This window comes from Streptomyces sp. NRRL S-37 (assembly GCF_000721605.1).
Lineage (GTDB): Bacteria > Actinomycetota > Actinomycetes > Streptomycetales > Streptomycetaceae > Streptomyces.
Genome location: NZ_JOIZ01000019.1, coordinates 112,840 through 227,229 on the forward strand (window position 1 = coordinate 112,840; position 114,390 = coordinate 227,229).

Annotated in this window: 106 protein-coding genes, 1 tRNA gene and 4 pseudogenes (2 of these 111 cut by a window edge); 78 read left to right on the plus strand and 33 right to left on the minus strand. The window is 71.9% G+C overall.

What is annotated here, in order from left to right:
- Nucleotides 1-33, minus strand: a pseudogene (locus IH50_RS38015) (NUDIX hydrolase) (it extends 527 nt beyond the left edge of the window).
- Nucleotides 34-249: 216 nt separating this feature from the next.
- Between IH50_RS38015 and IH50_RS0126250 the strand changes: the two are divergent.
- From IH50_RS0126250 to IH50_RS0126265, 4 genes are all read left to right on the plus strand, one after another.
- Nucleotides 250-1,200: a hypothetical protein gene (locus IH50_RS0126250; protein WP_030867190.1), complete on the plus strand. Its 951-nt coding sequence runs from the start codon at nt 250-252 to the stop codon at nt 1,198-1,200.
- Between the two features lie 57 nt (nt 1,201-1,257).
- Nucleotides 1,258-2,808 (plus strand): APC family permease, encoded by a 1,551-nt coding sequence (locus IH50_RS0126255; RefSeq protein WP_030867193.1) that lies wholly within the window; start codon nt 1,258-1,260, stop codon nt 2,806-2,808.
- A gap of 75 nt (nt 2,809-2,883) precedes the next feature.
- Nucleotides 2,884-3,630 carry a molybdopterin-dependent oxidoreductase gene (locus tag IH50_RS0126260; protein WP_030867197.1) on the plus strand — a complete coding sequence of 249 codons (747 nt, stop codon included), beginning with the start codon at nt 2,884-2,886 and terminating at the stop codon, nt 3,628-3,630.
- The gene (locus tag IH50_RS0126265) at nt 3,614-4,237 is read left to right on the plus strand and encodes a cytochrome b/b6 domain-containing protein (protein WP_030867200.1); all 624 of its coding nucleotides are present in this window, start codon (nt 3,614-3,616) and stop codon (nt 4,235-4,237) included. The genes IH50_RS0126260 and IH50_RS0126265 overlap by 17 nt, the downstream gene beginning before the upstream one ends.
- Before the next feature lie 103 nt (nt 4,238-4,340).
- Here the strand turns inward: IH50_RS0126265 and IH50_RS0126270 are convergent, their stop codons facing one another.
- The gene (locus tag IH50_RS0126270) at nt 4,341-5,738 is read right to left on the minus strand and encodes a gluconate:H+ symporter (RefSeq protein ID WP_030867203.1); all 1,398 of its coding nucleotides are present in this window, start codon (nt 5,736-5,738) and stop codon (nt 4,341-4,343) included.
- A 96-nt stretch (nt 5,739-5,834) separates the two neighbouring features.
- Nucleotides 5,835-6,338 (minus strand): gluconokinase, encoded by a 504-nt coding sequence (locus tag IH50_RS0126275; protein ID WP_030867208.1) that lies wholly within the window; start codon nt 6,336-6,338, stop codon nt 5,835-5,837.
- 137 nt (nt 6,339-6,475) lie between these two features.
- On the opposite strand from IH50_RS0126275, the gene IH50_RS0126280 reads away from it, so the two are divergent.
- Complete coding sequence (locus tag IH50_RS0126280) at nt 6,476-7,177, plus strand: FadR/GntR family transcriptional regulator (protein ID WP_030867210.1); 702 nt, start codon at nt 6,476-6,478, stop codon at nt 7,175-7,177.
- 28 nt (nt 7,178-7,205) lie between these two features.
- Here IH50_RS0126280 and IH50_RS0126285 read toward each other — a convergent pair whose 3' ends face one another.
- Both IH50_RS0126285 and IH50_RS0126290 read right to left on the minus strand, forming a co-directional pair.
- Nucleotides 7,206-7,580 carry a YchJ family protein gene (locus IH50_RS0126285; RefSeq protein ID WP_030867213.1) on the minus strand — a complete coding sequence of 125 codons (375 nt, stop codon included), beginning with the start codon at nt 7,578-7,580 and terminating at the stop codon, nt 7,206-7,208.
- Between the two features lie 63 nt (nt 7,581-7,643).
- Nucleotides 7,644-7,728: transfer RNA gene (locus tag IH50_RS0126290), tRNA-Leu, on the minus strand.
- Between the two features lie 203 nt (nt 7,729-7,931).
- Between IH50_RS0126290 and IH50_RS0126295 the strand changes: the two genes are divergently transcribed.
- The 4 genes and pseudogenes from IH50_RS0126295 to IH50_RS43345 all read left to right on the plus strand — a co-directional run.
- Entirely contained in the window at nt 7,932-9,257 is a 1,326-nt protein-coding gene (locus IH50_RS0126295) for a M20/M25/M40 family metallo-hydrolase (protein WP_030867214.1), read from the plus strand.
- 152 nt (nt 9,258-9,409) lie between these two features.
- Nucleotides 9,410-9,643, plus strand: a complete 234-nt coding sequence (chpH, locus tag IH50_RS0126300) for a chaplin ChpH (protein WP_030867217.1) — start codon at nt 9,410-9,412, stop codon at nt 9,641-9,643.
- Between the two features lie 166 nt (nt 9,644-9,809).
- Nucleotides 9,810-10,418: a chaplin gene (locus IH50_RS43610; RefSeq protein ID WP_420709117.1), complete on the plus strand. Its 609-nt coding sequence runs from the start codon at nt 9,810-9,812 to the stop codon at nt 10,416-10,418.
- A pseudogene (locus IH50_RS43345) lies at nt 10,385-10,750 on the plus strand (chaplin); the annotation flags it as partial. The gene IH50_RS43610 and the pseudogene IH50_RS43345, both read left to right, overlap by 34 nt.
- Nucleotides 10,751-10,823: 73 nt before the next feature.
- On the opposite strand, the gene IH50_RS0126315 reads toward IH50_RS43345, so the two are convergent.
- On the minus strand, nt 10,824-11,012 hold the full coding sequence (locus tag IH50_RS0126315) for a DUF5703 family protein (protein WP_030867220.1): 189 nt from the start codon (nt 11,010-11,012) through the stop codon (nt 10,824-10,826).
- 47 nt (nt 11,013-11,059) lie between these two features.
- On the opposite strand from IH50_RS0126315, the gene IH50_RS0126320 reads away from it, so the two are divergent.
- Nucleotides 11,060-11,749: a hypothetical protein gene (locus tag IH50_RS0126320; protein WP_030867223.1), complete on the plus strand. Its 690-nt coding sequence runs from the start codon at nt 11,060-11,062 to the stop codon at nt 11,747-11,749.
- 60 nt (nt 11,750-11,809) lie between these two features.
- On the opposite strand, the gene IH50_RS0126325 is transcribed toward IH50_RS0126320, so the two are convergent.
- Both IH50_RS0126325 and IH50_RS0126330 read right to left on the minus strand, forming a co-directional pair.
- Nucleotides 11,810-13,873 (minus strand): ATP-dependent DNA helicase, encoded by a 2,064-nt coding sequence (locus IH50_RS0126325; RefSeq protein WP_030867228.1) that lies wholly within the window; start codon nt 13,871-13,873, stop codon nt 11,810-11,812.
- Nucleotides 13,870-14,856, minus strand: a complete 987-nt coding sequence (locus IH50_RS0126330; protein ID WP_030867231.1) for an aldo/keto reductase — start codon at nt 14,854-14,856, stop codon at nt 13,870-13,872. Before IH50_RS0126330 ends, IH50_RS0126325 begins: the two co-directional genes overlap by 4 nt.
- 186 nt (nt 14,857-15,042) lie before the next feature.
- On the opposite strand from IH50_RS0126330, the gene IH50_RS0126335 reads away from it, so the two are divergent.
- On the plus strand, nt 15,043-16,098 hold the full coding sequence (locus tag IH50_RS0126335; protein ID WP_030867234.1) for an LLM class F420-dependent oxidoreductase: 1,056 nt from the start codon (nt 15,043-15,045) through the stop codon (nt 16,096-16,098).
- Between the two features lie 217 nt (nt 16,099-16,315).
- Complete coding sequence (locus IH50_RS0126340; RefSeq protein ID WP_030867235.1) at nt 16,316-17,104, plus strand: ferritin-like domain-containing protein; 789 nt, start codon at nt 16,316-16,318, stop codon at nt 17,102-17,104.
- Between the two features lie 69 nt (nt 17,105-17,173).
- Here IH50_RS0126340 and corA read toward each other — a convergent pair whose 3' ends face one another.
- Complete coding sequence (corA, locus tag IH50_RS0126345) at nt 17,174-18,169, minus strand: magnesium/cobalt transporter CorA (protein WP_030867237.1); 996 nt, start codon at nt 18,167-18,169, stop codon at nt 17,174-17,176.
- A gap of 62 nt (nt 18,170-18,231) precedes the next feature.
- Between corA and IH50_RS0126350 the strand changes: the two genes are divergently transcribed.
- The 4 genes from IH50_RS0126350 to mshC all read left to right on the plus strand — a co-directional run bounded on the left by IH50_RS0126350 (nt 18,232) and on the right by mshC (nt 21,942).
- The gene (locus IH50_RS0126350) at nt 18,232-18,918 is read left to right on the plus strand and encodes a histidine phosphatase family protein (RefSeq protein ID WP_030867239.1); all 687 of its coding nucleotides are present in this window, start codon (nt 18,232-18,234) and stop codon (nt 18,916-18,918) included.
- Nucleotides 18,919-19,008: 90 nt separating this feature from the next.
- Nucleotides 19,009-19,599, plus strand: a complete 591-nt coding sequence (locus tag IH50_RS0126355) for a DUF3090 domain-containing protein (protein WP_030867241.1) — start codon at nt 19,009-19,011, stop codon at nt 19,597-19,599.
- Nucleotides 19,563-20,396: an SCO1664 family protein gene (locus tag IH50_RS0126360; protein ID WP_199822134.1), complete on the plus strand. Its 834-nt coding sequence runs from the start codon at nt 19,563-19,565 to the stop codon at nt 20,394-20,396. The genes IH50_RS0126355 and IH50_RS0126360 overlap by 37 nt, the downstream gene beginning before the upstream one ends.
- 316 nt (nt 20,397-20,712) lie before the next feature.
- Nucleotides 20,713-21,942, plus strand: a complete 1,230-nt coding sequence (gene mshC, locus IH50_RS0126365) for a cysteine--1-D-myo-inosityl 2-amino-2-deoxy-alpha-D-glucopyranoside ligase (RefSeq protein ID WP_030867245.1) — start codon at nt 20,713-20,715, stop codon at nt 21,940-21,942.
- A gap of 51 nt (nt 21,943-21,993) precedes the next feature.
- Here mshC and IH50_RS0126370 read toward each other — a convergent pair whose 3' ends face one another.
- The 6 genes from IH50_RS0126370 to IH50_RS0126395 form a co-directional block, all read right to left on the minus strand.
- On the minus strand, nt 21,994-23,016 hold the full coding sequence (locus IH50_RS0126370) for a PAC2 family protein (protein WP_037872929.1): 1,023 nt from the start codon (nt 23,014-23,016) through the stop codon (nt 21,994-21,996).
- Between the two features lie 126 nt (nt 23,017-23,142).
- Complete coding sequence (locus tag IH50_RS0126375; RefSeq protein ID WP_030867249.1) at nt 23,143-23,814, minus strand: FadR/GntR family transcriptional regulator; 672 nt, start codon at nt 23,812-23,814, stop codon at nt 23,143-23,145.
- Nucleotides 23,815-23,902: 88 nt separating this feature from the next.
- Nucleotides 23,903-25,519 (minus strand): glycerol-3-phosphate dehydrogenase/oxidase, encoded by a 1,617-nt coding sequence (locus IH50_RS0126380; protein ID WP_030867252.1) that lies wholly within the window; start codon nt 25,517-25,519, stop codon nt 23,903-23,905.
- A gap of 8 nt (nt 25,520-25,527) precedes the next feature.
- On the minus strand, nt 25,528-27,066 hold the full coding sequence (gene glpK / locus IH50_RS0126385) for a glycerol kinase GlpK (RefSeq protein WP_030867267.1): 1,539 nt from the start codon (nt 27,064-27,066) through the stop codon (nt 25,528-25,530).
- Between the two features lie 83 nt (nt 27,067-27,149).
- Entirely contained in the window at nt 27,150-27,944 is a 795-nt protein-coding gene (locus tag IH50_RS0126390) for an MIP/aquaporin family protein (RefSeq protein ID WP_030867269.1), read from the minus strand.
- 334 nt (nt 27,945-28,278) lie between these two features.
- On the minus strand, nt 28,279-29,043 hold the full coding sequence (locus IH50_RS0126395; RefSeq protein WP_030867272.1) for an IclR family transcriptional regulator: 765 nt from the start codon (nt 29,041-29,043) through the stop codon (nt 28,279-28,281).
- A 299-nt stretch (nt 29,044-29,342) separates the two neighbouring features.
- Here IH50_RS0126395 and metH point away from each other — a divergent pair, with 299 nt between their 5' ends.
- The 4 genes from metH (at nt 29,343) to IH50_RS0126415 (ending at nt 37,372) form a co-directional block, all read left to right on the plus strand.
- A complete protein-coding gene (gene metH / locus IH50_RS0126400) occupies nt 29,343-32,855 on the plus strand; it encodes a methionine synthase (protein ID WP_030867276.1) in 3,513 nt (1,170 codons plus the stop codon).
- 116 nt (nt 32,856-32,971) lie between these two features.
- Nucleotides 32,972-33,673 carry an HAD family hydrolase gene (locus tag IH50_RS0126405; protein ID WP_030867280.1) on the plus strand — a complete coding sequence of 234 codons (702 nt, stop codon included), beginning with the start codon at nt 32,972-32,974 and terminating at the stop codon, nt 33,671-33,673.
- 444 nt (nt 33,674-34,117) lie between these two features.
- The gene (locus IH50_RS0126410) at nt 34,118-35,725 is read left to right on the plus strand and encodes an ABC transporter substrate-binding protein (RefSeq protein WP_030867286.1); all 1,608 of its coding nucleotides are present in this window, start codon (nt 34,118-34,120) and stop codon (nt 35,723-35,725) included.
- Between the two features lie 63 nt (nt 35,726-35,788).
- The gene (locus IH50_RS0126415) at nt 35,789-37,372 is read left to right on the plus strand and encodes an ABC transporter substrate-binding protein (RefSeq protein ID WP_030867290.1); all 1,584 of its coding nucleotides are present in this window, start codon (nt 35,789-35,791) and stop codon (nt 37,370-37,372) included.
- A gap of 62 nt (nt 37,373-37,434) precedes the next feature.
- On the opposite strand, the gene IH50_RS0126420 is transcribed toward IH50_RS0126415, so the two are convergent.
- Together IH50_RS0126420 and IH50_RS0126425 are read right to left on the minus strand one after the other, a co-directional pair.
- Nucleotides 37,435-38,106: a response regulator gene (locus IH50_RS0126420; RefSeq protein WP_004990257.1), complete on the minus strand. Its 672-nt coding sequence runs from the start codon at nt 38,104-38,106 to the stop codon at nt 37,435-37,437.
- 14 nt (nt 38,107-38,120) lie between these two features.
- The gene (locus tag IH50_RS0126425) at nt 38,121-39,053 is read right to left on the minus strand and encodes a RecB family exonuclease (RefSeq protein ID WP_030867296.1); all 933 of its coding nucleotides are present in this window, start codon (nt 39,051-39,053) and stop codon (nt 38,121-38,123) included.
- A gap of 198 nt (nt 39,054-39,251) precedes the next feature.
- Here IH50_RS0126425 and IH50_RS38030 point away from each other — a divergent pair, with 198 nt between their 5' ends.
- From IH50_RS38030 to IH50_RS0126440, 3 genes are all read left to right on the plus strand, one after another.
- On the plus strand, nt 39,252-40,820 hold the full coding sequence (locus IH50_RS38030; RefSeq protein WP_030867299.1) for a site-2 protease family protein: 1,569 nt from the start codon (nt 39,252-39,254) through the stop codon (nt 40,818-40,820).
- A gap of 59 nt (nt 40,821-40,879) precedes the next feature.
- A complete protein-coding gene (locus IH50_RS0126435; RefSeq protein ID WP_030867301.1) occupies nt 40,880-41,782 on the plus strand; it encodes a tRNA (adenine-N1)-methyltransferase in 903 nt (300 codons plus the stop codon).
- 233 nt (nt 41,783-42,015) lie between these two features.
- Nucleotides 42,016-42,594, plus strand: coding sequence for a hypothetical protein (locus IH50_RS0126440; RefSeq protein WP_030867304.1), 579 nt, complete (start codon nt 42,016-42,018; stop codon nt 42,592-42,594).
- A gap of 79 nt (nt 42,595-42,673) precedes the next feature.
- On the opposite strand, the gene IH50_RS0126445 is transcribed toward IH50_RS0126440, so the two are convergent.
- Nucleotides 42,674-42,979: a ferredoxin gene (locus IH50_RS0126445; RefSeq protein ID WP_030867307.1), complete on the minus strand. Its 306-nt coding sequence runs from the start codon at nt 42,977-42,979 to the stop codon at nt 42,674-42,676.
- Nucleotides 42,980-43,224: 245 nt separating this feature from the next.
- On the opposite strand from IH50_RS0126445, the gene arc reads away from it, so the two are divergent.
- The 6 genes from arc to prcA all read left to right on the plus strand — a co-directional run bounded on the left by arc (nt 43,225) and on the right by prcA (nt 49,379).
- Complete coding sequence (gene arc / locus IH50_RS0126450) at nt 43,225-44,991, plus strand: proteasome ATPase (RefSeq protein WP_030867310.1); 1,767 nt, start codon at nt 43,225-43,227, stop codon at nt 44,989-44,991.
- A 231-nt stretch (nt 44,992-45,222) separates the two neighbouring features.
- Nucleotides 45,223-46,734: a depupylase/deamidase Dop gene (gene dop, locus IH50_RS0126455; RefSeq protein WP_420709119.1), complete on the plus strand. Its 1,512-nt coding sequence runs from the start codon at nt 45,223-45,225 to the stop codon at nt 46,732-46,734.
- A 178-nt stretch (nt 46,735-46,912) separates the two neighbouring features.
- Nucleotides 46,913-47,131 carry a ubiquitin-like protein Pup gene (locus IH50_RS0126460; protein ID WP_030867314.1) on the plus strand — a complete coding sequence of 73 codons (219 nt, stop codon included), beginning with the start codon at nt 46,913-46,915 and terminating at the stop codon, nt 47,129-47,131.
- Nucleotides 47,132-47,162: 31 nt separating this feature from the next.
- Complete coding sequence (locus tag IH50_RS40100; RefSeq protein WP_030867318.1) at nt 47,163-47,756, plus strand: endonuclease VII domain-containing protein; 594 nt, start codon at nt 47,163-47,165, stop codon at nt 47,754-47,756.
- On the plus strand, nt 47,708-48,553 hold the full coding sequence (gene prcB, locus IH50_RS0126470; protein WP_037872933.1) for a proteasome subunit beta: 846 nt from the start codon (nt 47,708-47,710) through the stop codon (nt 48,551-48,553). The genes IH50_RS40100 and prcB overlap by 49 nt, the downstream gene beginning before the upstream one ends.
- Before the next feature lie 67 nt (nt 48,554-48,620).
- Nucleotides 48,621-49,379, plus strand: coding sequence for a proteasome subunit alpha (gene prcA, locus IH50_RS0126475; RefSeq protein WP_030867325.1), 759 nt, complete (start codon nt 48,621-48,623; stop codon nt 49,377-49,379).
- A 774-nt stretch (nt 49,380-50,153) separates the two neighbouring features.
- Here prcA and IH50_RS0126480 read toward each other — a convergent pair.
- On the minus strand, nt 50,154-51,176 hold the full coding sequence (locus IH50_RS0126480; protein WP_030867328.1) for a LacI family DNA-binding transcriptional regulator: 1,023 nt from the start codon (nt 51,174-51,176) through the stop codon (nt 50,154-50,156).
- 94 nt (nt 51,177-51,270) lie between these two features.
- Between IH50_RS0126480 and IH50_RS0126485 the strand changes: the two genes are divergently transcribed.
- The 17 genes from IH50_RS0126485 (at nt 51,271) to IH50_RS0126565 (ending at nt 68,419) form a co-directional block, all read left to right on the plus strand.
- The gene (locus tag IH50_RS0126485) at nt 51,271-52,530 is read left to right on the plus strand and encodes an MFS transporter (RefSeq protein ID WP_030867330.1); all 1,260 of its coding nucleotides are present in this window, start codon (nt 51,271-51,273) and stop codon (nt 52,528-52,530) included.
- Nucleotides 52,531-52,539: 9 nt separating this feature from the next.
- Entirely contained in the window at nt 52,540-53,901 is a 1,362-nt protein-coding gene (gene pafA, locus IH50_RS0126490) for a Pup--protein ligase (protein WP_004933460.1), read from the plus strand.
- 201 nt (nt 53,902-54,102) lie between these two features.
- Nucleotides 54,103-55,083 carry an FKBP-type peptidyl-prolyl cis-trans isomerase gene (locus IH50_RS0126495; protein ID WP_030867333.1) on the plus strand — a complete coding sequence of 327 codons (981 nt, stop codon included), beginning with the start codon at nt 54,103-54,105 and terminating at the stop codon, nt 55,081-55,083.
- Nucleotides 55,084-55,139: 56 nt separating this feature from the next.
- Complete coding sequence (locus IH50_RS0126500) at nt 55,140-55,511, plus strand: FKBP-type peptidyl-prolyl cis-trans isomerase (RefSeq protein WP_006132299.1); 372 nt, start codon at nt 55,140-55,142, stop codon at nt 55,509-55,511.
- Between the two features lie 123 nt (nt 55,512-55,634).
- Nucleotides 55,635-56,588: a helix-turn-helix transcriptional regulator gene (locus IH50_RS0126505; RefSeq protein ID WP_030867338.1), complete on the plus strand. Its 954-nt coding sequence runs from the start codon at nt 55,635-55,637 to the stop codon at nt 56,586-56,588.
- Between the two features lie 18 nt (nt 56,589-56,606).
- Nucleotides 56,607-57,602, plus strand: coding sequence for a helix-turn-helix transcriptional regulator (locus IH50_RS0126510; RefSeq protein WP_078914105.1), 996 nt, complete (start codon nt 56,607-56,609; stop codon nt 57,600-57,602).
- Between the two features lie 53 nt (nt 57,603-57,655).
- Nucleotides 57,656-57,949 (plus strand): hypothetical protein, encoded by a 294-nt coding sequence (locus tag IH50_RS0126515; RefSeq protein WP_030867342.1) that lies wholly within the window; start codon nt 57,656-57,658, stop codon nt 57,947-57,949.
- A gap of 10 nt (nt 57,950-57,959) precedes the next feature.
- Complete coding sequence (locus IH50_RS0126520; protein ID WP_030867345.1) at nt 57,960-58,154, plus strand: hypothetical protein; 195 nt, start codon at nt 57,960-57,962, stop codon at nt 58,152-58,154.
- A 236-nt stretch (nt 58,155-58,390) separates the two neighbouring features.
- Entirely contained in the window at nt 58,391-58,672 is a 282-nt protein-coding gene (gene tatA / locus IH50_RS0126525) for a Sec-independent protein translocase subunit TatA (RefSeq protein WP_030867349.1), read from the plus strand.
- 92 nt (nt 58,673-58,764) lie between these two features.
- Complete coding sequence (gene tatC / locus IH50_RS0126530) at nt 58,765-59,634, plus strand: twin-arginine translocase subunit TatC (protein ID WP_051767460.1); 870 nt, start codon at nt 58,765-58,767, stop codon at nt 59,632-59,634.
- A 31-nt stretch (nt 59,635-59,665) separates the two neighbouring features.
- Nucleotides 59,666-60,556 carry a diacylglycerol kinase gene (locus tag IH50_RS0126535; RefSeq protein WP_030867353.1) on the plus strand — a complete coding sequence of 297 codons (891 nt, stop codon included), beginning with the start codon at nt 59,666-59,668 and terminating at the stop codon, nt 60,554-60,556.
- Nucleotides 60,557-60,595: 39 nt separating this feature from the next.
- Nucleotides 60,596-63,454 (plus strand): DEAD/DEAH box helicase, encoded by a 2,859-nt coding sequence (locus IH50_RS0126540; protein ID WP_030867356.1) that lies wholly within the window; start codon nt 60,596-60,598, stop codon nt 63,452-63,454.
- A 415-nt stretch (nt 63,455-63,869) separates the two neighbouring features.
- A complete protein-coding gene (locus IH50_RS0126545; protein ID WP_037872935.1) occupies nt 63,870-65,447 on the plus strand; it encodes an ATP-binding protein in 1,578 nt (525 codons plus the stop codon).
- Nucleotides 65,444-65,851 carry a roadblock/LC7 domain-containing protein gene (locus tag IH50_RS0126550; protein WP_030225334.1) on the plus strand — a complete coding sequence of 136 codons (408 nt, stop codon included), beginning with the start codon at nt 65,444-65,446 and terminating at the stop codon, nt 65,849-65,851. The genes IH50_RS0126545 and IH50_RS0126550 overlap by 4 nt, the downstream gene beginning before the upstream one ends.
- Nucleotides 65,848-66,258 (plus strand): DUF742 domain-containing protein, encoded by a 411-nt coding sequence (locus tag IH50_RS0126555; RefSeq protein ID WP_030867361.1) that lies wholly within the window; start codon nt 65,848-65,850, stop codon nt 66,256-66,258. The genes IH50_RS0126550 and IH50_RS0126555 overlap by 4 nt, the downstream gene beginning before the upstream one ends.
- Nucleotides 66,239-66,859 carry a GTP-binding protein gene (locus IH50_RS0126560; RefSeq protein WP_030867364.1) on the plus strand — a complete coding sequence of 207 codons (621 nt, stop codon included), beginning with the start codon at nt 66,239-66,241 and terminating at the stop codon, nt 66,857-66,859. Before IH50_RS0126555 ends, IH50_RS0126560 begins: the two co-directional genes overlap by 20 nt.
- A gap of 54 nt (nt 66,860-66,913) precedes the next feature.
- Nucleotides 66,914-68,419, plus strand: a complete 1,506-nt coding sequence (locus IH50_RS0126565) for a cytochrome P450 (protein ID WP_030867368.1) — start codon at nt 66,914-66,916, stop codon at nt 68,417-68,419.
- Here IH50_RS0126565 and IH50_RS0126570 read toward each other — a convergent pair.
- The 4 genes from IH50_RS0126570 to IH50_RS0126585 all read right to left on the minus strand — a co-directional run bounded on the left by IH50_RS0126570 (nt 68,413) and on the right by IH50_RS0126585 (nt 71,979).
- Nucleotides 68,413-69,366: an RluA family pseudouridine synthase gene (locus IH50_RS0126570; RefSeq protein ID WP_030867371.1), complete on the minus strand. Its 954-nt coding sequence runs from the start codon at nt 69,364-69,366 to the stop codon at nt 68,413-68,415. The genes IH50_RS0126565 and IH50_RS0126570 overlap by 7 nt on opposite strands.
- Before the next feature lie 23 nt (nt 69,367-69,389).
- Nucleotides 69,390-69,659, minus strand: coding sequence for a hypothetical protein (locus IH50_RS0126575; RefSeq protein ID WP_030867374.1), 270 nt, complete (start codon nt 69,657-69,659; stop codon nt 69,390-69,392).
- Between the two features lie 439 nt (nt 69,660-70,098).
- Nucleotides 70,099-70,944, minus strand: coding sequence for a siderophore-interacting protein (locus IH50_RS0126580; protein ID WP_030867377.1), 846 nt, complete (start codon nt 70,942-70,944; stop codon nt 70,099-70,101).
- A 105-nt stretch (nt 70,945-71,049) separates the two neighbouring features.
- Entirely contained in the window at nt 71,050-71,979 is a 930-nt protein-coding gene (locus IH50_RS0126585; RefSeq protein ID WP_234328245.1) for a 5'-3' exonuclease, read from the minus strand.
- Nucleotides 71,980-72,321: 342 nt separating this feature from the next.
- Here IH50_RS0126585 and IH50_RS0126590 point away from each other — a divergent pair, with 342 nt between their 5' ends.
- From IH50_RS0126590 to IH50_RS0126605, 4 genes are all read left to right on the plus strand, one after another.
- Entirely contained in the window at nt 72,322-73,413 is a 1,092-nt protein-coding gene (locus IH50_RS0126590) for a quaternary amine ABC transporter ATP-binding protein (protein ID WP_030867383.1), read from the plus strand.
- The gene (locus IH50_RS0126595) at nt 73,406-76,021 is read left to right on the plus strand and encodes an ABC transporter permease/substrate binding protein (protein WP_030867386.1); all 2,616 of its coding nucleotides are present in this window, start codon (nt 73,406-73,408) and stop codon (nt 76,019-76,021) included. The genes IH50_RS0126590 and IH50_RS0126595 overlap by 8 nt, the downstream gene beginning before the upstream one ends.
- 410 nt (nt 76,022-76,431) lie before the next feature.
- Nucleotides 76,432-77,001 (plus strand): helix-turn-helix domain-containing protein, encoded by a 570-nt coding sequence (locus IH50_RS0126600; RefSeq protein ID WP_030867389.1) that lies wholly within the window; start codon nt 76,432-76,434, stop codon nt 76,999-77,001.
- Complete coding sequence (locus tag IH50_RS0126605) at nt 76,998-77,246, plus strand: hypothetical protein (protein ID WP_030867393.1); 249 nt, start codon at nt 76,998-77,000, stop codon at nt 77,244-77,246. The genes IH50_RS0126600 and IH50_RS0126605 overlap by 4 nt, the downstream gene beginning before the upstream one ends.
- Here IH50_RS0126605 and IH50_RS0126610 read toward each other — a convergent pair.
- Nucleotides 77,223-78,389 carry a TDT family transporter gene (locus IH50_RS0126610; protein ID WP_030867395.1) on the minus strand — a complete coding sequence of 389 codons (1,167 nt, stop codon included), beginning with the start codon at nt 78,387-78,389 and terminating at the stop codon, nt 77,223-77,225. The genes IH50_RS0126605 and IH50_RS0126610 overlap by 24 nt on opposite strands.
- A 70-nt stretch (nt 78,390-78,459) precedes the next feature.
- On the opposite strand from IH50_RS0126610, the gene IH50_RS0126615 reads away from it, so the two are divergent.
- Entirely contained in the window at nt 78,460-79,401 is a 942-nt protein-coding gene (locus IH50_RS0126615) for a LysR family transcriptional regulator (RefSeq protein WP_030867399.1), read from the plus strand.
- A gap of 43 nt (nt 79,402-79,444) precedes the next feature.
- Here the strand turns inward: IH50_RS0126615 and IH50_RS0126620 are convergent, their stop codons facing one another.
- From IH50_RS0126620 to IH50_RS0126630, 3 genes are all read right to left on the minus strand, one after another.
- Entirely contained in the window at nt 79,445-80,239 is a 795-nt protein-coding gene (locus IH50_RS0126620) for a gamma-glutamyl-gamma-aminobutyrate hydrolase family protein (RefSeq protein WP_078914106.1), read from the minus strand.
- Nucleotides 80,240-80,260: 21 nt separating this feature from the next.
- Nucleotides 80,261-81,706, minus strand: coding sequence for an ethanolamine permease (gene eat / locus IH50_RS0126625; RefSeq protein ID WP_030867419.1), 1,446 nt, complete (start codon nt 81,704-81,706; stop codon nt 80,261-80,263).
- A 145-nt stretch (nt 81,707-81,851) separates the two neighbouring features.
- Nucleotides 81,852-82,586 (minus strand): FadR/GntR family transcriptional regulator, encoded by a 735-nt coding sequence (locus IH50_RS0126630; RefSeq protein ID WP_030867422.1) that lies wholly within the window; start codon nt 82,584-82,586, stop codon nt 81,852-81,854.
- Between the two features lie 117 nt (nt 82,587-82,703).
- Here IH50_RS0126630 and IH50_RS0126635 point away from each other — a divergent pair, with 117 nt between their 5' ends.
- Genes IH50_RS0126635 through IH50_RS0126650 form a run of 4 tightly spaced genes read left to right on the plus strand, consistent with a single transcriptional unit; the run spans nt 82,704 to nt 87,169 of the window.
- Entirely contained in the window at nt 82,704-84,074 is a 1,371-nt protein-coding gene (locus IH50_RS0126635) for a glutamine synthetase family protein (RefSeq protein ID WP_030867426.1), read from the plus strand.
- Nucleotides 84,075-84,081: 7 nt separating this feature from the next.
- Nucleotides 84,082-85,458 (plus strand): aldehyde dehydrogenase family protein, encoded by a 1,377-nt coding sequence (locus tag IH50_RS0126640; RefSeq protein WP_030867429.1) that lies wholly within the window; start codon nt 84,082-84,084, stop codon nt 85,456-85,458.
- A gap of 6 nt (nt 85,459-85,464) precedes the next feature.
- A complete protein-coding gene (locus IH50_RS0126645) occupies nt 85,465-86,247 on the plus strand; it encodes a 3-oxoacyl-ACP reductase (protein WP_030867432.1) in 783 nt (260 codons plus the stop codon).
- A gap of 28 nt (nt 86,248-86,275) precedes the next feature.
- Nucleotides 86,276-87,169 (plus strand): DUF2510 domain-containing protein, encoded by an 894-nt coding sequence (locus IH50_RS0126650; RefSeq protein WP_030867434.1) that lies wholly within the window; start codon nt 86,276-86,278, stop codon nt 87,167-87,169.
- A 4-nt stretch (nt 87,170-87,173) separates the two neighbouring features.
- Here the strand turns inward: IH50_RS0126650 and IH50_RS0126655 are convergent, their stop codons facing one another.
- The gene (locus tag IH50_RS0126655) at nt 87,174-88,376 is read right to left on the minus strand and encodes an amino acid deaminase/aldolase (RefSeq protein WP_030867437.1); all 1,203 of its coding nucleotides are present in this window, start codon (nt 88,374-88,376) and stop codon (nt 87,174-87,176) included.
- A gap of 931 nt (nt 88,377-89,307) precedes the next feature.
- Between IH50_RS0126655 and IH50_RS0126660 the strand changes: the two genes are divergently transcribed.
- Together IH50_RS0126660 and mycP are read left to right on the plus strand one after the other, a co-directional pair.
- On the plus strand, nt 89,308-90,267 hold the full coding sequence (locus IH50_RS0126660) for a hypothetical protein (protein WP_234328240.1): 960 nt from the start codon (nt 89,308-89,310) through the stop codon (nt 90,265-90,267).
- Nucleotides 90,264-91,451, plus strand: a complete 1,188-nt coding sequence (mycP, locus tag IH50_RS0126665) for a type VII secretion-associated serine protease mycosin (RefSeq protein ID WP_030867446.1) — start codon at nt 90,264-90,266, stop codon at nt 91,449-91,451. Before IH50_RS0126660 ends, mycP begins: the two co-directional genes overlap by 4 nt.
- Here the strand turns inward: mycP and IH50_RS0126670 are convergent.
- Nucleotides 91,436-92,398 (minus strand): serine hydrolase, encoded by a 963-nt coding sequence (locus IH50_RS0126670; RefSeq protein WP_030867449.1) that lies wholly within the window; start codon nt 92,396-92,398, stop codon nt 91,436-91,438. The two genes, mycP and IH50_RS0126670, sit on opposite strands and share 16 nt — an antisense overlap.
- 119 nt (nt 92,399-92,517) lie before the next feature.
- Between IH50_RS0126670 and IH50_RS0126675 the strand changes: the two genes are divergently transcribed.
- The gene (locus tag IH50_RS0126675) at nt 92,518-93,249 is read left to right on the plus strand and encodes an SseB family protein (RefSeq protein ID WP_030867452.1); all 732 of its coding nucleotides are present in this window, start codon (nt 92,518-92,520) and stop codon (nt 93,247-93,249) included.
- Between the two features lie 4 nt (nt 93,250-93,253).
- On the opposite strand, the gene IH50_RS0126680 is transcribed toward IH50_RS0126675, so the two are convergent.
- A complete protein-coding gene (locus IH50_RS0126680; RefSeq protein ID WP_030867455.1) occupies nt 93,254-93,652 on the minus strand; it encodes a DUF1844 domain-containing protein in 399 nt (132 codons plus the stop codon).
- A gap of 395 nt (nt 93,653-94,047) precedes the next feature.
- On the opposite strand from IH50_RS0126680, the gene infC reads away from it, so the two are divergent.
- The 18 genes and pseudogenes from infC to IH50_RS0126770 all read left to right on the plus strand — a co-directional run bounded on the left by infC (nt 94,048) and on the right by IH50_RS0126770 (nt 109,801).
- Nucleotides 94,048-94,689 (plus strand): translation initiation factor IF-3, encoded by a 642-nt coding sequence (infC, locus tag IH50_RS0126685; RefSeq protein WP_073933682.1) that lies wholly within the window; start codon nt 94,048-94,050, stop codon nt 94,687-94,689.
- Nucleotides 94,690-94,799: 110 nt separating this feature from the next.
- A complete protein-coding gene (gene rpmI, locus IH50_RS0126690; RefSeq protein ID WP_004933563.1) occupies nt 94,800-94,994 on the plus strand; it encodes a 50S ribosomal protein L35 in 195 nt (64 codons plus the stop codon).
- Between the two features lie 97 nt (nt 94,995-95,091).
- Nucleotides 95,092-95,475, plus strand: coding sequence for a 50S ribosomal protein L20 (gene rplT / locus IH50_RS0126695; RefSeq protein ID WP_004933571.1), 384 nt, complete (start codon nt 95,092-95,094; stop codon nt 95,473-95,475).
- Between the two features lie 187 nt (nt 95,476-95,662).
- Entirely contained in the window at nt 95,663-96,511 is an 849-nt protein-coding gene (locus tag IH50_RS0126700; RefSeq protein WP_030867460.1) for a TrmH family RNA methyltransferase, read from the plus strand.
- Between the two features lie 91 nt (nt 96,512-96,602).
- Nucleotides 96,603-97,739 carry a sensor histidine kinase gene (locus IH50_RS0126705; RefSeq protein WP_030867463.1) on the plus strand — a complete coding sequence of 379 codons (1,137 nt, stop codon included), beginning with the start codon at nt 96,603-96,605 and terminating at the stop codon, nt 97,737-97,739.
- A gap of 141 nt (nt 97,740-97,880) precedes the next feature.
- Entirely contained in the window at nt 97,881-99,002 is a 1,122-nt protein-coding gene (pheS, locus tag IH50_RS0126710) for a phenylalanine--tRNA ligase subunit alpha (protein ID WP_030867464.1), read from the plus strand.
- Nucleotides 99,002-101,515, plus strand: a complete 2,514-nt coding sequence (gene pheT / locus IH50_RS0126715) for a phenylalanine--tRNA ligase subunit beta (RefSeq protein ID WP_030867467.1) — start codon at nt 99,002-99,004, stop codon at nt 101,513-101,515. The genes pheS and pheT overlap by 1 nt, the downstream gene beginning before the upstream one ends.
- A gap of 461 nt (nt 101,516-101,976) precedes the next feature.
- Nucleotides 101,977-103,086 carry a PP2C family protein-serine/threonine phosphatase gene (locus IH50_RS0126720; RefSeq protein ID WP_030867472.1) on the plus strand — a complete coding sequence of 370 codons (1,110 nt, stop codon included), beginning with the start codon at nt 101,977-101,979 and terminating at the stop codon, nt 103,084-103,086.
- A 252-nt stretch (nt 103,087-103,338) separates the two neighbouring features.
- A complete protein-coding gene (locus IH50_RS0126725) occupies nt 103,339-104,679 on the plus strand; it encodes a hypothetical protein (protein WP_030867473.1) in 1,341 nt (446 codons plus the stop codon).
- Nucleotides 104,680-104,824: 145 nt separating this feature from the next.
- The gene (locus IH50_RS0126730; RefSeq protein WP_030867478.1) at nt 104,825-105,370 is read left to right on the plus strand and encodes an NUDIX hydrolase; all 546 of its coding nucleotides are present in this window, start codon (nt 104,825-104,827) and stop codon (nt 105,368-105,370) included.
- Nucleotides 105,371-105,688: 318 nt separating this feature from the next.
- The gene (locus IH50_RS0126735) at nt 105,689-106,054 is read left to right on the plus strand and encodes a hypothetical protein (protein ID WP_030867480.1); all 366 of its coding nucleotides are present in this window, start codon (nt 105,689-105,691) and stop codon (nt 106,052-106,054) included.
- A 253-nt stretch (nt 106,055-106,307) separates the two neighbouring features.
- Nucleotides 106,308-107,003: an AfsR/SARP family transcriptional regulator gene (locus IH50_RS0126740; protein ID WP_234328241.1), complete on the plus strand. Its 696-nt coding sequence runs from the start codon at nt 106,308-106,310 to the stop codon at nt 107,001-107,003.
- A 5-nt stretch (nt 107,004-107,008) separates the two neighbouring features.
- Nucleotides 107,009-107,212, plus strand: a complete 204-nt coding sequence (locus tag IH50_RS0126745) for a hypothetical protein (protein WP_030867485.1) — start codon at nt 107,009-107,011, stop codon at nt 107,210-107,212.
- Nucleotides 107,213-107,379: 167 nt separating this feature from the next.
- Nucleotides 107,380-107,997, plus strand: a pseudogene (locus tag IH50_RS0126750) (N-acetylmuramoyl-L-alanine amidase); the annotation flags it as partial.
- Between the two features lie 182 nt (nt 107,998-108,179).
- Nucleotides 108,180-108,434: a hypothetical protein gene (locus IH50_RS0126755; protein ID WP_030867489.1), complete on the plus strand. Its 255-nt coding sequence runs from the start codon at nt 108,180-108,182 to the stop codon at nt 108,432-108,434.
- Nucleotides 108,435-108,454: 20 nt separating this feature from the next.
- Nucleotides 108,455-108,748, plus strand: coding sequence for a hypothetical protein (locus tag IH50_RS0126760; protein WP_030867491.1), 294 nt, complete (start codon nt 108,455-108,457; stop codon nt 108,746-108,748).
- 151 nt (nt 108,749-108,899) lie between these two features.
- Nucleotides 108,900-109,196 carry a hypothetical protein gene (locus tag IH50_RS0126765; protein ID WP_030867492.1) on the plus strand — a complete coding sequence of 99 codons (297 nt, stop codon included), beginning with the start codon at nt 108,900-108,902 and terminating at the stop codon, nt 109,194-109,196.
- A gap of 47 nt (nt 109,197-109,243) precedes the next feature.
- Nucleotides 109,244-109,801, plus strand: a complete 558-nt coding sequence (locus tag IH50_RS0126770; RefSeq protein ID WP_158801302.1) for a hypothetical protein — start codon at nt 109,244-109,246, stop codon at nt 109,799-109,801.
- A 92-nt stretch (nt 109,802-109,893) separates the two neighbouring features.
- Here the strand turns inward: IH50_RS0126770 and IH50_RS0126775 are convergent, their stop codons facing one another.
- On the minus strand, nt 109,894-110,754 hold the full coding sequence (locus IH50_RS0126775) for a 3-hydroxybutyryl-CoA dehydrogenase (RefSeq protein ID WP_030867496.1): 861 nt from the start codon (nt 110,752-110,754) through the stop codon (nt 109,894-109,896).
- Between the two features lie 169 nt (nt 110,755-110,923).
- Between IH50_RS0126775 and IH50_RS0126780 the strand changes: the two genes are divergently transcribed.
- Nucleotides 110,924-112,159, plus strand: coding sequence for a glycoside hydrolase family 10 protein (locus IH50_RS0126780; RefSeq protein WP_420709122.1), 1,236 nt, complete (start codon nt 110,924-110,926; stop codon nt 112,157-112,159).
- Between the two features lies 1 nt (nt 112,160).
- Here IH50_RS0126780 and IH50_RS42755 read toward each other — a convergent pair whose 3' ends face one another.
- Together IH50_RS42755 and IH50_RS38035 are read right to left on the minus strand one after the other, a co-directional pair.
- Nucleotides 112,161-112,355: a DUF1918 domain-containing protein gene (locus tag IH50_RS42755; protein WP_234328246.1), complete on the minus strand. Its 195-nt coding sequence runs from the start codon at nt 112,353-112,355 to the stop codon at nt 112,161-112,163.
- A gap of 15 nt (nt 112,356-112,370) precedes the next feature.
- Nucleotides 112,371-113,285, minus strand: a pseudogene (locus tag IH50_RS38035) (DMT family transporter); the annotation flags it as partial.
- Here IH50_RS38035 and IH50_RS0126790 point away from each other — a divergent pair.
- On the plus strand, nt 113,284-114,390 hold the 5' portion of the coding sequence (locus tag IH50_RS0126790; protein ID WP_030867501.1) for a PLP-dependent aminotransferase family protein. Its footprint extends 330 nt past the window's final position; only the first 1,107 of its 1,437 coding nucleotides appear in the window; the start codon lies at nt 113,284-113,286; its stop codon lies beyond the right edge, outside the window. The pseudogene IH50_RS38035 and the gene IH50_RS0126790 sit on opposite strands and share 2 nt — an antisense overlap.

The window sequence follows — 114,390 nt, forward strand, 5'->3', positions numbered from 1 at the left end:
ATCCAAGCAGCGGCGGTCCGTGCCCGGCCGCATACTCCATCCGGGTGGCCTTCCGGCCCCGGATGTCACAAGTAGCCCGTTCATGACCACAGTTGACGCGAGTAACACCCGGGACGCCCTTGACGTGATCCGTTGGCTGACGGTTTGCTGTCTGTGATCAGCTCATGGCAATCGGCAGCCGACCACTGCCGCACCGGCCACCCGCCGTGAGCCGGCGACCACAAGAAGAGCGCGTGAGGAAGTCCCGCGGTGCCCCCACCCCCGCCTCCCCTCGGCCGCGCCCGCAGACGGGCGGCACAGGCCTTCGACGAGGCCCTCGACGACGCCGAACTCGTCACCGCGCGGACCGCGCTGGCACAGGGCCGCTGGCAGAACACCCGCTCGCTGCTGGTCCGTACGGGGGAGGACTGGGACCGCCGGGGCCACCGGATCACGGTGCTCGCACGGGAGACGTACTGCGCCGCCTGGGCCCGCGAGTGGCTGCTCGCCGAACCCGACTCCGCTGACGCGTCCGTGCTGCTCGCCCTGGCCCAGGTGCGGCGCGCGCTGCGCGGCAAGGAGAAGCCGGCCCGTGCCCGCGAGGCCTGTCACCGGGCGGCGGAGCTGGTGCCCGCCGACCCCACCCCCTGGCTCGGGCTGCTCCTGCTGGAGTGCGCCCAGGGGGCCGAGGGGGACGTGGTCCGGCTCTTCGAGCAGATCCGCACCCGGTACGCGGACCACCACCACGCCCACCACCTGGTGGTCTCCTGGCTCGCCGAACGCCGTGTGGAGGCGGGCCCCGACCCGCTGCACGAGGTGTACGACTTCGCCGGCTGGGCCGCCGAACAGGCGCCCGCCGACTCCCCGCTGGCGGTCCTGCCGGTCATCGCGCACGCCGAGCGCTACCGCGCCCTGGCCGCCGCCGGGCACGAACCCGCCGACCCGGTCGCCTCCGGCCACTGGGTCGGCCGCCGCGCCCGGCAGGTGATGAGGGCCGCCTTCGACTGGTGGCTGGAGTGGGAGCACGAAGGCCACCCGCGCCGCCTGGTCGACCTCAACTTCCTCGCCCACGCCAAGGTCTGCGAGGGCCGGGGCGCCGAGGCCGCCGCCCTCTTCCACCGCATCGGAGACCACGCCACACCCACCCCTTGGTCGTACCCCGACCGTGACGCCCTGACCGCCTTCCGCACCGCCCGTGCCGCAGCCCTGGGCACGGTCTGACCCCGACCCCACCCCCCCCGCCCACCGCAACCACCACCGACCAAGGACGGTCTCGAGATGACGACGGACAGTTCGAGCACTTCGAGCAGGAGCAGAGCGGCAGCCGACGGCATCAGCACCTTCAAGGGACAGGAGCGCGCCCTGCGTGCCGACCGCCTCGGCACGGGGGGCCTGCTGCTCTCCGTCCTCGCCGCGACCGCCCCCCTCATGGTGGTCGCAGGTGTCATGCCCACCACATTCGCGGTGATGGGCATCGTCGGCCAGCCGCTGCTCTTCGTGATCCTCGGCGTCGTACTGGTCCTCTTCAGCCTCGGCTACGCCGAGATGAGCCGGCACGTCCACAACGCCGGCGCCTTCTACGCCTACATCTCCCGCGGACTCGGCGGCACCGCCGGAGCGGGCGCCGCCCTGGTCGCGCTCGTCGCCTACAACGCCCTCCAGGTCGGCATCTACGGCATCTTCGGCTTCGAGGTCTCCGGCCTCCTCGCCACCTACGCCGACCTCGAGGTCGCCTGGTGGATACCGGCGCTGGCGGCCGTCCTCGCCGTCGGCGCGCTGGGCTGGCTGAAGATCGACGTCAACGCGCGCGTGCTCGGCGTGCTGCTGGTCATCGAGGTGCTGCTGGTCGTCGTCTTCGACATCGCCGCCGTCGCCGACCCCGGCACGGAGGGCCTGTCCCTGCACGCCTTCGACCCGGACACGCTCACCGGCGCCGGCGTCGGCACCGCCCTGTGCTTCTGCATCGCCGCCTTCCTCGGCTTCGAACAGGCCCCCGTCTACGCCGAGGAGACCAGCAAGCCGCACGAGGTCGTACCGCGTGTGATGTTCCTCGCGGTCACCGGCGTCGCCGTCTTCTTCGCCCTCAGCAGCTGGGCGCTCACCGTCGCCACCGGCCCCGCCGGGATCATCGGCGCCTCCCAGGAGCAGAGCGCCGGCCTGCTGTTCTTCCTCACCGAGGACCGGCTGGGCGGCACCTTCACCGACGTCCTGCACGTCCTCTTCGTGACCGGCATGTTCGCGGCCATGCTCAGCTTCCACAACGTCGTCGCCCGGTACGCCTTCGCCATGGGCCGCGAGGGCCTGCTGCCCGCCGCCTTCGGCCGCACCACCGGCACCAGCGGCGCCCCCGGCACCGGCTCCCTGCTCCAGACCGTCATCGCCGCCGTGCTCGTCCTCGCCTTCGCGCTCACCGACGACAAGCCCACCGGCGACCCGACCGCTCCGGTCCTGCACCTGTTCACCTGGGGCGGCAACGTCGGCGCGCTCGGCGTGATCGTGCTGATGGCGATCGCCTCCCTGTCCGTCGTCGTCTTCTTCGTCCGGCGCGGCGCCGCGGGCGCGCAGGGCTGGCGGCTGGCCACCTCCGCGCTGGCGGGCATCGCCCTGGCCGTCATCGCGGGCTACACGGTCAAGGACTTCGACGTCTTGGTCGGCGCGGGCCCCGACTCCTCGCTGAGCTGGCTCCTCCCCGGCATCATCGGGCTCGCCCTGGTCGCCGGCCTGGTCCAGGGCGCGGTCCTGCGCGCCCGCGCCCCCGAGAAGCACGCCCGTATCGGGCTCGGCAACGAGGCGTTCCAGCTCGAGAAGGAGGCCGAGCGCACCTCGTAGGGGAGCTGATTACGGAAATCTGACGGGCACCCGCGTTCCCTGGTCCGACGGGGACGCGGGTGCTCGAATGGAGGAGTGAACCCCGAACAGCCGCCACCGCCCCCCGACGAGGGGGACGCGCGAGGCAGGCCCATCGGCCGCCGTGTCTTCCTCGGCACCCTCGGCCTGGGCGCCCTTGGCGTGGCCACCGCGCCCACCCTGCAACGCGGCCTGGAATCCTTCCTCGCCGGAGCCTCCGACAAGGACCCCACCGGCCTGACCGGACTGCTCCCCAACGGCGGCGGCTTCCGCTACTACTCGGTCACCTCCTCCGTCCCGCGGAAGAACGCCGGCACCTACCGCCTCACGGTCGACGGCCTCGTCGACCGCCCCGCCTCCTACACCCTGGCCGACCTGAAGGCCCTGCCGCAGACCCGCATGGTCCGCGACGTCCAGTGCGTCACCGGCTGGCGGGTGCCGGACACGCCGTTCGAGGGGGTGCGCCTGTCCCGGCTCCTGGACGCCGCGGGCGTACGCTCCTCGGCCGGCGCGGTGCGCTTCACCTGCTTCGACGGCGCCTACTCCGAGAGCCTCACCCTCGACCAGGCCCGCCGCGCCGACGTCCTGGTCGCCCTGCGCATGCGGGACGAGGACATCGGCCACGCCCACGGCGGCCCGGTCCGCCTCTACGTGGCCCCGATGTACTTCTACAAGTCGGCCAAGTGGCTCTCCGGCATCACCGTCACCGAGGACGTCGAACCCGGCTACTGGGAGGAGCGCGGCTACGACATCGACGCCTGGGTCGGCCGCTCGAACGGACGCGACGATGAGCCTACGAGCTGACGCCCCGCCCACCGCCACCGCCGTACGGCGCTTCGGCCGCGCCCAGCGGTGGGCACACCGCGCCACGGCCGTCCTGATGGGCGTCTGCGTGGCCACGGCCGCCTGCCTCTACCTCCCCCAGCTCGCCCAGCTCGTGGGCCGCCGCGCCCTCGTCGTCACCCTCCACCAGTGGTCCGGGCTCGCCCTGCCCGTCCCCGTCCTCGCCGCTCTCGCCTCCCGCGCCTTCCGCGCCGACCTGGGCCGCCTCAACCGCTTCGGCCCGCACGACCGCGTCTGGCTGCGGGCCGCCCTGCGCCGCGACAAGCGCCCCGCGTCCCGCCCGGCGGGCAAGTTCAACGCCGGCCAGAAGGTCTACGCGGCCTGGATCGCGGGCGCCACCCTGGTGATGCTCGGCACCGGACTGCTGATGTGGTTCACCCACCTCACCCCGCTGGTGTGGCGCACCAGCGCGACCTTCGTCCACGACTGGCTGGCGCTGACCATCGGCATCGTCCTCGCCGGGCACATCGGCATGGCCCTGGCGGACCCCGAGGCCCGGCGCGGCATGCGCACCGGCTCCGTCGACCGCGACTGGGCGGAGCGCGAACACCCGCTGTGGCGCCCCTGAGACTCCGGCGCCCTGGAACGACACGGGCCCACCCGCGCCCCGAGGGGGAGCGGGTGGGCCGTACGCGCACGGTCCTCAGCCGAATGCTCAGCTGAACGAACAGCTAAATGATCAGCGACAGCAGCAGCACCAGAGCACCGGCGACCACCGAGATGATCGTCTCCATGACCGACCAGGTCTTGATCGTCTGCCCGACGTTCAGCCCGAAGTACTCCTTCACCAGCCAGAACCCGGCGTCGTTGACATGGCTGAAGAACAGCGAACCCGCACCGATCGCCAGCACCAGCAGGGCCGCGTGCGTGGTCGACATGTCGGCGGCGAGCGGCGCCACCAGACCGGCCGCCGAGACGGTCGCCACCGTCGCCGAACCGGTCGCCAGCCGGATCGCCACCGCGATCAGCCAGGCCAGCAGCAGCGCCGGGATCGACCAGTCCTCGGAGATCTCCAGGACCATCTGTCCCACACCGGTGTCGATCAGCGTCTGCTTGAAACCGCCACCCGCGCCGACGATCAGCAGGATGCCCGCGATCGGCGCGAGCCCCTTCTCGACCAGGGACGAGATCCGCTCCTTGCTGAACCCGGCGGGCATCCCCAGCGTGAAGATGCCGACCAGCACGGCCGCGAGCAGCGCGATCAGCGGGGAGCCGACCACGTCGAACACACGCTGCACGTGGTGCTCGGGGTCGTCGACGACGATGTCGACCAGCGCCTTGGCCAGCATCAGCACGACCGGCAGCAGGATCGTGGCCAGCGTCGCGCCGAAGCTCGGACGCTTCTCCAGGTCCTCGGAGGGCCGCTGCGGGATCATCCGCTCCGGGGCCGGGACGTCCACCCAGCGGGCGGCGTACTTCGAGAACAGCGGACCGGCGATGACGACCGTCGGTACGGCGACGAGCACGCCCAGCGCCAGCGTCACACCGAGGTTGGCGCCGACGGCGTCGATCGCGACCAGCGGACCGGGGTGCGGCGGCACCAGACCGTGCATCACGGACAGACCGGCGAGCGCCGGGATGCCGATGCGCATCAGGGAGTAGTTGCCGCGCTTGGCGACCATCAGCACCACCGGGATCAGCAACACCACGCCGACCTCGAAGAACAGCGGCAGACCGATCACCGAGGCGATCAGCACCATCGCCCACGGCATGGAACGGCCGCTCGCCTTGGCGAGGATGGTGTCGACGATCTGGTCGGCACCGCCGGAGTCGGCGAGCATCTTGCCGAGGATCGCGCCGAGGGCGATCAGCACGCCCACACCGGCGACGGTGGAGCCGAGTCCGGCACTGAAGCTGGTGATCACCTTGTCGAGCGGCGCGCCGGCGAACGCGCCGAGCGCCAGCGTCCCGATGGTCAGCGACAGGAAGGCGTGCAGCTTGAACTTGGTGATGAGCAGGACGATGACGGCGATGCCCAGGAGCACGGCGATGCCCAGCTGGGCGTGGCCGGCCGAGGTGATCGGCTCGGGTGCGTCCGCTGCCAGCATCTCAACGCTGAGTCTGGTCACGGTGGTTCCCTTGTTTCTACGGGTTGGGGAGGAAACCGGGGAGGTGGGGGCGCCCCGGGAACTGGGGGTCCGGTCAGGGACCTACGGGGCCGGCTCTCAGAGGGCGTCCAGGGCGGCGGCCGCCCGCGCGGTGATCTCCTCGGGGCTGCCCGTCACGTCCACGGCGACTCCGGCCTCATCCGGCTCCAGCGGCTGGAGCGTGGCGAACTGGGAGTCGAGCAGCGCCGTGGGCATGAAGTGGCCCTGCCGGTGCGACATCCGGTCCTCGACGAGCGCGCGGTCACCGGAGAGGTGCACGAAGAGCACGCCGGGCGCGGCGGCCCGCAGCCGGTCGCGGTACGACCGCTTCAGCGCCGAGCAGCTGACCACCCCGCCGAGACCGGCCCGGCCGTGCGCCCAGTCGCCGATGGCGTCCAGCCAGGGCCACCGGTCGTCGTCGGTGAGCGGGGTACCGGCCGACATCTTGGCGATGTTGGCCGGCGGGTGGAAGTCGTCGCCCTCGGCGTACGGGACGCCGAACCGGGCCGCGAGCAGGGGACCGATGGTGGTCTTCCCGGTGCCCGCGACGCCCATGACCACGACGACATGGGGGGTCTTCATCGCTGCCTCACTGTCCGCTGTCTTCGTCGACACCTGATGTCGACGCAACTGAAGCTCATTAGGTACGACGAATTCAAGAGTCTGTGACATATAAGTCTGACTTTTTGTTCCCGTGACCCGCCCCGTACTCTGAGTGCATGAGCACCACGGGCCGGGGGCTGCACGGCCGCGTACTGGACACCCTCGGCCCCGAGATCACCGCCGGCGAGTACCCGCCCGGCAGCGTCCTGCGCACCGACGAACTCGCACAGCGCTTCGACGTGTCGCGCTCCGTGATGCGCGAGGTCGTCCGCGTCCTGGAGTCCATGCACCTGGTCGAGTCCCGCCGCCGTGTGGGCGTGACGGTCCTGCCGCCCCACGAGTGGAACGTGTACGACCCCCAGGTCATCCGCTGGCGCCTGGCCGGCGCGGACCGCCCCCGCCAGCTCCGCTCCCTCACGGTGCTGCGCTCGGCGATCGAGCCCGTCGCGGCCGGCCTGGCCGCCCGCCACGCCACCCCGGAGCAGTGCGCCGAACTCACCGAGTGCGCCCTCGGCATGGTCGCCAACTCCAGCGGCCACCGCCTGGAGGGCTACCTCCTCCACGACGTGGCGTTCCACCGCGTGATCCTGACCGCCTCCGGCAACGAGATGTTCGCCCGCCTCGGCGACGTCGTCGCCGAGGTGCTGTCCGGCCGCACCCACCACGACGTGATGTTCGAGGACCCCGACCCCGCCGCCGTCACCCTCCACGTCCAGCTCGCCGAGGCGGTCCGCGAACGCGACCCCGCCCGCGCGGAGAAACTGACCCGCGAGATCACCGAGGGCGCCCTCCAGGAACTGGACATCCTGGCGCCCTGACGGCCGTACGGGGACGCCCCCGTGGAGGTCAGTCCAGGAACTCCCCGTCGACGTACACCCAGGCCCCGTCGACCCGCTCGAACCGGCTGCGCTCGTGCAGCGAACCGCCCCGGTAGGAGGCCCGGAAGGTCACCGTCCCGGTGGAGTGGAAGGCGGACCCGTCGCTCGTGTCCAGGACCTCCAGCCCGGTCCACCGCATCCCGGGATCGAAGTCGATCCGCTCCGGCCGCGTCCGCGGATGCCAGGTCCGCAGCAGATACGTACCGTCCCGCCGCACGAACGCGCAGTACCGCGACCGCATCAGCCGCTCGGCGGTGGGGGCGGCGGCGCTCCCGGAATGAAAGCGCCCGCAGCAGTCCTCGTACGCCTCGGGGAGCCCGCAGGGGCAGGAACGTGTGGTCATGGTCGGCCTCCGCGACAACGCCCGAGGGCCGCGACCTCGTGGTCGCGGCCCTCGCGCTTCATGTGTCCGAGGGGGGACTTGAACCCCCACGCCCGATAAAGGGCACTAGCACCTCAAGCTAGCGCGTCTGCCATTCCGCCACCCGGACAAGGTGTCTGTCGCGCGGGGTTTCCCCCGTGGCGACGACGTAAACATTACCAGGTGTTCCGGGGTGGCCGATCACCCCCGCCCGGCCGCGCCGTCACGTGAACGGCGCATGGCGGACCGGGCCGGGTCTTGGGGCGCGCCCGCGGGGGAGAGAGGATGAGGGGAGGACCCACCAGCGGGAACACCAGCAGCGGGAGGAAGCACGTGAGCGAGACGGACACGGCCAGGAGCGTCACCGGTGAGGACGAGGTCGTGGACCTCTGCCGCGAGCTGATCCGGATCGACACCAGCAACTACGGCGACCACTCGGGCCCCGGCGAGCGCAAGGCGGCCGAGTACGTCGCCGAGAAGCTCGCCGAGGTGGGCCTGGAACCGCGGATCTTCGAGTCGCACCCGGGGCGCGCCTCCACGGTGGCCCGGATCGAGGGCGAGGACCCGTCCCGGCCCGCGCTGCTCATCCACGGCCACACCGACGTCGTACCGGCCAACGCCGACGACTGGACCCACCACCCCTTCTCCGGCGAGATCGCCGACGGATGCGTGTGGGGGCGCGGGGCCGTCGACATGAAGGACATGGACGCGATGACCCTCGCGGTCGTCCGCGACCGGATGCGCAGCGGACGCAAGCCCCCGCGCGACGTCGTCCTCGCCTTCCTCGCCGACGAGGAGGCCGGAGGGACGTACGGCGCCCGCCACCTGGTCGACCACCACCCGGACCTCTTCGAGGGCGTCACCGAGGCGATCAGCGAGGTGGGCGGCTTCTCGTTCACCGTCAGCGAGCAGCGCCGGCTGTATCTGATCCAGACGGCCGAGAAGGGCATGCACTGGATGAAGCTGACCGTGGCCGGCACCGCCGGGCACGGGTCGATGATCCACCGCGACAACGCCATCACCGAGCTGTCGGAGGCCGTCGCGCGCCTCGGCCGGCACACGTTCCCGGTCCGCGTCACGAAGACGACCCGGGCCTTCCTCGACGAGCTGGGTGACGCCCTCGGGACCGAGCTCGACCCGGAGAACATGGAGGGGACCCTCGCCAGGCTCGGCGGCATCGCCAAGCTCATCGGCGCGACGCTGAGCAACACCGCCAACCCCACCCAGCTGGGCGCGGGCTACAAGGTCAACGTCATCCCGGGTGAGGCGACCGCACACGTGGACGGCCGTTTCCTGCCCGGGCACGAGGAGGAGTTCCTCGCCGACCTCGACCGGATCCTCGGTCCGAAGGTGCGGCGCGAGGACGTCCACTCCGACAAGGCCGTCGAGACCACGTTCGACGGAGCCCTCGTGGACGCGATGCAGTCCGCGCTGGTGGCCGAGGACCCGGCCGCGAAGGCCGTCCCGTACATGCTCTCCGGCGGGACGGACGCCAAGTCCTTCGACGACCTCGGCATCCGGGGCTTCGGCTTCGCGCCCCTCAAGCTGCCCCCGGAGCTGGACTTCGCCGGCATGTTCCACGGGGTCGACGAGCGGGTGCCGGTGGACGGCCTGAAGTTCGGCGTGCGGGTGCTCGACCGCTTCCTCGACGCGAGCTGAGACGGTTACCCGATGACCTCAATAATCGTCCATACGTGCGGAGTTGACTGAGAAGAGTGAATGCGACGATAAGCTCGTAGCCTCATTACTCCGTCCTCGTTAGCCGTGATGTGATCCGCGACTTTGGATCGCTTTGCCAACAAGGAGGAATAATGCTGAAGAAGGTCGTCGCCGTCGCCGCCGCCACCGGTGGTCTGGTTCTCGCGGGCGCGGGCATGGCCGCCGCCGACTCCGGTGCCCAGGGTGCCGCCGTGCACTCCCCGGGTGTCCTTTCCGGCAACGTCGTGCAGGCCCCGATCCACGTCCCCGTGAACGTCTGCGGCAACACGATCTCCGTGATCGGGCTGCTGAACCCCGCCTTCGGCAACGTCTGCATCAACAAGTGACGTTGTGCCTCGCCCTCTAGGGCATGCCCGCTGAGGGCTCGAGCCCGTCGGCCCCGGAGCGCGCGCCATGCGCTCCGGGGCCGACCGGTCTCACCGAACGTCGGAACACCGGGAATCCGTCGGAACACCGATTCCCGGCACCAGGTCGAAGGCAGGGATTTCAGCAATGCGACAGGTCACCCGCAAGGGCCTGATGACGATGGCGGCCGCCACGGGCGTACTCGCCGCCGCGAGCGGGGCCGCCCACGCCGACTCCGGCGCGACGGGCCACTCCGCCGGCTCACCCGGCGTGCTCTCCGGGAACACGGTGCAGGCGCCGGTGGACGTCCCGGTGAACGTCTGCGGCAACACGGTCGACGTCGTCGGTGTCCTCAATCCGTCCGTGGGGAACTCCTGCGCCAACCAGAGTGGCTCCTCCTCGGACGGTCACGGCGGTGCGCACGCCGACGGGTACGCCGAGGGCTCGCCCGGTGTGCTGTCCGGGAACGTGGTGCAGGCGCCGGTGCACGTGCCGGTGAACGTACGGCGACCCGGACGGGTACGGCGACTCGGGCGGTCACGGCGGTGCGCACGCCGACGGGTACGCCGAGGGCTCGCCCGGTGTGCTGTCCGGGAACGTGGTGCAGGCGCCGGTGCACGTGCCGGTGAACGTGCGGTCATGGCGGCCACGGCGGTCATGGCGGCCACGGCGGTGCGCACGCCGACGGGTACGCCGAGGGCTCGCCCGGCGTCGGTTCCGGCAACCACGTCCAGGTACCGATCCACGTCCCGGTGAACGTCTGCGGCGACAGTGTCGACATCCTGGGCGCCGGAAACGCCACCGAGGGCAACGACTGCGCGAACGGCGACCCGGGCCACGACACCCCGGGACAGCCCGGCGACCCGGGTGACCCCGGCGACCCCGGGCACCCCGGTGACGAGCCGGGCACCCCGGACCGCCCCTCGGCCGGCGACCGGCCGGGCGTCCACTCCCTCACCCAGCCCCGGCACGACGCGCAGCTCGCGCAGACCGGCAGCGAGCTGCCGATGGGTCTCGTCCTGCCCGTCGGCGCGGGCGCGCTGCTCGCCGGCGCGGTCCTCTACCGCAAGGCACGGACCGCCGCGTGACACCGGACACACGGAGCGGACCCCGCGACCGCGGGGTCCGCTCCGTCGTGTGATTCCGGTCGGGTGTCGAAGATCACCAGGTGGCGCGCACCTGGCGGATGATCCGCCTCCGCAGCCGCACCCTGCGACTGCCGTCACGCATCAGCGTCAGGCGGTACAACTCCCAGTGACCGTACTCTGCATGGTCCGTCAGCAGACGTGTCGTTTCCTTGCGGGAGACCCCGCGCGGTACGTGCACGTCGACAAATTCGTATTCCGGCATCGCATCTATTGTGCGGGCCGGGCCCCGGTACGGATAGCGTCTGCACTATGTCTGATGCTGCGCAGCCCACCGCTGCCGAGGTACGCGCCGCCGCCGAGGCGGTCAAGACCGCGCTCGACCGCCACCTGGCCGCGGTCGAACGCCGGTCGGGGGAGGACGACCCGGCCGTCTACGAGGCGTTCAACCAGCTGGCCGCGGCCGCGGAGACGTACGACGAACTGCTCTACGACCGCTATGACGAAGTCACCCCCTTCGAGATCCCCGGCGCGGAGGACGCGCCGCCCTACACCGGTCCCGAGGAACCGGCGGCGCTCAGCGTGCTGATCCGCCGCGACTACGCCGTCGTGGAACCCCAGCGGCTGCGCGCGCACGCCCAGCGGATCGAGGCGGCGGACGACGAGACCTCGGAGGCGTCGGGCACCGTCCACGGCGCGCTCGGCCTGCTGTTCGGCGAGTTCGAGCCGGACGAGATCGCCTCCCGGCACAAGGAGTTCGGTCTGGAGGAAGGCGACTCCACGCTCTGGGTGACGGCATCGGACGACCCCGCGGAACCCGGCGAGTGGCTGGAGGCGCCGTTCGAGCAGGTGGACCCGCAGCAGGTGGTGTGCCGCTTCGACGTCAGCGCGGTCTTCGACGACGACGGGGACCTCGACGACGACGAGGAGGACCTGGAGGACGAGCTGGATCCGGGCCTGGACGAGGACGGGGACCTGGAACCCCTCGACGCGGACCGCTGACCGCACCCGCCCCGCACGGCGGCGGCACCCCCGGTGCCGCCGCCCGCGCACGGGCCGGGATCAGCCCTCCGCCACCGGCACCTGCGGGGCCAGCAGCTCCGGCAGCCGGGTGGTCCGCGGCTTCGCCGTCACCTCGGCCACGGCGCGCGGCAGCGCCTGCTCCACGCCGTGCACCACGGACAGATGCCGGTCGGCCCTGCTGAACGCCGTGTACACCCAGGGCCGGCTCAGCGCCGGCACGGCGTCACCGGGCAGCACTACGACCACCGCGGGCCACCGGCAGCCCACCGCCTGGTGCGCGGTCAGCGCCCACCCGTGCCGCACGGACGACTCCACCCGCTCCCTCGGTACGACGATCTCCTCACCCCCGCACTCCAGGTGCAGCCCCTCGCCGTCGGCCCGCACCACGCGGCCCGGCAGCGTACGTCCCGGAGCGGGGGAGTAGGCGACCCGGTCACCCGGATCGAACCCGCCGAAGCGCCCCGGCCCCGGGTTCAGCCGCTCCTTCAGCGCCGCGTTCAGCACACGCGTCCCCACCGCGCCCCCGTGCCCCGGGGTGATCACCCGGGTCTCCTCGGCCGGTACCCCGATCGCGCGCGGCACCGAGTCCGCCACCAGCTGCACGGTCCGGTGCACGGCCTCTCCCGCGTCCCGCACCGGCACGATCACGACCTCCTTGCCGGGCGCCGCCACCTGGTTCAGCTCGCCGACCCCGATCCCCGAGACCAGCTCGCCCAGCGGGCCGGGATCCGGCCGCCGTGAGGCGATCTGCGGGCAGACCCGCGCCGCCAGCAGATCCGCGAACACCCGCCCGGGCCCCACCGACCACAGCACTCCCGGATCACCGGCCAGCACCAGCCGCGCCCCGTCCGGCAGCGACTCCGTCACCAGCGCGGCGGTCTCCACGTCCAGCTGCGGGGCGTCGAGCACCACCAGCAGATCCACGTCCAGCGCCCCGTCGGCGTCCCGCCCGGGCCCCTCGGCACCGGACAGCAGCCCCGCGACGGTGGCGACCCCGGCCCCCTCGACCAGTCCCGCGAACCGGGCACGCCCCACCGGACCGTGGGCGGCGGCCCAGACCCGCAGCCCCAGACCTCGCGCGGCGCTCACCAGCGCCGCGGGATCGGCCAGCGAGGCCTCCCCACCGGTGTGCAGCACCAGCCCGTGCCCGGCGACCGCCCGGATCAGCTCACCCGCGGAACCCTCCGCCGAGGCGGCCGCACGCTCCCACTCCTCACCCGCGCCGTCCGGCCCGGTCACGGAGTTGACCAGCCGGGCCAGCCCGTCGGCCAGACTCTCCTCGGCCATCGCATACCGCTCCAGCCCCACCAGCACCCGGACCGGCCGCTCCTCGTCCTCCCCGGCGTCACCGGCTTCGCCGGCGGCGTCCTGGAAAACGAGCACGTCCCCCTCCGAGGCGGCGTCCCGCACGGCCTCCTCGGGCTCCGGCACCCCCTGCCGCCCCAGCGCGGTGACCAGCGCGGCCATCTCCAGCACGGTGTGCCCGGCGAGCGCGGCCTGCTCCAGCAGCCACACGGTGACCGCCCGCCCCCGCCGCTCGTCGTCCGGCCCCGTCCCGGCGCCGAGCAGCGCACGGGCGAACCCGTCCGCCTGCTCGGGCCGCACCCCGGGAACCCGCAGCAACTGCCAGGGATCGGCGCGCAGCACATCGGCGCCCCCGTCCCCGAACACACCGGCGGCCTGGACGGCAAGCCCCTCCGGCGCACCCCCCTGGACCAGCACCCCCCGCACGTCCTCGACGGCACCGGCGGCCGGAGCCACCGGGCGGGGGGCCGCCTCCGGTGCCCGCCGCACGGGTTCGGGAGCGGGCCGCCGCGGCGCGGTCCCGGCCTCCTCGAACACGGTGGTGGCCGGCTTCTCACCGCTCTCCACGGCCCGCACGGCGGCCAGCAGATCCGCGGCCGTGCCGCTCAGCTTGCCCCCGGCCTCGATCGGACCCTGCCGCTCCGCCTTCCGCCGCTCGATCCGCTCCCGCTCCACACGCTGCGCGACCAGCTCCGCCTCGGCCTCGGACACCTGCGCGCCCTCGGACACCTGCGCGCCCTCGGCGGGCGTCCCCGGCTCCTCGGCGTCCTCCGCGGTCTCGGGCGGCTCCGTGCTCACAGCGTGCTCCAGTCGTGATCGGGATAGCGGTGCACGGGCGCCGACACGTCGTCGAGCGCCCGGCAGATCTCGTCAGGAAGACTAAGCGCCTCCACTGACAACGCCGCCGTGAGCTGCCGCGCGGTGCGCGCGCCGACGATGGGGGCGGCCACACCGGGACGGTCACGGACCCAGGCGAGGGCCACCTGCAGCGCGGTCACGGCGAGCCCGTCCGCCGCCGTGGTCACGGCGTCCACGATGCGGCTCGCCGTGTCGTCGAGATACGGCGCGACGAACGGGGCGAGATGCTCCGAGGCGCCCCGGGAGTCCACCGGCGCGGCGTCGTTGCGGTACTTGCCGGTGAGTACGCCCCGGCCGAGCGGCGAGGACGGCAGCAGCCCGATGCCCAGATCGAGCGCGGCGGGAAGGACCTCGCGCTCCACGCCCCGCTGGAGCAGCGAGTACTCCATCTGGGTGCTCGCCAGCCGGGTCCGCGCGCCCGGCGCGGCGAGCTGCCAGGTCGCCGCCTTGGCCAGCTGCCAGCCGCAGAAGTTGGAGACACCGGCGTAGCGCACGCGCCCGCTGCCGACGGCGATGTCGAGCGCCTCCAGCGTCTCGTCCAACGGGGTGGCGGGGTCGTAGGCGTGGACGTGCCACACGTCGACGTAGTCGGTGCCGAGGCGGGCGAGCGAGGCGTCCAGGGCGGAGAGCAGATGACCGCGCGAGCCGTCGAACCGGCGGTCCGGGTCGGGTACGCTCCCGGCCTTCGTCGAGATGACGAGGTCCCGGCGGGGGACGAGTCCCTCCATCAGCCTGCCGAGCAGGTACTCGGACTCTCCGTCGCCGTACACGTCGGCGGTGTCGACGAGGGTCCCGCCGGCTTCCCAGAAGGTCTTCAGGAGGTCCGCGGCGTCGTGCTCGTCGGTGTCCCGACCCCAGGTCAGGGTCCCGAGCCCGATCCGGGACACACGCAGGCCGGTACGGCCGAGATGCCTCTGCTCCATGAACGCCGAGATTACTGGCCGGAGCGCGAGGTGGGAGGGCCTGTGGACAACGGATTTCCGGCCCGGCGGGCGCAGGTCCCCCGCCCCCGCCGGGCCGAAAGCCGCGCCGCGGTCCTCCCGCCCGCCCACCGGAGGTATATGGTCTCCGCACCAACGACGTTACTCATCGGTAAGGGGAAAGCCGCCATGCAGCTAGGGATCAACCTCGGCTACTGGGGTGCCGGAATGGACGCGGACAACCTCGCCGTGGCCCAGGAGGCGGACCGCCTCGGATACGCCGTCTGCTGGGCCGCGGAGGCCTACGGCTCCGACGCCGCCACCGTCCTCACCTGGGTCGCCGCCCGGACCCAGCGCATCGACGTCGGCTCGGCCATCTTCCAGATCCCCGCCCGCCAGCCCGCGATGACCGCGATGACGGCCGCCACCCTGGACTCCCTCTCCCAGGGCCGCTTCCGCCTCGGCCTCGGCGTCTCCGGCCCCCAGGTCTCCGAGGGCTGGTACGGCGTCAAGTTCGACAAGCCGCTGGCCCGCACCCGCGAGTACGTCGAGATCATCCGCAAGGCCATGACCCGCGAACGCCTCACCCACGACGGCGAGCACTGGACCCTCCCCCTCCCCGGCGGCCCCGGCAAGCCCATCAAGCTCACCGTGCACCCCCAGCGCGAGCACATCCCCCTCTACATCGCCGCCATCGGCCCGAAGAACCTCGAACAGACCGGCGAGATCGCCGACGGCGCCCTGCTGATCTTCCCCTCCGCCGACCACCTCGAGGACACCGCCGTCAAGCACCTCCGCGCGGGCCGCGAGAAGGCCGGCAAGACCCTCGACGGCTTCGACATCTGCCCCACCGTCCCCCTCGCCGTGGGCGACGACAAGGACGTCACCACCCTCGCCGACACCTTCCGCCCCTACACCGCGCTGTACGTCGGCGGCATGGGCAGCCGCAAGCAGAACTTCTACAACCAGCTCGCCCGGCGCATGGGCTACGAGCAGGAGGCCGCCGAGATCCAGGACAAGTACCTGTCCGGCGACAAGCAGGGCGCGGCAGCGGCCGTCCCCCACGACCTGATCGACCGGACGACCCTCCTCGGCTCCGTCGACCGCATCGCCGACCGGATGAAGGCCTACGCCGCCGCCGGGGTCACCACCCTCACCCTCGCCCCGGCCGGCTTCACGCTCGACGAGCGCCTGGCATCGCTCCGCGCCGGCACCGAGGCCCTGGAACGCGCGGGCCTCGCGTAGTCCTCACGGCCGTGGTGGGGGCTCGGGGGTCCACCCCGCCACGGCCGTCACCCACACCAACGCCCGCCGGCCCACCCGGTCACGCTCCCGCGCCCCCGCCCCGTACCCCTTTCGGCGGAGCCGCCCGGCGCACCTGTTGCCGCCCCGCCCCCCGCGCACTTGACTCTTCCTTTGCGGAACTTCGGAACCGTGAAAGCCCGCGGAGAGGTGGCCCACCATGCTTTCGGCCAAGAGTCTGTTCCAGGAGATCCTCGACAACGACGAGTCCTTCGCCCTGTTCTGCTCCATCGCCGCGAGCGGCGAGTCCCAGGGCGGCTGGGAGAACGCCCGGATCGCCGCGCTGGTCCCCGGGACCCAGCGCGAACTCGCCCCCAAGATCGCCAGACACGGCGCCGACGAGGACAAGCACGGCCGCATCTTCAACGCCCTGATGAGGAAGCGCGGCCTGAAACCCGTCCCGGTCCCCCCGGAGACCGACTACACGATGCTCCTCGAGAACAAGGGCATCGGTCTGGCCCACAGCCGGCTGAAGCGCGACGAACCGCTCACCGTGCGGGACATCGTCACCTACCTCGCCCACAGCAGGGTCACCGAACAACGCGCCTCCGAGCAGATGACCCTGCTCCGCAGGCACTTCGCCGACCACCCCGACCTCGGCCGCGCGGTCAGGATGATCTCCGACGACGAGGACAACCACCTCGCCTACTGCCACGAGGAACTGCTGCGCCTCGCGTACGCCGGACACGGCCGCGAGATCCAGCGCACCCTGCGCGCGTGCGCGCTCGCGGAGATCCGCGTCCACCGGGACGTCAGCCTGGCGGTGATGGCCCGCATGGGCCGCATCCTCGGCTGGTCCGGGCCCAAGGCGGCGGTCCTCGCGGCGGGCATCCACGCGGTGTACGCGTACGAACGCCTGGGCGGCTGGCGCCGCATGGTCTCCCTCAGGACGCCCGCCCGCCGCGACGCGCTCGGCGGCCCCGTGACCCCGGAACCGGAGCTCGCGTGACCGGTCACCGGCCGCTGGTGACCGGTTGTCGGCCGCCGGTCACGGACCACCGGCCACCGGCACAGCCCTTCACATCCACCCCCGCCGCTTGAACAGCCGGAACAACAGCACCTCCAGCGCCACCATCACCACGATCACCACCGGATACGACCACTCCCACCGCAGCTCCGGCATGTGCTCGAAGTTCATCCCGTAGATCCCCGCGAGCATCGTGGGGATCGCGGCCATGGCCGCCCACGCGGAGATCTTCCGCATGTCGTCGTTCTGCCGCACGCTCATCTGCGCCAGATGCGCCGAGAGGATGTCCGAGACCAGCCGGTCCAGCCCCTCCACGGACTCGTTCACCCGGGTGAGGTGGTCGTGCACGTCACGGAAGAAGGGCCGCGCCCTGTCCTCCACGAACGGCACCCCCGCCCCGTACGAGCCCACCCCCGCCAGTCGCGTCATCGGCAGCGCCAGCGGCCCGGTCGCGCGGCGGAACTCCAGGATCTGCCGCTTGAAGTTGTAGATCTTGGACGCGGTGTGCCGCGACCCCCCGCCGTCGGGGGTGAAGACCTCCGCCTCCAGCTCCTCCAGGTCGGTCTGCAGCTCGGTCGCCACGTCCAGGTAGTGGTCGACGACGGCGTCGGCGATCGCGTACAGCACCGACGTGGGCCCCTCGCCCAGCAGCTCGGGCTCCCGCTCCAGCCGCCGCCGTACGGCCTTGAGCGGCGCGCCCTCGCCGTGCCGTACGGTCACCGCGAAGGAGTCACCGAGGAAGATCATGACCTCGCCGGAGGAGACCGTGTCGCTCCGCGGCTCGTACACGACCGGTTTCAGCACCACGAAGAGCGAGTCGTCGTACACCTCCAGCTTGGGCCGCTGATGAGCCTTGAGGGCGTCCTCGACCGCCAGCGGATGCAGGCCGAACTCCTGCGTGACCAGGTCGAACTCGTCCGCCGTCGGTTCGTGCAGCCCGATCCAGACGAACCCCCCGGCCGACCGCGCCTCGTCCAGCGCGTCGGAGAAGTCCTGGGGCCCCTCCGACCGATGCCCCTCCCGGTAGATGGCACAGTCGACGATCACGAAACGCACTCTCCTCTCTCTCGGCGGACACCACACCCGCGCGTACGCCTACCCTGGGCCGCATGCCCACGTTGCTCCTGGTCCGGCACGGACGCTCCACCGCCAACACCGAGGGACTGCTCGCCGGATGGACGCCCGGCGTCGCCCTCGACGACCGCGGCGCCGCCCAGGCCGCCGCCCTGCCCGGACGGCTCGCCGGGCTGCCGCTGGCCGAGATCGTCACCAGCCCGCTCCAGCGCTGCCAGGAGACGATCCGGCCGCTGCTGGAGGAACGCCCCGGTCTCACCCCGCACACCGACGACCGCATCGGCGAGTGCCACTACGGCGACTGGTCCGGCCGCAAACTCGTCGAGCTCAAGGACGAGCCCCTGATGGAGGTGGTGCAGGCACACCCGTCGGCGGCGGCCTTCCCCGGCGGGGAGTCCATGCGCGCGATGCAGACACGCGCCGCCGAGGCGGTGCGCGAATGGAACGCGCGTGTGGAACGCGATCACGGCGCCGACGCCGTGTACCTCATGTGCTCGCACGGCGACATCATCAAGTCTCTCGTCGCGGACGCACTCGGACTTCATCTCGACCTCTTCCAGCGGATTTCCGTTGAACCGTGTTCCATCACCGCGATCCGTTACACACGGTTGCGCCCCTTTCTCGTCCGCCTCGGCGACACCGGTGACTTCGCGTCCCTGGCGCCGCGCGAGGAACCGCCGGCCGGTGACGCCACGGTCGGGGGCGGCGCGGGCGCACCGTGATCGTCGGGCGCAGTAGGGTGAAGCGTTCGCAGGAGTGCGTCCCCGTGCACACAGCCGCCCTTAACCCACGACTCTCAATGGAGACAGGACGTGTCCCGTCAGGTGTTCCTCTACGACCAACCGGAACGTTTCGTGGCCGGCACGGTCGGACTGCCAGGGCGCCGTACGTTCTTCCTCCAGGCCTCCGCCGGCTCCCGGGTGACCAGCGTGGCTCTGGAGAAGACCCAGGTCGCGGCGCTCGCCGAGCGGATGGACGAACTGCTCGACGAAGTCGTGCGCCGCAGCGGCGGCAGCGCCGCGGTGCCCGCGATGACGCCGGCCGAGACCACCGACAGCGCCCCGCTGGACACCCCCGTGGAGGAGGAGTTCCGCGTCGGCACCATGGCGCTCGCCTGGGACGGTGAGGAGCAGCGCATGATCGTCGAGGCGCAGGCGCTCGTCGAACTGGACGCCGACTCCGAGGAGGACCTCGCCGAGGCCGAGGAGCGGCTGCTCCAGGACGAGGAGAACGGACCCCCGATGCTCCGCGTCCGGCTCACCGGCGCGCAGGCCCGGGCCTTCGCCAAGCGCGCCCTCGACATCGTCAACGCCGGGCGGCCGCCGTGCCCGCTGTGCAGCCTCCCGCTCGACCCGGAAGGACACGTATGTCCGCGCCAGAACGGATACCGCCGCGGAGCGTGACGGCCGCCGACCCGGCCGCCGCCGTACTGCTCGCCGAGGGCGAGCTGACCGTGCGCGGACGCATCCGTGAGGCGTCGAACGCGGCGCTGTACTGCACCGTCACCCACGAGGGGCGCGAGGCCGCCTGCGTCTACAAGCCGGTCGCCGGGGAGCGGCCCCTGTGGGACTTCCCCGACGGCACGCTCGCCGGGCGGGAGGTCGCCGCCTACGCGGTCTCCGAGGCGACCGGCTGGGGCCTCGTCCCGCCCACCGTGCTCCGCGACGGCCCCTACGGCGAGGGCATGTGCCAGCTCTGGATCGAGACGGCGCCCGGCGCGGAACTCCTCGCCCTGGTCGACGGCGAGGAGCCGGAACCCGGCTGGAAGGCGATCGGCTTCGCCGAGGTCGGCGAGGGCCGCACCGCGCTGCTCGTGCACGCCGACGACGAGCGGCTGCGCAGGCTGGCGGTCCTCGACGCGGTGATCAACAACGCCGACCGCAAGGGCGGCCATCTGCTGCCCACCGCCGAGGGCCTGCTGTACGGCATCGACCACGGGGTCACCTTCAACGCCGAGGACAAGCTCCGCACCCTGCTGTGGGGCTGGGCGGGGGAGCCCCTGACCGCGGAGGCGCTGGACGTCCTCAAGGGCCTCAGAACGGCCCTCGCCGACACCGGCCCCCTCACCGCCGCCCTGACCCCCCTCATCACCCGCGCGGAGATCGACGCCACCCGCGCGCGCGTCGAGACCCTCCTCACCACCGGCACCCACCCACAACCGGGCGGCGACTGGCCGGCCATCCCCTGGCCCCCGGTCTGAACGAAACGGCGGCCTGTCCAGAGGGGGCGGCTCGTCCGGAGCCGGGCGGCGGTCGGCCGGTCATCCCTGGGCCTGGGTCTGAACGGAACGGCGGCCCGTCCGGAATCGGGGCGGCGGCTCGTCCGGAGCCGGGTGGCGGTCTGTCCGGAGCGGGACGGCAGCCCGTCCGGAACGGGGGCAGCCCGGTCCGCACGGGCGGCCATCCCTCCGGAACAAGACCGGCTGCACACCGGACGCCGCGGCGCAAGAGTGCCTTCCCGGTCATCCGGCCCGCTCCCGTTCGTTTTCCGAACCGCGGTCCGGTTAGGCTCATGACATGCATGCCTGGCCCGCTTCCGAGGTCCCCGCCCTGCCTGGTCAGGGCCGCGACCTGAGGATCCACGACACCGCGACCGGCGGCCTGATCACCTCGGCTCCCGGTCCCGTCGCCCGTATCTACGTCTGCGGCATCACCCCCTATGACGCCACCCACATCGGACACGCGGCGACCTACAACGCGTTCGACCTCGTACAGCGCGTGTGGCTCGACACCAAGCGGCAGGTTCACTACGTCCAGAACGTCACCGACGTCGACGACCCGCTGCTGGAGCGGGCCGACCGGGACGGCCTCGACTGGGCCGAGCTCGCCGAGCGCGAGACCGCGCTGTTCCGTGAGGACATGACGGCCCTGCGGATGCTGCCCCCGCGCCAGTACATAGGCGCCGTGGAGGCGATACCCGGCATCGTCCCCCTCGTCGAACGGCTGCGTGACCTCGGCGCGGCCTACGAGCTCGACGGCGACGTCTACTTCTCCGTCGAGTCCGACCCGCACTTCGGCCAGGTCTCCCACCTCGACGCCGCCGCCATGCGGCTGCTGTCCGCCGAGCGCGGCGGCGACCCGGACCGTCCGGGCAAGAAGAACCCCGTCGACCCGATGCTCTGGATGGCCGCCCGCGAGGGCGAGCCGAGCTGGGACGGCGGCTCCCTCGGCCGGGGCCGCCCCGGCTGGCACATCGAGTGCGTGGCCATCGCCCTCGACCACCTCGGCATGGGCTTCGACGTCCAGGGCGGCGGCTCCGACCTGGTCTTCCCGCACCACGAGATGGGCGCCTCGCACGCCCAGGCGCTCACCGGCGAGTTCCCCATGGCGAAGGCGTACGTCCACGCCGGCATGGTCGCCCTGCACGGCGAGAAGATGTCCAAGTCCAAGGGCAACCTGGTCTTCGTGTCCCAGCTGCGGCGCGACGGCGTGGACCCGGCGGCGATCCGGCTGGCGCTGCTCGCCCACCACTACCGCGCCGACTGGGAGTGGACCGACCAGGTCCTCCAGGACGCCGTGACCCGCCTCGGCCACTGGCGCGCCGCGGTCTCCCGCCCCGACGGCCCGCCCGCCGAGGCGCTGGTCGAGGAGATCCGCGAGGCGCTGGCCAACGATCTGGACGCCCCGGCCGCGCTGGCCGCCGTCGACCGCTGGACCGTCCTCCAGGAGGAGAGCGGCGGCACGGACACCGGCGCGCCCGGCGTCGTCTCCCGCGCGGTGGACGCACTGCTCGGCGTGGCGCTGTAACCGGACGCGACGACGAAGGGGCGCCCCGTCCACCACGGGGCGCCCCTTCGCTCAGTCCTCCGACGACTCGTCGCCACCCGAGTCCGATCCCGGGTCCGAACCCGAGCCCGGATCGGGGTCCGTCTCCGGCTTCGGCGGCCTCGGCGGACGGCCGCGCCCGCCCGGACCCTCCCGCCGGTACGACGTACCGTCCGAGCCGTCGGCCGTGGCGTGCCCGCCGGGCGGACCCGACGCCCCGTCACGGCGCCGTAGATAGCGCTCGAACTCGCGGGCGATCGCCTCGCCCGACGCCTCCGGCAGCTCGGCGGTGTCCCGGGCCTCCTCCAGCGTCTGGACGTACTCGGCCACCTCGCTGTCCTCCGCGGCCAGTTGGTCCACACCCACCTGCCAGGCGCGTGCGTCCTCGGGCAGCTCGCCCAGCGGGATCCGCACGTCGATCAGGTCCTCCAGACGGTTCAGGAGGGCCAGCGTGGCCTTCGGGTTGGGCGGCTGCGACACATAGTGCGGGACCGCCGCCCACAGCGACACCGCGGGCACGCCCGCATGCGTGCACGCCTCCTGGAGGATGCCGACGATGCCCGTGGGACCCTCGTACTTGGTCTCCTCCAGATCCATGCGGCGTGCCAGGTCCGGGTCGGACGTGGTCCCGCTGACCGGGACCGGCCGGGTGTGCGGGGTGTCCCCGAGCAGCGCGCCCAGCACGACCACCAGCTCCACGCCGAGTTCGTGCGCGAAGCCGAGGATCTCGTTGCAGAACGAACGCCACCGCATGGACGGTTCGATACCGCGGACCAGCACCAGGTCGCGCGGCTTCTCGCCGCCGACCCGGACCACCGACAACCGCGTCGTCGGCCAGGTGATCCTGCGGATCCCGCCGTCCATGAACACCGTGGGGCGGTTCACCTGGAAGTCGTAGTAGTCCTCGGCGTCCAGCGCCGCGAACACCTCGCCCTTCCACTCCCGCTCCAGATGAGCGACCGCGGCGGAGGCGGCGTCACCGGCATCGTTCCAGCCCTCGAACGCGGCCACCATGACCGGGTCGATCAGCTCGGGAACCCCCTCGAGCTCGATCACCCAGCGCCTCCTTCCGACGTGCCCTCGCGTACGCCCCAACCTTACGGCGTGCCCGCGGGGCGCCCGCAGCCCCCTCACAAGGGGAGTGACCCCATCACTGCCCCGCGGGACGCCGGGAAACACCCCTCACAGCGTGGACCGCAGCCACTGCTCCACACTGGCGATGTGCACCGTCGCCCAGGACCGCGCCGCCTCCGCGTCCCGGTCCCGCAGGGCGGCGAGGATGGCCCGGTGCTCGCGCAGGGTGCGGCCGACCGAGTCCTTCTGGGTGAGCCCGCGCCAGATCCGGGCCCGGGTGGTGGGACCGGACAGACCGTCGAGCAGGGAGCACAGCACGGAGTTGCCGCAGCCGCGCACGATGCCCCGGTGGAACTCCAGGTCGGCGGCGACCAGGTCCTCCACCGACGGCTCGTCACCGAGCCTGTCCAACTGCTCCGACAGCGCGTCCAGTTGCTCCTCGCCGATCCGGGTGGCCGCGAGGGCCGTCGCGGCCGGCTCCAGGATGCGGCGCACGGCGAGGAACTCCAGCACCGTGTCGTCGCGGTGGAAGTCGACGACGAAACTCAGCGCCTCCAGCAGGAGTTGCGGGTCGAGACTGGTGACGTAGGTGCCGTCGCCCTGCCGTACGTCCAGGATGCGGATCAGCGACAGCGCGCGCACCGCCTCGCGCAGCGAGTTGCGGGACAGCCCCAGCTCGGCGGCCAGCTCGCTCTCCTTGGGCAGCCGGGCGCCAGGACGCAGCGCACCCGAGACGATCATCCCCTTGATCTTCTCGATCGCCTCGTCGGTCACTGCCATACCGCGCCTCCCTGCGGGCCAGACCTCCGATGTATCCAGCCCATTATGTACGGGCCGGCTCCCGTGCGGGGGAGCCGGGGACGGCGGGTCACTTCTTGTCGAGGATCTCCTGCACGTCGGCGCGGACCTCGTCCGTGGCCAGGCCCCGGATCGTCAGCGTCGTACGGCGGCGCAGCACGTCGTCCGCCGTCTCGGCCCACTCGTGGTCCCGGGCCCAGACGACCTGCGCCCAGATCTCCGGGGCGTCCGGGTGGACGCGCCGGGCGAGCGCCGGGTCCTCGTTGGCCAGCCGGGCGATGTCGAAGGCCAGCGAACCGTAGTGGGTGGCCAGGTGCCTGGCGGTGTCCGCCGCCATGCGCGGGCCGGGCGCCGGACCGTCGACCAGCAGCCGGTGGGCCACCGCGCGGGGGTTGGCCACGCCCGGCAGCGGCAGCTTCTTCGGCAGCGAGGCGACCGGCTCGAAGTCGTCGCCCAGCGGGTGGCCGGGCAGCTCCTGGAGCTTGCGCATCACCGTACGGCCGATGTGGCGGAAGGTGGTCCACTTGCCGCCCGCGACGGACAGCATCCCGCCCCGGCCCTCGGTGACGACCGTCTCCCGCTTGGCCTTGGCCGTGTCCCCGGGACCGCCCGGCAGCACCCGCAGCCCGGCGAAGGCGTACGTGATCAGGTCACGGTCGAGCTGCTGGTCGCGGATGGAGAACGCGGCCTCGTCGAGTATCTGCGCGGTGTCCTTCTCGGTGACCGCGACGTCCGCCGGGTCGCCCTCGAACTCCTCGTCGGTGGTGCCGAGCAGCAGCATGTCCTCCCAGGGGAGGGCGAAGGTGATCCGGTACTTGTCGATCGGCGTGGCCAGCGCGGCCTTCCACGGGGAGGTCCGCTTCAGGACCAGGTGGGCGCCCTTCGACAGCCTGATGGACGGCGCGGCGTCCGGGTCCTCCATGCGGCGCAGGTGGTCGACCCACGGGCCGGTCGCGTTGAGCACGAGCCGGGCGTTCACGCCGAACTCGTCGCCGGAGAGCCGGTCGCGCAGCTCGGCACCGGTGACCCGGCCCCGGGTGAAGCGCAGACCCGTCACCTCGGCGTGGTTGAGGACGACCGCGCCCGCCTCGACGGCCGCGCGGACCGTCATCAGCGCCATGCGCGCGTCGTTCATCTGGTCGTCGCCGTACACGGCCACGGCCTTGAGGTTGTCGGTGCGCAGCTCCGGCACGTCCTGCGCGGCCTTGGCCGGCGAGAGCAGGTGGCCGACGCCGTCGCCGAAGGCGGACAGCGCCGAGTACGCGAAGACACCGGCGCCGAGCTTCGCCGCGCCGTGCGGCCCGCCCTTGTACACGGGGAGGTAGAACGTGAGCGGGTTCGCCAGGTGGGGGGCCACCTGGCGGGAGACCGCACGGCGCTCGAAGTGGTTCTCCGCCACCAGCTTCACCGCGCCGGTCTGCAGGTAGCGCAAGCCCCCGTGGAGGAGCTTGGAGGAGGCGGAGGAGGTGGCGCCGGCGAAGTCGCCGGCGTCCACCAGGGCCACCCTGAGGCCGGACTGCGCGGCGTGCCAGGCGGTGGAGATGCCCAGGATGCCGCCGCCGATCACGAGGAGGTCGTACGACGCCTTGGAGAGCTGCTCCCGGGTCTCGGCGCGGCTCGGGTTCGAGCCGGACGCCGGGTGCGTCCCCAGGGCAGGCACGGACTGCAGGGTGGACTGGCTGGTCATGGCGGTTCTTACTCCTCGTCCTCGAGCCAGCCCATGGTCCGCTCGACGGCCTTGAGCCAGCTCTTGTACTCACGGTCGCGGGTCTCCGCGTCCATGCGGGGGGTCCACTCGGCGGCCCGCCGCCAGTTGGCGCGCAGGTCGTCGGTGCTGTTCCAGAAGCCGACGGCGAGGCCGGCGGCGTAGGCGGCGCCGAGGCAGGTGGTCTCGGCGACCATGGGGCGTACCACGGGGGCGTCCAGGAAGTCCGAGAGCGTCTGCATCAGCAGGTTGTTGGAGGTCATGCCGCCGTCGACCTTGAGGGCGGTCAGCTCCACACCGGAGTCCTTCGTCATGGCGTCCGCGATCTCACGGGTCTGCCAGGCGGTGGCCTCCAGGACGGCGCGCGCGAGGTGCGCCTTGGTGACGTACCGGGTGAGGCCGGCGATCACACCGCGGGCGTCGGAGCGCCAGTACGGGGCGAACAGGCCGGAGAAGGCCGGCACGAAGTAGGCGCCGCCGTTGTCCTCGACGGTCAGCGCGAGGGTCTCGATCTCGGCGGCGGTGGAGATCAGGCCCATCTGGTCGCGCATCCACTGCACCAGGGAGCCGGTGACGGCGATCGAGCCCTCCAGGGCGTAGACCGGCTTCTGGTCGCCGATCTGATAGCCGACCGTGGTCAGCAGGCCGCTGTAGGAGTTGATGATCTTGTCGCCGGTGTTCATCACCATGAAGGTGCCGGTGCCGTACGTCGACTTGGTCTCGCCCTCGGCGAAGCAGGTCTGGCCGAACAGGGCCGCCTGCTGGTCGCCCAGCGCGGAGGCGACCGGGATGCCGCCGAGCAGCTCGCCCAGCCGGCCGCCGGTGATCTCGCCGTAGACCTCGGCGGAGGAGCGGATCTCGGGCAGCATCGTCAACGGGACGCCGATGGACTCGGCGATCCTCTCGTCCCACCGCATGGTGTGCAGGTTCATCAGCATGGTGCGGGAGGCGTTGGTGACGTCGGTGACGTGGTGGCCGCCGTTCACCCCGCCGGTCAGGTTCCAGATGACCCAGGTGTCCATGGTGCCGAAGAGGATGTCGCCCGCCTCGGCGCGCTCCTTGAGGCCGTCGACGTTGTCGAGCAGCCAGCGGGCCTTGGGGCCGGCGAAGTAGGAGGCCAGGGGCAGGCCGGTCTCGCGGCGGAAGCGGTCCTGGCCGACGTTGCGGCCGAGCTCGCGGCAGAGGGCGTCGGTGCGGGTGTCCTGCCAGACGATGGCGTTGTGGACCGGCTCACCGGTGTTCTTGTCCCACAGTACGGTGGTCTCGCGCTGGTTGGTGATGCCGATGGCCTTGATGTCGTCGCGGGTGATGCCGGCCTTCTCGACGGCTCCGGCGACGACCTCCTGGACGTTGGTCCAGATCTCGGTGGCGTCGTGCTCGACCCAGCCGGGCTTGGGGAAGATCTGCTCGTGCTCCTTCTGGTCGACGGAGACGATGCGCCCGTCGCGGTCGAAGACGATGCAGCGGGAGGAGGTGGTGCCCTGGTCGATGGCGGCGATGAACGGGCCGGCGGTGTGGGCGTCGGTCACTGTGTGCTCCTGGGGTTCCTTGGGTTACGGGGCTGTATGTACGGCGCTTCTACAACATTCGCCGTTGGCGGCGACCTGGTCGACTAGGCGAAGGCGACGTTGTAGAGGCCGGCCGCGAGGGCACCGCCGATCAGCGGGCCGACCACCGGGATCCAGGCGTAGGACCAGTCGGAACCACCCTTGTTCGGCAGCGGCAGCAGGGCGTGCACGACGCGCGGGCCGAGGTCACGGGCCGGGTTGATGGCGTAACCGGTCGGGCCGCCCAGCGACAGACCGATCGAGACGACGACGAGCGCCGTGATCAGACCGCCCAGCACGCCCAGGCCGTTGCCGGCGTCGTTCAGGCCCTGGGTGAGGATGGCGAGCAGCAGTACGAAGGTGCCGACGATCTCCGTGGCGAGGTTCTGCACCGTGTGCCGGATCTCCGGGCCGGTGGAGAAGACGCCGAGCACCGGGCCCGCGCCCTTCTCCTGCGCCTCGACCGCCTTGGCGGAGGTGGTCTGCGCGCCCGGGCCGCCGACGATCTCCTGGTCGGTGAGGTGGGCCAGGAACTGGCCGTAGTAGGCCACCCAGACCAGAGCCGCGCCGATCATCGCGCCGAGGAACTCTCCGGCGAAGTAGACCGGGACATTGCCCCACTCGCCGTCCTTGAGGGCGAGCGCCACGGTGACGGCCGGGTTGAGGTGGGCGCCGGAGAGCGGTCCGGCGATGTAGACCGCCGTCATGACGGCGAAGCCCCACCCGAAGGCGATGGCGAGCCAGCCGGCGTTACGGGCCTTGGAGGCCTTCAGCGTCACGGCGGCACACACACCGCCGCCGAGCAGGATGAGTATGGCGGTACCGATGGTCTCGCCGATGAAGATGTCGGAGCTGGACACCCGCGACTCCTTTGTCCTTCGTCCAGGGAAGCCGACCCCCGGGTCCCACCGGGGATTGGCGCCCTCAGGGGTGAGAGCGATGCCGGCCCTTGGCGTTGTCACACTCTAACTCGTATTGCCGGTAGGTGTTCGACAATGCCGACCGATGGACGGGAGTCTTTCCCGGCACCTCGCGGGCGTCAAGAGTTTGGTTGTCGAAAACGCGATCGTTATGGAGCGTCCCGAGTTGTCGATCTTCGCGGCGGTTGCGCCGACTCGCGCCCGGTCTGTCCGCCCCGGGGCACGACGGGAGGCCGGGACGCACTACGGCGTCCCGGCCTCCCGTGTGTTCCGCTCAGAACCGCCCGGCGCCCAGGTCCCGCGACACCGCGCGGGCGCAGTCCCGTACCGCCGCGATCAGCTCGGGCCGCAGCTCGCCGTCCCGGCGCAGCCGCTCCACCGCCCCCGTGATGCCCACCGCGCCCACCGGCATGCGCCGCCGGTCGTGGATGGGGGCGGCGACGGCGGCGACACCCTCCCAGGTCTCCTCCACGTCCGCCGCGTAGCCGCGCGCGCGGGTGAGGTCCAGGACGCGCTCGAAGTCGTCCGGGTCGCACACCGTGCGGTCGGTGAAGGCCTTGCGGTCGGCCTCCAGGGCCTCGCTGTGCGCCACCGGGTCGTAGGCCGACAGCACCTTCCCCAGGGCCGTGGAGTGCAGCGGCTGCATGGCCCCTATCTCCAGGACCTGCCGGCTGTCGTCCGGCCGGAAGACGTGGTGCACGATCAGCACGCCCTGCTGGTGCAGCACGCCGAGGTAGACGCTCTCGCCGCTGGAGCGGGCCAGGTCGTCCGTCCACACCAGGGCGCGCGCCCGCAGCTCGTGCACGTCGAGATAGGTGGTGCCCAGGCGCAGCAGCTCGGCGCCCAGCTGGTAGCGCCCGGAGGCGTCGTCCTGCTCGACGAACCCCTCCTGCTGAAGGGTACGCAGGATGCCGTGGGCGGTGCCCTTGGCGAGGCCCAGCGACGAGGCGATGTCCGACAGGCCGAGCCGTCGCTCGCCGCCCGCCAGCAGGCGCAGCATCGCCGCCGCCCGTTCGAGCGACTGGATGTTCCGTGCCATCGCCGTACTGCCTCCGTCCCCTTCGGCCGCCTACCCACGACGCGCCGCTGCCGCCGTTCGGCATTGTCGAACACTACCGGTCGATGCCGACCTCTCGCCAATGGTCGGTCGTGATCGGTTCCGCCACCCGTACCCCATGCGTCGGTTGTCGGCCATCATCGTCCGCCCCGTGGACGCCCTGAACATCAGGGAGCGGTCCCGGATACCCTGGCGTGGTGCGCCCAGCCGGGGACGCTCCGTGAGGGGATTCCCGGCAGCCGCAAAGCCGACAGCCGTCGCACCCAGAGGGAGCCCCTTTCATGGCCTCGTTGCCGCAGACCCCTTCCGCCGACAGCCGGACCCGTGTGTCCGCCCTCCGCGAGGCGCTCGCCACCCGGGTGGTGGTCGCCGACGGAGCCATGGGCACCATGCTCCAGGCCCAGGACCCCACGCTCGAGGACTTCCAGAACCTCGAGGGCTGCAACGAGATCCTGAACCTGACGCGCCCGGACATCGTCCGTTCGGTCCACTCCGAGTACTTCGACGCCGGGGTCGACTGCGTCGAGACGAACACCTTCGGCGCCAACCTCACCGCCCTCGGCGAGTACGACATTTCGGAGCGCGTCACCGAGCTGTCCGAGGCGGGCGCCCGCATCGCCCGCGAGACGGCCGACGAGTACGCCGCACGGGACGGCCGCACCCGCTGGGTCCTGGGCTCCATGGGACCCGGCACCAAGCTGCCCACCCTCGGCCACACCACCTTCACCGCCATCCGGGACGCCTACCAGCGCAACGCCGAGGGCCTCCTCGCCGGCGGCGCGGACGCGCTGCTGGTGGAGACGACCCAGGACCTGCTGCAGACCAAGGCCTCCGTGATCGCCGCCCGCCGCGCGATGGAGACCGCCGGGTTCGAGGTCCCGCTGATCGTGTCGGTCACGGTCGAGACCACCGGCACCATGCTCCTCGGCTCCGAGATCGGCGCCGCCCTCACCGCGCTGGAACCGCTGGGCATCGACATGATCGGCCTGAACTGCGCCACCGGCCCGGCCGAGATGAGCGAGCACCTGCGCCACCTGGCCCGCCACTCCCGCGCCCGGCTGTCCTGCATGCCCAACGCCGGCCTGCCCGAACTCACCAAGGACGGCGCCCGCTACCCGCTGTCCCCGGCAGAGCTCGCGGACGCCCAGGAGAACTTCGTCCGCGACTACGGCCTGTCCCTGGTGGGCGGCTGCTGCGGCACCACGCCCGAGCACCTGCGGCAGCTCGTGGAGCGCGTGCACGGCCTCGCCCCGGCGGAGCGCGACCCGCGCCCGGAGCCCGGCGCGGCCTCTCTCTACCAGACCGTCCCCTTCCGCCAGGACACCTCCTACCTGGCGATCGGCGAGCGGACGAACGCCAACGGATCGAAGAAGTTCCGCGAGGCGATGCTCGAGGGCCGCTGGGACAACTGCGTGGAGATGGCCCGCGAGCAGATCCGCGAGGGCGCGCACATGCTGGACCTGTGCGTGGACTACGTGGGCCGCGACGGCGTCGCCGACATGGAGGAACTGGCCGGACGCTTCGCCACCGCCTCCACCCTCCCCATCGTCCTGGACTCCACCGAGGTCGACGTCATCCGGGCCGGCCTGGAGAAACTCGGCGGCCGCGCGGTGATCAACTCGGTGAACTACGAGGACGGCGACGGACCCGAGTCCCGGTTCGCCAAGGTCACCCAGCTCGCCAAGGAGCACGGCGCCGCCCTGATCGCGCTCACCATCGACGAGGAGGGCCAGGCCCGTACCGCCGAGAAGAAGGTCGAGATCGCCGAGCGGCTGATCGACGACCTGACCGGCAACTGGGGCATCCGCGAGGAGGACATCCTCGTCGACTGTCTGACCTTCACCATCTGCACCGGCCAGGAGGAGTCCCGCAAGGACGGCCTGGCCACCATCGAGGGCATCCGCGAGCTGAAGAAGCGCCACCCCGAGGTGCAGACCACGCTGGGTCTGTCGAACATCTCCTTCGGCCTCAACCCGGCCGCCCGCATCCTGCTGAACTCGGTCTTCCTCGACGAGTGCGTCAAGGCCGGCCTGGACTCGGCGATCGTCCACGCGTCGAAGATCCTGCCCATCGCCCGCTTCAGCGAGGAAGAGGTCACCACGGCCCTCGACCTCATCTACGACCGGCGCCGCGAGGGCTACGACCCGCTCCAGAGGCTGATGGCGCTCTTCGAGGGCGCCACCGCCAAATCCCTCAAGGCCGACAAGGCCGGGGAACTGGCCGCGCTGCCCCTGGAGGAGCGCCTCAAGCGCCGCATCATCGACGGCGAGAAGAACGGCCTGGAGGCCGACCTGGACGAGGCCCTCCGGACCCGCAAGGCCCTCGACATCGTCAACGACACCCTCCTGGACGGCATGAAGGTGGTCGGCGAGCTGTTCGGCTCCGGCCAGATGCAGCTGCCGTTCGTGCTCCAGTCCGCCGAGGTGATGAAGACGGCCGTCGCGCACCTCGAGCCGCACATGGAGAAGACCGACGAGGCCGGCAAGGGCACCATCGTGCTGGCCACCGTCCGCGGCGACGTGCACGACATCGGCAAGAACCTGGTTGACATCATCCTGTCGAACAACGGCTACAACGTGGTCAACCTGGGCATCAAGCAGCCGGTCTCCGCGATCCTGGACGCCGCCGACGAGCACAAGGCCGACGTCATCGGCATGTCCGGGCTGCTGGTGAAATCCACGGTGATCATGAAGGAGAACCTGGAGGAGCTCAACACCCGCGGCCTGGCCGCCGACTACCCGGTGATCCTCGGCGGCGCCGCCCTCACCCGCGCCTACGTCGAACAGGACCTGCACGAGATCTACCAGGGCGAGGTCCGCTACGCCCGCGACGCCTTCGAGGGCCTGCGCCTGATGGACGCCCTCATCGGCATCAAGCGTGGCGTGCCCGGCGCGAAGCTGCCCGAGCTGAAGCAGCGCCGGGTCCGCGCGGCCACCGTGGAGATCGAGGAACGGCCCGAGGAAGGGCACGTCCGCTCCGACGTCGCCACCGACAACCCGGTCCCCACCCCGCCCTTCTGGGGCACCCGCGTCGTCAAGGGCATCCAGCTCAAGGAGTACGCGAGCTGGCTCGACGAGGGCGCCCTGTTCAAGGGCCAGTGGGGCCTGAAGCAGGCCCGCACCGGCGACGGGCCGACCTACGAGGAGCTGGCCGAGACCGAGGGCCGGCCCAGGCTGCGCGGACTGCTCGACCGGCTCCAGACGGAGAACCTGCTGGAGGCGGCCGTGGTCCACGGCTACTTCCCGTGCGTCTCCAAGGACGACGACCTGATCATCCTGGACGAGCAGGGCAACGAGCGCACCCGCTTCACCTTCCCGCGCCAGCGCCGCGGCCGCCGGCTGTGCCTGGCGGACTTCTTCCGCCCGGAGGAGTCCGGCGAGACCGACGTGGTCGGCCTCCAGGTGGTCACCGTCGGCTCGAGGATCGGCGAGGAGACCGCCCGGATGTTCGAGGCCAACGCCTACCGCGACTACCTGGAGCTGCACGGGCTCTCCGTACAGCTCGCGGAGGCCCTCGCCGAGTACTGGCACGCGCGCGTGCGCTCCGAACTCGGCTTCGCGCACGAGGACCCGGCCGCGATGGAGGACATGTTCGCCCTGAAGTACCGGGGCGCCCGCTTCTCCCTCGGCTACGGCGCCTGCCCCGACCTGGAGGACCGCGCCAAGATCGCCGCCCTGCTCGAACCCGAGCGCATCGGCGTGCACCTGTCCGAGGAGTTCCAGCTCCACCCCGAGCAGTCCACGGACGCCATCGTCATCCACCACCCGGAGGCCAAGTACTTCAACGCCCGCTGAGGCACCAGGAGCCGCACCGGGCGTTCCGCGCACACACGACGTACACTGGTCGGTCCACCGCAGGCCGGTTCCCCCGTGGGAACCGGCCTGGTCGTCCCTGTGAAGGAGGTACGCGGATGACCAGTACGGTCCCCGCGCTCGGAACCCAGACGGCCGAGGGTTCGGCCCTGCAGGCCGTCCTCCTCGACATGGACGGCACCCTGGTGGACACCGAGGGCTTCTGGTGGGACGTCGAGGTCGAGGTCTTCGCCTCCCTCGGCCACACCCTGGACGACTCCTGGCGCCATGTCGTGGTCGGCGGCCCCATGACCCGCAGCGCGGGGTTCCTCATCGAGGCCACCGGCGCCGACATCGGCCTGCCCGAGCTGACGGTGCTGCTCAACGACGGCTTCGAGGACCGTATCGACCACGCCCTGCCGCTGATGCCGGGCGCCGCGCGACTGCTCGCCGAACTGTCCGAGCACGAGATCCCCACGGCGCTCGTCTCCGCCTCCCACCGGCGCATCATCGACCGGGTGCTGAAGACGCTGGGCCCCCACCACTTCGCGCTGTCGGTCGCCGGCGACGAGGTCCCGCGCACCAAGCCGCACCCCGACCCGTACCTCGCGGCCGCCGCCGGGCTCGGCGTGGACCCCGTGCGATGCGCCGTCGTCGAGGACACCGTGACCGGTGTCGCCGCCGCGGAGGCGGCGGGCTGCCAGGTCGTCGCGGTGCCCTCGGTGGGCCCGATCGTGCCCGCCGCCCGGCGGACGGTCGTACCCTCCCTGGAAGTCGTGGACCTGGCATTCCTGCGCGGGCTGATGACGGAAATGCGCTAGGCGTTCACCCAGCGCAGCGGTGTTACCGCCGGAATTCCCGCCGCTCGGCTTCCCGGGCCCGGACACCCGGGCCCGAAGAATTCGCCCCGCTTGCCGGTGGCCGAATTCCAGTACCGGCGAGCCCGTTTTCACATGTGAGGTTCGCCACATGAAGGGGGGTCGACAACGATGTCCTCCTGTGCCTTCCGCACCATTTCGGAAGTCGCCGCTACGCCCTTGTGTCCTGATTCATGAGAAGCTGCACCAATCATTCCCCGGTCACCTTTACCGGTGCGTTCACACCCGGTTTCACTGCGTGATGTGCCCCCAACTCCGGGGGCTGTGAACCCTCCTGCGGGCGCGGACTAATGTCATCGCGAGAACCTCGCCCCCATCCCCGTGTTCCGCTGCGACAACCCCCGTATGCCGGATACACGGAGTCGACAGTCCTGGAGAAACTCGAGCATGAACCGCAAGACTTTGGTGCTGGCGGCCGCGATGGGCCTGCTCGCCCCGGTGCTCGCCGCCTGTGGCGACAGCGAGGGCGGGAGCGGAGACGGCGAAGCGATCGTCGTAGGCACCACGGACCGGTTCACCGCATCCAAGGAGGACGGCCCCGCGCCCCTCGACCCGGCCTGGGCCTATGACGTCGGCAGCTGGAACATCCTGCGGCAGACCGTGCAGACCCTGATGGTCCAGCCCCGGGGCGACGGCGAGCCGGTGCCCGAGGCGGCCGAGTCCTGCGGATTCACCGACGCCGGCAACGAGCGCTACAGCTGCACCCTGCGCGACGGTCTGAAGTTCTCGAACGGCGAGGCGATCACCGCCAAGGACGTGAAGTTCTCCATCGAGCGCGCCCTCTCCCTCGAGGGCGACAGCGGTGTCTTCGCGCTGCTGTCCATCATCGACACCGTCGAGACGCAGGGCGACCGCGAGGTGATCTTCCACCTCAAGAGCGCCGACGCCACCTTCCCCTACAAGCTGTCCACCCCGGTCGCCGGCATCGTCAACGCGGACTCCTACGACAAGGGCGCGCTGCGCGAGGGCTTCGAGGTCGACGGCTCCGGCCCGTACACCTTCGAGGGCAAGGTCGAGGGCGACACGCTGGTCAGCGCCACCTTCACCAAGAACCCCTCCTACAAGGGCGCGCTGGAGGTGAAGAACGACAAGGTCGAGATGGTCTCCTACGACAGCTCCGAGGCCATGGTCGCGGCGCTGGAGAAGGGCGACATCGACATGGCGACCCGCACCATGTCGCCGGAGCAGATCGAAGAACTCGGCAACGCCACCGACGACGAGATCGAGCTGGTCGAGTCGCCCGGTCTGGAGATCCGGTACCTGGCGTTCAACACCGAGGCCCCCACCGTGAAGGACAAGGCCGTCCGCCAGGCGATGGCCCAGGTCATCAACCGCAGCGAGCTGATCGGCAACGTCTACGGCTCCCAGGCCGAGCCGCTGTTCTCGCTGGTCCCCGCCGGCGTCACCGGGCACACCAACGCGTTCTTCAACACGTACGGCGACCCGAGTGTGGCCAAGGCCCGCAAGGCGCTGGAGGAGGCCGGCGTCAGCACCCCGGTGAAGCTGACGCTGCACTACACGAACGACCACTACGGCCCCGCCGCCAAGACGGAGTTCGAGCAGCTGAGCAAGCAGCTCAACGACAGCGGTCTGTTCGACACCGACATCGAGAGCGAGACCTGGAACAAGTTCAAGACCGCCGCTCAGAACGAGAAGTACGACGTCTACGGCATGGGCTGGTTCCCCGACTACCCGGACGCCGACGCCTTCACCGCCCCCTTCCTCGGCGAGGACAACTTCCTCAGCTCCCCCTACGCCAACCCCAAGATCATCAACGATCTGATCCCGGAGTCGCGCCGCCAGGCCGACCGGCTGTCCGCCTCCGACAGCCTCGCGGAGATCCAGAACATCGTCGCCACCGAGGTCCCGCTGATCCCGCTGTGGCAGGGTAAGCAGTACATCGCCGCACGCGATGGCGTCACCGGTACCGCTTACGCGATCAACTCCTCCTCGTCTCTCCAGCTCTGGGAGCTCGCGCGCGGCGTCACCGAGTGACGAAACCGCACGACCCCGGACCGCCGACGCGATCCGGGCAGCAAGAACGACAAGGCACAGCACGTGAATTTGCGTAACCCGTGGCCAGTCCTGCCCATCGTGGCGGGGCTGGCCTCCGGCCTGTTGACCGGTTGTGGCGCCGAGAGCGGCGACACGGGGGCCGACGGCTCCGGCATCGTGGTGGGGATGTCCGAGGACATCCTGGCCACCGACCCCGCCTCCGGCTACGACCCCGGCTCCTGGCTGCTGTTCAACAACGTCTTCCAGTCGCTGCTCGGCTTCCCCAAGGGAGCCACCGAGCCGCAGCCGGACGCCGCCGAGAGCTGCGGCTTCGCGGACACCGGCACCACCGTCTACCGCTGCACCCTGCGGGACGGACTGAAGTTCAGCAACGGTGACCCGCTCACCTCGAAGGACGTGAAGTTCTCCTTCGACCGCATGCTGAAGATCAACGACCCCGCCGGGCCCGCGATCATGTTCCCCACACTGGAGAAGGTCAGCACCCCTGACGAGAAGACGGTCGTCTTCGAACTCAACACACCCGACGCCACCTTCCCCGGCAAGATCGCGTCCGGCGCCGGTGCCATCGTCGACCACCGCGAGTACGACGCCGACGGACTGCGCGAGGACGGGGAGGCGGTCGGCTCCGGCCCGTACCGGCTGGACTCGTTCGCCAACGACCGCGCCGTCTTCTCCGTCAACGAGCACTACCGGGGCAGCGCCGAGACCAAGAACTCCGGCGTGACCCTGGAGTTCTTCCACGGCGACCAGAACGCCCTGAAGAAGGCCGTACAGGACGCCCAGGTCGACATCGCCTACCGCGGCCTCACCGCCGAGGCCATCAACGACATCGACCGGGCCGACGACGGCACCGGCGGCGTCGAGATCGTCGAGGGCAGCAGCGCCGAGGTCCAGCACCTGGTCTTCAACATGGACGACCCGGTCGCCGGGAAACCCGGCGTGCGCCGGGCCATCGCCCATCTGATCGACCGTGATGCCCTCGTCCGGGACGTCCACCAGGGCACGGCCAGCCCGCTGTACTCGATCGTCCCGGCCGGCATCGGCGGCCACAACACCGCCTTCTTCGACACCTACGGCGCCCGCCCCTCCCGGGCCAAGGCCGCCGCCGCACTGGAGGAGGAGGGCATCACCGGCAAGGTGAGGCTGACCCTGTGGTCCACCCCGTCCCGCTACGGCCCGACCACCGACCAGGAACTGAAGACGATCGCCGGACAGCTCAACGCCAGCGGACTCTTCGACGCCGACGTCAAGTCGGTCCCCTTCGCCCAGTACGAGAAGGACATCGCGGCCGGCGAGTACGGCGTCTACGTCAAGGGCTGGGTGCCCGACTACCCGGACGCCGACAACTTCACCGGCCCCTTCTTCGGCAAGGGCAACGTACTGCACAACAACTACGACGCCGGCCCGATCACCGACTCGCTCCTCCCGCGCACGGCCGCCCAGAGCGACCGCTCCGCCACCGACGAGGAGTTCGGCCGGATCCAGGACATCGTCGCCGAGGACATCCCCGTCCTCCCGCTCTGGCAGGCCAAGCAGTACGCGGTCGTCCGGGACGGCGTGTACGGCCTGGAGTACTGCCTCGACGCCTCCACCGTGTTCCGGTTCTGGGAACTGAGCAAGAACTGACGCCGTACCCGTAACGACGAGGGCGCCCTTCCCGCCAGGAAGGGCGCCCTCGCCGTACCGCGCTACTGCGCGCCGGGGCGCACCAGCCCGCTCTCGTAGGCGTACACCGCCGCCTGCACCCGGTCGCGCAGCCCCAGCTTGGTCAGGACGTGCCCCACGTGTGTCTTGACGGTGGTCTCACTGACGAACAGATCCGCGGCGATCTCCGCGTTGGACAGCCCGCGCGCCACCAGCTTCAGCACCTCGACCTCACGCTCGGTCAGCGTGTGCAGCGTGTCCGGCACCGGCTCGTCACCGGACGGCAGATGCGTGGCGTACTTGTCCAGCAGCCGGCGCGTGATGCTCGGCGCGAGCATCGCCTCACCGGCGGCCACCACACGGATCGCCTGCACCAGCTCGTTGGCCGGGGCGTCCTTCAACAGGAAGCCGCTGGCCCCCGCCCTCAGCGCCTCCACCACGTACTCGTCGAGATCGAACGTCGTCAGCACCAGCACCTTCGCCGGCCCGTCCCGCTCGGGCCCGGTGATCTGCCGGGTCGCCTCCACCCCGTCCATCCGCGGCATGCGGATGTCCATCAGCACCACATCGGGCTGCAGCGCCCGCACCTGGTCCAAAGCCTGGAGGCCGTCTCCGGCCTCGCCGACGACCGCGATGTCCTGCTCGGCCTCCAGAATCATCCGGAACCCGGTGCGCAGCAGCGGCTGGTCGTCGACCAGTAGGACGCGGATGGCCACGTAAGTCTCCTTCGCTAGTCCGGCCCCATTCTGCCCTGCCGGACCCCGCCGGACTCGGGCGCCCTCACCGGCAGGGGGTACGGCGGGGGAGTGCCGCCGAACTCCGGACAGTGCGCCTGGTGGTCGCACCAGCCGCACAGCTTCGTCGGACGCGGACGCCAGACCCCCGTCTCGGTCGCCAGCCGGATCGCGTCCCACAACGCGATCAGCTTGCGCTCCACCCGCTCCAGATCCGCGAGCACGGGATCGTAGGTCACCACGTCACCACTGCCGAGGTACACCAGCTGGAGCCGACGCGGGATCACCTTCTTCAGCCGCCACACCACCAGGGCGTAGAACTTCATCTGGAACAGCGCGCCCTCGGCGTACTCCGGCCGGGGCGCCTTGCCCGTCTTGTAGTCGACGATCCGCACCTCGCCGGTGGGCGCGACGTCCACCCGGTCGATGATGCCGCGCAGCCTCAGCCCGGAGTCCAGCTCCGCCTCGACGAACAGCTCCCGCTCGGCGGGCTCCAGCCGGCTCGGATCCTCCAGCGAGAACCACCGCTCGACCAGCCTCTCCGCCTCCGCCAGCCAGCGCGCCAGCCGCTCGCCCTCCGGATCGTCGGCGAACAGCTCCATGACCTCCGGCCTGCTCTCGCGCAGCCGGTCCCACTGCCCCGGGACCAGCGACTTCGCCCGGGGCACGGTGCGGTCGGCGGCCGGGGCGTCGAAGAGCCGCTCCAGCACCGCGTGCACCAGCGTGCCCCTGGTCGCCGCCTCGCTCGGCTTCTCCGGCAGCCGGTCGATCACCCGGAACCGGTACAGCAGCGGACACTGCATGAAGTCACTCGCACGCGAAGGCGACAGCGACGCAGGCGGTATGGCGGCGGCCGTGCCCACGCGTACGCCCACGGTGCCTGGGCCGCCGCCGTCGGCCCGCTCCTCGCCCTCGATGCTCGTCTCCATGCCCACAGACCTTACGGCCCGCCACCGACAGCGCGTACGCCGACGGCCGCGGGTGCCATGCGTGACGACGGGGAGGGAAGGGGAAGGAGGGGAAGAGACAGGGTGCCGGGGCGGAACGCCCGGCGCAGGCCGCATACCATCGACACGAGATCCTCCCGTCCGGCAGGCGCGGGAGACGCAGCGAACGAGGGGACACCGGTGGACGTAAGCGGCGGGCGCGGACAGCCGCGACCCGGCAACGACGAGTCGCCCGACCACACGGGCCCTCGACCCCCGGCCCCCGAGCCCTCCGCCCACGGGCCCGAGCACCCCGGGCCCCCGGCCGCGGACTCCACGCCCACGGACCGCCCCGCCGACGCACACCCGCACCCCTCGGACACCCCATCCGACGAATCCCCCGCACCCGCGGGCGGCCCCGGCGGCGAACAGCTCCACAGCCGCCTTGGCACCGGCCCCCAGGCACCTGCCGACGCTCCCGTGGAGCCGAGGTCCCCGGGAGCCGGGCCCGGCGAACCCCCCGCACCCGCGGGCGGCCCCGGCGGCGAACGCGGCGGAGGACGGACGCCGGCTCACTCCGGTGCCGGACAGGCGAAGCCGCCACAGCGGCCGCAGGAGAAACAGCGGGGCGGGCTGCTGATGGGACGCCCCTTCGGAGTGCCCGTGTACGTGGCACCCAGCTGGTTCCTCGTCGCCATCCTCATCACCTGGGTCTTCGGCGGACAGATCGACCGCGTACTGCCCGAACTCGGCGCCGCCAGCTACCTCGTCTCCCTGTTCTTCGCGGTCGCCTTCTACGCCTCCGTCCTGGTCCACGAACTCGCCCACACCCTCGCCGCCCTCCGCTTCGAACTCCCGGTACGCCGCATCCAGCTCCAGTTCTTCGGCGGCGTCTCCGAGATCGAGAAAGAGGCCGAGACCCCCGGCCGCGAATTCGTGCTGGCCTTCGTCGGCCCCCTGCTCTCCCTCGTCCTGTCCGGCCTCTTCTACCTCGGACTGCTGGCCGTCGACCCCAGCAGCGTCCCCGGCGTCCTGCTGGCCGGCCTGATGGTCTCCAACCTCATCGTCGCCGTCTTCAACCTCCTGCCCGGCCTCCCCCTGGACGGCGGCCGCATGCTCCGCGCCGTCGTCTGGGCGATCAGCGGCACACCCATGACCGGCACCATCGCCGCCGCCTGGGTCGGCCGCGCCCTCGCCGTCGCCGTCCTGATCGGCCTCCCCCTGCTCACCCAGTCCGGCGCCCTCGGCTCCGACGCCGTGGACAACGTGGGCATGGACACCGTCCTGGACGCCCTGCTCGCCGCCATCCTCGCCGCGATCATCTGGACCGGCGCCGGCAACAGCCTGCGCATGGCCCGGCTGCGCGAACACCTCCCAGAACTGCGCGCCCGCAACCTCACCCGCCGCGCGGTGCCCGTCGAGACCGACACCCCCCTCTCCGAGGCCCTCCGCCGGGCCAACGCCGCCGGCGCCCGCGCCCTGGTCGTCGTCGACCCCGACGGCGTCCCCCTCTCCCTGGTCCGCGAGGCCGCCATCGTCGGCGTACCCGAACACCGCCGCCCCTGGGTACCCGTCGGCGGACTCGCCCAGGACCTCACCGACGGCATGCACGTCTCCGCCGAGCTCGCCGGAGAGGACCTCCTGGACGCCCTGCGCGCCACCCCCGCCACCGAGTACCTGGTCGTCGAGGACAGCGGCGAGATCTACGGCGTCCTGTCCGCCGCCGACGTCGAACGCGCCTTCGTAAAGGCGATGGCACGGCCCAGCTGAACCTCCCGCCCGCACCCGCCGTGGTCGGCGCCCCCTCCCGGGACGGGTAGGCTGTTCACATGTCCGAACCGACCGGTGCCGCCCGCAGGCGCGGGCCCTTCAAGGTCGGGGACCAGGTTCAGCTGACCGACCCCAAGGGCCGCCACTACACGTTCACGCTCGAGGCCGGGAAGAACTTCCACACCCACAAGGGTTCCTTCCCCCACGACGAACTGATCGGCGCTCCCGAGGGCAGCGTTGTCCGCACCACCGGGAACGTCGCCTACCTCGCGCTGCGCCCCCTGCTCCCCGACTACGTCCTGTCCATGCCCCGAGGGGCAGCCGTCGTCTACCCCAAGGACGCGGGGCAGATCCTCGCCTTCGCCGACATCTTCCCCGGCGCGCGCGTCGTCGAGGCCGGCGTCGGCTCCGGCTCGCTCAGCAGCTTCCTGCTGCGCGCCATCGGCGACCAGGGCATGCTGCACTCCTACGAGCGCCGCGAGGACTTCGCCGACATCGCCCGGCAGAACGTCGAGCGCTACTTCGGCGGCCCGCACCCCGCCTGGCAGCTCACCGTCGGCGACCTCCAGGACAACCTGTCCGACACCGACGTCGACCGCGTCATCCTCGACATGCTCGCCCCCTGGGAGTGCCTGGAGGCCGTCTCCAAGGCGCTCGTCCCCGGCGGCATCCTCTGCTGCTACGTCGCCACCACCACCCAGCTCGCCCGGACCGTCGAGTCCATCCGCGAGATCGGCTGCTTCAACGAGCCGACCTCCTGGGAGACGATGATCCGCAACTGGCACATCGAGGGCCTGGCCGTCCGCCCCGACCACCGGATGATCGGCCACACCGGCTTCCTCCTCACCGCCCGCCGCCTCGCCGACGGCGTCGAGCCGCCCATGCGCCGCCGCCGCCCCGCCAAGGGCGCCTACGGCGAGGACTACGCCGGCCCCAACGCCGACGGAGGCACCGCCCGCTGACGCGGCCCGCCACCCCCACAACGAACAGGCGCCGTGGCGCAGTTCCCGGCAACCGCCCGGAACTGCGCCACGGCGTCCTCACGTTGACCCGACGACCCGGCCGACGGCACGGAGGACGAAACCCTTCCCGCCCTGCACCGGAAGCGCACACCCCCGCCGTTCCCTCCCCACTGTGACGTGTGGCACGATGCTGGCCACCCCCACCGGCACAGCCCTCACAGGAGACACTCCTCGTGCAGCCATCCGCCGTCCCGGAGCTCGCCCACACGCACACCCGGCCCATCCACTGGGTCGCCACCGCCACGGCCCTCGCCGGTGTCGTGGCCCTCTCCCCGGTCCTGGGGCCCGACGCCGCCACCGCGGCCCCGCCGCCCGGACCGCACACGAAGAGCGCCCCGGCGCACATCACCCCGCCGGACCCCGCGGCCGTCGAGTTCCCACTCGACTGCGGCAAGGTGAAAGCCGTGGTGAAGAAGAAGGCGTCCGGCGACCTCGACGGCGACGGCCGCCCGGAAACGGTGGCCGTGGTCCACTGCGACACCCCGATGGGCACCCCGCCCGACAGCGTGTACGTCCTCACCCGGAGCGCGAGCGGCACGGCACCACGCGTCGTCGCCACCCTCGCCGGCCCCGAGGACCGCACCAACGTCGGCGACTTCGCCGTACGTGACGGCGAGGTCACCGCCGTGCTCTTCGGCTACTCCTCCGCCGACGTGCCCAGTTGCTGCCCCGATGTGCACGAGAACGTGAAATGGCGGTGGCAGGACGGCGCGTTCGTACGGTCCGCCCCGTCCGACGCCAGGAGCGTGTGACCCGCGCGAGGGCGCACGGCAGGGCACACACCCCTAAGTGTGATAAATCAGACAGCCGTGACGCGTCGCATCACACCGGTCACTCGGCGTCCGGCCCGTACACCTCGACGCCGTCCGAAACCCGACGGACGTGGATGCACTCGCCCGGACACTCCTTCGCCGAGTCGACCACATCCGTGAGAAGCGGCAGCGGCACCGGCGTTGCCGCCCCCCTGTCCTGCAACAACTCGTCCTGCGGACTCTTCACATAGGCCAGACCGTCGATGTCCAGCTCGAACACCTCCGGCGCGTACTGGGCGCAGATGCCGTCACCGGTACACAGGTCCTGGTCGATCCAGACCTCCAGGGCCTCGCCACCGACTCCGGTCTCCTGCCGCACGCTCATCTCTCCTGCCGTTTCCTGCGTCGAACCGAACGGGAATCCGGCCAGCTCCGACGGGTGTTGAACACGTCGACCCTACCCCCGCCTGGATTCCAATCATCTTCGGTGGGTATTCCCCTGGCGTGAGGGAGAGCGCAAGGGTGAAGATCGGACACACCCCGACCGTCTTTGTGATCTAGGGGTTTCAATCGACACCCGCCCAGGTAGGGTCTGGAAGCGTCCAGCTCCCCTTGGAGGAGGTGAGGACCGTGGCAGCCCACGACGACGACATGAACCGCGGCATCCGCCCGGGACGCGGGTCCGACGACCCGGCCGGGCAGATTGCCTACCTTGAGCAGGAGATCGCCGTCCTGCGACGCAAGCTCGCCGACTCTCCGCGACACACGAGGATTCTCGAAGAGCGGATCGTCGAGCTGCAGACCAACCTGGCCGGCGTGTCCGCCCAGAACGAACGACTCGCCGGCACACTCCGCGAGGCCCGCGACCAGATCGTGGCCCTCAAGGAGGAGGTCGACCGACTCGCACAGCCCCCGGCCGGCTTCGGAGTCTTCCTCGCGGCGAACGAGGACGGCACCGCCGACATCTTCACCGGCGGCCGCAAACTCCGGGTGAACGTCAGTCCCAGCGTCGAACTGGAAGAACTCCGACGCGGCCAGGAAGTGATGCTCAACGAAGCGCTCAACGTGGTCGAGGCCATGGAATTCGAGCGCGTCGGCGACATCGTCACCCTCAAGGAGATCCTCGAGGACGGCGAACGGGCACTCGTGCTCGGGCACACCGACGAGGAACGGGTGGTACGGCTCGCCGAGCCGCTGCTGGACGTCACCATCCGCCCCGGCGACGCCCTCCTCATGGAACCCCGCTCCGGATACGTCTACGAGGTCGTCCCCAAGAGCGAGGTCGAGGAACTCGTCCTCGAAGAAGTCCCCGACATCGGCTACGAACAGATCGGCGGCCTCGGCGGCCAGATCGAAGCCATCCGCGACGCGGTCGAGCTGCCCTACCTCTACCCCGACCTGTTCAAGGAGCACGAACTGCGGCCGCCCAAGGGCGTACTGCTGTACGGACCCCCCGGATGCGGCAAGACGCTCATCGCCAAGGCCGTCGCCAACTCGCTGGCCAAGAAGGTCGCCGAGGTCACCGGCCAGGCCGCCGGCAAGAGCTTCTTCCTCAACATCAAGGGCCCCGAGCTGCTGAACAAGTACGTCGGCGAGACCGAGCGGCAGATCCGCCTCGTCTTCCAGCGAGCCCGGGAGAAGGCCAGCGAGGGCACCCCCGTCATCGTCTTCTTCGACGAGATGGAATCCCTCTTCCGCACCCGCGGCTCCGGCGTCAGCTCGGACGTGGAGAACACCATCGTCCCCCAGCTCCTCGCCGAGATCGACGGCGTGGAAGGCCTGCAGAACGTGGTCGTCATCGGCGCCTCCAACCGCGAGGACATGATCGACCCCGCCATCCTGCGGCCCGGCCGCCTGGACGTGAAAATCAAGATCGAACGCCCGGACGCCGAAGCGGCCCAGGACATCTTCGGCAAATATCTCACCGAACGCCTCCCCCTGCACGGCGACGACCTCGCCGAGCACGGAGGCGACAAGGCCATGACGGTCCAGAGCATGATCCAGACCGCCGTGGAACAGATGTACGCCGAATCCGAGGAAAACCGCTTCCTGGAAGTCACCTACGCCAACGGCGACAAGGAAGTCCTCTACTTCAAGGACTTCAACTCCGGCGCCATGATCGAAAACATCGTGGGCCGCGCCAAGAAAATGGCGATCAAGGACTTCCTCGAGAAGAACCAGAAGGGCCTCCGCGTCTCCCACCTCCTCCAGGCCTGCGTGGACGAGTTCAAGGAGAACGAGGACCTGCCCAACACCACCAACCCGGACGACTGGGCCCGCATCTCCGGAAAGAAGGGCGAGCGGATCGTCTACATCCGCACCCTCATCACCGGAAAGCAGGGCTCCGACACCGGACGCTCCATCGACACGGTGGCGAACACCGGACAGTACCTGTAAAAGCCAGGGCGGCTGCGGGTGCCCCCAACGGGTACCCGCAGCCGACTGCTTTCCGGGCCACGGCTGGAGCACAGCAATGACGCAAATGATCTCCCCACCAGCGCAAAGGCGTTCTAGGCTCTTCCGTACCGCCGAGTCGCGCAGTGCGGGGACGGGCACCGCACACGCACCGGAGCGCCGGCGGTACAGCAGCGCCCCCGACCGGGGACGCCGCCGGGCAAGGAGGGCCGCATGACCGTACGGCGAGTAATGGGCATCGAGACGGAGTACGGCATCTCCGTCCCCGGCCACCCCAACGCCAATGCCATGCTCACCTCGTCCCAGATCGTGAACGCCTACGCGGCCGCGATGCACCGGGCCCGCCGGGCCCGCTGGGACTTCGAGGAGGAGAACCCGCTGCGGGACGCACGAGGCTTCGACCTCGCCCGCGAGGCCGCCGACACCAGCCAGCTCACCGACGAGGACATCGGCCTGGCCAACGTCATCCTCACCAACGGCGCACGGCTCTACGTCGACCACGCCCATCCGGAGTACAGCGCCCCCGAGGTCACCAACCCCCGTGACGCCGTCCTCTGGGACAAGGCCGGCGAACGGATCATGGCCGAAGCGGCAGAACGCGCCGGACAGCTCCCCGGCGCCCAGCCCATCCACCTCTACAAGAACAACACCGACAACAAAGGCGCCTCCTACGGCACACACGAGAACTACCTGATGAAGCGGGAAACCCCCTTCTCGGACATCGTGCGCCACCTGACGCCCTTCTTCGTCTCCCGACAGGTCTTCGCAGGCGCCGGCCGCGTCGGCATCGGCCAGGACGGCCACGAACACGGCTTCCAGCTCAGCCAGCGCGCGGACTACTTCGAGGTCGAAGTGGGCCTGGAGACCACGCTGAAGCGCCCGATCATCAACACCCGCGACGAACCGCACGCCGACGCCGAGAAATACCGGCGACTCCACGTGATCATCGGCGACGCGAACCTGTCCGAGATCTCGACCTACCTGAAACTGGGCACCACGGCACTGGTCCTGTCCATGATCGAGGACGGATTCATCGCGGTGGACCTGGCCGTGGACCAGCCGGTACGGACCCTGCACCAGGTCTCCCACGACCCCTCCCTGAAGCGCCTGGTCACACTCCGCAGCGGACGGACCCTGACCGCGGTACAGCTCCAGATGGAGTACTACGAGCTGGCCCGCAAATACGTCGAGGAACGGTTCGGAGCGGACGCCGACGAACAGACCAAGGACGTGCTGCTCCGCTGGGAGGACACGCTCACACGGCTGGAGAACGACCCGATGAGCCTGGCCGGCGAGCTGGACTGGGTCGCCAAGCGGGAACTCATGGAGGGCTACCGGCGCAGGGACGGCCTCGACTGGGACGCCGCCCGGCTGCACCTGGTGGACCTGCAGTACGCCGACGTACGCCCCGACAAGGGCCTCTACAACCGTCTGGTGGCCCGGGGACGGATGAAGCGGCTGCTGGACGAGGGAGAGGTCAAGCGGGCCCGCACGAAGCCTCCGGAGGACACCCGCGCGTACTTCCGCGGCCGCTGTCTGGAGCAGTACGCGGACGACGTCGCGGCGGCCTCCTGGGACTCGGTGATCTTCGACCTGCCGGGCCGGGACTCACTCCAGCGGGTCCCAACCCTGGAACCGCTTCGCGGAACGCGTAATCACGTCAAGGAGCTCCTGGACCGCTGCCGCACGGCAGAAGACCTGGTCAGGGTGTTGTCGGGAAACTGAGCGGGTACCGGGGACACCCGGGAAGGACCGGCCGGACAGGGTGGAAAACGCCGGGTCCGGGAATCATCGAGATGGTCCCCGTACGTTGGAGCAACTGCGGGGGCATTGTCGGACCCGGCGAGTAGGGTCTGATCTTGACCGAGCAAGTGTGTCGGGCGAACCGAGCGGGGTGAGGGTGATGGCGACCAAGGACACCGGCGGCGGACAGCAGAAGGCCACCCGGTCCACGGAGGAGGTCGAGGAGCAGGCGGCGGAGACGCAGGCTTCGGAGGACCTCAAGGAGCGTCAGGAAAAGCTGAGCGAGGACGTGGACGACGTCCTGGACGAGATCGACGATGTCTTGGAGGCTAACGCCGAGGACTTCGTTCGTTCATTTGTTCAAAAGGGCGGCGAATAGCCTTCGAATCGAAGGCTGGGGGGCTTCGGAGTTGGCATCGAAAGAGGATCTGAAGCGCTGCGCGCGGTGCGGTGAGGACAAGCCGCGCGCAGCCTTCGCCCGCAAGCGGTCAAACCTGGACGGCCTGCAGCGACACTGTCGAGATTGCGCGTCGCACTATCACCGGACGCGTCAGCAGGCCTTGGGGCGGAAAGTCCGCCCCGAGGCAGAGGTGCCCGAGGGGTACAAGCTCTGTCTTAAGTGCGATGAGGTCAAGCCGTGGAGCGAGTGGCACCGCAATGCGACCGCGTCGGACGGGTTGTCGACGCGTTGCAAGGCTTGCCGAGCCGCCGAGGGGCGCGCAGGTCATCCGAAGCGCCAGTACGGCATCACCGAAGCCGAGCGTGACGAGTTGATCGCCTCCCAGGGAGGCATCTGCTGTATATGCCCTGCTGCCCCGGCCAAGCATGTGGATCACTGCCATGAGACGGGTAGGGTCCGTGGCGTACTGTGCTTCAGCTGCAACGCGGCGCTGGGGCAGTTCAAGGATCGGCCCGATGCCATAAGGCGGGCTGCCGCATACGTGGAAGGAATCGCGTGGAAGCCAACACTCGTAGCACCGGGCGTCTACCGGCTGCCTTCCTGACGCCGGGATCCTCCTCCTTCATGGACTTCCTCTCCGAGCACCAGCCGGAGCTGTTGCCGGGCAAGAGGTCGTTGCCGCCCGTGAAGGGTGTGATCGAGGCACCGCACGGGACGACGATCGTGGCGGTGACGTTCCCCGGCGGGGTCGTGCTCGCCGGTGACCGGCGGGCCACCATGGGGAACGTCATCGCGCAGCGGGACATCGAGAAGGTGTTCCCGGCCGACGAGTACTCGGCGGTGGGGATCGCCGGTACGGCGGGTCTCGCCGTGGAGATGGTGAAGCTGTTCCAGCTGGAGCTGGAGCACTTCGAGAAGGTCGAGGGCGCGCAGCTGTCGCTGGAGGGCAAGGCGAACCGGCTGTCGACGATGATCCGTTCGAATTTGGGCATGGCGATGCAGGGGCTGGCCGTCGTTCCGCTGTTCGCGGGGTACGACGTGGACCGGGAGAAGGGGCGGATCTTCTCCTACGACGTCACGGGCGGGCGTTCGGAGGAGCAGGGGTACGCCGCGACGGGTTCCGGGTCGATCTTCGCGCGCGGTGCGATGAAGAAGCTGTTCCGGGACGATCTGAGTGAGGCCGAGGCCACCACGTTGGTGGTGCAGGCGCTGTATGACGCGGCAGACGACGACTCGGCGACCGGTGGTCCCGATGTCGCCCGCCGGATCTATCCGATCGTCACCGTGATCACCGAGGACGGTTTCCGCCGGCTCACCGAGGACGAGGCGTCCGGCATCGCCCGGTCGGTGCTGGAGCGGCGGCTGGAGCAGCCGGACGGTCCGCGGGCCTCGTTGCTGTAGGTCGTGCGGGCGGGTTGTTCGGTTGTTTGGTGGTCCAGTGACTTCGACAGAAAGGGACGGATAACCGGTGTCGACGCCGTTCTATGTCTCACCTCAGCAGGCGATGGCGGACCGGGCGGAGTATGCCCGGAAGGGGATCGCGCGTGGTCGCAGCCTTGTGGTGCTGCAGTATGCCGACGGGATCGTGTTCGTCGGTGAGAACCCGTCCCGTGCGCTGCACAAGTTCAGCGAGATCTATGACCGGATCGGGTTCGCCGCGGCCGGTAAGTACAACGAGTACGAGAATCTGCGGATCGGGGGCGTGCGGTACGCCGATCTGCGGGGTTACACCTATGACCGGGATGATGTGACGGCCCGGGGTCTGGCGAACGTGTACGCGCAGACGCTGGGGACGATCTTCTCGAGTGTGGGGGAGAAGCCGTACGAGGTGGAGCTGGTGGTGGCCGAGGTCGGGGAGACCCCGGAGTTCGACCAGATCTACCGGTTGCCGCATGACGGGTCCATCGTGGACGAGCACGGCTCGGTGGCGGTGGGGGGTAACGCGGAGCAGATCAGCGGGTATCTGGATCAGCGGCACCGGGACGGGATGACGCTGGCGGAGGCGCTGAGGCTGGCGGTGCAGGCGTTGTCGCGGGACACCAATGGCAGTGAGCGGGAGATTCCCGCGGAGCGGCTGGAGGTGGCGGTGCTGGACCGTACGCGGCCGCAGAAGCGGAAGTTCAAGCGGATCGGAGGGCGTCAGTTGTCCCGTCTGCTGGAGGCGGGCGGTGCGGAGACGGCCTCCGAGGCGGAGGCCGAGACGGACTCCGGCGGGGACGTCGAGTAGTGGGGGTGTGCGTCTGACGCCTGCGAGGTGCCTGCGGCGCGGCTTCGGTCCGGTGGGGTTGGGGCAGCGCCTGCGGTGTGGCGTTCGGCCCGGTGGACGGGATGCCCGCGGTGCGGCTTTCGCCCGGCGGGCGGGGCTTGCGCCTGTGGTGTGGCTTGCGGTCCGGGGGGTGGATGCCTGCGGCGCCTGTGCGGCTTCGGTGGGGGCTGGGGTAGCGCCCACGGTTGGTGGGTGGGTCGGGGCCGCGTCGGGGGTGTCCGTCCTCGGACTGGCGCGACTGCGCTCGCCGGAGGGGGCGCGGGGCGCGGACGCGCCAGCCACTGCGGGCGGCCACCCCCGCCCCGTCCCCTCCCCGCCGTACGCGACTACCGCTACCGCCGCCGCCCCGCCCTCCGCGGGCAGTCGTATGCCGCGCAATCCGCGGGCAGTCGTGCCTCCCCCAGTGCCTCAAGGGCCTGGGAGGTACCCCCAGGGCGGCACGGGTGGGCGATGGGGGTACCTCCCGCTCGAGCGCAGGTGAAGCCACCCCCGGCCCACACCAATGCGGGGCACCCCGCAACACGCGCCGGGCCGCGCACCCCCGGTCGGCACCCACGCCGGGGCACCCGCGAGGCGCCGGCCCGCGCAACCCCCGGCCCACGCCGAACACCGGGGCACTCGCGAGACGCCGGGTCGTGTAAACCCGCCCGGCCGGCACCAGCGCGGGGCACCCCGTAAGCCGCCGGGCTGCGAGCCCGCCCCGCTCGGCACCGGCACGGAGGGCCGCCGCGGCCCTCAGCGGGGTACGGGGGCCGTGGACCCCCGTACCACCAGTTCGACCGGGATGTCGCCCGCGGCGGGGGCGCGGCCCTCCAGGACCGCCAGCAGCGCTTCCATCCCCCGCTCGCCGAAAAGCTCCGCGTCCAACCGCACCGTGGTCAGCTCCGGGTCGATCGCGCTCGCGAGGGCCAGATCGTCCAGGCCGGTGACGGAGAGGTCCTCGGGGACACGCAGTCCCAGACGCCGTGCGGCCTTGTACGTGCCGGCCGCCAGGTGGTCGTCGTCGCAGACCACGGCGGTGGGGCGGTCCGGTGTCGCCGCCGCCTCGCGGAGCGCGGCCTCCGCCGCCGCTTCCGCTCCCTTGATCGAGATCGGTGCCCGTGCCGTGCGCAACGACGCTGCGGGAACCTCCCGCAGTCGTGCCGCCAGTTCCCGTGCGCGTACCTCGAAGGTCCAGGACGCCACGTCGGCCGCCAGGTGGAGGAAGTGGCGGTGGCCCCGTGCCAGGAGGTGGTCGGTGAGCTGGTGGACGCCGTCGGCGATGTCGAGGTTGACCGTGGCGGTGCCCACGCTGGCCTCGGGGTCGCTGTCCAGCATCACCAGTGGCAGTGCCTCGCCGCGGATGGCGGTGAGGGCTTCGGCGGCCATGGAGGAGGCGATGACGCCGTCCAGGGCGGCTTGTGCGGACGCGAAGGGGTCGCGGGCGGGGCCGATGCCTTCGGGGGAGGGGTAGAGGACGACGCCGAAGCCGTGCCGGGCGGCGACCCGGGCGGCGCCGGTGTAGACGCCGGCGAAGAACTCCGTGGTGAGGGCGGGGACGACCAGGAGGACGGTGCGGGTGCGGCCCAGGCGGAGGTTGCGGGCGGCCAGGTTGGGGCGGTAGCCCAGGGTGCGCGCGGCCTCCCGGACGCGTTCGGCCGTGGTCTCGGAGACCCGGCCGCGCCACTTGTCGCCGAGGACTAGGGAGACGGCGGCCTGGGAGACGCCGGCGGCCCGGGCGACGTCCCGGCTCGTGGGGCGGGTGCCGGCTCGGGGCATCGTCGGGCCGCTCCTTCGTCTGGACTGGTGGACAGCGGACATGGTACGTATGGGGAGCTTAGTTATACGTAAAACTTCCAGTGAAGGGGCCCGCATGGCCACGGGATACCTGGAGATCCTCCGGGCGCGGCACGCCACCCGGCTGCTCGTGGGGACGCTCGTGGGGCGGTTGCCCAACGCGACCGCCGCCATCGCGATCGTGCTGTTCGTGCGCGCGGAGGGCGGTACGTACAGCCTGGCCGGCGCGCTGGCGGCGGTGTACGGCGTCGCCAACGCCGTGGGGCAGCCGGTGCTGGGGCGGCTGGTGGATCTGCGCGGGCAGCCGGGGGTGCAGTTGCCGGCCGCCGTGCTGTCGGCGCTGGCGATGGCCGTGTTCGCCTTCGTGGGAATCGGGTCGCCGGCGGTGGCCTATGGCGCCGTCGCCGCCGCGGGGCTCTTCACGCCGCCCCTGGAGGGCGGGCTGCGTGCGCTGTGGTCGTCCGTGCTGCCCGGGGAGGACCATGTTCACCGGGCGTACGCCATGGACGCAGTGGCGCAGGAGGTGATGTTCACCGTCGGGCCGCTGCTGGTGACGGTGTGCGCCTCGTGGTGGTCGGCGCAGGCCGCGCTGCTGGTGCTGAACGTCATCGGGGTGCTGGGCGCCCTCTCCGTGGTCGTCTCGCCGCCCTCGCGGGCCTGGCGGTCGGCGCCGCGCGAGGCGCACTGGCTGGGTGCGCTGCGCTCGCCGGGGCTGCTCGCGCTGCTGGGTGCCTTTCTGGCCGTGGGGATGGCGCTGGGGTCCATCACGGTGGCGGCGGTGTCGTACGCGGACGAGCACGGCGGCGACCGGGTGTACGGCTGGCTGATGGCGGGGATCGGGCTGGGTGCCCTGATCGGCGGGGTGGTGTACGGCGCGCGGCAGTGGAGCGGTGAGCCCGCGCGGCGACTGCGGGTGCTGGTGGCCCTTCTGGCTGTGTGTTACCTGCCGCTGATGCTGATGCCGGGTGCGGTGGCCATGACGTTGCTCATGGTGGTCGCGGGGTTTTTCCTGGCGCCGGCCATCGCCTGTGCCTTCGTGCTCGTGGACCGGCACGCGCCGCGCGGGACGGTCACGGAGGCGTTTTCCTGGCTGGTGACCACCTTCACCGTCGGCGCGTCGGTCGGAACGGGTCTCACCGGTCCGGTCGTCGAGGCGGGCGGGGCGCTGTGGGGGTTCGCCGTGCCGGGGGTCGCGGGTGGTGTGTCGCTGCTGGTTTTGATCGCCACCGGACGGGTATTGGCAGTTCCCGCCGGGAGAGCGGTGGTCGCGGCCCGTTCGGAAAATGATCCGAATCGTGCCGTCGAACCTCGTTTCAGGTCGGGGGATCGGGCGTAATGTTCCCTCATGGACCGCCGCATTTTCGGGCTGGAGAACGAGTACGGCGTCACGTGCACGTTCAGGGGACAGCGCCGCCTGTCGCCTGACGAGGTGGCGCGGTACCTCTTCCGCCGTGTCGTGTCATGGGGCCGCAGCAGCAATGTCTTTCTGCGGAACGGCGCCCGCCTCTATCTCGACGTGGGGTCACATCCGGAATACGCAACGCCGGAATGTGACAACGTGACCGAACTGGTCACCCACGACAAGGCCGGCGAGCGCATTCTCGAGGGACTCCTGGTGGACGCCGAACGACGCCTGCACGAGGAGGGAATCGCGGGCGACGTCTACCTCTTCAAGAACAACACCGACTCCGCGGGCAACTCGTACGGCTGCCACGAGAATTATCTGGTGGCCCGGCACGGGGAGTTCTCGCGGCTCGCGGACATCCTCATTCCGTTCCTGGTGACAAGGCAGCTCCTCTGCGGTGCCGGCAAGGTGCTGCAGACGCCGCGCGGCGCCGTGTACTGCGTCAGCCAGCGGGCCGAGCACATCTGGGAGGGCGTCTCCTCGGCGACGACCCGCTCGCGGCCCATCATCAACACGCGCGACGAGCCGCACGCGGACGCCGAGCGCTACCGCCGGCTGCACGTCATCGTGGGCGACTCGAACATGTCCGAGACGACCATGCTGCTCAAGGTCGGCGCCACCGACCTGGTGCTGCGCATGATCGAGGCGGGCACCGTGATGCGCGACCTCACCCTGGAGAACCCGATCCGGGCGATCCGCGAGGTCAGCCACGACATCACCGGGCGCAGGAAGGTGCGTCTGGCCAGCGGCCGGGAGGCCTCCGCGCTGGAGGTGCAGCGCGAGTACTACGAGAAGGCGCTGGACTTCTGCGAGCGCCGGGGTATCCGCACGGGCACCGTCGAGCAGGTGCTGGAGCTGTGGGGCCGTACGCTGGACGCGATCGAGGCCGAGGATCTCGACCGTATCGGCACCGAGATCGACTGGGTCATGAAGTACAAGCTGCTGGAGCGGTACCGGGCCAAGCACAACATGACGATGTCGCACCCGAGGGTCGCGCAGATAGACCTCGCCTACCACGACATCCACCGTCGGCGGGGTCTGTACTACCTGCTGGAGAAAAAGGGACAAGCGGCCCGGATCTGCAACGATTTGAAGATCTTCGAGGGCAAGTCCGTTCCTCCGCAGACCACTCGGGCCCGGCTGCGGGGCGATTTCATCCGGCGGGCCCAGGAGCAGCGCCGTGACTTCACCGTCGACTGGGTGCACCTCAAGCTGAACGACCAGGCCCAGCGCACGGTGTTGTGCAAGGACCCGTTCCGCTCGGTGGACGAACGCGTGGAGAAGCTGATCGCCGGAATGTGAGCGGGTACGGCGCCCGATGCCCGGAGGCCCCTCGGTCTCCGGGCATTCGGGCGTTTTTCCGGAGGGAGGGCGGCGGCGGGCGCTGGTCGTGGGCTCGCACGGCGTTCATGGCCACGGCGTGTCCCGGCGTGAGCCGCGTGCGGGGCAGGTACGTCGTAGAGTGGCGGCCATTGCCCCCCACCCCCGATTCCAGTGAGACTGATGAACTACAACATGAAACGACGCGTCGCGGCGCTGCTGGCCGTTCCCGCACTGCTGCTCACCGCCGCGTGCGGGTCGGACGACGACAGCAACGGCGACAAGACGGGAGGCGTCGCACAGGTCGACGGGAAGGCCGGGGAGAAGCCCGAGATCTCCGTTCCCGAGGATGGCGAGCCGTCCGAGAAGACCGTCGTCGAGACGGTCTCGGAGGGCAGCGGCACCGCGATCAAGGCCTCCGACTACGTCCGGCTGGACTGGACGGTCGAGAAGTGGGGCGGCGACCAGGAACTCGGCGGCACCTGGGCCGCGCCCGCCGCGGACGGCAAGGCGCCCCATCAGCAGTCCGTGGAGCAGGTGGGCAAGCAGAGCCGCCAGCTGCCCCCCAAGGTCCTCGACGCCCTGAAGGGCAAGAAGCCGGGCAGCCGGATCCTTGTGCAGGGCACCGCGGGTGAGCTGATCGGCGAGAACCTGAACACCTCGTCCGGCATCGCCGCGAAGGACGTGCTGATCTGGGTGGTCGACCCGGTCGGTGCCGCCGCCGTCGACGCCAAGGCCGAGGTCGAGGGCGAGCAGGCGGCCCCGGAGGAGGGGATGCCGGAGGTGAAGGCCCCGTCGCAGAAGGCGGCGACCATCACCGTCCCCAAGGGCGCCAAGGCCCCCAAGGAGCTCGAGCAGCAGGTGCTGATCAAGGGCGACGGCAAGAAGGTCGAGGCCGGTCAGGGGCTCATCGCCCAGTACACCGGTGTCAAGTGGGAGGACGGCAAGAAGTTCGACTCCTCCTGGGACCACGGGGGCGCCACCGCGTTCCAGATCGGCACCGGTGCCGTGGTGGCCGGCTGGGACCAGGGCCTCGTCGGCAAGAACGTGGGCGACCGGGTCCTGCTGGTGATCCCGCCCTCTCTCGGTTACGGCTCCAACCCCCAGAGCGAGCTGGCCAAGAACACCCTGGTCTTCGTGGTGGACATCCTCGGCACCGTCTGACCCGGAAAGTCTGTGAGACTGTTCCTGACGCAGGTCACGCAACAAGGAGAGAACAAGTGAGCATCGACAAGCCCGAGATCGACTTCCCGGGCGGCGAGCCCCCGGCGGACCTCGAGATCAAGGACATCTGGGAGGGCGACGGCGAGGTGGCGAAGGCGGGCCAGACCGTCACCGTGCACTACGTCGGTGTGGCCTTCAGCACGGGCGAGGAGTTCGACGCCAGCTGGAACCGCGGCACCCCCTTCCGCTTCCCGCTGGGCGGCGGCCGGGTCATCAAGGGCTGGGACCAGGGCGTGCAGGGCATGAAGGTCGGCGGCCGTCGTCAGCTGACCATCCCCGCCCACCTCGCCTACGGCAACCAGAGCCCCACCCCGGCGATCAAGCCCGGTGAGACCCTGATCTTCGTGGTCGACCTGCTCGGCGTCTGATCCGACCGGAGCCGATCATCCGGGGCCCATGCCTGTCCGGGCATGGGCCTCCGGCTTTTACCGCGCCACCTCGGGGCGGTACGGTCGTCGCTCGTAAGCACCATAGGGAGGCGAAGCGGGTCGATGGCCATTGCCAAGGCCGAGCGGCTGATGAATCTGGCGCTGTGTCTGCTCGGGACGCGCCGGCCCCTCAGCAAGCGTGAGCTGCGTGAGTCGATCGAGGCCTACCTCGAAGCGGGCTCCGACGACTCCTTCAATCGCATGTTCGAACGCGACAAGGATGATCTGCGGGAACTCGGACTGGTCATCGAGACCGTGGAGAACCTCGACGGCGAGGTCGGTTACCTGGCCCGCCGCGACAGCAACCGGCTGCCGCCCATCACCCTCGACGCCGAGGAGGCCGCCGCCCTCGGGCTCGCCGCCAAGGTGTGGCAGCAGGCCCGGCTCGCCGGAGCGGCCAGCGGCGCCCTGCAGAAGCTGCGCGCGGCCGGTCTGCCCGAGGACGTCGACCCGTACGGTGCCCATGGCGCGCTGGAGCCGCGCATCCCGGTGCACGAGGCCGCGTTCGAGCCGCTGATGCTGGCCTGCCGCGACCGCCGTCCTGTCGTCTTCGACTACCGCAAGGCCAACGCCGCCCAGCCCGGACAGCGGCACGTCGAACCGTGGGCGCTGGAGTGCTGGCGCGGCCACTGGTACCTGGCCGGCTGGGACCGCGACCGGGGCGCCGAGCGGGTCTTCCGGCTCTCCCGGATCACCGGGAAGGTGCGCTCGCGCGGCGGCCGGTTCACCGTCCCGGTGCCGGACGTCGTCACCGTGCGGGAGACCGTGGCGAGCTGGGCGGGGGAGAGCGCGGACCGTTCGGCGCGGATCCGGCTGCGCTCCGACGCCGGTTACCCCCTTCGGGCGAAGGCCACCGTGGTGCGGGAACTCGGTGACGGCTGGGACGAGTTGGAGATTCCGTACGGGCACGGCCTGGACGCCTGGCTGGTGGAGTTCGGACCGGACGTGGTGGTCCTGGAGCCCGCCGAGCTGCGGGCCGACGTGATGGACCGGCTGCGTGCCGTGGCCAAGGGCTGAGGGGGAGCGGAGAAGGACGTGGCAGGCAAACCGGTCAGGCCCGTGAACGCCATCGACCAGACCCGGCGGATGCTCTCCCTGGTGACGTATCTGCGGGAGCGTCCCGGCGCGCGGATCGAGGACGTGGCGCGCGCCTTCGGGATCACCGAGGACGAGCTGGTCTCCGACCTCGACGTGCTGCCCATGTGCGGCACCAGCTTCCGCGGCGGCGATCTGCTGGACATCGACACCGACGGTGAGCGCATCTGGTGGCACAATCCGGCCGCCCTCGGCGCGGAGGCGGCCGAGCCGCTGCGGCTCGCCGCCGACGAGGCCACCGCGCTGCTGGTCGCCGCCCGCGCCGTGGCCACGCTGCCGGGGCTGCGCGAGGGCGACCGGCAGGCGCTGCTGCGGGCCACCGCGAAGGTGGAGACCGCGGCCGGCGAGGCGGCCGGCGCCAGCGCCCGGCTGTCGGTGACCTTCGAGTCCGAGGGCGGTGTCTTCGCGGACGTCGACCGGGCCATCGCCGAGCGCCGCAGACTGTGGATCCGCTACTACTCGCCCGCGCGCGACGAGGTCACCGAGCGGGAGATCGACCCCATCCGCCTGGTCAGCGTCGGGCACACGTATGTCGAGGCGTGGTGCCGGCGCTCCGAGGCGCGCCGTACCTTCCGGCTCGACCGGGTCGCCGAGATCCGCATCCTCGACGAGCCGTCCGCGCCGCCCGAGGTCGAGCTGCGGGACCTGTCGGAGGCGCTGGTGCAGCCGGCGGCCGAGGATCCCGAGGTCGTGGTCGAGGTCGGGCCGGGCGGCCGCTGGGTCGCCGAGTACTACCCGCACGACAGCGCGGACGAGCTTCCCGACGGCGGGTTGCGTATCACTCTGCGCACGCCCGACCCGGCCTCGCTCAGACGGCTGGCCCTGCGGCTCGGCCGCGACGGCCGCATCGTGGAGCCGCGTGCGCTGGCCGACAGCGCCCGGCAGGCGGCCCGTGAGGCGCTGGCGGCGTACGACGGGGTCGAGGCGGCCGGATGACCGGCCCCGCACACGGTGCGGGACGGACAGGACGACAGGCAGGAGCGAGGGCTTTGAGCGAGTCGGCGGCGTCCGGTACGCGGACCATGACGGCGGCGTCCGCGTTCGCGGGGATGAGGAATGTGGCCCCGGTGAGGTTCCGGGCGGGCTGCCCGGACTGCCGGGAGCGTTTCGAGCTCGCCGCGAGCGCGCTGCGCCTGGCCATCGGCGCCAGCAGCCGCACCACGTTCTACTCCTTCACCTGCCCCGCGTGCGGGGCGGCCGTCCGCAAGCCGGCGGGGGAGCGGATCGTGGAGCTGCTCACCGGCGGCGGGGTCCGGACACTGCGGCTGCACTCGACCGTCTAGGCTCGCCCTCATGTTCTGGCCGATGTGCGCGGTTGCGGTGGGGTTCCTGGGTCTGCTGGTGCTCGGGGTGTTCGCCGTCAGGGTCTTCGTCGAGGCGGAACGGCTCGGCAGGCAGGTCACGGACTCGGCCCGTCGTATCGGCCGTGCCGCGGAGGACCTGGAGCGCGCGGCGGCCGGCGCGGCCCGCTCCGCCGAGTCCCTCTGAGCGGTTCCGGCCGGCTCCCGGCGCGGCTTCGCCCTTGTCACCGTGCGGGTCCCGGCAGGTACGCTGCTGATCGCGGACCGGAGAACGAGGCCCGGACCGCGGACGGGAGTACGCACAGGGATTGCCGGACGTTCACCCCTGAGCGTTACGATCGCTGTCAGCACCGTCGTTCGGACGCATGTCCGGCCGGTCGGACAGCCACCCACCCACCCGCCTCGGTGAGAAGGTAAAGACTTATGGGACGGCTCGGCCCCACCGAGATCATTCTGATCCTCGTCGTCATCATCCTGCTGTTCGGCGCGAAGAAGCTCCCGGACATGGCGCGGTCGCTCGGCAAGTCCGCCCGCATCCTCAAGAGCGAGGCGAAGGCGATGAAGGACGACAACAAGTCCGCCGCCCCCGCCGACCCGCCGGTCCCCGGCGAGCAGCCCCCGGCGCAGCGCACCATCCAGGCCGCCCCCGGCGACGTGACCAGCTCCCGCCCGGTCACGGAGCCGACGGACACGACCAAGCGCTGACGCAGGGCCGGTGAACTCCGGCCCGCCGCACGAGATGGGAACGTGGGTTGCTCAAGTCTGCCCGCAAGCAGGAGAGGGATCCCGAGGGGCGGATGCCCCTCGTGGAACATCTGCGTGAGCTGCGCAACCGGCTCGCCAAGGCCGTCGTCGCGATCGTCGTGGTGATGATCGTGGCCGCGTTCTACAGCGAGCAGCTCATGCAGTTCCTCGCGGAGCCGGTGCCCAAATGCGAGAACCTGACGAACAGCGACGGTGGTAACTGCGCCATCGTCTCCTTCAACACGCTGACGTCGCCGTTCACCACGACGATCAAGGTGAGCCTCATGGCCGGCCTGATCGTCTCCAGCCCTGTGTGGCTCTACCAGCTCTGGGCCTTCGTCGCCCCCGGGCTGCACAAGCACGAGAAGAAGTACACCTACTACTTCGTCTCGGCCGCGGTTCCGCTGTTCGCCGGCGGCGCCTACCTGTCGTACGTCATCCTCCCCGTCAGCATCAAGGTGCTGCTCAGCCTCACCCCCGGGGGATCGGCCAACATCCTCTCGCTCGACGAGGTCCTCGACTTCACCATCAGGATGGTGCTGGTCTTCGGCCTGGCCTTCGAGCTCCCCCTGCTGCTCATCATGCTGAACCTGGTCGGCATCGTCTCCGGCCGTCGCATGGCCGGCTGGTGGCGCGGTGTCGTCATGGGCGTCTTCGTCTTCGGCGCGGTCGCGACGCCCACCACGGACCCGGTGGGGATGATCGCCCTCTCCGGACCCATCGTCGTCCTCTACTTCGTCGCCGTGGCGTTCTCGCTGCTCAACGACAAACGGCGGGCCCGCAGGGAATCCCAGGGCCCCGCCGACGACGAGGCGTCCGAGCTGGACCTCACCCCGGAGTCCATCGATCCGGTGGAACCCGTGGCCGCCCTGCCCGAGCAGGCGACCAAGGACCGGGTCAACGGTTATGACGACGTGACCTGAGGACCGCCCCGCAGCTCATAGGGTCATCCCCGTGACCAGCGAGATCACCCTCTTCGTCAACCCCACCGCGGGCCGCGGCCGGGGCGCCCGCGCGGCGCGGCCGGCCGCTTCCGCGCTGCGGGACGCCGGCTTCTCGGTGCGGACCGTGCTCGGCGACGACCCGCAGGACGCCCTGGACCGGGCGCGCGCCGCCGTCGAGGAGGGCACCGGCGCCCTGATCGCCGTCGGCGGCGACGGCATGGCGAACCTCGCCCTGCAGGCCGTCGTCGGCACCGGCACCCCCTTCGGCCTGGTCGCCGCCGGGACCGGCAACGACTTCGCCCGCGCCCTCGGCATGCCCCTGCGGGAACCGGCCGCGGCCGGCCGGATGATCGCCGACGCCCTCAAGTGCGGCCGGGTCCGCGACATCGACCTCGGCCGGGTCGGCGACCGCTGGTTCGGCGCCGTGCTCGCCTCCGGCTTCGACTCCCGGGTCAACGACCGCGGCAACCGGATGCGGCTGCCCCTCGGCCGCGTCAAGTACGACGTCGCGATGGTCGCCGAGCTGGCCGCCTTCCGTCCGCTGCCCTACCGGATCACCCTCGACGGCGGCGAGGTCCGCGAGGTCGAGGCGGCGCTGGTCGCCGTCGGCAACGGACCGTCGTACGGCGGCGGCATGCGGATCTGCCCCGGCGCGGACCTGACCGACGGGCTGTTCGACATCACGGTGGTCGGCGAGTGCAGCCGGGCCACGCTGCTGCGGGTCTTCCCCCGGGTGTACCGGGGCACGCACGTCGGCCATCCCGCGATCACCGTGCTGCGGGCGGCGAGCGTGGAACTGGCCGCCGAGGAGGTCACCGGGTACGCGGACGGGGAGCCGGTGGGTCCGCTGCCGCTGACCGCGCGCTGCGTGCCGGGCGCGCTGCGGGTCGTCGGCCCCTGAACCGGGCGGCCCCGCCGCTCGCAGGGACGGTTCCGGATAATGATCGTCCTGTTGTCGGTGCGGCCCGGTACGCTCGAAAGCACGATGACAGAGGACCTCTCACCGGCCGAGCGGTACGCGGCGGCGCGCAGGCGCGCTGCCGAGCAGGCCACCGCGCTCGCCTCCTTCCGCGAGATGTACGACTTCGGCCTCGACCCCTTCCAGATCGAGGCCTGCCAGGCGCTCGAGGCGGGGAAGGGCGTGCTGGTCGCCGCGCCCACCGGCTCCGGCAAGACGATCGTCGGCGAGTTCGCCGTCCACCTCGCCCTCCGGCAGGGCAAGAAGTGCTTCTACACGACACCCATCAAGGCGCTGTCGAACCAGAAGTACGCCGATCTGTGCCGCCGCTACGGCACGGAGAAGGTGGGCCTGCTCACCGGCGACAACAGCGTCAACTCCGACGCCCCGGTGGTCGTGATGACCACCGAGGTGCTGCGGAACATGCTGTACGCCGGGTCGCGGACCCTCCTCGGCCTCGGCTACGTGGTGATGGACGAGGTGCACTACCTCTCCGACCGCTTCCGCGGTGCCGTCTGGGAGGAAGTGATCATCCACCTCCCCGAGTCGGTGACCCTGGTGTCGCTCTCGGCGACGGTGTCGAACGCGGAGGAGTTCGGCGACTGGCTGGACACCGTCCGCGGCGACACCCAGGTGATCGTCTCCGAGCACCGGCCCGTGCCGCTGTTCCAGCACGTGCTGGCGGGACGCCGGATATACGACCTGTTCGAGGAGGCGGAGGGCGGCAAGAAGGCCGTCAACCCGGACCTCACGCGCATGGCCCGCCTGGAGGCGAGCCGCCCGTCCTGGGGCGACCGCAAGCGCGGGCGGGGCAATACGCGCGAGGCCGACCGGGAGCGGGAGCGCCGGCAGCGCTCGCGGGTGTGGACGCCGAGCCGGCCGGAGGTCATCGAGCGGCTCGACGCCGAGGGTCTGCTGCCCGCCATCACCTTCATCTTCAGCCGCGCCGCCTGCGAGGCCGCCGTCCAGCAGTGCCTGTACGCGGGCCTCCGGCTCAACGACGAGGAGGCGCGGGCCAAGGTCCGCGCCCTGGTCGAGGAGCGTACGGCCTCCATCCCGGCCGAGGACCTGCACGTCCTGGGCTACTACGAGTGGCTGGAGGGCCTGGAGCGCGGTATCGCGGCCCATCACGCGGGCATGCTGCCGACGTTCAAGGAGGTCGTCGAGGAGCTGTTCGTACGCGGGCTGGTGAAGGCCGTGTTCGCGACCGAGACCCTCGCGCTCGGCATCAACATGCCCGCCCGCTCGGTGGTCCTGGAGAAGCTCGTCAAGTGGAACGGCGAGCAGCACGCCGACATCACCCCCGGCGAGTACACCCAGCTGACCGGCCGGGCCGGCCGGCGCGGCATCGATGTCGAGGGCCACGCGGTCGTGCTGTGGCAGCGCGCCATGAACCCCGAGCACCTGGCGGGACTGGCCGGCACGCGCACCTATCCGCTGCGCTCCAGTTTCCGGCCGTCGTACAACATGGCGGTCAACCTGGTCGAGCAGTTCGGCCGGCACCGCTCGCGCGAGCTCCTCGAGACGTCCTTCGCGCAGTTCCAGGCGGACAAGTCGGTCGTGGGCATCTCGCGTCAGGTGCAGCGCAACGAGGAGGGTCTCGAGGGCTACAAGGAGTCCATGACCTGCCACCTCGGCGACTTCGAGGAGTACGCGCGGCTGCGCCGGGAGCTGAAGGACCGGGAGAACGAACTGGCCCGGCAGGGCGCGGTGCAGCGGCGTGCGGAGGCCGCCGTCGCGCTGGAGAAGCTGAAGCCCGGTGACGTCATCCACGTACCCACCGGGAAGTACGCGGGGCTGGCGCTGGTGCTCGACCCGGGGCTGCCGGCGGGCCGGTCCAACGGCCACCGCGGCTACGAGTACGCCGACGGCCCGCGCCCGCTGGTGCTGACCGCCGAGCGGCAGGTCAAGCGGCTGGCGTCGGTCGACTTCCCGGTGCCGGTGGAGGCGCTGGAGCGGATGCGGATCCCGAAGTCCTTCAACCCGCGTTCCCCGCAGTCCCGCCGGGACCTCGCCTCGGCGCTGCGCACCAAGGCCGGGCACATCGTCCCGGACCGGCACCGCAGGAAGGGTTCCCCGGCGGCCGACGACCGGGAGATCGCCCGGCTGCGCAAGGCGCTGCGGGCGCATCCGTGCCACGGCTGCCAGGACCGTGAGGACCACGCCCGCTGGGCCGAGCGCTACCACCGGCTGCTGCGTGACACCTCGCAGCTCGAGCGCCGTATCGAGGGCCGGACGAACACCATCGCCCGCACCTTCGACCGGATCGTCGCGCTGCTGACCGAGATGGACTACCTGCGCGGCGACGAGGTCACCGAGCACGGCAAGCGGCTGGCCCGGCTGTACGGCGAACTGGACCTGCTGGCCAGCGAATGCCTGCGCGAGGGCGTCTGGGAGGGGCTCGCCCCCGCCGAACTCGCCGCGTGCGTGTCGGCGCTGGTGTACGAGGCCCGGGTCGCCGACGACGCGATGGCGCCCAAGCTGCCGTCGGGCCGGGCGAAGGCGGCACTCGGTGAGATGGTCCGCATCTGGGGCCGGCTGGATGCCCTGGAGGAGGACTTCCGGATCAGCCAGACGGAGGGCGTGGGCCAGCGTGAGCCCGACCTCGGCTTCGCCTGGGCCGCCTACATGTGGGCGTCCGGCAAGGGCCTGGACGAGGTGCTGCGCGAGGTGGAGATGCCGGCCGGTGACTTCGTACGCTGGTGCAAGCAGGTCATCGACGTGCTGGGGCAGATCTCGGCCGCGGCGCCGTCCGCCGAGGGTTCGACGGTCGGCAGGAACGCCCGCAAGGCGGTCGACGGACTGCTGCGGGGCGTGGTCGCCTACTCGTCCGTGGGCTGAGGGCTCGGCCCGGAAGCCCTGAAGAAGCCCGGTGCGCCCCGTGCGCGCCGGGCTTCTGCCTTCTCGCGCCCTCGTCGAAGGGCGTCACCGCCCGGTTCCGTGGGCAGGATCGAGGAGCCCGAGGCGCTTCCTCACCCCTTACGGTGAGTGGTTTTCGTACGTCTGGGCGCGGTGACGGATGGTGTTCGAACAGCCGCGCAGCGTGTAAACGACCTGAGCGTACTCCTGTCCCAGGGGCCTTTTCCGGCACTCGGCGAATATGACATGGCGATGATCCTGTCGGACTAAGCTCGCCCGCAGCGCACCGAGTTGAGATGAATTCGTGCGCTTGTTCCCCTATGTGCACGTTTTCCGGCCGTCAGTCGATTCGTTTCAGAGGGCTCATATGGCGAGTGTCCAACTTCCCCACACACGCGTGCTGTTGTTGCCGGCCATAGTGATGGCCGCGGCGACCGGAGCCGCCGTCGCCCTGGTGACGGAGCCCGCCCGGATCGCCGTCGGCGTGTGCGGCGCCGTCGCGACCCTGCTGGTGACCGCCGCCGCGGCCGAGGCGGTGCGCCGCGGCCGGTTCCTGCGCGAGGCGCGGGCCGAGCACGAACGTCACCGTGCGTACCTGGAGTCCAGGATCGCCGCCCACGACACGGAGACGGACCACTTCATCAACCAGGTCGCCCCCGCCGCCCTGCACCACCTGCACAGCGGCAACGACCCCGACGAGGTGCTGCGCGCCCTGCCCCGGCTCAACCCGGCCTGGCGCGACCTGCCGGAGTACCAGCTCCGGATGCTGCGGACGATGCTCAAGATCATCGACGACGAGGAGAACCTGCGCGACTCCGCCCAGCGCTCCTTCGTCAGCATCGCCCGCCGCGTCCAGGCGATCGTCCACCAGCAGGCCAAGGAACTCCGCGAGATGGAGGAGGACCACGGCCGCAACCCCGAGGTCTTCGACGACCTGCTGCGCATCGACCACGGCACCGCGCTGATCGGCCGCCTCGCCGACTCCATCTCCGTCCTCGGCGGCGGCCGTCCCGGACGCCAGTGGCCCAAGCCCGTCGCGCTCTACAGCGTGCTGCGCGGCGCCATGTCCCGCATCCTCGAGTACCGCCGCATCGACCTGAAGTCGATCGCCAAGATCAACATCAAGGGCATCTACGTCGAACCGGTCATCCACGCCGCCGCCGAGATCCTCGACAACGCCACCCGCTACTCCCCGCCGACCTCCAAGGTGAGCGTCACCGCCACCGAGGTGCAGACCGGCGTCGCCATCGAGATCGAGGACGCCGGCGTCAGCCTCGACGAGCAGGCCCGCGCCCGCATCGAGGGCATCCTCGAACAGGCCCAGAAGGGCACCGACCTCCAGGAGATCGGGGAGAACCCGCGCCTCGGCCTCGCCGTCGTCGGCCGCCTCTGCACCGCCTTCAACATGCAGGTCTCGCTGCGCGCCTCCGCCTACGGCGGCGTCCGCGCCGTCCTCGTCGTCCCCAGCGAGATGATCACCGACGAACCCGGCGTGGGCCTCGCCCACGGCATCGGGGCGACCTCCGTGCCCCGTCCGGTCGACGCCCTGCCGGGCCCGGAGCGCACCCCCAAGAAGCGCCGCCCCACCAGCCCTCGCATCCCCGCCACCGTCTCCATGGAGGACGACGTCCCCGAGGTCACCGAGTGGACCGCGGGCGGACTGCCCCAGCGCCGCAGCCGGGTGAAGACCCCGATCCACCAGCGGTACGCCGAGCAGGCGGCCGCCGAACGGGCCGAGCGGGAGGCCAGGGAACGGGGCGAGGAGTACCACGACATCTGGGCCAGGCCCGAGCCCGAGAAGAAGCAGGACGACCGCGAACCCGGGCTGTGGGTCGACGCCTTCTGGGAAGGCATGCGCAAGGGCCTCGACCCGGGCGTCCCCACCACCGACTTCACCCGGAACCCGACCGCCTACCTGCATCTCATCAACGAACCGGCCCGCACCGAGGCCGATGACGAGGGGGACCTCAAGTGATCCAGCAACGAGCCAACTTCGACTGGATGCTCAAGGAGCTCGCCGACGGCGTACCCGGCGTCGAGATGATCGTGGTGCTCTCCGCCGACGGTCTGCGCATCGCCCGCTACGGCGGCGAGCCGGACGCCGCCGACCGGGTCGCCGCGGCCTGTGCGGGCGTACAGAGCCTCGCCGGGGCCGTGGCCCAGGAACTCCCGTACGGCAACGGTGAGATGAAGATGGTGCTCATCGAGATCAACGAGGGCTACTTCTACCTGATGGCGGCCGGCGCCAACGCCTACCTCGCGGTGCTCTCCGACATGACCTGCGAACCGGGCCGCATGGGTGGCATGATGCGCGACCTCGTCGTCCGTATCGGCGCCCATCTGACCAGTCCGCCCCGACGGAACGGGCAGACCGTATGACTCCTCCGCGACGCCAGAGGCGCTTCCCCCAGGAGGGCCCCCCTCCGCAGCCGGCCGCACCGGCCAGGAAGGAGGGTGAGGGCGGCAACCCGGAGCGGCTGTACGTCGTCACCGGACCGGACGGCGAACGCGCCGACCTCGATCTCGTCACGCTGATCGTGGCCGGCTCCCCGGACCCCCCGCCCTCCGCCGGCCCCGAGCAGGCGGCGCTGCTCCGGCTCTGCGCCGCCCCCCTGTCCGTGGCCGAGCTGTCGGCCTATCTCAACCTGCCGTTCAGCGCGGTGACCGTGCTGATCACCGAGATGCTGGCGGCGGAACTGGTCCAGGCGCGCTCCCCGATCGTCCGCAAGGCGCTGCCCGACCGTTCCCTTCTCGAAGCGGTGATGCATGGACTTCAAAGGCTCTGAGACCATCCCGGGCCCCCGCGCCGAGGACCAGTTGCCGCACACGGCACAGGCCGCGGTGAAGATCGTGATCGTGGGCGGATTCGGGGTCGGCAAGACGACCATGGTCGGCTCGGTCAGCGAGATCAAACCGCTGACCACCGAGGAGACCATGACGCAGGCCGGCGTCGGGGTCGACGACAACTTCGGTTCCGCGTCCAAGACGGCCACCACGGTCGCCATGGACTTCGGCCGTATCAAGATCACGGACCAGCTGGTGCTGTACCTGTTCGGCACCCCCGGCCAGGAGCGCTTCTGGTTCCTGTGGAACGGGCTGTTCGAGGGGGCGCTCGGCGCGGTCGTGCTGGTCGACACCCGCCGCCTCGAAGTCAGCTTCGACGTCATGGGGCGGCTGGAGGAGCGCGGTGTGCCGTTCGTCGTCGCCGTCAACTCCTTCCCGGACGCCCCGCGTTACCCCATCGCGGACCTGCGGTCCGCCCTCGACCTGTCCGAGCAGATCCCGATCATGGAGTGCGACGTGCGGCGCCGCGCCTCCAGCCGTGACGTGCTGATGACCCTGATGCGGTTCCTGCACTCGCTCGCCATGACGGGCTCGCTCACCTGACCCCGGGATCCCTCTCCCGCACCGGACCCCGCTTTCCCCCTCGGAGCGACCACTGTGACGCCTGAACCCACCTCCCTGACGGGAGACTCCCCGGCCGGAACGGACGCCCCCCGCCCCGGCCCGCCCCCCGGCTGCCCCGCACACGGCAAGGGCCCCGGCGGGCTGAGCCGGCTGCACGAGTCGGAGGACCTGAAGAAGCTGTACGAGGAACTGCGGGCCGAACACGGTCCGGTGGCACCCGCGCTGATCCACGACGACGTGCCGGTGTGGGTGGTCCTCGGCCACGCCGAGAGCCAGCAACTGGTGCGCACCCCCGCGCAGTACTGCAAGGACAGCCGCATCTGGTCCGCGCTCGCGGAAGGACTGGTCAAGCCCGACCATCCGCTGATGCCGCACATCGCCTGGCAGCCGATGTGCGCCCACGCCGAGGGCGACGAGCACCGGCGGCTGCGCGGCGCCATCGACGCCGCCGTGGCGGCCACCGACTTCCGCGGCCTGCGCCGGCACGTCAACCGCAGCGTGCAGCGCGTCGTCAACCGGTTCTGCGAGGCGGGCGAGGCCGAGCTGGTCGGCCAGTACGCCGAGCACCTGCCCATGGCCGTGATGTGCCACGTCCTCGGCATGCCCGACGAGTACGACGACCGGATGGTCGAGGCCGCCCGCGACATGATCAGGGGCACCGAGACCGCGATCGCCAGCAACGCCTACGTCATGGAGGCCCTGGAACGCCTCACGGCCCGCAGCCGGGCCCAGCCGCTGGACGACTTCACCGGCCACCTCGTCAGGCACCCGGCCGGACTGACCGACGAGGAGATCGCCCAGCACCTCCGCGTGGTGCTCATCGCCGCCTACGAGGCCACCGCCAACCTCCTCGCCAACGTGCTGCGCCAGGTGCTGATCGACCCGCGCTTCCGCTCCCAGCTCAACGGCGGCCAGATGACCGTGCCCCAGGCGGTGGAACAACTGCTCTGGGACGAACCGCCTTTCAGTACCATCTTCGCCTACTACGCCAAGCAGGACACGGAGCTCGGCGGCCAGCGCATCCGCAAGGGCGACGCCCTGCTGTTCGCACCCGCGCCGGCCAACGTCGACCCCCGGGTACGCCCCGACCCGACCGCCGACATGCAGGGCAACCGCTCGCACCTCGCCTTCGGCGGGGGCGCGCACGAGTGCCCCGGCCAGGACATCGGCCGCGTGGTCGCCGAAGTCGGTGTCGACGCCCTGCTCATGCGGCTGCCCGACGTCGAACTGAGCATCGACGAGGAGCGGCTGACCTTCACCGAGTCCATCGCCTCGCGACATCTCGTGGAGCTGCCCGTCCACTTCACACCCCGGCCGCAACAGGACGTGCTGCAGCGGCCCAGCCACGAGAACGACGCGCCCCCGCAGCAGGACTGGCACATCGGCGTGAACCGGCCGGCGGCCACCGTGTCCCCCGCGCTGCCCGAGCCGGGCGCCGAGCCGCCCGCGCCGTCCCCCGCACCGGTGCCGCCGGTGACGGAACCCGCCCCGCCGCAGGGCGCCTGGCAACGCTTCCTGCGCTGGTGGCGCGGTTACTGACCGGTCGCCCAGTCCTCGTACGAGGACCATGCCGCGAGCACCCGGCCACTGGTGAACCGGTGCTCCGCACCCGTCACCGGATCGGTGAACTCCAGCCTCCGCGCCAGCAGTTGCAGCGGACGCCGGAAATCACCGGCCGGGACGGGGGCGGCCACCTCGGGGTACAGCGGATCGCCGAGGATCGGCACACCCAGGGCGTTCATGTGCACCCGCAGCTGATGGGTCTGCCCGGTGCCGGGCACCAGCCGGTACCGGCCGAGGCCGTCGGCCCGGTGGGCGGCGAGTTCGATCCGCGTCACCGCGTTCGGCTCGCCCTCGACCTCCTCGGCGGTCAGCACCCCCCGCTCCTTCACGATCCGGCTGCGCACGGTCCGGGGCAGGTCCAGGGCCGGGTCGTACGGGGCGACGGCCTCGTACTCCTTGCGCACCAGCCGGTCGCGGAACAGCGTCTGGTAGGCCCCGCGCTCCCCGGGCCGCACCGTGAACAGCACCAGGCCCGCGGTGAGCCGGTCCAGGCGGTGCGCGGCGCCCAGCTCCGGGACGCCCAGCTCACGGCGGAGCCGGGCGAGCGCGGTCTGGGTGACGTGGCCGCCGCGCGGGGTGGTGGCCAGGAAGTGGGGCTTGTCGACGACGACGATGTGCTCGTCCCGGTGCACGACCTCCAGCGGGAACGGCACCGGCACCTCGGCGGGCGGCTCACGGTGGAACCACACGTACATGCCGGGTGCGTACGGGGTGTCCGCCGGTACGGACCGTCCGTCCGCCCCGACGATCAGGCCCGCGGCGAACATCCCGTCCACGACCCCGGGGCCGGCGGCCGAGAGCCGCTGCGCCAGGTGCTCCCGTACCGTGGCCCACCGGTCCCCGGCGGGCAGCCGGACCCGTACCGGGTCCACACCGTCGCGCTGCGGCAGGGGGGAGGGCGGGGCCGGCCGTCTGCGTCTCACACCGGGCAAGCGTACGGGGCCGCTCAGCCGTGGTTCCCGGTCGCCCGTCTCAGCTCCGCCTCGACCTCGTGGAGCGGTCTGCCCTCGGCCCGGGCGTACTCGGTCACCGCGAGGCGGACGTCACGGGCGAGGTCGCGCCAGGCCCGCCAGGCGGTCTCCCAGGTGGCGGTCTGGCGGGCGCTCCACTGGGTCCGGGCGGGCGGGCCGTAGGCGTCCCGCAGGTGCCGGACCCGGGAGTGCGCCTCGTCCGCCGCGCGCTGCTTGGCCACGAGCTCGTCGAAGGTGTGTGCCACGCGGCCGGATCCTGGGGCAGCGCCCCGCCTCCGGCCGGCCCGCCACGCCGCCGGGCGCGGCCCGATGGGCCACGGTTCACTCGATCGGCCCGCCGGGCGGACGTACGGGGCGCGCTGTGCGGGTGCCCCGGTGTGGGTGTGGGCCGGGGGTGGGTTGCGCTGCCCGGCGCTTGCGGGGTGCCGTCGCGCCCACCCGTGCCGCCCTGCGGCACGACTGCCCGCGGATCGCCGGGAGTGGCACGGCTGCCCGCGGATCGCCGGGAGTGGCACGGCTGCCCGCGGATCGCCGGGAGTGGCACGGCTGCCCGCGGATCGCGGCGGCGTGCGGCTGCCTGTGACTTCGGTGGGGCGCAGGCGCGTACGGTCTCCCGGAACGCGTGCCGCGGTGGGCGCTGCGCCAGCCCCACCGGACCGGCACCGTGACCGTGCGGTCAAAAGGTCAGGCGGAGGTCTTCGCGCCTTCCTGCTCCGCCTCGATGCGGGCGTTCCAGTCGCGCTTGGAGGCCTGCCAGCCGTCCTCGTTGTGGCCGAGCCGCCAGTAACCGGAGATCGACAGGTCCTCGCGCGGAATGCCGCGCTCGACCCGCAGCAGACGGCGCAGCTCCTTCACGAAGTGGGCCTCGCCGTGGACGAAGGCGTGCACCCGGCCCTCCGGGAAGTCGAGACCCCGGACGGCCTCCACCAGGGCCTCGCCGACGGGCCGGGCGCCACGGTGCAGCCAGCGGACCTCCACATCGGAGTCGATCTTCTGCTCCTCGTCGGGGCCGGAGACCTCCAGGAAGGCGAACGCCCTGGCGCCGTGCGGCAGCGCCTCCAGCGAGCGGGCGATCGCGGGCAGCGCGCTCTCGTCACCGGCGAGCAGGTGCCAGTCGGCGGCCGGGTCGGGCGCGTAGGCGCCGCCGGGACCCAGGAACCGGACGACCTCGCCCGGCCGGACGTTCACCGCCCAGGGGCCGGCCAGGCCCTCGTCGCCGTGGACCACGAAGTCCAGGGTCAGCTCACGGTGCTCGGCGTCCCACTGGCGCACCGTGTACGTCCGGGTCACCGGCCACTGCTCGCGCGGGAGCTCCTCACGGATGCGCTGGAGGTCGAAGGGCTCCGGATACGCCGCCCCCGCGGCCGGGAACAGGAGCTTGACGTAGTGATCCGTGCAGGTGTCCGCCGAGAAATCGGAGAGCCCCTCACCACCGAGCACCACGCGCTGCATGTGCGGGGTCAGCCGCTCGGTGCGGACGACCTCAGCGGTGTGCGGCGTGCGCGGTGCGCGTACCGGTCGCTCTGCCATGAGGAGCCTCCCAGCTGTCATAGTTAGGGTTACCTAAGCTAGCACCTCGGTCCCGGTCGACACCTCGTCGGCGGACATCCCGCCCGGTTCAGCGCTGTGCGCGGCTCACGCCGAGAGGGTCGTCAGCAGGCGCTGCAGCGAGCCGCCCAGACCCCAGCGGGCGGCCAGGGACTCCACCCCGGCCGGGTCACGCGGCCCGTGGGGCAGCGCCGTGTCGACGTCCGGGAGTGGGACGTCGTCCGCGACCCGGACGACCTTCGGGGCGACCGCGAGATACGGCCGCGCCTCGTCCAGACGCTTGCGCTGCGACGGCGTGAGCCTGGCCCGCGGGTCGTCCACGGCCGCCAGGATCCCGGCCAGGTCGCCGAACTCGGCCAGCAGCTTGGCCGCCGTCTTCTCCCCGATGCCCGGCACACCCGGCAGACCGTCGCTCGGATCACCGCGCAGCAGCGCCAGATCCGCGTACCCCCCGCCGTCCACCCCATACTTCTCGCGCAGCACGGCCTCGTCGGTGACCTGGAGCGTGCCGACGCCCTTCAGCGGATACAGCACGCGCACCCCGCGCGCGTCGTCCACCAGCTGGTACAGATCGCGGTCACCGGTGACGATGTCGACCGGTCCGCCGGCGCGGCCGGTGAACGTGCCGATCACGTCGTCCGCCTCGTACCCGGCGACCCCCACCCGCGCGATGCCCACCGCGTCGAGCACGCTCTCGATGACCGGCACCTGCGGGGAGAGCGTGTCGGGCACCTCCTCCTCGTCCGGGCCCGCCGGGCGCTCCTCGGCGACGCGGTGGGCCTTGTAGGAGGGGATCAGCTCCACCCGCCACTTCGGGCGCCAGTCGGCGTCCATGCAGGCGACCAGGTGGTCGGGGCGGTGGTCCTTGACCAGGCGGTCGATGAAGTCGAGCAGTCCGCGCACGGCGTTCACCGGGGTGCCGTCCGGGGCCCTGACGGAGTCCGGGACGCCGAAGTAGGCACGGAAGTACAGGGAAGCGGTGTCGAGAAGCATGAGTCGTCCGGTCACGCACCGCATCATGCCGCACACCGCTGACAGCGCGGGTACGCCGGCGTGGGCCGGGGGTGGGTTTCCGCGGCCCGGCGTTCGCGAGGTGCCGCCGCGCCCGCCGTCCCCCGCTCTCGGCTCCCCTCGAGCGGGGCTCCGTCACCCTGCGGCACGACTGCCCAGTTGCGTATGACGCAACAGCCTGCCCTATGCGCGACCTGTGTGAGGCGTCACACGAAAACGTTTGCCCTGTGCAAAACCGGGGAGGCGCGGCCCCGGAGCGATGCCGGTTACAGATTCAACTGTTTGGGACCGCGTGAGCCGTCCGCCGGGCGTCGCTCCTGTCCTTTGCCGTCGAGACAAGAGGTACGCGTGTCATCCAGGCTTGAGGCCGAGCATCTGTTCAAGGTGTTCGGCAGACGACCGGACCAGGCGGTCGAACGACTGCGCCAGAAGAAGACCGACCGTGAGGAGCTGCGTTCCGACGGCACCACCGCCGCCGTCATCGACGCCTCGTTCACGGTGGAGCCGGGCGAGATCTTCGTCGTCATGGGTCTGTCGGGGTCCGGCAAGTCCACCCTGCTGCGGATGCTGAACGGTCTGCTGGAGCCCACCGCCGGACAGGTGCGCTTCGGCGGCCAGGACCTGACCGCGCTGTCCGACCGGGAGCTGCGCCGGGTCCGCTCCCGGAAGATCAGCATGGTCTTCCAGCACTTCGCGCTGTTCCCGCACCGCAGCGTCCGCGACAACGCCGCCTACGGTCTTGAAGTGCAGGGCGTGCCCCGCGCCGAGCGCGAACGCCGCGCCGACGAGGCGCTCGCCCTGTGCGGCCTGGCCGGCTGGGAGAAGTCGTGGCCCGACGAGCTGTCGGGCGGCATGCAGCAGCGCGTGGGTCTCGCCCGCGCGCTCGCCACCGACGCCGACCTGCTGCTGATGGACGAGTCCTTCAGCGCCCTCGACCCGCTGATCCGCCGCGACATGCAGGACCAGCTCCTCGAACTGCAGAAGACCCTGAAGAAGACGATCGTCTTCATCACCCACGACCTCAACGAGGCCATGCGCCTGGGCGACCGGATCGCGGTGATGCGCGACGGCCGCATCGTGCAGATCGGCACCGCGCAGGACATCCTGATCCGCCCCGCCAACGACTACGTCGCCTCCTTCACCCAGGACGTCGACCGCTCCCGCGTGCTCACCGCCGGCGCCGTGATGGACCGCGAGGTCCGCGGAGACGAGGCCGACTGCGGCTGCGAGACCGCGACGCCCGGCACACCGTTCACCGACCTGTGCGCGATCAGCGCCCGCGTACCGCACCCGGTGGCGGTGCTGGACCAGGAGGGCGCGCTCGTCGGGGTCGTGCCCCGGCAGCGCCTCGTCGGCTTCCTCGGCGACGAGGAGTCCGACCCCGGGGTCTGCGACACCCCGCGCGACAAGGGCGGCGAGAAGGTGATGGCCCGTGCCTAGGATTCCGCTCGGCGACTGGGTCAACAGCGCCGTCGACTGGCTGCTCGCCCACGTCAGCTGGCTGTTCGACTTCTTCAAGGCCGTCTTCACCGGCGCCTACGACGGTGTCAACGCCGTCCTCCAGGCCCCCGAACCGCTGATCCTCTGCGGCATCTTCGCGGTCATCGCCTTCTGGCTGCGCGGCACCTTCGCCGGTGTCCTCACCTTCCTCGGTTTCGCCTTCCTCGACTCCATGGAGCTGTGGGAGGACTCGATGGTGACGCTGGCGCTGGTCATCGTCGCCACGGTGATCGCGCTGGTCGTATCGGTGCCGGTGGGCGTCTGGGCGGCCCGCTCGGACCGGGTCAGCGCCGTGGTCCGGCCGGTCCTGGACTTCATGCAGACACTGCCCGCGATGATCTACCTCATCCCGGCGATCCTGTTCTTCGGGACCGGCTCCGCCCCGGGCATCGTCGCCACCCTGATCTTCGCGCTCGCCCCGGGCGTGCGCATGACCGAGCTGGGCATCCGCCAGGTCGACAAGGAACTGGTCGAGGCGGCCGAGGCGTTCGGCACCACCCCCCGCGACACCCTGCTGCGGGTGCAGCTCCCGCTGGCGCTGCCCACGGTGATGGCGGGCGTCAACCAGGTCATCATGCTCGGCCTGTCCATGGCCGCGATCGCCGGCATGGTCGGCACCGGCGGACTCGGCGGCGCGGTCATCGAGGCCATCGGACAGCTCAACATCGGCCTCGGCGCCGAGGCCGGCATCGCCATCGTCGTCCTGGCGATCTACCTGGACCGCATGACCAGCGCCCTGGGCACCCAGGTCTCCCCGCTCGGCCGGCGCGCCGCCGCCAAGGCACGCGCCGCGCAGGGACTGAGGGTCTGGTCCTACCGGCCCCGCCCGCAGGTCGCCGTGATCGGTGTCGTCGTCCTCGCCCTGGTCGCGGGCGGCATGGGGATCTTCGGCGGCAGCGGCTCCAAGACCACCACCACCGCCGGCGGCGAGAAGGTCGGCGACGGCAAGAAGGTCACCATCGGCTACATCCCCTGGGACGAGGGCGTCGCCTCCACCTTCCTGTGGAAGGAGATCCTGGAGCGGCGCGGTTTCGAGGTCGAGGCCAAGCAGTTTGAGGCCGGCCCGCTCTACACCGCCCTCGCACAGGGCGACGTCGACTTCCAGACGGACGCCTGGCTGCCCACCACCCACGAGGCGTACTGGAAGAAGTACGGCGAGCGGCTCGACGACCTCGGCTCCTGGTACGGCGAGACGTCGCTGGAGCTGACCGTCCCGTCGTACATGAAGGACGTCGACAGCCTGGAGGACCTCAAGGGCAAGGCCGGCCTCTTCGACGGGGAGATCACCGGCATCGAGTCCAGCGCCGGCATGATGGGCCTGCTGAAGGACAAGGTCCTCAAGGAGTACGGCCTGGACAAGGAGTACAAGGTCGTCGACAGCTCCACCCCGGCGATGCTGGCCGAGCTCAAGCGGGCCTACAGCAAGAAGGAACCGGTCGTCGTCACGCTCTGGTCGCCGCACTGGGCGTACAGCGACTACGACCTGAAGAAGCTGAAGGACCCCAAGGGAAGCTGGGGCAAGGGCGACGGCGTGCACACGGTGTCACGCAAGGGCTTCGCCGGCGACAACCCGCTCGTCGGGAAGTGGCTGAAGGACTTCTCGATGACCGAGGAGGAGCTCACCGGCCTGGAGGCCGAGATCAACAAGGCAGGCAAGGGCAGGCAGCAGGACGCCGTCCGCACCTGGCTGAAGGCCAACCCCGGCGTGGTCGACGAGCTGGCCCCGGTCCAGGGCTCCGGTGACACCCCCGCCGAGGCGAAGCGGCCGCTGGACGTGGCCTGGTTCCCCTGGGACGAGGACATCGCCGTCACCTACCTGTGGAAGAACGTCCTGGAGCGTCGCGGCTACACGCTGAACCTCAAGCAGATGGAGGTCGGCCCGGTCTACACCGGCCTCGCCTCCGGTGACCTCGACCTCAACTTCGACGCCTGGCTGCCGCACGCGCAGAAGAACTACTGGGACAAGAGCAAGGACGACCTCACCGACCTGGGCACCTGGTACGAGCCCACCTCGCTGGAGATCGCCGTCCCCTCGTACGTCAAGGACGTCACGTCCCTGGCGGACCTCAAGGGCAAGGCCGACCTGTTCGACGGGCGGATCATCGGCATCGAACCGGGCACCGGCGAGATGCAGCTGCTCAAGAACGAGGTCCTGCCGGGCTACGGCCTGGAGGACGAGTACGAGGTCGTCGACGGCTCCACGCCGGCGATGCTGGCCGAGCTCAAGCGCGCCCTCGCCAAGAAGGAGCCGGTCGCGGTCACCCTGTGGTCGCCGCACTGGGCCTACAGCGAGTACGAGCTGACCAAGCTGAAGGACCCCGAGAAGGCCTTCGGCGAGGGCAACACGATCCGCACCATCGCGAGCGAGAAGTTCCCCGGGCAGTACCCCGAGCTCACGAAGTGGATCAAGGGCTGGCACATGAGCGAGGACGAGCTGGGCAGCCTGGAGGCCGAGATCAAGAACCGCGGCCAGGGCCACGAGGAGGAGGCCGTCGCCGCCTGGCTGGAGGAGCACCCGGACATGGTGGAGCGGATGACCCCGCGGTAGACGGCTCCGCGGCGACCGCCGCACCGGCCGCCCGAGGGGCGGGCCCGGCCACGCACCTGACGGCGCGGCCGGGCCCGCCCCTCGGGCATGTCCGGAACCGGACGGGAACACGGCAGGAATCCGGACAACCACGGAGCGTGATGCTCTCCCCGGGCCTCCTGGTGACCTTCCGCCGGGTGAGGGGAACAATGGCGGGAACACCCCTTATCGCGCCCCGGGGGAACCGAGGGGCCCCCGGAGCGGCTGGCGTGAACCGGCGGGTCGGCGCCGGTCGCGTGCGACGGCGACGTGGCAGGCGCCTGAAACGGTTTGCCGAACATGCGTAGGGTGCAGACAACCCACGAGAAGGAGCGCGCCGGGTCCGCGGCGCACGGGGTGCGGGACGATCGGCGGAGGAGGGAGCCGGAGCGATGGGCGACCACAAGGAACAGCCCTTGCGGGTGGGCGCGGCCGTGCGGCGGCGACGCCGCGCGCTGGACCTCACCCTCGCCGTCGTGGCCGAGCGCAGCGGCCTGTCGGTTCCCTTCCTCAGCCAGATCGAGAACGAACGGGCGCGTCCCAGCCAGAGCTCCCTGGAGAAGGTCGCCGACGCCCTGCGCACCACCGCCGTGGAGCTCCTCGCCGCCGCCGACCCGGCGTGCAGCGTGGACGTCGTCCGTGCCGAGGGCGCCGAGCCGTGGGCGGAACCGCGGGTGCGCTCCCTGGTGCGCGGTCACCACCAGATGCACGCCTCCGAGTTCACCGGCGACCATGACGCCGGCCGCGAACTGCAGTTCCGCAACGACCAGTTGATGTACGTGGCGGACGGCGCGGTGGAGATCGAGGCGGAGGGCCGCGCGTACCGCCTCGGCCGCGGCGACACCCTGTACCTCACCGGAGGCGTCCGGCACCGCTGGCGGGCCACGGTCCCGGAGACCCGGCTGCTGGTCGTCGCCGTCGCCGAGCACATCGAGGCGCTGCGGGACAAGCCCCGCCGATGAGCCCCGCCCGGGTCGTCTCCCTCGTCCCGTCGCTGACGGAGGCCGTCTGGCGGCCCTGCGCGCGGCGGGCCTCGACCGTGCTGGTGACCGAGGTACGGACACTGTCCCAGGCCTTCGGCGGACCGGACCGGGTGCTCACGGCGTGCAGGGTACGGGCCCGCCCCCGCCGGCTGGACGAGGCCGAGGCGGCCTGCCCTGCGCCCTCGGCGACGGCCGGCACCTCACCTGGTACGGGCCGTCGCTGACCGGGGCGCCGGCGGTGCTGGGGCGGGCCCTGCGAGCAGCGCGCCGCTGAACAGGCCGCGCGCCGTGCACCAGACGGCGACGGCCCAGGCACCGGCCAGCAGGGCGTACAGGGCGAGCGTCAGGACGTCGTAGACGAGCAGCCCGGTGTGCGAGGCGAGGGCCCCGGCGCCGGTGACACAGGTGCCGACCGGGAACGTGAACGACCACCACGTCATCGCGAAGCGCATGCCCCGCCGCCACGCCCGTACGACATGCGCGGCGGCGAGGCAGAGCCACAGCAGCGCGAACCCCGTGACGGGCACTCCGTACAGGACGGCGAGCACCCGGAAGCCCTCGTCGTACGGCGTCGGCACGACCCCCGGGGCGATGTCCGCGAAGGCGCCGACGGCGGTCGTGGACTGGCCGAGCGGACCGAGCACCAGGAACAGCGACGGGGTGAGCGCGAGGGGCAGCGGACCGTGGGTGAGCAGCCGGCCGAAGACCAGCGGCAGCGTCATCAGGGTGGCCAGGAGGCTGAGCCCGAACATTGCGACACAGGCGAGCAGCAGGGTCGCGCGGGGCTGGCCCTGAGGGAGGTACGGCACCAGGCGGGGCCCGAGCGCGGCGGACACCATGGGGGCGACCAGCGGCAGCAGCCAGACGGGCGTCACCTCCCGCGCCGTCACCCGGTGGCGTACGGCCATCAGGTACGGGACGGCCACGGCGGCGGCCAGCCCGACGGCCGTACCGGCGGTGAACAGCACGGCGTCGAGGACGACGGCCGCGCGCAGCCCGGTCCAGTCCCGCCCGACGGACAGGGCGCCGCCGCCGACGGCCAGCAGGGCCATGGAGAGGCAGCCGTAGAACGGCGCCACGGCGGGGTCGAGGAGGTGGGCGCGGGCCCGGTCGCGGTGGTGGACCCAGTGCAGGGCGCGGGCGGCGAGCAGGACCGCCAGGAGGGCGAGGGACAGCGCCCAGACGGCGGTGAGCACGGGGCGCGGGACGGCCGCGTGCGCGGGGAGCGCGGCGCCCGCTCCGGCGACGATGGCGGTGCCCATCACGCAGGCGTACCAGTGGGGTCCGAGGTGACGGACGGCGGTGGCACGCGGGGGCCGTGCGGTGGCACGGGGGAGGGGCGGCGAGGGCCGGGTTGCGGTGACCATGGTCATACGGTCGGACCGGCGGGGCGCCGCCACCAGGGAGCCCTCCTCTATGGCGGCATAAGCTGGGCTTATGAGCACAACGGATGACCACGACCCTCCAGGGCACCGCTCCGCGAGCCCGGGGTCCCTGGCTCACCGGGTGCCGGACCTCGGGGCGCTGGAGCTGCTGCTGGCGGTGGCGCGGCTGGGGAGCCTGGGCGGGGCGGCGCGGGAGCTGGGCATCACCCAGCCCGCCGCCAGCAGCCGGATCCGGTCGATGGAACGACAGCTCGGAGTGGCGCTCGTCGACCGCTCGCCGCGCGGGTCGCGGCTGACCGACGCGGGGGCGCTGGTCACCGACTGGGCGCGGCGGATCGTGGAGGCGGCGGAGGCCTTCGACGCGGGCGCGCAGGCGCTGCGGGACCGCAGGGACTCGCGGCTGCGGGTGGCGGCGAGCATGACGATCGCCGAGTACCTGCTGCCGGGGTGGCTGCTCGCGCTGCGCGCGGACCGGCCGGACACGGCGGTGTCGCTGCTGGCCGGGAACTCGGCGGCGGTGGCGGAGCGGCTGCTGGCGGGGGAGGCGGACGTGGGGTTCGTGGAGGGGCTCACGGTGCCGGCGGGGCTGGACTCCGCGGTGATCGCCCATGACCGGCTGATCGTGGTCGCGGCGCCGTCGCACGCGTGGGCCCGCCGGCGGCGGCCGATCGCGGCGGAGGAGCTGGCGAGCACGCCGTTGATCCTGCGGGAGAAGGGGTCGGGGACGCGGCAGGTTCTGGACGCGGCGCTCGGGGGACTGGCCCGGCCGTTGATCGAGCTTTCCTCCACGACGGCGGTCAAGGCGGCCGCCGTCGGCGGTGCCGGGCCGGCGGTGCTCAGTGAACTCGCGGTGGGGGAGGAGCTGGCGATGCGGCGGCTGGTGCGGATTCCTGTCGACGGGATCGCCCTCGCCCGGGATTTGCGTGCGGTGTGGCCGGCGGGGCATCGGCCCACGGGGCCGGCGCGGGATCTGTTGTCGCTGACGCGGGGGTGAGCCTTGCTGTGGCTGGGCGGGGGTGGGTTGCGCTGCCCGGCGCTCATGGGGTGCCGTCGCGCCCACCCGTGCCGCTGGGGGCACCTCCCAGGCCTTTAAGGCACTGGGGGAGGCACGACTGCCCGCGGAGGGCGGGCTGCTTTCCCGCGGGAAGCGGCTGTGCGGCGTTGGTCAGGGCTTGCATGATGCGTAGGTCGGTGCCCATTTCCGGGTGCCATTGGACGCCCAGGACCCACGGGGATGTCGGGAGTTCGATCGCCTCCACCGTGCCGTCCTCCGCGTACGCCGACGGGATCAGGTCCGTGCCCAGGCGGTCCACCGCCTGGTGGTGGTAGGTGGGGACGGAGGTCTGTTCCGGGGCGATGCCGCCGTAGAGGGTGCCGGGGACCGGCTTGACCGGGTGGTGGCCGAAGACGCCCGGACCCTCCGCGTGGCCGTCGATGTGCTGGGCCAGGGTGCCGCCCAGGGCGACGTTCAGGAGCTGCATGCCGCGGCAGATGCCCAGCAGCGGGATCCGGCGGTCCAGGGCCGCCTCGATCAGGGCGAGTTCCCAGGCGTCCCGGGTCCGGGCGGGCGGTCCCGTGCGCGGGTCGGGCTCGGCGCCGTAGCGGACGGGTTCCACGTCCGGGCCGCCCGCGACGACCAGGCCGTCGAGCCGGGCCACGGCCGCCGCCGCGCGCTTTGGCGCGTCCGGCGGGAGCATCGCGGCCAGTCCGCCCGCCCGCTGCACCAGCCGCGGATAGCCGGCCGGCAGCAGCGCGGCGTCCAGCCGCCACACTCCCCAGCGCACACCGGACTCCGCGTACGTGCTGATGCCGATGAGTGGTCTGGCCGTCATGCCGGTCACCTTTCCCGCACCTCAGTCCCGTGACAACTCGGCCTCGGCCGCCGCCAGGGCCGCGAACTCCTCCTCCGGCGCCTTCGCCACCAGGTGCCTGCGGCTGTAGAGACCGAAGTACGCCACGGCCACGATGTAGACCGCCAGCGCGATGAACGCCGCCGTCACGTCCACCAGGAACGTCGCCACCAGCGCCGCACAGGCCAGCACCAGCGCCACCGACGAGGTGAGCACCCCGCCCGGCGTGCGGTACGGCCGCGGCAGCTCCGGCTCCCGGCGGCGCAGCACGATGTGCGAGAGGGACATCAGCGCGTACGAGATCGTCGCGCCGAAGACGGCGATGTTCAGCATGCGCGCGCCGTCGCCGGACCCGGCGGCCAGCGCGAAGCCGATCGCGCCGGGCACCAGCAGACCGAGGTAGGGCGCCCTGCGGCGGCTGGTGAGGGAGAGGAACCTCGGCAGGTAGCCCGCGCGGGACAGCGCGAAGAGCTGCCGTGAGCCGGCGTAGATCAGCGAGAAGAACGAGGCGACCAGCCCCGCGAGGCCCGCGTAGTTCACGATCCGGCTGAGCGCCGTCGCCTCGCCGTCCGGCTGGAGCGCCTCCACCAGCGGGTTGCCCGCCTCCTGCACCGCCGCCGAGCCGCGCGCCCCGGCCGCCGCGAAGAAGGTCACCACGGCCAGCACCGCCAGGATGCCCATGGACCAGCGGATCGCCCTCGGCAGCGTACGGGCCGGCTCCCTGGTCTCCTCGGCGGCCAGCGGTACGCCCTCCACGCCCAGGAAGAACCACATGCCGAACGGGAACGCCGCCCAGATGCCCAGCAGCCCCATCGGCAGCCAGGAGCTCGCGCCGAACGCGGAGGAATCCACCGGGATGTCGTCCAGCGAGGAGGCGTCGAACTCGGGCAGCGCCCCCAGCGCGAACACGACCAGCGCCGCCACCGCGATGCCCGTGACGACGAAGCTGAAGCGCAGCGCCTCGCCCACGCCCCACAGATGGATGCCGATGAAGATCACGAAGCAGGCCAGGTACACCGGCCAGCCGGACTCCAGGCCGAACAGGCCCAGTGACTCGACGTAGTCGCCGATGAAGAGGGAGATCGCGGCGGGCGCGAGGACGTACTCGATGAGGATCGCGGTGCCGGTGAGGAAGCCGCCCCACGGTCCGAGCGCCCGGCGGGCGAAGCCGTAGCCGCCGCCGGCCGTGGGCAGGACCGACGACAGCTCGGCGAGGGCGAAGACCATGCAGGTGTACATGGCGCCCATCAGCACCATGGCGATCGCCAGGCCGCCGAAGCCGCCCTCGGCCAGGCCGAAGTTCCAGCCCGAGTAGTCGCCGGACACGACATAGGCGACGCCGAGGCCGGTCAGCAGCAGCCAGCCGGCGCTGCCGCGGCGCAGCTTCCTGCGTTCGAGGTAGTCGTCCGGCTCATCGGCGGGTTCACGGGACGCGGACGGAAGGCTCACAAGGCGACTCCCCAGGGGGCGGCGACGGCAGGGGGCAATGGAACGGATCCAGACCTTTGTGGGCCCATACCTTCGTGGTGTGTGCGCCACGAGCGCAAGCCCCGTGCGTTAAGCCGCGGTAAACCATCCGTGTGGCGTCACGCCCTCACGCCAGAAAGCCCCGCAGCAGCGCCGCCGTCCCCGCGCAGTGCTCGCGCATCATCTCCCGCGCCCCGTCCGCGTCCCCCTCCAGCACCGCCTCGACCAGCGCCGCGTGCTGCCGCTGCGAGTGCTCCAGGTTGCGCACCAGCAGCGGGATGCAGTCCAGCAGGCCGTTCACCGTCGCCCGTACCGCCGCGTACTGCGCGGTCAGCGTCGGCGAGCCGCACAGCTCCGCCAGGGTGAGGTGGAACAGCGTGTCGAGGCGCCGGTAGTCGCCCAGCGGCGCGTCCCGCGTGCCGGACAGCGCCGCACGCAGCCGCGCCGCCCGCTCCTCCGTCAGCCCGTGCGCCGCGCACAGCCCCGCCGCGCCCACCTCCAGCACCTCCCGGAAACGCAGCACGTCCTCGATGTCGACCCCGGCGATCCGCCGCCGCAGCTCCTCCTCCCCGGTGTCCGTCGGGCGGGGCAGCACGAACGTTCCGCCGTACCGGCCGCGCCGCGACTCCACCAGGCCCTGGTCCTGGAGCACCTTCAGCACCTCGCGCAGCGTCACCCGGCTGATCCCCAGCCGCTCCGCCAGCTCCCGCTCGGCCGGCAGCCGCTCCCCGGCCGCCACCAGGCCCAGCCGCACCACCTGGAGGATCTGCTCCAGCGCCTCCTCGAAGCCGTTGCCCGCGCGGACCTGCCGCAGCACCGGTGCCAGGCGGTCCCCGACCGCCCCGGCCGCGTCGTCCGGCATCCGGCCGCGCCCCCTTCCCAAGCAATGGTTCCCGGCAATACCTTAAGGCTCCTGGCTCGACCGAAGAAGGCCAGAAGAAGCTCGAAGAAGCCTGCAGAAGCCCGAGGAGGCCCTCCCGTGGCAGACCGCACACCCCCGCTCACCGCCGAGGAGCTGCACGCTCTCGTCGCCGGCGGTGAGATCGACACCGTCGTCCTGGCCTTCCCCGACATGCAGGGACGCCTCCAGGGCAAGCGGTTCGCCGCGCGCTTCTTCCTCGACGAGGTGCTCCGGCACGGCGCCGAGGGCTGCAACTACCTGCTCGCCGTCGACGCCGACATGAACACCGTCGACGGCTACGCCATGTCCTCCTGGGAGACCGGTTACGGCGACTTCGCCATGTACCCCGACCTCGACACCTTGCGCCGGGTGCCGTGGAACGAGGGCACCGCCATGGTCGTCGCCGACCTCGCCTGGGCCGACGGCACCCCGGTCGTCGCCGCCCCCCGGCAGATACTGCGCCGCCAGCTGGACCGCCTCGCCGCCCTCGGCTACACCGCCCAGGTCGGCACCGAGCTGGAGTTCATCGTCTTCAAGGACACCTACGAGCAGGCATGGGACGCCGGCTACCGCGGCCTCACCCCCGCCAACCGGTACAACGTCGACTACTCGGTGCTCGGCACCGGCCGCGTCGAGCCCCTGCTGCGCCGCATCCGCAACGAGATGGCCGGCGCCGGACTCACCGTCGAGTCCGCCAAGGGCGAGTGCAACCCCGGCCAGCACGAGATCGCCTTCCGCTACGACGAGGCCCTGGTCACCTGCGACCAGCACGCCGTCTACAAGACCGGCGCCAAGGAGATCGCCGCCCAGGAGGGCGTCTCGCTCACCTTCATGGCCAAGTACAACGAGCGCGAGGGCAACTCCTGCCACATCCACCTCTCCCTCGCCGGCCTCGACGGCGAGACCGCCATGCCGGACTCCGCCGCGGTACCGGACGCCATGTCCGAGGTCATGCGCCACTTCCTCGCCGGGCAGCTCGCCGCGCTCCGCGAGTTCTCCCTGCTGTACGCCCCGCACATCAACTCCTACAAGCGGTTCCAGCCCGGCTCCTTCGCCCCCACCGCCGTCGCCTGGGGCCACGACAACCGCACCTGCGCGCTGCGCGTGGTCGGCCACGGCCGCTCCCTGCGCTTCGAGAACCGGCTGCCCGGCGGCGACGTCAACCCGTACCTCGCCGTGGCCGGCATGGTCGCGGCCGGGCTGTACGGCATCGAGCGGAAACTGGAACTGCCCGAGCCCTGCCACGGCAACGCCTACACGGCCGGCTTCGCACATGTCCCCACCACCCTGCGCGAGGCCGCCGAGCTGTGGGAGAACAGCGCGATCGCCAAGGCGGCCTTCGGCGACGAGGTCGTCGCGCACTACCGCAACATGGCGCGCGTCGAGACCGACGCCTTCGACGCCGCGGTCACCGACTGGGAGCTGCGCCGCTCCTTCGAACGCATGTGAGGCCCCCGTGTCCGACCAGCCCCCCGAGCTCCAGGTACGCAACCCCGCGACCGAGGAGGTCATCGCCACCGTCCCGGCCGCGACCCCCGCCGACGTCGACGCCGCCGTCGTACGCGCCGCCCGCGCGCAGACCGCGTGGGCCGCCCTCGCCCCCGCCGACCGGGCCCGGCTGCTGCGCCGGTTCGCCGCCGTCGTCGACGAGCACGTCGAGGAGCTGGCCCGGCTGGAGGTCCGCGAGGCCGGCCACACCCTCGGCAACGCCCGCTGGGAGGCCGGCAACGTCCGCGACCTGCTCGACTACGCGGCCGGGGGAGTGGAACGCCTCACCGGTCGCCAGATCCCGGTCCCGGGCGGGGTGAACGTCACCTTCCTCGAACCGCTCGGCGTCGTCGGCGTCATCGCCCCCTGGAACTTCCCCCTGCCCATCGCGGCCTGGGGCACCGCGCCCGCCCTCGCCGCCGGCAACGCGGTGCTCCTCAAACCCGCCGAGGCCACCCCCCTCACCGCCCTGCGCCTCGCCGGGCTCGCCCTGGAGGCGGGCCTGCCCGACGGTCTGTTCCAGGTGCTCCCCGGACACGGCCCCGTCGCCGGGAACGCCCTCGTCGAACACCCCGGCGTCGCCAAGATCGTGTTCACCGGGTCGACCGCCGTCGGCAAGCAGGTGTGGACCAAGGGCGCCGCGCACCTCAAGCGGGTCACCCTGGAACTCGGCGGCAAGAGCCCCAACATCGTCTTCGCCGACGCCGACATGGAGGCCGCCGCGACCGCCGCCCCCATGTCCTTCCTCGACAACGCCGGGCAGGACTGCTGCGCCCGCACCCGCATCCTGGTCGAACGTTCCGTGCACGACCGCTTTGTGGAGCTGCTCGCCCCCGCGATCGAGGCCGTCCGCGTCGGCGACCCCGGCGGCGACGCGGACGTCGACATGGGCCCGCTGATCTCCCGCACCCAGCTCGACCGCGTCCGCTCCTACGTCCCCGACAGCCTCGACGGCATCCGAGGCAAGGCCCCCGAGGGCCCCGGCTACTGGTTCCCGCCCACCGTCCTCACCGGCGTCGGCCCGGACGACCGCGTCGCCGTCGAGGAGGTGTTCGGACCCGTCGCCGTCGTCCTCCCCTTCGACGACGAGGCCGACGCCGTACGCCTGGCCAACGCCACCGATTACGGACTCTCGGGCTCGATCTGGACCCGGGACGTCGGCCGCGCCCTGCGCGTCTCCCGGGCGGTCCGTGCCGGGAACCTGTCCGTCAACTCCCACTCCAGCGTGCGCTACTGGACCCCCTTCGGCGGGTTCAAGCAGTCCGGCGTCGGCCGCGAGCTCGGCCCGGACGCGCTGGCCGCCTTCACCGAGACCAAGAACGTCTTCATCAGCACGGAGGCCTGAGGGCACATGAGCGAAGAGAACATCTGCCGCCGACTGGTCGGCCGCACCGCCGTCGTCACCGGAGCCGGCAGCGGCATCGGCCTCGCCGCCGCCCGTCGGCTCGCCTCCGAGGGCGCGCACGTCGTCTGCGGGGACGTGGACGAGACACGCGGCAAGGCCGCCGCCGAGGAGACCGGCGGCATCTTCGTGAACGTCGACGTCACCGACCCCGAGCAGGTCGAGGCGTTGTTCAAGACCGCGTACGACACCTACGGCAGCGTCGATGTCGCCTTCAACAACGCCGGGATCTCCCCGCCCGACGACGACTCCATCCTGGAGACCGGGCTGGACGCCTGGAAACGGGTCCAGGAGGTCAACCTCACCTCCGTCTACCTGTGCTGCAAGGCCGCCCTCCCCTACATGCGGCGCCAGGGCAGGGGCTCCATCATCAACACCGCGTCCTTCGTGGCCCGGATGGGCGCGGCCACCTCACAGATCTCGTACACGGCCTCCAAGGGCGGCGTCCTCGCCATGTCCCGCGAACTCGGCGTGCAGTTCGCCCGCGAGGGCATCCGGGTCAACGCCCTGTGCCCCGGCCCGGTCAACACCCCGCTCCTCCAGGAGCTGTTCGCCAAGGACCCCGAGCGCGCCGCCCGCCGCCTGGTGCACATCCCGCTCGGCCGGTTCGCCGAGGCCGACGAGATCGCCGCCGCCGTCGCCTTCCTGGCCAGCGACGACTCCTCCTTCGTCAACGCCACCGACTTCCTCGTGGACGGCGGGATCTCGGGGGCGTACGTCACCCCCCTGTAGCCCTCGTCGTTACAGTGCCCGGATGAGCATGACGCCCCCGCCCGGCTGGTACCGCGACCCGCACGCACCGCACCTGGAACGCTGGTGGGACGGCACGGCCTGGACCGAGCACCGGGGCACGCCCGGCGCCCCCGCCGCGCCGCCGGCTCCGTCCGCCGGCGGCACCGGCCGCACGAAGGCGGTCGCGCTCACCACCGCCGGGGCCGTGCTGGCCGCGGTGGTCGTCACCGGCGTGGTGCTCCTCGGCGGGGACGACGGCGACCCGCAGACGCGCACCGGCCCGACGGCCGGCACGTCCGCCCCCGGGTCCCCGTCGCCGTCACCGTCCGCGTCCGAGCCGCCCGCCGGGGACCCGGACGTGGTCGAGGACCAGCTCAACGGGATCACCTTCCCGCTCCTCGACGGCTGGGTCCGGCCCGAGAACGTGACCCAGGACGACGTCGTCATGACCACCGACGGCACCCACGACTGCCCCGGCGAGGGCAGCCTCTGCCGGCACGGCCTCGTCGTCTCCCGCACCGTCACCGAGAACGACGAGACCTCGCCCCGGGCGCTCGCCGAGGAGGACATCTCCGACGCGGCCGACGCGGCCTTCGACAAGGACGCCCTCGGCCGGCGCCCCTACGGCGGACTGGAGTCCCACGAGGTCGTGAAGTCCGGCCCGGTCGCGGTGGCGGGCCGCGCCGGCTACCTCGTGCGGTGGCGCGTCACCACCGTCAAGGGGCCCGGCGGCTATGTGCAGTCACTGGTGTTCCCCTCCAGCGTCGGCACCGGCTCCCCGGTCCTCGTCCGCTACGTCTTCGAGGCCGGACAGGACGGCCCGCCCCTCGCCGGCATGGACCGCATCACCGAGGGCATCCGCTCGGTCACCGACACGGCCTCCGGCGGCGGCGTCGGCAGCAGCATCGGCCCGGCGGACTGAGGCGTCACAGGAACGTGTGACCCTCACCCCGGTACGTCGGCACGGTGGCCGTCACCGCACCGCCCTCCACCAGGTGCAGCGCGTCGAACCGTTCGCACAGCTCGCCCGCCTTGGCGTGCCGGAACCACACCGTGTCGCCGATCAGCAGGTCGTCGGCGGGCGAGCCCAGCAGCGGCGTCTGCACCTCGCCCGGCCCCTCCTGCGGGTCGTACCGCAGCCCCTCCGGCAGATACGGCACCGGCAGCCGGTCCGCGCCGGCCGCGCCCGACGCCGGATAGCCCCCGCCCAGCACCGTCACCACGCCGACACCGGGCCGCCGTACGACGGGCAGGGCGAACAGGGCCGCCGGACGCCCGCTGAACGACGTGTAGTTGTCGAACAAACGCGGCACGTACAGCCCCGAACCGGCCGCGATCTCGGTGACCGCGTCCTCCGCGGCGGTGTGCTGCACACTGCCCGTGCCACCGCCGTTGACGAACTCCAGATCCGGTACGACCTCCCGCACCGCCCGCACCACCGCGGCCCGCCGCTCGGCGAGTTCACGGCGCGCGACGGCCTGCATCAGCCGCACCGCCCGCGACCGCAGCGGCCGCCCGGCCACCGCGTCGCCGACACCGGCCACATGACCCTCGTACGCCATGATCCCGACGAGTGCGAACCCGGGGCGCCGGGCCACCGCGCGCGCGAACTCGGCGACCCGGTCGGGGGAGTGCAGCGGGGAACGCCGGGCGCCGATCCGTACCCGCCCGCCGAGCAGCTTCAGGGACGTGTCCAGCTCCAGGCAGACGCGCACCACTTCACCGCCGCCCGCGCGGGAGGCGTCGATCAGGTCGAGCTGCGCCGGATCGTCGACCATGACCGTGACGGCGGCGGCGAGCTTGGGATCGGCGGCGAGCTCGGCGTAGCGGGCGCGGTCGGCGGAGGGGTAGGCCAGCAGGACGTCGTCGAAACCGGAGCGGGCCAGCCACAGGGACTCGGCGAGGGTGAACGACATGACGCCCGCGAAACCGTCCCGCGCCAGGGCCCGTTCGAGCAGCGCGCGGCAGCGTACGGACTTGCTCGCGACCCGGACCGGCTTCCCGCCGGCCCTGCGGAGCAGATCCTCCGCGTTGGCGTCGAAGGCCTCCAGGTCCACGATCGCGAAGGGGGCGTCGAGGTGGGCGGTGGCCCGGTCGTAACGGGCCCGGTCGGCGGCGCGCGCAGTCATGAGCGCAGCCTGCCAGACGTGATTACCGCACGGTAGGGGATGTTCCGGGCAGATGCCGCGGCCGTGCGGACTGGTTCCCGTTCGACGCGGACCACGCCGTAGAGTGACGCGCACGCACGACGGCGGAGCGGCGCCGGACGGAGGTCCGGGCCGGGATGACGCGTCGTCCGTGCGGGTATCTCTACCCGGGACGAGTCCGTTGCCGGGCGGGCACGACGGAACGGGGGGTGCATGAGCACGGAAGCGCGCCGCGCCTCCCACCCCCCGCGCCCCACCGTCCCCCCGCGCCCCGCACACCCACCGAGGCCGACGGAACAGCCGGAAACCCCCACCACCCCCCGCGGCAGCACCTCGGGCGGCTCCGGCCCCTTCGCCCCCCGTGAACCCGCGCGTCCGTCGGCGGAGGATTCCGCCCGTACGGAGGCCGATGGCGGGGCTGGTCCTCGTGGGCGGACCTCGGGCGGCTCCGGTCTCTTCGGCCCCCGTGAACCCGCGCGTCCGTCGGCGGAGGATTCCGCCCGTACGGAGGCCGATGGCGGGGCTGGTCCTCGTGGGCGGACCTCGGGCGGCTCGTGGGCGTACTTCCGGTGGTTCCGGTGTGTTGGGGTCCCGTGACACCGTGCGCCCGCCGGCCGGGAGGGTCGGTCCGCCGCGTTCTCCGGGTCCCGGTGACGGTACGGGCCCCGTCGCACCCCCGCCCCCGCGTGCCTCCGCCCGTTTCCCCGACACGCCGCCGACCGCCGGCCGGGGGACACGGGCCCCGGGCGGCTCGCCCTCCGTACCGCCGCAGCCCACCGCGCGTGGCACGGCCACCCCTCCCGAAACCCCGTCGGAGACCACCACCCGCCTGCGCGTCGTGCGGCCCGCGTCACCGGGCACGCCCCCGGCGTCCGACACGCGGCCGGGCGCCGGTCAGGAGCGCCGCCCCGGAGTGAACCCCGCGTCCGGCGCCGACGGCGCGAGCCGTTCCGGGGCGTACGCGCCGGCCGACGCGGGCCCGGCGGACGGGCCCGATCCCGCGCTCTCCTGGAGCGCCCCCATGGTGCCGGGCGGTACGCCCGGAGCGGGGCGGCCCGTGGTGTCGTTCGGGGAGCCCGAGGGATACGACGAGGGCGCGCGGTCCCGGCCGCTCGGGCGGCGGGGGCGGTCGCAGGCCGTCGCGGCCGCCGCCTGTCTCGTCCTCGGGACCGGACTCATCGGCGGTGCCGTCACCGGAAGCTGGCTCGCCGGGGACCCCGACGGGCCGGGCGCCCGGACCGGCTTCGCCGCCGCCCAGGACCTGTGGCACAGCATCCCGGTCGACCAGCTGTTCCCGCCCACCCTCCAGGGCGAGGGCGCGGGCCCCGGCGGCGCCGACCGGACCTGGACCCGTATCGCCGTGGCCCCCGACAGCGGCTGCGAGGACGCCTTCGACGCCCTCCTGCACAAGGTCCTCGCCCCCGTCGGCTGCGAGCGCCTGCTGCGCGCCACCTACACCGACGCCACCCAGAGCCATGTCACCACCGTCGGCCTGCTGTTCACCGAGACCGACGCCGCCGCCATGACCTCCCTCGCCCGCCGCTTCGACAAGGAACGCCTGGACCGCCGTACCGACCTCATGCCCCTGCCGTACGCCGCGCAGGGCACCGCCGCCGCCGGGTTCGGTGCCGCACAGCGCGCCACCTGGACGGTCTCCGTCCTCACGGACGCCCCCGTCGTCGTCTACGCCGTCTCCGGCTGGGCCGACGGCCGCACCGTCGACACCCCGCAACCCGCCGAGGACGCCATGCGGTCCGGAGCCACCACCGCCCCCGCCCAGGCAGGCCTCGGCCACGAGACCCAGGGCCTCGCCGACCGCGTCGAACGCGGCCTGCGCAAGAAGGCCGGCACCGTCACGGAGCAGCCGTCATGAGGCCCGTCACCGGCCGGCGCCCCGCCGCGGCGGCACTCGGCGGCCTCCTCGCCACCGCCCTCGTACTCGTCCCCGCCACCACCGCGCACGCCGACGGCATCCGCGCCCGGCAGTGGTCCCTGGAGGCCATGCACACCGAGCAGGTGTGGCAGACCACGAAGGGCGCGGGCGTCACCGTCGCCGTCCTGGACACCGGCGTCGAGGCCGACCACCCCGACCTCGACGGCAACGTCCTCACCGGCAAGGACCTCGTCGGCTTCGGCGCGAAGGAGGGCGACCGCGCCTGGGCCCGCCACGGCACCGCCATGGCCGGCATCATCGCCGGCCACGGACACGGCCCCGGCAACGCCGACGGCGTCATGGGCATCGCGCCCGAGGCGAAGATCCTCCCCGTCCGCGTGATCCTGGAGGACGGCGACGACGCCCGCGCCGAGGCCCGCAAGACCCGCGGCAACGCCCTCGCCGAGGGCATCCGCTGGGCCGCCGACAACGGCGCCGACGTCATCAACCTCTCCCTCGGCGACGACTCCGCCTCCGCGCACCCCGAACCCGGTGAGGACCAGGCCATTCAGTACGCCCTGCGTAAGGGCGTGACCGTCGTCGCCTCCGCCGGGAACGGCGGAGAGAAGGGCGACCACGTCTCCTACCCGGCCGCCTACCCCGGCGTCATCGCCGCCACCGCCGTCGACCGCTACGGCACCCGCGCCCCGTTCTCCACCCGCCGCTGGTACGCCACGGTCAGCGCCCCCGGCGTCGACGTGATCATCGCCGACCCCGACCACAAGTACTACGAGGGCTGGGGCACCAGCGCCGCCGCCGCGTTCGTCTCCGGCGCCGTCGCCCTGGTCAAGGCCGCCCACCCGGACCTGGCCCCGGCCCAGATCAAGCGGCTCCTGGAGGACACCGCCCGCAACGCCCCCGCCGACGGCCGCGACGACTCCCGCGGCTTCGGCTTCATCGACCCGGCCGCCGCGATCGAGGCCGCGTCCCGGCTGGAGCCGGAAGGCCTGAAGGCGGCGGCGTACGGCGACAAGTACTTCGGCCCCGGCCCGGACACCGCCGGCTCCGACGACGACACCGCCGGCTGGGCGGCTCCCCTGGCGGGCGGCGCGGGCGGTGTGCTGCTGGTCGCCGCGGTGGTCCTGTGGCGCGGCCGCCGCACCCGCTCCTACGACGAGGCCTGAGCCCCGGCCGGGTCACCCGCGGTGTCCCCGGTGAACACGGACACCGCCGCCCGCGCCGCGGCCTCGGTCAGCGCGACCCCCTCCTCCCGGGTCGCACTGCCCCGTGACAGCACCGCCACCAGGTAGCCGTGGCCGCCCGCCGTGACCCGCCCGATGCTGTTGATCACCCACAGCCCGGTGGTGCTCCGCCGCAGCCAGCCGTTCTTCAACGCCCATCCCGCGCCGTCGGCCGCCGCCGACACACCCCACCGCTGCCCCACGGCGATCCGCTCCATCAGCCCCCGCACATACGCCCGTGAGGCCTCGCTCAGCTCCGAACCCTCCGCGTCGAACACCTGGCGCAGCAGCGCGATCTGGTCGGCCGCCGTGGTCTGCGTCAGCCCCCACAGCGGGCCGTCCCCGCCCGCCGTCCCCGTCAGCCCGAACCGCTCGTTCGCGGCGTCGAGCCCGTCCGCCGTCCCGATCGTCCGCCACAGCGCCGACGTGGAGTCGTTGTCACTGTTCTCGATCATGGCGGCGGCGTACGTCCGCTCCTCGGAGGTCAGCGTCCGCCCCGCGTCCTGTGCCTGGAGCAGCAGCGCCGCCAGGACGTCGACCTTGACGATGCTCGCCGTGTCGAAGGCGCCCCCTCCGTACGAGGCGCCCTCCCCGGAGTCCGGGTCGAGCACCGCCACCGATATCTCGGCGCCGTCCGCCACGTCCACCGATCCCATGGCCGCCGCCAGCAACGCGTCCCGGTCCACCGCCGCTTCCTCCCCTTCGACCGCCCGTGAGGCCGACGAGGATACGGTTTCCGCCGCCCGCGGGTGCGCCCACGAGGTCATGTACCTCGCCCCCGCCGCCGTACCGCCCCCGACGGCGGCCAGGACGAGAGCGAGGGAGACCAGGGCACGGCGCCGGGACCGGCGGGCACGACGGCGCCGCCGCGGTCTGCTGGAGGAGTCCATGGCCGCGATGGTCGGGGCGGTCGCTGTGTGGACCGTGGGACGGGGCTGAGAGCCGGCTCGGATTCCGGTGAGAGGCCGGTGAGGAACGCGCCGTCCACCCCCCGATAGGGTCGGTGACCGTGGCGAACAAGAACATTCCCGACTCCCCGTTCCGCGACGACGACGGCTCCGCCGACCCCCGGCTGAGCGCCGCGCTCGCCGCCTGGGCCGAGGACGGCGACGCTGTCGGCCCCGTCCTGGAGGCGCTCAAGGGCGCCCGGCTGCTCGTCCCCGTCGTGGCCCTGCTCGGCGAGGTGGAGGAGGACGAGAACGGGCTGCGCCGCGAGAAGACCAGCGACATGGCCGTACCGACTCTGAAGGCCGGCGGGCGCACCGCCCTGCCCGCCTTCACCTCCACCGAGTCGCTCGCCCGCTGGGACCCGGCGGCCCGCCCCGTCGCCGTCCCCCTGCACCAGGCCCTGCAGGCCGCCGCGCACGAGAAGGCGGACACGGTCGTCCTGGACCTGGCCGGGCCCGTGCCCTTCGAACTGACCGGCCCCGCGCTGCTCGCCCTCGCCGAGGGCCGCACCAGCACCGACCCGCTCGCCGACCCGGCCGTCGTCGAGGCCGTACGGGCCGCCGTCGCCGCGGAGCCCGCCGTGCTGCGCGCCCACCTCGGGCCGGGACAGGCCGACGGCACCCTCGCCCTCGTCCTCGACCCCGCCGCGCCCACCGCGGAGGCCGCCCGCGCCGTGGCCCAGCGGCTGGCCGCCGACGAGACACTGAGGGCCCGCCTGGTGCGCGGCCTCGACCTGGCAGTCCTGCCGGCCGGAACCACGCCTCCGGGCGAGCCCCTGTACGTACGTCCCTGACGTCCTAGCCGTAGAGCGGCCCGGTGTACTTCTCGCCCGGGCCCTGGCCGGTCTCGTCCGGGACCAGGGAGGCCTCGCGGAACGCGAGCTGGAGCGACTTCAGACCGTCGCGCAGCGGTGCCGCGTGGAACGAGCTGATCTCCGTCGCGGAGGCGTCCAGCAGACCGGCCAGCGCGTGCACCAGCTTGCGGGCCTCGTCCAGGTCCTTGTACGTGTCGCCCTCCTCGGTCAGACCGAGCTTCACGGCGGCGGCGCTCATCAGGTTGACGGCGACCGTCACGATCACCTCGACCGCCGGGACCTCCGCGATGTCGCGGGCCATGGCGTCGAAGTCGGGGTTGCCGGAGGTCTCGGGGGCGTCCGCGGAGGACTCGGGGGTGTCCGAGGGGGAGGTGTCACTCATGCCCCACACGATAGGCGCAGACGCGTGTCCCCTTGACGGCAGGAGGCATGAGGCACGCGGTTAGCGCGCGCCTTCCGGAGCTGCTAACCTTGTGTAACGACCGGTCGGACCCGTATGTCTCACGGCACGCGAGCCCGGCCCACAAGTGGAGGCTTCGAACTCCCACCTGGCCGCCCTCAGGGCGGCGGGTCACCGGTCAGGCGGTCCCGTCCCCGAGGCGGCGATCCGCCCGAAAGCACGCCCCGCGGTCCCCGTGGCGGTGTTCCGGTAGTTCGAGGAACCCCGCCTGTGATCGTCCGGGGCATTTTTTCTGCTTCGGCGCGGTTAGGTCTTACGCATACAGACGTTACGCGGCTGTCCGCCAGACCGTCGCGTGGTGCTACCGAGGAGGATCCATCAGCGCCGAGCCCCGCATCAACGACCGGATTCGCGTTCCCGAGGTGCGACTTGTCGGTCCCAGCGGCGAGCAGGTCGGGATTGTCCCGCTTGCCAAGGCCCTGGAGCTTGCGCAGGAGTACGACCTCGACCTCGTCGAGGTCGCGGCGAACGCCCGTCCGCCCGTGTGCAAGCTCATGGACTACGGGAAGTTCAAGTACGAGTCGGCCATGAAGGCCCGTGAGGCGCGCAAGAACCAGGCGCACACGGTCATCAAGGAGATGAAGCTCCGGCCGAAGATCGACCCGCACGACTATGACACCAAGAAGGGTCACGTCGTCCGGTTCCTCAAGCAGGGCGACAAGGTCAAGATCACGATCATGTTCCGTGGTCGCGAGCAGTCCCGGCCGGAGCTCGGCTACCGACTGCTGCAGCGTCTCGCGGAGGACGTCCAGGACCTCGGTTTCGTGGAGTCGAACCCGAAGCAGGACGGCCGCAACATGATCATGGTTCTCGGTCCGCACAAGAAGAAGACCGAGGCGATGGCCGAGGCTCGCCAGGCGCAGGAAGCCCGCAAGGCGGAGGCGAAGGCCAACCCCGGCAAGTCGCAGAACGCCGCGGACGCCGAGGCCCAGCCGGCCGAGGAGCCTGCCGAGGCGTGACTCCCGGGGGTGTGAGCCCCAGGAAGCAACCGAAACAAGTACGACGCTCCACCGTGCCCGGTTCTCAAGACCGGGCACCGGAGCGCCACCGACGAGGAGAGAACGGCGCTATGCCGAAGAACAAGTCGCACAGCGGTGCCAGCAAGCGCTTCAAGGTCACCGGCTCCGGCAAGGTGCTCCGTGAGCGCGCCGGCAAGCGCCACCTGCTCGAGCACAAGTCGTCCCGCGTGACGCGTCGCCTCACCGGCAACGCCGAGATGGCCCCGGGCGACGCCGCGAAGATCAAGAAGCTTCTCGGCAAGTGACGTACGGGCGCCACTGAGCGCCGTACGGCAGGACCGGGACCCCATCGATACCGGGTCGTGTGAGGACAACCACGGCCCCGCTACAAGGAGTTAACAAGTGGCACGCGTCAAGCGGGCAGTCAACGCCCACAAGAAGCGCCGGGCGATCCTCGAGCAGGCCTCCGGCTACCGCGGTCAGCGCTCGCGCCTGTACCGCAAGGCCAAGGAGCAGGTCACCCACTCGCTGGTCTACAACTACAACGACCGCAAGAAGCGCAAGGGTGACTTCCGCCAGCTGTGGATCCAGCGCATCAACGCCGCTGCCCGCGCCAACGGCATCACGTACAACCGCTTCATCCAGGGCCTGAAGGCCGCGAACGTCGAGGTCGACCGCAAGATCCTCGCGGAGTTGGCCGTCAACGACGCGACCGCCTTCGCGGCGCTGGTCGAGGTCGCGCAGAAGGCCCTTCCGGCCGACGTCAACGCGCCGAAGGCCGCGTGAGCACTGCGTTGGCTTGAAGCCGACGTGAGTTTCCAGGACCCGCAGGCTTGAAAGCTTGCGGGTCCTGTTGTTCGGTTCGTCGGCCGCCGTTCGGCCGCGGGTCCGTTGTGGCCGGTCGCGCAGTTCCCCGCGCCCCTGGGGAAGCCGCACGGCCGCGTGTCGAGTACTCCCGAAGGTGACGAAGAAAATGGCCCCCGTCAGCCCCGAGCTGATCTCTCCCCGTTCCTCCCGTGTCGCCGCCGCCCGGCGGCTCGGCAAGCGGAACTTCCGGGGGAAGGAGCGGCTGTTCCTCGCCGAGGGGCCGCAGGCCGTGCGGGAGGCCGCCGGCCACGGGGACACGCTCGTCGAGCTGTTCGCCACCGTCGAGGCCGCCGAGCGGTACGCCGACATCATCGGCGGGGCCCGCGACGCCGGCGCCCGGATCCACCTCGCCTCCGAGGACGTCATCGCCGACATCTCCACCACCGTCACCCCGCAGGGACTCGTCGGGGTGTGCCGGTTCCTGGACACGCCGTTCGAGGAGATCCTCGCCGCCCGGCCCAGGCTCGTCGCCGTCCTCGCACACGTCCGCGACCCCGGGAACGCCGGCACCGTGCTGCGCTGCGCCGACGCCGCCGGAGCCGAGGCCGTCGTCCTCACCGACGCCTCCGTCGACCTGTACAACCCCAAGGCCGTACGCGCCTCCGTCGGCTCCCTGTTCCACCTGCCCGTCGCCGTCGGCGTCCCCGTCGAACGGGCCGTGAGCGGACTGCGGGACGCGGGCGTGCGCCTCCTCGCCGCCGACGGCGCGGGCGACCGGGACCTCGACGACGAGCTCGACAAGGGCACCATGGGCGGGCCCACCGCCTGGGTCTTCGGCAACGAGGCCTGGGGCCTGCCCGAGGAGACCCGCGCCCTCGCCGACGCCGTCGTCCGCGTCCCCATCCACGGAAAGGCGGAGAGCCTGAACCTCGCCACCGCCGCCGCCGTATGTCTCTACGCGTCGGCACGTGCACAGCGCGCCGCCGGAGGGTGCCGTTCCGTCACCGGGAACTAGTAGGGTGACCAGCTCGGGGACCCTCCCCCAAGCTCTCGGCAGGACTCGAGCACGGGGCGCCCCGAAGACGTTCGAGAGGTGGGGTACGGGGATGAGCGTCGGCACGAGCAGCGCACCGGGAGCACAGCGGGCGGCGCGCCCGCCCGCGCCCCGGCCCGGTGATCTCGCCGAACTCGGCCTCGACCCCGACCAGCTGCCCGACGGACTCGTCGTCGCCGACGAGCACGGACGGGTGATCTGCTTCAACGCGGCGGCCGTCCGCATCACGGCCGTCCCCGCCGGGCAGGCCCTCGGACAGCGGCTGGAGACCGCCCTGCCGTTAGAGGACCTGGAGGGCCGCCGCTGGTGGCAGCTCACCGACCCCTACGGCGGCCTCGCCATCCGCGTCCGCCAGCCCGAACGCAACCTGCTGCTCCCCGGCGGCCGCGAGGTCCTCGTCTCCGCCCGCTATGTCCGCGCCGAACCCACCGGCCCCGTCCGCCGCGTCGTCGTCACCCTGCGCGACACCGAGGCCCGGCGCCGCACCGAGCGCAGCCACGCCGAGCTGATCGCCACCGTCGCCCACGAACTGCGCTCCCCGCTCACCTCCGTCAAGGGCTTCACCGCCACCCTGCTCGCCAAGTGGGAGCGGTTCACCGACGACCAGAAACGGCTGATGCTGGAGACCGTCGACGCCGACGCCGACCGGGTCACCCGGCTCATCGCTGAGCTGCTCGACATATCCCGCATCGACTCCGGGCGCCTGGAGGTGCGCCGCCAGCCCGTCGACATCGGGGCCGCCGTCGGACGGCACATCCAGGCCTACGTCGCCGCCGGACAGCAGGCCGACCGGTTCCTGCTCCGCGTGCAGCACCCGCTGCCCGGCCTGTGGGCCGACCCCGACAAGGTCGACCAGGTGCTCAGCAACCTGCTGGAAAACGCGGTGCGCCACGGCGAGGGAACTGTCACCATCGACATCACGCCCTCGGCGTCCCCGCGCGAGCGGGAGGACACCGGCACGTCGGTCACGGTGAGCGACGAGGGGCCCGGCATTCCGGAGGAGTCCATGAACCGCGTCTTCACCCGCTTCTGGCGGGGCAGCAAGCGCGGCGGGACGGGCCTCGGGCTGTACATCGTCAAGGGCATCGTCGAGGCCCACGGCGGCACCATCACGGTCGGACGCGCCCCCGGCGGCGGCGCGCAGTTCCGATTTACGTTGCCCGTGGCGGCCCCCGCGTATCTCACCTGAGATCCGGCCCCACGGGCGCATTCGCCCACCCCGGCACCGTTAGACTCGGCCATTGGCACCTTTGTGTCCCGAGAACCGTGACGCACTGTCCACGAGTCGGTACGGGGACCATCAGCCAGCCAATCGGAAGCACGGGAAGAGATGTCGGCACCGAATAAGTCGTACGACCCTGTCGAGGTCGAGGCGTTGAAACCGGAAGAGATCGAGCGCATGCGGGACGAGGCGCTCGCCGCCTTCGCCGCCGCGGACTCCCTCGACGCGCTCCAGGAGGCCAAGGTCGCCCACACCGGCGGCACCTCCCCGCTGTCGCTGGCCAACCGCGAGATCGGCGCCCTGCCGCCGCACGCCAAGGCCGACGCCGGTAAGCGCGTCGGGCAGGCGCGCGGTGCCGTGAACAAGGGCCTCGCCGCCCGCCAGGCCGAACTCGAGGCCGAGCGCGACGCGCGCGTCCTGGTCGAGGAGGCCGTGGACGTCACGCTGCCCTACGACCGCGTCCCGGCCGGCGCCCGCCACCCGCTCACCACGCTCTCGGAGCGCATCGAGGACATCTTCGTGGCCATGGGCTACGAGGTCGCCGAGGGCCCCCAGGTCGAGGCCGAGTGGTTCAACTTCGACGCCCTCAACATCGGCCCGGACCACCCGGCCCGCGGCGAGGCCGACACCTTCTTCGTGCAGGGCCCGCAGGGCGGCACCGAGTCCGGTGTCGTGCTGCGCACCCACACCTCGCCCGTGCAGATCCGCTCCCTGCTCGACCGCGAGCTGCCGGTCTACGTGATCTGCCCCGGCCGGGTGTACCGCACCGACGAGCTGGACGCCACGCACACCCCCGTCTTCCACCAGGTCGAGCTGCTCGCCGTGGACGAGGGCCTGACCATGGCGGACCTCAAGGGCACCCTGGACCACATGGTCCAGTCGCTGTTCGGCGCGGAGATGAAGACCCGGCTGCGGCCGAACTTCTTCCCCTTCACCGAGCCGAGCGCCGAGATGGACATGCTCTGCTACGTCTGCAAGGGCGCGTCCGTCGGCAACCCCGACCGGCCCTGCCGCACCTGCTCCAGCGAGGGCTGGATCGAGCTGGGCGGCTGCGGCATGGTCAACCCGCGGGTGCTCACCGCCTGCGGCGTCGACCCGGAGAAGTACAGCGGCTTCGCCTTCGGGTTCGGCATCGAGCGGATGCTGATGTTCCGCCACAACGTCGAGGACATGCGAGACATGGTCGAGGGTGACGTCCGGTTCACCCGGCCGTTCGGGATGGAGATCTGATGCGGATCCCGCTTTCTTGGCTGCGGGAGTACGTCGACCTGCCGGCGACGGAGACCGGCCGTGACGTACAGGCCAAGCTCATTTCGGCCGGACTCGAGGTCGAGACCGTCGAGCACCTCGGCGCCGACCTCAAGGGCCCCCTCGTCGTCGGCCAGGTGCTGACCATCGAGGAGCTGGAAGGCTTCAAGAAGCCGATCCGCTTCTGCACGGTCGACGTCGGCCAGGCCAACGGCACCGGTGAGCCGCAGGAGATCGTCTGCGGCGCCCGCAACTTCGCCGTCGGCGACAAGGTCGTCGTGGTCCTCCCCGGCGCCACCCTGCCCGGCGGCTTCTCGATCAGCGCCCGCAAGACCTACGGCAAGACGTCCCACGGCATGATCTGCTCCAGCGACGAGCTGGGCATGGGCGACGACGGCACTCACGGCATCATCGTGCTGCCGCCGGAGACCGAGGTCGGCAAGGACGCCATCGAGCTCCTCGAACTGGTCGACGAGGTCCTGGACATCGCCGTCACCGCCAACCGCGGCGACTGCCTGTCCATCCGCGGCGTCGCCCGCGAGACCGCCATCGCCTACGGCCTGCCGCTGCGCGACCCGGCCCTCCTCGACGTGCCGGGCCCCAACGCCTTCGGCCACCCGGTGAAGGTCTCCGACCCGGTCGGCTGCGACCGCTTCACCGCCCGCACGGTGACCGGCCTCAGCCCCGAGGCGCGCTCCCCGATCTGGCTGAAGCGCCGGCTGCAGAAGGTCGGCATGCGCCCGATCTCGCTCGCCGTCGACGTCACCAACTACGTGATGATGGAGCTCGGCCAGCCGCTGCACGCCTACGACCGCTCCCTGGTCCAGGGCACCATCGGCGTGCGCCGGGCCGAGGAGGGCGAGAAGATCGTCACCCTCGACGGCGTCGAGCGGAAGCTGCACGCCGAGGACCTCGTCATCACCGACGACCGCGGCCCCATCGGTCTCGCGGGCGTCATGGGCGGCGCGGACACGGAGATCGCCGACCACGACGACCTCGAGAAGTCGACCGGCGACGTGGTGATCGAGGCCGCCCACTTCGACCAGGTGTCCATCGCGCGCACCGCCCGCCGGCACAAGCTGTCCTCCGAGGCGTCCCGCCGCTTCGAGCGCGGCGTCGACCCGCAGGCCACCGCGGCCGCCGCGCAGCGCACCGTCGACCTGCTGGTGCTGCTCGCGGGCGGCACCGCCGAGGCCGGCGTCACCGAGGTCATCGCCCCGACCGCGCCGCACACCATCACCGTCCCCGCCGACCACCCGGACAAGGTCGCCGGTGTGACCTACGGCCGGGAGACCGTCGTACGCCGCCTCCAGGAGGTCGGCTGCGACGTGTACGGCCAGGACGAGCTGATCGTCACCGTGCCGTCCTGGCGGCCCGACCTCACCGACGCCAACGACCTGGCCGAAGAGGTCATCCGGCTGGAGGGCTACGAGAACCTGCCCTCCACACTGCCCAGGCCGCCGGCCGGCCGGGGCCTCACCGCCCGCCAGCGCCTGCACCGCCGGATCGGCCGGGCCCTGGCCGGGGCCGGTTACGTCGAGGCGCTGAACTACCCGTTCGTCAGCGAGCAGGTCTTCGACCAGCTCGGCCTGGACACCGACGACCCGGCCCGCCGCGTCGTCAAGCTGGTCAACCCGCTCAACGACGAGGAGCCCGCGCTGCGCACCTCGCTGCTGCCGGGCCTGCTCGGCGCGCTGCGCCGCAACGACGGCCGGGGCTCGCACGACCTCGCGCTGTTCGAGACCGGCCTGGTCTTCCGGCCGCGCGAGGAGCAGCGGGTCGCCGCGAACCTGCCCGTCGACCGTCGCCCCAGCGAGGCCGACATCGCCGCGCTGGACGCCGCGCTGCCCGACCAGCCGCGGCACGTCGCCGTCGTGCTGGCCGGCGCCCGTGAGCAGGCCGGCTGGTGGGGCAAGGGCCGCGCGGCCGACTGGGCCGACGCGGTGGAGGCCGCCCGGACCGTCGCCCGTGAGGCCGGCGCCGAACTGGGCGTCCGCAAGGGCCAGTACGGGCCGTGGCACCCGGGCCGCTGCGCCGAGCTGACGATCACCGTCGACGGCGAGGACCGGATCATCGGCCACGCCGGCGAGCTGCACCCGCGCGTCCTGAAGACCCTGGGCCTGCCCGCGCGCAGCTGCGCGATGGAGCTGGACCTGGACGCCCTGGAGCAGGTCGGCGACGACACCCCGCAGGCGCCGGGCATCTCCACCTTCCCGGTCGCCACGCAGGACGTCGCGCTGGTCGTCGACGCGTTCGTGCCCGCCTCGGACGTCGAGGCGGCACTGCGCGAGGGCGCCGGTGAACTGCTGGAGTCCATCCGCCTGTTCGACGTGTACGAGAACGCCGAGCAGCTCGGCGAGGGCCGCAAGTCCCTGGCCTACGCGCTCCGCTTCCGCGCGACCGACCGCACCCTGACCGTCGACGAGGCCTCGGCGGCCCGGGAATCGGCGGTCACCCTGGCGGGCGACCGCACCGGAGCGGTCCTGAGGGGCTAGCACCCACTTCGGCCCGCCCAGCCCAATCAGCCCGCCCGCCACTCCCGGCCCGCCCGCCACTCCCGGCCCGTCCGCCACTCCCGGCCTGTCCGCCACTCTCAGCCCGTCCGGCACCATCAGCCCGTCCGGCGTTTGAGGACAAAGGGGGTCCGGGGGCGCAGCCCCCGGGGACGGGACGGGAAGGGGCGGCGGGGGCGAAAACACAAAAGCCCCCAGCCGCCCACGAGGACAACCGCACAGAGGCCGGCCCACGGGGGGCCGATAACCACCGGAAACGGGGGGCGTGGGAGGCGCACAGCACGCCTCCCACGCCCCCCGTTCCCCTCACCCCACCGGTCACCTCACTCGTTCGGGTGACTATTCGGGCCGATACGTCCGGATCAGGCCACACGGTAGACAGAATCAGACCGGCCTCTCGAGGCCGGTCTGCGCTGTCCGGGCCTATATGGGGGGCCATCGGCATGATCCGTTTCAAGCCTGGGGCTCCCCGCAGGGTGCCACCCCGGTTCCTGTCCTCACGGGTACCCACCCTCGCGGTGCCCACCGCCCTGGGCGCCACCGCGGTCGCCTACCGGCTGACCTGCCCGCTCGCCTACGACGAAGCCCTCGGCGCGCGCCTCGTCAGCAGCGCCGTGATGTGCGCGATTGTCACCGGCCTGGTGATGCACGTCCGGCGCCGGCTGCTGCGCGAGCTGCGGCTGGTCCGCCGGGCCGCGGAGGCCGCGCAAGGCGCGCTGCTGCGGCCTCCGCCCCCGCGGGTCGACGGCCTGGCCGCCGCCGCGGTCCACCTCTCCGCCGACCCCGGAGCCCGGATCGGCGGCGACCTGTACGAGGTGGTCGCCACCGAGCACGGCGTACGGGCCGTCATCGGCGACGTCCGCGGCCACGGGCTCGGAGCCGTGACGACCGTCGCCGCCGTCCTCGGCAGCTTCCGCGAGGCCGCCCACGACGAGGCCGAACTCGCCGGTGTGCTGCGCCGGCTGGAGCGGGCGATGGACCGGCACCTGCGGGAGCGGGCCCGCGGCGGGCACGACCCGGCGGGCGCCGCCCAGGACGGCCCGCCCGGCGAGGAGTTCGTCACCGTCCTGCTGCTGGAGGTCCTCCCGGACGGGGGTGTACGGGCCCTGAACTGCGGCCACCCCTGGCCGTATCTGCTGACCGGCGCACGGGCCGAACCGCTCGCCCGCACCGATCCGCTCCCGCCGCTCGGCCCGTTCCCGCTGCCGGCCGAACTCCCCGTCGTGCCCTGCGGGCCCCTGCCGCCCGGCGACGCGCTCGTCCTGTACACGGACGGAGCCGAGGAGGCACGGGACACCGAGGGCCGGTTCTTCCCGCTGCGGGACGTCCTCACCGAGGCCGCGCGCGAGCACCCGCTCACCCCCCGGTCCGTACTGCGCACGGTCCTCACGGCACTGCTGCGGCACACCGCCGGCCCGCCGAAGGACGACGTGGCGTTGCTGATCCTGAGGAACGAGCGGCAGGTGGGAGGCACCCCCACGGAACCGCACGCCACCACGTGGCCGGCCACCGCGCAACCGCACTCGACGACCCACCTCCAGTCCCCGGCATGACCGGCGGCACCACGCCGTCCGCCCCGCCACGGAGTGTCGGGCAGGCGGCAGGGCGGACGGCGTGGAACGGGCCGTCGCACTGTACGAGGGGGAGCCGACGGCCCGGCCGGCCTCTTTCGAGGCATTTCAGTCAACCGGCCGGACACGTTCGGCGACAGCGCGCGCACACTGCGGATTCGAGCACTCCCTTCACACCCCGTGTGAACGCGCGGCCACTACTCTGTCCGGCACCGAGCCACCGGGGGGCCCTGAATGCAGCCCAATTCTCTGCTCGACGCGATCCTCGACGAGGCCGGGATCTCGCACGCGGGCCTGGCCGCCCACGTCAACCAGGCCGGACGGGCGCGCGGCCTGTCGCTCCGCTACGAACACACCGCCGTGGCGCGCTGGCTGAAGGGACAGCGGCCCCGGGGACAGGTGCCCGACCTGATCTGCGAGGTGCTCGCCGCCCGGCTGCACCGCCAGGTCACCCTCGACGACATCGGCCTCGGCGTGCCCGGCGAGCCGTCCGTCCCGCACACCGGCTCGCTCTCCGGGTTCGTCGAGCGGGCCACCGCGCTGTGGCGCTCCGACCAGCAGCGGCGCCCGCACATACTCGGTGCCCCCGCCGTCACCGGCACGCCCGCCGTCATGCCCGTATGGGAGTGGGAGAACCCGCCCGAGGACGTGGACGTCTCCCGTGGCGGCCGGCACCGGGTCACCCCCGGCGACCTCGACATGCTGCGTGCCGCCCGCACCCACTACGAGCAGATGTACCGCAAGGCCGGCGGCGTCGCGACCCGCGCCCGGATCGTCGGCTTCCTCACCACCGAGGCCGCCCCGCTGCTGCGCGGCCGCTACACCGACGCCACCGGCCGCCAACTGCACCGCGCCACCGGCGGCCTGGTGGCGGTCGCCGGCATCTGCGCGTACGACTCCGACGCGCACGGCCTCGCCCAGCGCTACTTCCACCAGGCGCTGCGCCTGGCGAAGGCCAGCGGGGACCGGGGGCTCGGCGCCTATGTGATCGCGCTGCTCGTCAACCAGTCGCTGTACCTGCGGGAGTACCGGCAGGCCGTCGCCTTCGCGGAGGCCGCGCTGCGCGCCGCCGGCACAGACATCACCCCGGCCCTCGCCTCCGACCTGTACGCGATGCAGGCCAAGGCGTACGCGCACCTCGGCGACGGCGGCAGCGCGCTGTCCTGCATCCGGCGGGCCGAGCGGGCCGCCGAGCGGATCCGGCGCGGAACCGAGCCCGACGAGACCGGCTATGTCCAGCCCGGCCTGGTCAACGTCCAGGTGGCGGAGGCGCTGCTCAGCCTCGGCGAGCTGGCGGCGGCCGGGGAGCACGCGGCGGCGGCCGTGGACAACCCCGCGCACGACCGGGGCCGGGTGCACCGGCTGGCCATGCTGAGCACCATCGAACTGCGCCAGGGGAACGCCGACAAGGCGGTGGCCGTCGCGGTGCGGATGGCCGAGCAGGCCCGGGGAATGGAGTCGCAGCGGCTGCGGGACAGACTGCGCGAGGTGCGCGAGCACCTCGTCCGCAGCGGCTGCGCGGGCACCGCCGAGGCGGCCGAACTCATCGACGGAGCGTTGCGCGTACCGCTGTAGCACGGGCGCGGCCCACGGCTCCCCGTGCCCGGCCGCGCGCTTCCGCCGCGCCCGCCGCTGCGCCCTGGGCTGCCTCCCGTGCGCCTGCCTGCCGGGCCGCCGCTGCTGCGATATTGCCCCCTACCCGTCGGAAGGTGGCAGAACCGTGCAGTGGGTGAAGCGAAACGAACAGGCTGTGTACTCAAACCGCTGGTTCAGCGTCAATCTCGCGGATGTCGAGCTGCCGGACGGCCGGCATCTCGACCACTTCCTCATCCGGCTGCGGCCCGTCGCCGTGGCCACGGTGGTCAACGAGGCCGACGAGGTCCTCCTGCTGTGGCGCCACCGCTTCATCACCGACAGCTGGGGATGGGAACTCGCGGCCGGAGTGGTCGAGGACGGCGAGGACATCGCCGGGGCCGCCGCGCGGGAGCTGGAGGAGGAGACCGGCTGGCGGCCGGGACCGCTGCACCACCTGATGACCGTGGAGCCCTCCAACGGCCTCACCGACGCCCGGCACCACGTCTACTGGTCCGGCGAGGGCGAGTACGTCGGGCACCCCGTGGACGACTTCGAGTCGGACCGCCGGGAGTGGGTGCCCCTGAAAGTGGTCCCCGACCTGGTCGCCGCCGGCGAGGTCCCGGCCGCCGGCATGGCGGCGGCATTACTCCTGCTGCACCACCTCCGGCTCGGCCAGGACGCCACGCCCTGAGCCGGCCCCGGCGCCCGCACGAGGGACGACCACCGCGGGCCCGGAACCGCTGCCCGGACGCGGTCGGCCGGTTCCGCCCGACGGTTTTGGCCCGCGACCACCCGTCGTGCACGCCGGTGACCGGGGTGCCCGGACCGCGCTGACGGAACGTCCCTGCCTTGCCGCGGTCCCGTGGCAGGCGGAGACTGTTCGTAGGACTCCGTGGGCGTGCCCGTGGACCAGGGCAGGCGGGCGGCACCAGGCCTCGGACACCCTGACGCGAGTACGCCCTCCACCACCGGTTCCGGCGGTGCCGAGTCCGTGATCGTGGGAGGGCCCGTGTCCACAACGCCGCGGTCGGCCGCCTTCGACGTCAAGAACCCCTTCGCCCAAGGGCGGTTCGAGGACGGTGCCGCCCCCGCTGCCGCGGACACGTGCGTTCGGAGCGTCGAGCGGAGCCGGTCCCGGAAGCCGGACACCGGAGCGGCGGTGCGTGAGATCCACGCGGACGTGCTCGCCCTCCAGGGGGCAGAGAACGCCGACGGCCGCGTCGGCCCGGCCACGTGCGCCGGGTGCGACCGCACCGGTTACGTCGAACAGGCCACAGGGGACGAAGTCCCCTCCGACCGCGCCGGGGGCGTCGTCCGCGCTCACCGCATCACTTCCTTCCCGCGGTCCCATGCCTTCGTGCGGTGCGTTCCCTGACCGGCCGGCGCCCGCCCTCGCGGGAGGCCCGACAGGGCGTGGCGGGGAGCGGAGCACAGGGAGCGGGGAGCACACGGGGAACCCGCGACCGGGGGCAGCGTCCTGGCAGGGGCGGCCGGGAGGCGGGGACGGTCACGGCGCGGCCGGCCCGAGGGCGCCGCGGCAGGCCCTTCCGGTCCCTTCCGCTTCCGCGGCCTCCGGGCGGGCCGGGACCGGGGTGCGCATCGGTGTCCTGGGAGGCTTCGGACTCTGGGTGAGCGGGGAGCCCGAAGCCGTCCCCGGAGGGTCGGAGCGGGTGCTGGCGTTCGTCGCCCTGTGCTGCAGGGCGGCGGTCCCCCGCCCCCTGATCGCGGGCACGCTGTGGCCGGAGTCGTCCGAGCACGGTGCGCACGCCAGCCTCCGTTCGGCCCTGGCGCGCATGCACCACGCCGGGCGGCGGGCCCTGGAGATCGGCCCGGCCGAGGTACGCCTGGCGCGCGGCACCACCGTCGACCTCCACGACGCCCGCAGGACCGCCCACCGCATCCTCGCCCCCGCCGACGCCGGCCGGCTCCCCGGGTCCGTCCTGGACATGGTCGACGTCCTCTCCGCCGACCTGCTGCCCGGCTGGTACGACGACTGGGCGCTGCTGGAAGCGGAGGACTGGCGGCAACTGCGGCTGCACGCCCTGGAGACACTGGCCGGACGGCTGATCACGGCGCGACGGTACGCCGAGGCCGTCACCGCCGCGCAGGCGGCCGTGCACGCCGATCCGCTGCGCGAGAGCGGCCAGGTGTGTCTGGTCCGGGCCCACCTGGCGGAGGGAAACCCTTCCGAGGCCTTCCACGCCTACGTCCGCCATGCGCGGCGCCTGCACGACGAACTCGGGCTGGAGCCGACCGAGCGGCTGCGCCGGCTGGTCGCCGGCCTCACCCGGTCACGCCACGGTGACGGCCCGCCTGGACGGTGAGGGGCATGGCCGCATCGGGCACCGGCGTGATGATCATCCGGGTCTGGGTGGAAGAAGGCTCCGCCCAGCCCCTGCGGGCGCACGTCCGCCTGACCGACGACATCGTCTCCGGAGCCGAGCGCAGCATGACGCTCGTCCGGGTCGACGCCGTGTGCCGGACGGTCCGGGAATGGCTGGAGGGAATGCTCACCGACCCCGACGGGGGGTGACCGGCCGGGGCCGGGACCACGCGGCCGTCACACGGCGGTGACGCACCACCCGGAACACTCGTAGTCCACCGCGCCGGAGGAACCCGGTTCAGGACCTTCCGGGCCCCCGGCGGGACGCCTTCCGCCGAGGTGACCTCCCGCGCACCCCGCTCCCAAGGAGGAGAGCCATGGCCGTCCCCATGTCCGCGGACCGGCTCCTCGACTCGCTGCGCGCCGAAGGGCTCATCGTCGTCGAGCACCGGTCGTGGCGCACCCACAACCGCAACCACAAGGGGCCCTGGGGCCCCGTCCACGGGGTGATGGTCCACCACACGGTCACCACCGGCACGAAGAACAGCGTCGAGCTGTGCTACGACGGCCACTCCACCCTGCCCGGGCCCCTGTGTCACGGGGTCATCGCCAAGGACGGCACCGTCCACCTGGTCGGCAACGGCCGCGCCAACCACGCGGGACTCGGCGACGACGACGTCCTGCGCGCGGTGATCGACGAGACCGCCCTGCCCCCCGACAACGAGGCCAACACCGACGGCAACCGGCACTTCTACGGCTTCGAGGCGATCAACCTCGGTAACGGCATCGACCCCTGGCCCGAGGCGCAGCTGGAGGCGATCGAGAGGGCGGCCGCCGCCGTCTGCCGGGCCCACGGCTGGACCGAGCGCAGCGTGATCGGCCACCGGGAGTGGCAGCCCGGCAAGATCGATCCCGAGGGCTTCACCATGGCCTCGATGCGCGGCCGGATCAGGAACCGTCTGGGCGCCGCCCTGACCGGAACCTCCCCCACCCCGTAGGGTCCCGGCGCCTTTGGCGGCGCCCACCGCACCGACGGCTCCGCGGGGCGGTGCCGACCGGGCACGAAGGGGCGCGAACGGCGGGCCGCGGTTCACGGACACCCCTTCGGGGACGGTGCGCACGATCCCCCCTCGCCACGGGCGCCGGCTCCGGCCGAATCCCGGGAGGAAGAGACACGATGGTGCAGATCGTCCGGCACGTGCCGGGAAAGACACGGCCGCGCAACACACGGAAGAGGGGCCCGCTGAAGCGGACGAGCGCCAGGGGCGGACAGGCCTTCCGCTGTCACTGGCACAGGCTGCTCACCCGTCTGGAGGCCCACCGCGGCATCACCCGGCCCAGGAAATGGCGCAGGTGGAGTTCCTACGCCACTGCGACGAAGATCTGCGGAGAGCTGGCCGTGATCCTGGTCGTCACATCGAGGAGCGGCTGAGGAAGTGGAATCGTCCCGGCATGTCGCTTCCGCCCTGCGTCACCGAGGACCGGACCCCGCTCCACCCCGAGTTGACGGTCGGCACCTCGGCCCCGCCGGCACCGGGTACCACCTGCCTGCCCACCTGCAAGTTCAAGTTCTGCCCCTACCCGCCGCAGGGCGTGTGGCTCCGGGCCGAGCTCCGCGAACCCTTCTGCCTCCAGCAGCAGGCCCTGCTGTCCGGGATCCACTTCAGGGGGACGCCCTACTGGGTCAGCATGCGTGTCCGGGAACTGCGCCGCTTCTGGGCGGCGATGGCCGATCGCAGGTCCTAGGGTTTTCGCCCGGCCGGAGTCGCAACGGCGGTCATCCAAGGGCGGTCGGGAGAGAAGGCCTGCCGACGGGATGAGGAGGCCGGCCGACGGCTCCGGCTCCGGAGCATGTTCTGCGGAGACCCGGGGCCGCAGTTCCGAACTTCAGGACGAAATGACTACGCTGGCGGCCCCGGGGCCGTTCAGCGGGCTGCCGACGAGGGACTTCGAGGGGTGGAGGAGCAGGTCGGTGGCGTGGGACGAGCGGGACCGACTGAAGGCCGGGGCGATGGAACGCCGACAGGGCGGCGCGACGCAGACGCAGCTCGGCCAGTACCCCGGCGACTCCGGCCCGGGCTCGGCCCCGACGACGCCCGACAAGGCGGGTGACCTCAGCGTCGACCAGCGGGACCTCTCCAACGCCCGGGCGATCGTCGACGGCCGTGCCCCGGGCAGCCGGACAACGTCCTGACCAAGTCGCCGCCCCCGGATACCGAGCAGCTCCCGAGAGGTACCACCATGACCCGCCGTCGACCGGTTCCCGGACCACGCCCCGGTCCTGTGCTCGCCGCCGTCGTTCTCGCCGTCGTGGCCCCCACGGTCACGGGATGCGGCGCCGACGAAGAGACCCGGGACTACTCCGTGCCGGACACTCTCTGCGGCATACGCGTCGACGCCGAGGAACTCACCCCGTTCCTCCCGCCGGGGAAGAAGCTCTCCGCCGAGCCCGAGGTCAACCCCGCGTCGATCTGGTGCGACGTGTCCGTGGACGGGAAGCTCGCCGTCAGAACGGTCCAGAAATGGTGGCAGGGCGGTCATGACACGGCGTACTTCCTCCGCAGCCAGACCCTCGAGCGGGTGGAGGAGACCGCGGACGAGGGGCGGTACGTGTATTCCGGCTGGCAGGCGTTCGGCAAGACGGAGAACTGCGTCGACGAGAAGTACAAGCAGGATCTCTACACCGGGATCCAGGCCTACGGTTCCGGCCACAGGGACGCCGACGCCATGAAGCGTCTGATCGTCTCCTTCACCGAGGAGGTCGAGAAATCGGACGAGTGCGACAGCAAAGCGTCGTGAAGAACAAGCCGTGAGCGACGAGTAGCCGTCGGCCGACGGGAACGGCCGTGGGCCCGGCCCGGAACCCCCGGACCGGGCCCACGGCCGCCGTGTCAGCCGTAAGTGTAGAACCCCGAGCCGGACTTGCGGCCCAGCCGGCCCGCGTCGACCATGCGCTGGAGCAGCGGGGGAGCGGCGTACAGCGGCTCCTTGTACTCCTCGTACATCGAGTACGCCACCGAGGCCACCGTGTCCAGGCCGATCAGGTCGGACAGCTTCAGCGGGCCCATCGGGTGGGCGCAGCCCATCTCCATGCCGTTGTCGATGTCCTCACGGCTGGCGATGCCCGACTCGAACATCCGGATCGCGGAGAGCAGGTACGGGATCAGCAGCGCGTTCACCACGAAGCCGGAGCGGTCCTGGGCGCGGATCGCGTGTTTGCCCAGCACCTTCTCGGCGAAGACCTGGGCCCGGCTCAGCGTGCCCTCGGAGGTGGTCAGGGCCGGGATCAGCTCGACCAGCTTCTGCACCGGGGCCGGGTTGAAGAAGTGGATACCGATGACGTGGTCGGGCCGCGAGGTGGCGACCGCCAGCTTCACCAGCGGGATGGAGGAGGTGTTGGAGGCCAGGATCGCGTCCGGCCGGGTCACCACCTGGTCGAGGACCTGGAAGATCTCGGTCTTGACCTGCTCGTTCTCGACCACGGCCTCGATCACCAGGTCACGGTCGGCGAACTCGCCGAGGTCCGTGGTGAAGCTCAGCCGGGCCTGCGTGGACTCCAGCTCCTCCGCGGAGATCTTGCCGCGCTCGGCCGCCTTCGACAGGGAGTTGAACAGCCGGGTGCGGCCGATCTCCAGGGCCTCGCCGGTGGTCTCGGCGACCTTGACGTCCAGTCCGGCCCGGGCGCACACCTCGGCGATCCCCGCACCCATCTGACCGCAGCCCACCACTCCGACGCGTTCGATGTCGGTCACATCGGTCCTTTCGCTCCTGCTTGTGGCCGTGGCAGGTCGCCGGGTCCCGGGTCCTGCTCCGTCCGTGCACGTTACTCCGAAGTATCGATGATCGATCGCGGGGGTGGGGCATCCTGGGCGCGGGACCGCATCCGGCCAGGGGGTCGCCGGTGTTCCAGGGGAGGGCGCGATGGGGCGGGTGTCACGCAGGATGTTCGCGACGGCGGCGGTGGCCGCGCTGGCGACGGTGCCGCGGGCGTCGGCCGCGCCGCCGCGGCGCGCGGTGCCGGACGCGGCGGCCGGTGAGATGCGGGGCATGTGGGTGGCCACCGTCACCAACCGGGACTGGCCCTCCCGGCCGGGGCTGAGCGCCGCGCGGCAGCGCGCCGAACTGCTCGGCCACCTGGACGCGGCCGTCCGCGACCGCCTCAATACCGTGATCCTCCAGGTGCGGCCCACCGCCGACGCGCTGTGGCCCTCACCGTACGAGCCGTGGTCGCGGTACCTCACCGGCACCCAGGGCGCCCATCCCGGCTGGGACCCGCTCGGCACGGCCGTCGCGGAGGCCCATGCCCGCGGTCTGGAACTGCACGCCTGGTTCAACCCGTACCGCGTGGCTATGCACACCGATCCCGGCCGGCTCACCGCCTCCCACCCCGCCCGCCGGAACCCCGGCTGGACCGTCCCGTACGGCGGCAGGCTCTACTACAACCCGGGCCTGCCCGAGGTCCGCGCCTTCGTCCGGGAGGCGATGCTCGACGCGGTGCGCCGCTACCCCGTCGACGCGGTCCACTTCGACGACTACTTCTACCCGTATCCGGTGGCCGGGCAGACCTTCGACGACGACCTCGCCTACGACACCCACGGCGGCGGCTTCCCGGACCGGGCGGCCTGGCGGCGGGACAACGTCGACCGGCTGGTGCGCGAGACGGCCGCCGGGGTCAGGGAGATCCGGCCCGGCACCCGCTTCGGCATCAGCCCCTTCGGCGTGTGGCGCAACGCCGACGTGGACGAGCGGGGCTCCGCCACGCACGCGGGCGTGCAGACGTACGACGACCTGCACGCCGACACCCGCCGGTGGGCCCGGGAGAACTGGATCGACTACATCTGCCCGCAGTTGTACTGGAACATCGGCTTCGCCGCCGCCGACTACGCCGAGCTGCTGCCCTGGTGGGCCGAGGTCGTCCGGGGCTCCGGGACCCGGTTGTACGTGGGGGAGGCCCTCTACAAGGCGGGTGACCCGGCCCAGCCCGCGGCCTGGCGGGACCCGGCCGAACTCTCCCGCCACCTCACGCTGGCCGCCGAGCACCCCGAGGTGCGCGGGCACGTCTTCTTCGCCGCCCGTGAGGTGACGGCCGACCCGGTCGGGGCGATGGCGCGGGTGGTCGCCGACCACTACCGGCGGCCGGCGAACCCCCCGCGCTGATCTAGTGCTGTGGGGCCTTGTGCCGGATCTCGGTGTCGGGGCCCGGCGAGCACACGCCCTCGTGTCCGTCCTGGAAGCGGACGCGGTAGGGCGGGTTCCCTTCCTGGCCCATCACTTCGACGATCTCTCCGACCTTGTCGTGCTGGCCGACCACCCTGCCGTGCTGGACAAGCTGGTCACCCTCGGTTGCGCGCATCGGGGCCTCCTCTCCACCGCGTGCCCGCTGGGTGACGGCGATGCACACGAGCACAGCCGCAGCCGTCAGCGGGGCGGCCACCGTCAGCTGCTCGTTCAGCAGCAGCACCGACCACACCAGTGTGAGCAGCGGCTGGGCCAGCTGCAACTGGCTGGCCTTGGGGATGCCGATGGCCGCCATGCCCCGGTACCAGACGATCAGCCCGAGGAACTGGGAGCCCGCCGCCACCCACAGCAGTCCGGTCACGCTGTGGGCGGTCAGCTCCACCGGTTCGACGCTCAGCGCGACCGCGGCGACGGGCAGGGTGAGCGGCAGGCACAGGATCAGCGCCCAGCCGATCACCTGCCAGCCCGGCATCACCCGGGCCAGCCTGCCGCCCTCGGTGTAGCCGGCCGCGCACACCAGCAGCGCGGCGAAGAGGTACAGGTCGGCCGCGGTCAGCGCGCCGCCGCTCTGCTGCACCGTGAACGCCACGACGGCGGCGGCCCCGGCGAGGGCCGCCGTCCAGAAGGCGCGCGAGGGGCGGGAGCCGACGCGCAGGGCGGACAGCAGCGCTGTGGTCAGGGGGAGCAGGCCCACCACGACGGCCGCGTGCGCGGTGGTCGAGGTCCGCAGCGCCAGGGTGGTCAGCATCGGGAAGCCGAGCACCACCCCCGCGCCGACCACCGCGAGTCCGGGCCAGTGCTTCCGGTCCGGCGGCGGCACGCGCAGCGCGAGCAGACAGCCGCCGGCGATGAACGCCGCGAGCACACTGCGCACGGCCACCAGCGACCAGGGCCCGAAGCCTTCGAGACCCCAGGCGGTGGCCGGGAAGGTGAGGGAGAAGGCGATCACGCCGAGGGCGGCCTGGAGGGTGCCGAGGCCGCGGCGGTCGCGGGGGGCGGCGACTGCTATCGGCGATGTGGTGGTAGCGCTACTCTGTGCTCTCATGCATGAGCGTAGCAGCGTCGATGAACTGGCGGAACAGTTGCGGAGGGAGCTGGACCGCTACTCTCCCGGTGGAAAGCTCCCCTCCAGTCGGGCCCTGGTGGAGCGGTTCCGGGTGAGTCCGGTGACCGTCTCCCGGGCCTTGGCACAGCTCGCCGCCGAGGGCCTGGTGGTCACCCGGCCCGGCGCCGGTGCCTTCCGGGCGCGGCCCCGGGCGACGGCCGCGCCCGCCGGGGACACCTCCTGGCAGGAGGTCGCCCTCAGCGCCGACGGCGCCCCCGACCTCGTACCGCGCTCGGTGGACGCCTCCGGGGTGCTGGTCTCGCTGGCCGCCCCGCCGCCCGGGGTGATCGAGTTCAACGGCGGCTATCTGCACCCCTCCCTCCAGCCCGAGCGGGCCATGGCGGCGGCACTGTCCCGCGCCGGACGCCGGCCGGGCGCCTGGGGACGGCCGCCCATGGAAGGGCTGCCCGAACTGCGCGAGTGGTTCGCGCGCAGCGTCGGCGGGCCGGTCACGGCGGCGGGCGTGCTGGTCACCGCGGGCGGACAGTCCGCGCTGACCACCGCCCTGCGCGCACTCGCCCCGCCGGGCGCCCCCGTCCTCGTCGAGTCGCCCACCTACCCCGGCATGCTCGCCATCGCCCGCGCCGCCGGACTGCGCCCGGTGCCCGTCCCGGTGGACGCGGACGGCGTACGGCCCGCACTGCTCGCGGACGCGTTCCGCGCGACCGGCGCCCGCGTCTTCGTCTGCCAGCCGCTGTTCCAGAACCCCACCGGCGCCGTGCTCGCCCCCGAGCGGCGCGGCGAGGTGCTGCGCATCGCCCGCGAGGCGGGCGCCTTCGTGGTCGAGGACGACTTCGTGCGACGGCTGGTGCACGAGGACGCGGGCCCGCTGCCGCGCCCGCTGGCCGCCGACGACCCCGACGGGGTGGTGGTGCACGTCTCCTCGCTGACCAAGGCGACCTCGCCCAGCTTCCGGGTGAGCGCGCTCGCCGCGCACGGCCCGGTCCTGGAACGGCTGCGGGCCATCCAGGTCGTCGACACCTTCTTCGTGCCCCGGCCCCTCCAGGAGGCCACCCTGGAGCTCGTCGGCTCGGCCGCCTGGCCG

Excerpts from the sequence above, each read along its gene's own strand:
- IH50_RS0126255 (WP_030867193.1), top strand. The coding sequence starts at position 1,258 with ATGACGACGGACAGTTCGAGCACTTCGAGCAGGAGCAGAGCGGCAGCC.
- IH50_RS0126265 (WP_030867200.1), top strand. The coding sequence starts at position 3,614 with ATGAGCCTACGAGCTGACGCCCCGCCCACCGCCACCGCCGTACGGCGC.
- IH50_RS0126275 (WP_030867208.1), bottom strand. The coding sequence starts at position 6,338 with ATGAAGACCCCCCATGTCGTCGTGGTCATGGGCGTCGCGGGCACCGGG.
- IH50_RS0126280 (WP_030867210.1), top strand. The coding sequence starts at position 6,476 with ATGAGCACCACGGGCCGGGGGCTGCACGGCCGCGTACTGGACACCCTC.
- IH50_RS0126285 (WP_030867213.1), bottom strand. The coding sequence starts at position 7,580 with ATGACCACACGTTCCTGCCCCTGCGGGCTCCCCGAGGCGTACGAGGAC.
- chpH (WP_030867217.1), top strand. The coding sequence starts at position 9,410 with ATGCTGAAGAAGGTCGTCGCCGTCGCCGCCGCCACCGGTGGTCTGGTT.
- IH50_RS43610 (WP_420709117.1), top strand. The coding sequence starts at position 9,810 with ATGCGACAGGTCACCCGCAAGGGCCTGATGACGATGGCGGCCGCCACG.
- IH50_RS0126315 (WP_030867220.1), bottom strand. The coding sequence starts at position 11,012 with ATGCCGGAATACGAATTTGTCGACGTGCACGTACCGCGCGGGGTCTCC.
- IH50_RS0126320 (WP_030867223.1), top strand. The coding sequence starts at position 11,060 with ATGTCTGATGCTGCGCAGCCCACCGCTGCCGAGGTACGCGCCGCCGCC.
- IH50_RS0126330 (WP_030867231.1), bottom strand. The coding sequence starts at position 14,856 with ATGGAGCAGAGGCATCTCGGCCGTACCGGCCTGCGTGTGTCCCGGATC.
- IH50_RS0126335 (WP_030867234.1), top strand. The coding sequence starts at position 15,043 with ATGCAGCTAGGGATCAACCTCGGCTACTGGGGTGCCGGAATGGACGCG.
- IH50_RS0126340 (WP_030867235.1), top strand. The coding sequence starts at position 16,316 with ATGCTTTCGGCCAAGAGTCTGTTCCAGGAGATCCTCGACAACGACGAG.
- IH50_RS0126350 (WP_030867239.1), top strand. The coding sequence starts at position 18,232 with ATGCCCACGTTGCTCCTGGTCCGGCACGGACGCTCCACCGCCAACACC.
- IH50_RS0126360 (WP_199822134.1), top strand. The coding sequence starts at position 19,563 with ATGTCCGCGCCAGAACGGATACCGCCGCGGAGCGTGACGGCCGCCGAC.
- mshC (WP_030867245.1), top strand. The coding sequence starts at position 20,713 with ATGCATGCCTGGCCCGCTTCCGAGGTCCCCGCCCTGCCTGGTCAGGGC.
- IH50_RS0126375 (WP_030867249.1), bottom strand. The coding sequence starts at position 23,814 with ATGGCAGTGACCGACGAGGCGATCGAGAAGATCAAGGGGATGATCGTC.
- IH50_RS0126380 (WP_030867252.1), bottom strand. The coding sequence starts at position 25,519 with ATGACCAGCCAGTCCACCCTGCAGTCCGTGCCTGCCCTGGGGACGCAC.
- IH50_RS0126395 (WP_030867272.1), bottom strand. The coding sequence starts at position 29,043 with ATGGCACGGAACATCCAGTCGCTCGAACGGGCGGCGGCGATGCTGCGC.
- metH (WP_030867276.1), top strand. The coding sequence starts at position 29,343 with ATGGCCTCGTTGCCGCAGACCCCTTCCGCCGACAGCCGGACCCGTGTG.
- IH50_RS0126405 (WP_030867280.1), top strand. The coding sequence starts at position 32,972 with ATGACCAGTACGGTCCCCGCGCTCGGAACCCAGACGGCCGAGGGTTCG.
- IH50_RS0126410 (WP_030867286.1), top strand. The coding sequence starts at position 34,118 with ATGAACCGCAAGACTTTGGTGCTGGCGGCCGCGATGGGCCTGCTCGCC.
- IH50_RS0126425 (WP_030867296.1), bottom strand. The coding sequence starts at position 39,053 with ATGGAGACGAGCATCGAGGGCGAGGAGCGGGCCGACGGCGGCGGCCCA.
- IH50_RS0126435 (WP_030867301.1), top strand. The coding sequence starts at position 40,880 with ATGTCCGAACCGACCGGTGCCGCCCGCAGGCGCGGGCCCTTCAAGGTC.
- IH50_RS0126445 (WP_030867307.1), bottom strand. The coding sequence starts at position 42,979 with ATGAGCGTGCGGCAGGAGACCGGAGTCGGTGGCGAGGCCCTGGAGGTC.
- dop (WP_420709119.1), top strand. The coding sequence starts at position 45,223 with ATGACCGTACGGCGAGTAATGGGCATCGAGACGGAGTACGGCATCTCC.
- IH50_RS0126460 (WP_030867314.1), top strand. The coding sequence starts at position 46,913 with ATGGCGACCAAGGACACCGGCGGCGGACAGCAGAAGGCCACCCGGTCC.
- IH50_RS0126480 (WP_030867328.1), bottom strand. The coding sequence starts at position 51,176 with ATGCCCCGAGCCGGCACCCGCCCCACGAGCCGGGACGTCGCCCGGGCC.
- IH50_RS0126485 (WP_030867330.1), top strand. The coding sequence starts at position 51,271 with ATGGCCACGGGATACCTGGAGATCCTCCGGGCGCGGCACGCCACCCGG.
- pafA (WP_004933460.1), top strand. The coding sequence starts at position 52,540 with ATGGACCGCCGCATTTTCGGGCTGGAGAACGAGTACGGCGTCACGTGC.
- IH50_RS0126495 (WP_030867333.1), top strand. The coding sequence starts at position 54,103 with ATGAACTACAACATGAAACGACGCGTCGCGGCGCTGCTGGCCGTTCCC.
- IH50_RS0126505 (WP_030867338.1), top strand. The coding sequence starts at position 55,635 with ATGGCCATTGCCAAGGCCGAGCGGCTGATGAATCTGGCGCTGTGTCTG.
- IH50_RS0126520 (WP_030867345.1), top strand. The coding sequence starts at position 57,960 with ATGTTCTGGCCGATGTGCGCGGTTGCGGTGGGGTTCCTGGGTCTGCTG.
- tatA (WP_030867349.1), top strand. The coding sequence starts at position 58,391 with ATGGGACGGCTCGGCCCCACCGAGATCATTCTGATCCTCGTCGTCATC.
- tatC (WP_051767460.1), top strand. The coding sequence starts at position 58,765 with ATGCCCCTCGTGGAACATCTGCGTGAGCTGCGCAACCGGCTCGCCAAG.
- IH50_RS0126540 (WP_030867356.1), top strand. The coding sequence starts at position 60,596 with ATGATCGTCCTGTTGTCGGTGCGGCCCGGTACGCTCGAAAGCACGATG.
- IH50_RS0126555 (WP_030867361.1), top strand. The coding sequence starts at position 65,848 with ATGACTCCTCCGCGACGCCAGAGGCGCTTCCCCCAGGAGGGCCCCCCT.
- IH50_RS0126560 (WP_030867364.1), top strand. The coding sequence starts at position 66,239 with ATGGACTTCAAAGGCTCTGAGACCATCCCGGGCCCCCGCGCCGAGGAC.
- IH50_RS0126580 (WP_030867377.1), bottom strand. The coding sequence starts at position 70,944 with ATGGCAGAGCGACCGGTACGCGCACCGCGCACGCCGCACACCGCTGAG.
- IH50_RS0126585 (WP_234328245.1), bottom strand. The coding sequence starts at position 71,979 with ATGCGGTGCGTGACCGGACGACTCATGCTTCTCGACACCGCTTCCCTG.
- IH50_RS0126600 (WP_030867389.1), top strand. The coding sequence starts at position 76,432 with ATGGGCGACCACAAGGAACAGCCCTTGCGGGTGGGCGCGGCCGTGCGG.
- IH50_RS0126605 (WP_030867393.1), top strand. The coding sequence starts at position 76,998 with ATGAGCCCCGCCCGGGTCGTCTCCCTCGTCCCGTCGCTGACGGAGGCC.
- IH50_RS0126610 (WP_030867395.1), bottom strand. The coding sequence starts at position 78,389 with ATGGTCACCGCAACCCGGCCCTCGCCGCCCCTCCCCCGTGCCACCGCA.
- IH50_RS0126615 (WP_030867399.1), top strand. The coding sequence starts at position 78,460 with ATGAGCACAACGGATGACCACGACCCTCCAGGGCACCGCTCCGCGAGC.
- IH50_RS0126620 (WP_078914106.1), bottom strand. The coding sequence starts at position 80,239 with ATGACGGCCAGACCACTCATCGGCATCAGCACGTACGCGGAGTCCGGT.
- IH50_RS0126630 (WP_030867422.1), bottom strand. The coding sequence starts at position 82,586 with ATGCCGGACGACGCGGCCGGGGCGGTCGGGGACCGCCTGGCACCGGTG.
- IH50_RS0126645 (WP_030867432.1), top strand. The coding sequence starts at position 85,465 with ATGAGCGAAGAGAACATCTGCCGCCGACTGGTCGGCCGCACCGCCGTC.
- IH50_RS0126650 (WP_030867434.1), top strand. The coding sequence starts at position 86,276 with ATGACGCCCCCGCCCGGCTGGTACCGCGACCCGCACGCACCGCACCTG.
- IH50_RS0126655 (WP_030867437.1), bottom strand. The coding sequence starts at position 88,376 with ATGACTGCGCGCGCCGCCGACCGGGCCCGTTACGACCGGGCCACCGCC.
- mycP (WP_030867446.1), top strand. The coding sequence starts at position 90,264 with ATGAGGCCCGTCACCGGCCGGCGCCCCGCCGCGGCGGCACTCGGCGGC.
- IH50_RS0126670 (WP_030867449.1), bottom strand. The coding sequence starts at position 92,398 with ATGGACTCCTCCAGCAGACCGCGGCGGCGCCGTCGTGCCCGCCGGTCC.
- IH50_RS0126680 (WP_030867455.1), bottom strand. The coding sequence starts at position 93,652 with ATGAGTGACACCTCCCCCTCGGACACCCCCGAGTCCTCCGCGGACGCC.
- rpmI (WP_004933563.1), top strand. The coding sequence starts at position 94,800 with ATGCCGAAGAACAAGTCGCACAGCGGTGCCAGCAAGCGCTTCAAGGTC.
- IH50_RS0126700 (WP_030867460.1), top strand. The coding sequence starts at position 95,663 with ATGGCCCCCGTCAGCCCCGAGCTGATCTCTCCCCGTTCCTCCCGTGTC.
- IH50_RS0126705 (WP_030867463.1), top strand. The coding sequence starts at position 96,603 with ATGAGCGTCGGCACGAGCAGCGCACCGGGAGCACAGCGGGCGGCGCGC.
- pheS (WP_030867464.1), top strand. The coding sequence starts at position 97,881 with ATGTCGGCACCGAATAAGTCGTACGACCCTGTCGAGGTCGAGGCGTTG.
- pheT (WP_030867467.1), top strand. The coding sequence starts at position 99,002 with ATGCGGATCCCGCTTTCTTGGCTGCGGGAGTACGTCGACCTGCCGGCG.
- IH50_RS0126720 (WP_030867472.1), top strand. The coding sequence starts at position 101,977 with ATGATCCGTTTCAAGCCTGGGGCTCCCCGCAGGGTGCCACCCCGGTTC.
- IH50_RS0126725 (WP_030867473.1), top strand. The coding sequence starts at position 103,339 with ATGCAGCCCAATTCTCTGCTCGACGCGATCCTCGACGAGGCCGGGATC.
- IH50_RS0126745 (WP_030867485.1), top strand. The coding sequence starts at position 107,009 with ATGGCCGCATCGGGCACCGGCGTGATGATCATCCGGGTCTGGGTGGAA.
- IH50_RS0126755 (WP_030867489.1), top strand. The coding sequence starts at position 108,180 with ATGGTGCAGATCGTCCGGCACGTGCCGGGAAAGACACGGCCGCGCAAC.
- IH50_RS0126760 (WP_030867491.1), top strand. The coding sequence starts at position 108,455 with ATGTCGCTTCCGCCCTGCGTCACCGAGGACCGGACCCCGCTCCACCCC.
- IH50_RS0126765 (WP_030867492.1), top strand. The coding sequence starts at position 108,900 with ATGACTACGCTGGCGGCCCCGGGGCCGTTCAGCGGGCTGCCGACGAGG.
- IH50_RS0126770 (WP_158801302.1), top strand. The coding sequence starts at position 109,244 with ATGACCCGCCGTCGACCGGTTCCCGGACCACGCCCCGGTCCTGTGCTC.
- IH50_RS0126780 (WP_420709122.1), top strand. The coding sequence starts at position 110,924 with ATGGGGCGGGTGTCACGCAGGATGTTCGCGACGGCGGCGGTGGCCGCG.
- IH50_RS42755 (WP_234328246.1), bottom strand. The coding sequence starts at position 112,355 with ATGCGCGCAACCGAGGGTGACCAGCTTGTCCAGCACGGCAGGGTGGTC.